Origin of the sequence: Aquimarina sp. BL5 (assembly GCF_003443675.1) — a bacterium.
Lineage (GTDB): Bacteria > Bacteroidota > Bacteroidia > Flavobacteriales > Flavobacteriaceae > Aquimarina.
The window spans coordinates 1,884,900-2,000,242 of record NZ_CP031963.1 but is presented as its reverse complement, the minus strand read 5'-3'; the positions used below and the strand labels follow the sequence as shown (position 1 = coordinate 2,000,242).

The following is a 115,343-nucleotide window of genomic DNA, read 5'->3' as shown; positions in this document are numbered from 1 at the left end:
TCGAACTTTCTTCAAGACGATTGTATATGACAATTTGTTTGTCAAGAAAACCTAACTTTTCACAAATCAGGAGTGATTCCTGATATGCTTTTTTCGCTTTTTCATGCATCCCTTTGTCCTGATAAACTAAACCAATATTATTCATAGCATCTAACATTGGTCTATAATATTTCTTGTCTTTTCCTAAAACAAGCGCTTCATTATAATAAGATAATGCTTCTTCATGATTTTTCATCAGATGATACTGAGCCCCGATATTTTGTAATATTATAATCTTATTTCTTGAACCTTTGTCGTCCTTAAAATATTCAAGAGTTTTTTTTAAATAAGAAAGAGCTAACTCAAAATCATTTTTATAAGAATAGGCAGTTGCCAAACTAATGTAGACCGTAAATGTAAATCTAGTATTTTCTGTATATTCAAGACAAGATTCTAGAAGTTTGATGGCATAATCATAATTCTCTAACCTTATATATGTTGAAGCTAAATTGTGTACTTTTTTAAAGTATCTTTCTCCAGTTTGATACTTTTGGGCAATTTCGATACCCTTCAGATGCCATTTTTTGCTCTCTTCTAATAAGCTTTTGTCTCCATACGCATTGGCAATAATATTATACGCGGATGATAACCTGAGCATTGATAATGAGTCCTTTTGCTTTCCGACTAGTTTTATGACTTCATTTCCATAAAATAATGCCGAATCAGCTAAGTTTCTGTCATTGTTATAAATACCTATGATGATATTAGCATAAATTTTATTTTTTTTATGTTTAGTTTTTTTTAATAAACGCAGACTATTACTATAAGCGTCTAGTTCTCTTTCTGTTCCTAGAAGATTGTATGCTTCATCTAACTGTTTTTGTTCTTCAGAATAGAGATTCAATTTTTTAGAAGATAGAGATAGATTATTACCATCGATCTGACTGTAAACATTACAAGAAATGAGCATAGAATAAATAATCACTATTCGTTTTGAAAAATCGAATAATTTTGAATTAATCAGCGCGATATGATTTGATGGTTTTTTCAGAATTTTAGTATACTTTTAATAAATAGCCATATGATAGAATAGGAATAATGTTATTATCTATTTTAGCAATAAAACTAGTTATTAATTTCAAAACCTATATAAAATCCCTGAACATAATCCTTTATACATGGTCAAAGGTATTAATTTTGAAAGGTCTAAATATCCCTGAAAACAGGGTTCTTACCGCTCCCTTTTTGTGTTAATTATAGAGAAGGTATTGTGCTCTTATTTTTTTAAAATTTTCAAGATCTTTTATCCAAGTCTTTTTGATTTCTCTAGCAGTATACCCTTGCTCAATTTGTTGTTGTAATTTTTGTGTTCCTGCATGTATTGTAAACGACTTGGTATTAAAAAAACCTTCTTTGTTTTTAGAATTACGATAAGCGTCAAGCATCCATTGCAGGTTTATACCGTGAAGTCGTTCAGTTTTTCTTAGATCTTTTCCATAACAAACTTCTCCTTTATGTTTTGGATATTTCGATCCAAAATTGGGTTGTGGTGTATAAGCAAAATCATATTGATCAATTGGGAAATCCGGAGAACCAAAAATCTGAAATTGCATTTCCGTGCCACGACCAGCATTAATAGTTGTTCCTTCAAAAAAACCAAGACTTGGATAAAGATTTATCGATGTGTCATTTGGTAAGTTAGGAGAAGGTCTAATAGATAAGCTATAATGCGTTTGGTGCGTATAATTTTGGATAGGTATAATTTTGACTTCACATTTCAGACCATCTCCTAACCAGCCCTCACCATTTACCATTTTCGCATATTCACCTATAGTCATGCCGTGAACTAGAGGAATGGGGTGCATTCCCAGAAAGCTAGCATGTTCTGGTTCTAAAGTAGGCCCGTCGATATAGTGCCCATTTGGGTTAGGGCGATCTAAGATTAGTAAAGGTATATTATTTTCTGCACAGGCTTGCATTACATAATGTAGTGTAGAAATATAGGTATAAAATCTTGCTCCAACATCTTGGATGTCAAAGACTACGATTTCTATATCCGAAAGAGCTTCAGTAGAAGGTTTTTTGTTTTTACCATGTAAAGAAATAATAGGTAATCCTGTTTTAATATCTTTTTCATCTGCTACCAATTCTCCAGCATCTGCTTTACCTCTAAAACCGTGTTCCGGAGCAAAAACCTTTTGGATGTTGACATTTCTAGACAAAAGAGAATCTACTAGATGTGTATATTGCTCTAAGGCAGTTGGAGTAACACCTTCTGTTTGTAAAAGAGGTCCTAGATTTGGAAATTTGAAAATGACAGAAGTCTGATTACCAACAATGGCTACTTTTTTATCTTTTAGTAATGGTAAATAGAGCTCAGTCTGATTAGCTCCTACAACAATTGGTTCCAAAATGTCCAGAGAATCTTGTTTTTGACTTTCTGAAATGATATTTTTTTGGTTGATAATGGGCATTTTGCCTTCAGGATTTGTCTGAGAAGAGGTTTTTGTTCCGCTTCCACAAGAAATAAGGAGTGTGAAAAAGAATAAAAACGTATTTTTGAATGCATTTCTGATAAAAACCATAAATAACTTTGAATTTCGAATATTTTATTGCCAAACGCCTTATCAAAGGTAAGGAACATAAAAGTAGCATATCATCTGCAATCATAAAAATAGCCATTTTTGCTATAGCCATCGGTATGGTTATGATGTTAATAACGGTTGCTACTGGTATAGGTTTACAACGTAAAATCAGAGAAAAAGTTGCAGCGTTTAATGGACATGTTATCATTACTAGTTATGATAACAATAATAGTATAGAATCTTTGATTCCTATTAAAAAAGACCAACATTTTTATCCAAACTTTGTTGATGTAGATGGTATTAAACACGTCCAGAGATTTGCTACAAAAGGAGGTCTTATTAGGACTGAAAATGATTTTGAAGGAGTTGTAGTTAAAGGCATTGGAGAAGATTATGATTGGTCATATTTTAAAGAGTATTTAATAGAAGGTGTCTTACCAGATTTTACAGATCCCAGAAATAATCAGATATTAATATCAGCTTATACATCATCACGATTAGGTTTGGGAGTAGGAGATAAAGCGAATACGGTTTTTTTAAAGAAAAACTCCAGCTCTAAAATTCCGGCCAATATTCGTGCTTTCGAAATTGTGGGAATATACGATTCCGGTTTTCTGGAGTTTGATGAGAAATTTATTTTTGCAGATATAAGGCATATCCAAAAAATGAATAAATGGAAAGATGGCGAGGTAGGAGGTTTTGAGGTATTTATAGATAATTTTGATGAAATAGATAAGAAAGGTAAAGAAATCTATGAGAGTATTCCGTCTGATTTAGAAGCGCAAACGATTGCTTTAAAGTATGGTAGTATTTTTGAGTGGCTTAAACTTTTTGATCTAAATATCATTGGGATTATTGGAATTATCATATTAGTTGCAGGAATCAATATGATTACGGCATTACTTGTTTTGATATTAGAAAGAACGCAAATGATAGGGATCCTAAAATCATTAGGAACTAATGATTGGAGTATTCGAAAAGTATTTTTATATAATGCAGGATACTTAATTCTTCTTGGTTTATTTTGGGGTAACCTTATTGGCATAAGTTTGTTGTTTATCCAGAAACATTATGGAATTATAGGTCTTAATCCAGCTACTTATTATGTGAGTACTGCTCCGGTGTATATAAGCATAGGATATATTATTTTACTTAATGTTGGAACCACAATATTATGTTTAGCAATGCTTCTTATACCATCTTATGTGATTGCTAAAATATCACCTTCTAAAGCAATAAGATTTCAGTAGCGGTAAATAAGGCATCTTCCTCTTACTTAATGACTTTGTATTTGTATCTTTGCACCGCATAAAAAACAATTGTAAGAGACTGTAATAAATTAGTAAGCTTGTGAAGTACGCAAATAATATATTAGAAACCATTGGTAATACACCTATGGTAAAAATGAATCCTTTAGTTAAAGATGTAGATGCGCTGGTATTGGCAAAATACGAGACATTTAATCCCGGAAATTCGGTTAAAGATCGAATGGCTTTAAAAATGATTGAAGATGCCGAGGCTGATGGAAGATTAAAGCCTGGAGGAACTATTATCGAAGGTACTTCTGGTAATACTGGAATGGGATTAGCTCTTGTGGCTATTGTAAAAGGGTATAAGTTGATCTGTGTAATGGCAGATAAACAATCCAAAGAAAAAATGGATATTCTACGAGCAGTTGGTGCCAAAGTAATGGTGTGTCCAACAAATGTAGAGCCTGATGATCCAAGGTCATACTATTCTGTTTCTAAAAGATTAGCAGAAGAAACTCCTAATTCTTGGTATGTAAACCAGTATGATAATCCTTCTAATGCAAAAGCGCATTACGAGAGTACTGGACCAGAGATATGGGAACAAACGGATGGGAAGATTACTCATTTTATTGTAGGAGTAGGCACTGGAGGAACAATTTCTGGAGTTGGAAAGTATTTGAAAGAAAAAAATCCTAATATCAAGATTTGGGGAATAGATACTTATGGTTCCGTTTTTAAAAAATATCATGAAACTGGTGTGTTTGATGAAAATGAAGTGTATTCTTATATAACAGAAGGTATCGGAGAAGATATCTTACCTGAAAATGTAGATTTTTCGATTATTGATGGATTTACGAAAGTAACGGATAAAGATGCAGCAGTATATACTCAGAGACTTGCTAAAGAAGAAGGAATGTTTCTTGGAAATAGTGCTGGAGCGGCAATTAAGGGATTATTACAATTAAAAGATCATTTTACAAAAGATGATGTAGTAGTTGTGTTATTTCATGATCACGGAAGTCGTTACGTGGGTAAGATGTTTAATGATGATTGGATGAGAGAACGTGGTTTTCTGGAAGAAGAAGTGTCTACTGCAGTCGATTTAGTTAAAAATCACATAGAAAAACCTTTGATAACGGTGAAAACGGAAGAGTTAGTTTCTCATGCAATAGAGCGCATGCGTAAATTTCAAATATCTCAAATACCAGTTTTAGATAGTGAAGGTTTTGTTGGTTCTGTAGATGAAAGTGCTTTGTTTACTGCATTTCTTGAAGATAAAAATACTGGAGATACTCCAATTAGGGAGATTATGAATGACCCTTTTCCAATAGTTAAAGCAAACACATCACTCGATGAAATATCAGGATTAATAAAAAATGGTAATCCAGCAGTTCTTGTAGCTCTTGATAATGGTAAACATCATATCATTACAAAATATGATGTTATCAGTCATATAAAATAAATTATTATATTTATAACAGGTAAGGAACCCCCTTTATTAGTTTAACAAGCTAATATAGGGGTTGTTTTTATACATCAATCTTAATTTAGATGCTGTTTTACGCAACTTTATAGTCAAATATCAATCTATATAGAAAGGTTCGTATAAAATCTTAGGGCTATGCAAAAATATTCATTTGACTTTTCTGATATAGATCAAATAAGGAACTATTTTAGATCTCAATTAGATCCGAAAGGAACCAGTGATAGAATCTATTTTCCTCCTGAGATTGGAGAAGGATATCTAAGTTATTATAAAATATCTCCAGAAGTCTTTCTATTTATTAATAATTATAGAGCACATGTTGATATAGAGTATACAAGGGAACCTATTGCTGAAAAAGATATCATTTTACATTTTAGAAAGTATTCATTAGATCATCAAATAAAGAAGAATGAAATCATAAGCTCATATTCTGATGGCTATACTCCAGGAAATATGAGATGCATGGATGCGCAACAGGGTGAAAGAGTTTATATTACTAAAGGTGCTGAGGTGAAATCTATTATGATTGTACTGAAAAGTGAGTACATAAAACCCTACTTTCTCAAAAATAGTGATATGGCAGAAAGAGTAGATAGTTACATTCGATACTCGCATCAGCATATTAATAAGTTTTATCTTTCATATAAACAGTCTGTCCTGTTTGATCAAATAGTTTCTCCGGATCTTAATAAGGTAGAGAATTATTTATTTTTCATTGCAAGAGGAATTCGTTTGCTAGAAACGTTCTGGAAAGACGTTTTAATGTGGGAAACAGAAAGTAATCCATTTAATATAAATAGTTCACAAGTAGGTAAGATTTATAAGGTTAGTAATTATTTAGAGCATAATTTACACGAACCTTTTATAGGTGTTGATCAATTGGCGTCTATGGCACATATGAGTCGTACCAACTTCTTCAATATGTTTAAGGAGATTCATGATCAAACGCCTTTAGAGTTTTTTAATAATAAAAAATTAGAAAGCTCCTATAATATGATATTTGCAGAAGGGTTGTCGATTAAAGAGGTAATGGATAATCTAAATTATTCCAATTCTTCAAAATTTAAAAAAGCCTTTTTTAATAAATTTGACATCTATCCGGATATCCAAATTTGATTATCTCCAAGATTGATATAAAATAAAGATGGTCATCAAAAAATGACAACCATCTATAACCTAACACAAACTCAACTAAGCTTAGGATTTTGTAATCTTTATATTTTCTTGAAATTATCTTCCCTATTTCTGATAGCAAATTAAAGAAATCAAATAGTTGTAGCAATTTCCATTAATACATAAAATCTTACCAATAGTACATTTTTGATAGATTTAAGTCTTTTTTAAGAACTATAGAGAGAAAATAGTACTATTTGATTCAATATAGTATGGTTTTAAGGGAGAATATCTCTCTCTAATAGGTTCAAAAGAATTTTTTACTATTTAATTAAATCAAAAAGGGTAACATTTTAATCATTAATTACACATGATTATAGAAATCAAGAGGTTTTCTTTAAAATAATAATTAATGATTGTATGAAGGAAGAGTTTTTACACTACCTATGGAAATATAAAAAGTTTAATTTTTCAAATCTAAAAACTACAAACCGTCTGCCAATTGTACTTCAACGAGTTGGTGAACATAATCAGATGAATTCTGGTCCGGATTTTTTTAATGCTCAATTGGTGATCGATAATCAGAAATGGGCTGGTAATGTCGAGATCCATATTAAGTCAAGTGATTGGTATGTTCATCATCATGAGAGTGATCCTGCTTATGATAATGTTATATTACACGTGGTATGGGAAAATGATATTGAAGTTTTTAGAAAGAATAATTCGAGAATCCCTGCCTTACAGCTTAAAGATTATATTGATGAAAATATAGTATCTCAATATCAAAAACTCTTTCAAAGTAAAGATGTTAATTGGATTCAATGCGAAAAGGAACTTTGTGATGTTTCCGATTTCATAATTTTCAATTGGCAGGAAAGACTCTATTTAGAAAGGTTAGAACAAAAATCTGAATTGATAAAAGAATTACTAAATAAGTCTTCAAATGATTGGGAAACAGTACTCTTTAAATTATTGTCAAAGAATTTTGGGCTGAAAGTTAACAGTGATCCCTTTTTAAGCTTAGCTAATTCTTTTGATTTTTCAATTCTTAGAAAGTGTAGTAATAATCTAAAGCAGTTAGAGGCTTTGTTGTATGGTCAGGCCGGTTTTCTGAATCCGGATTCAGATGTTTCATATGTTAAGGAGTTGTTGAAGCATTATCAATTTTTAAAAAATAAGTTCACTTTAAAAAATCACGGTGTATTGCCTTTTCAGTTTTTTAGACTACGCCCTTCTAATTTTCCAACAATTCGGGTATCTCAGTTAGCAAACCTTTATTTTAAAAATAAGCAGCTATTTAGTAAGGTCATTATGGCTAACGATCTAGAAAAATTTTACGAACTATTTGATACAAGTGCGAGTGGTTTCTGGAAAACTCATTATACTTTTGATAAAGAATCTGCTGCCAGAAAGAAAAGAGTAACAAAGTCATTTATTCATTTGATCTTAATAAACACAGTCATTCCTCTAAAGTTTTTATATGCCAAAAGCCAAGGAAAAGATGCTTCAGAAGAAATCTTAGGCTTGATATCTCAGTTGCCTGTAGAAAAGAATACGATATCAGATAAGTTTATTAGTTTAGGAGTGAATATGGAGGATGCTTTACATTCTCAATCTATGATTCAGCTTAAGAATAACTACTGTGATCAAAAAGCTTGTTTAAAGTGTTCGATTGGTAATTATTTATTGAATAGAGAGGGTAGTTTGGGATAATATAATTATTTTGCATTATGCTTTATAATCTAAGACATTTTTTAGAACGGAACGGATTTTACGTTTCTAGCAGGCTAGCAGATAGATTAGGAATGCGCGCTAAAAATGTACGTTTGTTTTTTATTTATTTGACTTTTGCTACGGCGGGATTAGGATTTGTTGTTTACCTTAATATGGCGTTCTGGTTGAAATTAAAGGATCTTGTATATACAAAACGAACTTCAGTTTTTGATTTATGATAAAGCTTTATAGTTGGGGAAGACCAAGAATATATATAGCATTGATCTTGCTGATTGTTGTTATAACTACAGGAGTATTGGGATTTCATTATATCTCTGATTATACCTGGGTAGATGCCCTATATATGACGGTAATTACAATGACTACCGTGGGTTTTGGAGAGGTTCAACCACTGGATGACAATGGCAAGTTATTTACTATATTTTTGATATCTACTAGTGTAGCTATTTTTGCTTACTCGGTTTCGGTAATAACAGAATACATAGTAAGTAAAAATGATCCAAAGAGAATGCAAAACCGTAAAATACAAAAAATGATACATCAACTAGAAAATCATATCATTATTGTGGGATATGGTCGTAATGGTAAACAAGCCGCAGCAAAATTAACGGCCTATAATAAAAAGTTCATTATCGTCGAAAAAGATGAAGAAATTATTCAACGATACCAAAGTGAATCTTTGTTATTTCTTAAAGGAAATGCTACGGAAGATGATGTACTAATCGAAGCGGGACTTAAGAAGGCGATTACATTGATCTGTACATTACCAGAGGATGCAGACAACCTCTTTATAGTATTGTCAGCTAGACAAATTAATAAGGATTTAAAAATAATTAGCAGAGCATCACAGGATGCATCTTATAAGAAAATTAGATTGGCGGGAGCAGATAATGTAATTATGCCGGATCGAATAGGAGGTGATCATATGGCTTCTTTAGTTGTGGTTCCTGATTTGATCGAGTTTTTAGATAATCTTTCTATTGTTGGGAAAAAATCTATAAACATTGAAGAAGTTTCTTTTGAAGATATGTTTGATGATGAAAAAGAAAGAACCATTCGAACGATCGATATGCGATCAAAAACAGGTTGTTCTATTATTGGATATAAATCACCTGAAGGAGATTATGTGGTGAACCCAGGGGCAGATACAATTTTAAAACCAGGTTCTAAGATAGTAATAATAGGTCGTCCAGAACAGGTGAATCAACTGAATAAGGAATTTAATATTTAGACTATTACAAAAGATTTAACCGTTAAATTATTGTAAACAATGGTTTTTTTTAGCATCTTGCTCACTTCTAAAAAACTAAATTCAATTAACTCACACATTATGAAGAGAATTCTTCTTTCAATTTTAGCTCTTACCATTCCATTTATAACATTTGCGCAGGAGACCACAGAAAAAGGTCTGGATCAAAAAATAGATGAAGCTTTTCAACCGGTTTCCGATTTTTTCTCTAATGTTATCTTTTTTGAGGTTTTTAATGGGGCACCATTTGTAATTATTTTATTGGTGTTAAGTGCACTATTCTTTACCATATATTTTGGTTTCCCTAATATTCGGTATTTTGCGAAAGCTATTAATGTGGTGCGAGGTAAGTATGATGATGTAGAAGGGCATAGTTTAGGAGATCCAGCTGCAGCGGTAGATGGAGACATACCTGATACAATCAGAGATGAAAGTAAAGATGGAGAGGTTTCTCACTTTCAGGCATTGGCAACAGCAGTTTCTGGAACTGTAGGTAATGGTAATATTGCAGGTGTTGCTTTAGCAATAGCACTAGGTGGACCAGGAGCAACCTTCTGGATGATTATCTGTGGATTGTTAGGAATGTCTACGAAATTTGTAGAATGTACCTTAGGTGTACAATATAGAGATGTAGGAGAAGATGGAACTGTATATGGAGGTCCTATGTATTATCTAAGTAAAGGACTTAAAGAAAGAGGATTTGCGGTAGTAGGTAAAATTGCTGCAGTTATATTTGCTATATTCTGTATTGGTGGATCTTTTGGTGGTGGTAATGCAGCACAGTCTAATCAAGCAACCATTGTATTAAAGGAAATGTTTGGTTTGGAAAGTGCAGGCGCTGGAACAATCATAGGTGTTATATTGGCCATTCTTGTTGGAATTATAATTATTGGAGGGATTAAGAGAATCGCTTCTGTGACAGAAAAAGTAGTTCCTTTAATGGCTGTAATGTATATTATTGCTTGTTTGTATATTATTTTTAGTAATTTTTCATTTATTGATGATGCTATTGGTATGATTGTTACGGAAGCTTTTAATCCTAAAGCGATAGGTGTTGGAGGTCTTATAGGAGTGCTTCTAGTTGGTTTTAAAAGAGCAGCTTTTTCTAATGAAGCGGGAGCGGGATCTGCATCCATTGCACATTCTGCTGTAAAAACTAAATATTCAGCTTCTGAAGGTTTGGTAGCATTGTTAGAGCCGTTCATTGATACAGTGGTAATTTGTACAATGACAGCTTTGGTAATTATTATATTTAATTCTGGTGGTGCTTTTCAATATGGGGGAGATGGTAGTGGTGCTGTTTTAATAGACGGAGTGTCATATGAAGGAGCAGGAATCACTGCACAAGCTTTTGGTAAGTTTATTCCTTATTCTGATATTTTCTTGACAATCGCAGTAGTATTGTTTGCGGTATCAACTATGATATCTTGGTCTTATTATGGGTTGCAATCATGGAAGTTCTTATTTGGTAGAGGTAAAGCAGCCGATTTAACATATAAATTTTTATTTTTAACCTTTGTTGTTATTGGAGCAGCGGCAAGTATGAACTCTATTTGGGCATTCTCCGATGCAATGATATTTGCAATGGTTTTTCCTAATATGGTTGGACTGTTTTTCTTGTTCCCTGTGGTTAAGAAACAACTTGAAAGATATTTTGAAGCAATAAAAGCATCTAAAAATTAAGATTATTTATCGTCTTATATGAAATCTATAAAATCCCATTTCGAGATACACAGTCGTTTCCGAAATGGGATTCTTCTTTTAGTTGTATTGATTTTTCTTTTCCTTTTAGCTTTGTATTACTATCCCGGTTCTGTAAATAGTTCTAATGATTTTAAGGAATTAGGAAGATTTCAAACTCAGATTGATTCTCTTAAAAAGGAAGCAATCAAGAAGAAAGAATCATATAGATTAAGACCTTTTAATCCTAATTTTATAAGTGATTATAAAGGATATACTTTAGGGATGTCTACAGAAGAGTTGGATAGACTTTATGCATATAGGAAAGATAATAAATGGATAAATTCTGTTTCACAGTTTAAGATTATTACTAAAGTTTCTGATTCCTTATTGGCGGTGATTTCACCGTTATTTAAATTTCCTGATTGGGTCAAAAACTCCAAAAATTCTAAATCTTACCAAAAGAGTAAGTATCCAGTAAAATCTTTTACTCAGAAAGAAGACCTTAATAAAGTAACATCGGCTGAGCTTCAAGAAAAAATAGGAGTTCCTAATTTTATTGCGGAAAGAATTATAAAACATAGAAACAAGTTGAGTGGATTCATAAGTGACCTCCAGCTGAAGGATGTAATAGGGCTTTATGAGAATCAACGAGATAAGATTCTGGCACTATACACTGTTAAGACAAAGAAGGACATAGAGAGGATTAATATAAATGAGGCTTCGGTGAAAGAACTGATGGAAGTTCCTTATTTTGATTTTGAAACTGCTTTGGATATAAAGGATTTTATAGAAGAGAATAACGGTATATCAAGTTTTGAAGAATTAGGAAAAATTGAAGGTTTTTCTTTAGAAAAAATAGATAGAATAGCGTTATATTTGATATTAAATTAAAAATCGGAAAAAATTACTGTAAATATTGATAATACTTAAATTTGATTTCAAGATTTAAGATGTTTATTTCTTTACAGTGATATGTTGCTATATATAAATTAAAGTTATCATCTAAACAACATGTATTTTACAGAAGAGCACGAATTATTTAGAGAAAGTCTTAAGGATTTTTTACAAAAAGAGGTAGTTCCACATATTGAGAAGTGGGAGAAAACTGGAGATATAGATCGTTTCATTTGGGAGAAATTCGGTGAGATGGGATATTTCGGAATTTCTTATCCCGAAGAATATGGAGGATTAGATTTGGATCTTTTTTACACCGTAATATTTTTAGAAGAGCTACAGAAAATTAATTCTGGTGGTTTTGCTGCAGCAATGTGGGCACATGTATATTTAGCAATGACACATGTCAATAAAGAAGGTGATGATAGAATCAAGGAAAAATACTTAAGAAGTAGTATCACCGGTGAAAAGATAGGATGTTTATGTATTTCCGAACCGTTTGGAGGTTCTGATGTTGCTGGTATGAGAACTACGGCAGTAAAAGAAGGAGATTCTTATGTTATTAATGGGTCTAAAACATTTATAACTAATGGAGTATATAGTGACTATTTGGTAGTGGCAGCTAAAACTACTCCAGAACTTGGTAATAAGGGGATCAGTATCTTTATTATGGATCGAGATACGCCAGGGATTTCTGCTACGAAGTTAGATAAATTAGGTTGGAAAGCTTCTGATACAGGAGAAATAGCTTTTGATAATGTAAAAATACCTTGGGAAAATTTAATGGGTGAAGAGAACAAAGGATTCTCTTATATCATGCAACATTTCGCCTTAGAAAGGTTGATAATGGGTATTAATGCACACGCGAGAACAGAATTTGCTTTAGAGTATGTTATTAAATATATGGGTGAGCGCGAGGCTTTTGGAAGAACTATAGATAAGTTTCAGGCGCTCAGACACACGGTAGCAGATATGGCGAGTGAATTAGAAATGTGTAAAGAATTTAATTATTCTGTAGCTAAAAGATTGAATGAAGGGCAATATGTAGTAAAAGAGGCTAGTATGTCTAAATTACTTTCTACAAAAATAGCCGATGAGGTAATTTACAAATGTCTTCAATTGTTAGGTGGTTATGGTTATATGGAAGAGTACCCACTTGCTAGATTATTTAGAGATAGTAGATTAGGTCCAATAGGAGGAGGAACTTCTGAAATCTTAAGAGAGATTATCGCCAAAATGGTTATTGATAAGAAGGAATATAAGCCAGCTGTTAAGGAATAATCAAAAATAGCTTTTTGGTGAAAATTGTTTTTTCAATTCGCCAAAATGGTTATTGATAAGAAGGAATATAAGCCAGCTGTTAAGGAATAATCAATAAGATACCTTACTGACTTGTGAATTTTTAAAAGGTTTTTTGTTTGTCTATAGTTTTAAGACAAACAAAAAACCTTTTTTTCTTCATATTATTTTGTGTCTATATGAAGTTGTGGAGCTTTTTTGATCAAAAAAGAGGATTGATAATCACTTTTTATTTCGAAATGTAAATCAAATCAGGTAAACACGTTATGTATTGTATACCTGATATATATGTGCTATAAACCCAAAATCTAAAGGAATAATAAGCATTCCTTTTAACCGCTTTTTTTCCTTCTAAACGCTTTTTTTTCGCCCTCATCTTATTTCTTTTTTTCAACATTCACTGCATTTGTAGTATTGCACCATAAATCATTTATCTAAAACTCATTAATGTATTATGAAAAAGCTATCAAGACCTTTTATCAATTTCAGTGTATTAATTTTATTATGTCTCGCTTTGGGGTGTAGTAATGATGATTCAGTTAATCCCGAAGACCCAAATGTTGGAGGAGAACCCTTAACATATGATGATGTGTTTTCTATCGGAAATGAGATTCCTTCTTTTAATGAAGAAAGAATAGAAAACATTGTATCTGTAGAAGAAGCACCTTTAGATGCGGATAATGCAGATGGAACTACTTCTAGATTTATTTGTGTTACCGAAACTGTTAATTTAAGAGATGGTACAGGAAAGTTTAATTTATTCGATACGAATGCTGAAGTCATATTTCCTGGAAATTTGTTACAAGGAAGTACATTGTCAGAACCTACACCTTCTCCGATTGTGGTTGAACGTGCAGGAGGAACTATTTCTATAAATATTAATAACGGAAATTTGCAATCCTCTGCAGAGGTAGATGAAGTAAAACGTAGTACGATACAAGATGCGATCAATCAAATTATCAGTACTTCTGGCGAAGAAGCACCTGCAAATTTTACAGTAGACATCGAACAGGTAGAGTCTGAAGAACAACTGGCTGTTGAGTTAGGTATTAACGTACGTGCCTTTAGAGTAAATGTTTCTAGTAATTTTAGTTTTAGTACAGAAAAAGAATTTAATCGTACACTAGTTAAATTAGACCAAAGTATGTATACGATGAGTTTTGATTTGCCTACAGATATCGGACAAATTTTTGACGAAAGTGTTACTCCTGAAGATTTAGCACCATTTGTACAGCCCGATAATCCGGCAACATTTATTTCTTCTGTAACTTTTGGACGTGTTTTTTACATGTTGATAGAATCGACTTCTACGCGTCAGGAAATGGATGCAAGTATCAATGCAAGTTTTTCAGGCCTGGCCGTTAATGCTTCAGCAAGCTTAGATGTTTCCTCTGTTGAAAGCTTAAGCGACTTAAAAATAAAAGTTATTGCATATGGAGGCCCTTCTAGTGGTGCTTTTGAATTGATTGGTGAAACGAATATTCGAGATATTGCTTCAGCATTAGGTCAAACTTCTGACTTACGTTTTGCATTGCCTATTTCTTATGTGGTAAGAAGTGTAGAACGTCCTGATCAAATCGTGGGTGTAAACCTAGCAACAGAATTTGGCAGAACTACTTGCGAGTTAAAAGGACAATTACCGCTAAGAGCTTATCGAAATCTAGTGGATATTTTCGGTGCTGATGACCGTATAGGAGCTGCTTTTAATATAGATGGCGCAGTAATAGGTGTCTATAATGATGTAGGTGATAGATATGCTATTTATAATGCAGGACTAGGAGAAGTATTAGGGATATTTGATCATAATGATCCCGACGGACCTCTAGGAGTTAGTAATTTGGATAATGTTGGAGCTGGTTTCAAGCATACTGAAACTGATAAAGGATTTCCTGAAAATACGGTGGTGCTTACAGATAAAGGAGGGGTTAGATCACATAGGTTTTTTGTGAATGATAATTTTGATATAAATAATGCAAATCCGATTGGAGTTTATGCTTCCAATACTGAAAGTATCGAAACTATTTTGAGTACTAATAGTTCTCCGTTTCCCTTTTCGGCAGAGGGTATTTCTGCAGCCGCAGGATTACCTTCCAATTTAGCTGATGGTAATAGAATGACTTCTATTGTTTTTTCCGGTGGGTCACCTGAGTTTATGCAAAACCTTTTTTCCAGTAGTACAGCTATGAGTAATGTAGCAACACAAAATTTATCAGTATTACTAAAAGAGGAAGGTAACGATAGTTTTAATAAAATAAGGGCTGCGGCTGTGATACGTTTTTTAGGAGGTGAAGAAGAACTCCTACTCATTAACGAAGAAGGCGATTTAATGATGTATTTGAGTGACTTGAATGCCAGAAGAAGAGACGTGTATAGAAGAATTAGAGAAGTTGATAATTTTGAAGCTATTTATTCCGGAATTAGAGTGCTGAAATAATAGTTTTTCGAGTATAATGACCCTGTCAATTGAACTTATTTACAATAAGTAGCTATAGTAATTGCCCTGAAATCCCTTCCCCAAGTTTACTATTTATGATTCCCCGATGGCTCTGCCTCGGGGTTTCTGATTTACTTTCTTTGGGAAGTTGGAATTACCTTTTTACAATTATGAATAGTGTAAAATAAAGAATTTAAGTTTTAGACCCTAAAAGAAAAATGAACTCACAGGAGGTGGAGCGTCTGAAGTTTTGAGGGAGATTATCAATAAAGTAATTATTGATCAGAAGGAATATAAACGAGCTACTAAAGATTCCTTGTTGTTATAATGTTTTTTTTTGAGAGTTTTATAAAATCTATACCGTATAGTTGAGTAAATAATAATACTTGCGGATTTTCTTCATTCATTCACAAAAAAATGATGAATTAGTAGATTTTTATATTCATTCTTGCGCAGATGCTAAAATTTTATCAACACGAAAACGTTTGAGTTTCGATTCAAACGTTTTCGTTGTAAGTAAAAATATTACATTGTAAGAAATTTAACACACAAACACTTATTTTTATGAAAACTTTTAAGTTTATCTATTTTTTATTGGCGGTGTCTTTTTTACTGATATCGTGCGGTAAGGATGAGGTTTTTGATTCCGTAGAATCGGAGTCTGTAAAGCCTGAAGAATTAATTTCTACTAGAGCAGGTCTTAAATCTATAGGATCTGGAGTAATGATGCAAGCCTTTTATTGGGATGTTCCAGCTGGTGGTACTTGGTGGAATGTTGTAAAAGGAAAGGTCAATTCCTGGAGTAATGCAGGTGTTGATGCAATTTGGTTACCACCGGTAAGTAAAGCTCAGAATGGGCCATTTTCTATGGGATACGATCCTTTTGATTATTACGATTTCGGTCAATATAATCAAATGGGAAGTACCGAAACCAGATTTGGATCTAAATCAGAACTAGAATCTTTAATATCTAGTGCTCATAATAAAGGATTAAATGTGATCGCCGATATTGTGATTAATCATAACAGTGGGGGAGATTTAGAGCCAAATGAATTTGCAGGTAAAGATACGTACACAAAGTTTAATCCCTTATCTAATAAATTCGATAGAACAAAATATGATTTTCATCCAAACGAAGCCTATAATTCTGATAGTGGGTTCTTTGGAGGATTTCCTGATTTAAGTCATAACAAAGCATATGTTCAGGATTGGTTATGGAAAAGAAGTAACTCTGTTGCTAAGTACTATAAGAATACTATGGGATTTGATGGATATAGATTTGATTATGTAAAAGGTTTTGCTCCTTGGGTTGCAAAAGAATTTCGTCAATCTACTGGTGCATTTGGTGTTGGAGAATATTGGGATGGAAATGTAAATACATTGGATTGGTGGACAAGCGAAGCACAGATGTCAGCATTTGATTTTGCATGTTATTATAAAATGAGGGATGCATTTGTAGGGAACAATCTTAATGCACTTAGTGGAGATATGTTATGGAAAAGAAATGCATCTAGAGCTGTTACCTTTGTGGCGAATCATGATACTGATGAGATTTATACAAATAAACTTTTGGCGTATGCGTATATTCTAACTCATGAAGGATATCCAGCTCTTTTTTATAGAGATTATGAAGACTGGTTAGATAAAAATAAATTGAATAACTTAATTTGGATTCATAACAACCTTGCTGGTGGTAATACTTCTAATCTTTGGACAGATAATGACGAGTATATAGCTAGAAGAAATGGTGGTGGAGGAAAAAATGGTTTGATTGTGTATATCAATAATTCTAACTCTTGGAAAGAAAGATGGATTCAGACAAACTGGTCTAATAGAGCAATAAAAGATTATACAGGTAATTCTGGTTGGGAGCCTACTACACAAGGAGGGAAGTGGGTTAAGATCCAAGCACCGCCAAAAGGGTATACTGTATGGTCTCTAAAATAATGAAAGGATTGTTACTAGTTTAGAAAAGTAATATCCAAATGAAAAGATGGTTTTTAATCTGTTAAAACATTTTCGACAGATTAAAAACCAACTTTTTTTTATTTGATTATAAGAGGTTTAAGATAAATAAGTAAATAATAACTAAGTTATTTGAAAAAAGCTTTGTAGATAATACTTTTGTGTTATCTTTGCACCCTAATTTTTAAAGAAAGGAGGTAACACTATGTTAATTATACCAGTTAAAGACGGAGAAAATATAGATAGAGCATTAAAACGTTTTAAGCGTAAATTCGATAGAACAGGAACTATGCGTCAGCTGCGTAAGCGTCAGGCGTTCACAAAGCCTTCTGTTGAGCGCAGAGCTCAGGTTCAAAAAGCGCAATACATTCAGCACTTAAGAGACCAAGAGGAAATTTAAAACAACATGTTGAGACGTTGTATGCTTTAATTCTTTTAAGAATTAAACTTCGTTTTTCAGTATATATAATTTTAAACCATTAGATGTCAAAAGTTTTATACTTTTGTGTTCTAATGGTTTTTTTGTGTTTATTAAAGAATTTATAGATTATTTACTTTTAGAAAGAAAGTATTCAGTTCATACGGTTACTGCGTATAAAACAGATTTGATGTCTTATGTTGTGTTTTATGAAAAAGAATACGATCAAAAAGATATTTCAAAATCAAATTATGCTCAAATACGTTCCTGGATTGTGAGTTTGGTTGATGGAGGGGTTTCGAATAGGTCGATTAACAGGAAAGTATCTTCACTTAAAGCGTATTATAAGTTTTTATTAAAAACAGGGCAAATAGACAAGACTCCTTTAGCTAAGCATCAAGCATTAAAAGTTTCAAAAAAACTGCAAATTCCATTCTCGAATATTGAGGTTGACAAAGTTTTGAATGGATTGGTAGATGGAGAAGATTTTAAAAGTGTTAGGGATAGGTTAATTGTTGAGCTTTTTTATGCTACCGGAATGCGTAGGATTGAATTGGTTAATCTGAAGATAAATAATATTGATCTCTTAGGTAAGCAGGTGAAGGTTTTAGGAAAGCGCAATAAAGAAAGGTATATACCTTTACTGTTATCTACTGTCGTTACTATCAAAAGATATTTAGAGTTAAGGACGGAAGTTGTAGTGGAGTCTAAAAATCCTTTTTTATTGTTAACAGAAAAAGGAGTTAAAATCTATGAAACACTTGTGTATCGTATCATAAATCGTTATTTTAGTGAGGCATCTTCCAAAGTAAAAAAGAGCCCGCATATATTGAGACATTCATTTGCGACGCATCTACTTAATGAAGGAGCAAACCTAAACGCTGTAAAAGAATTACTTGGTCATTCCAGTTTAGCTTCTACCGAGGTGTATACACATCAAAGTGTTGCGCAATTAGCAAAAGTGCATAAGCAATCTCACCCAAGGAATAAAAAGTAAATTGTTTATTGTGGCACTTATGTCTTTTGGACTTTAAATATTTGTTTAACCAATTAAAATAACACCTATGAAAGTGAACTTGCAATCCGTAAATTTTAATGTAGATCAGAAATTGGTAGATTTTACACAGACGAAATTGGATAAGTTAGAAAATCATTTTAGTCGTATTATTCATGCCGATGTTTTTTTGAAAGTTATGAATACAAGTGGTAAAGAAAATAAAATTACTGAAATTTTATTGAGTGTTCCTGGAGATGAGTTTATAATTAAAAAAATAAACAAAAGCTTTGAAGAGGGTGTGGATGAGTGTGTTAGTTCGTTAGAAAGACAATTGCGAAAACGGAAGGAAAAATTAAATGCACATGTTTGATGATTTTTTTTTAAAAATTGTTTTGTGTAAGAAATAAATTCTATACATTTGCAGTCCGTTAGAAATAGCGGACTTTTTTATGCTTAAAAAAGTAACCAAAAAGCCGATGTAGCTCAGCTGGCTAGAGCAGCTGATTTGTAATCAGCAGGTCGTGGGTTCGAGTCCCTCCATCGGCTCTTAAAAAGGTAAGATTTTGAAAAAAAATAGAACCTTTTTTTATAAAATTTTGAATTGTAAAATATTTGATTACTTTTGCGCTTTCAAAATTTAGAAGTTCATTCTAAAATAGTGATTTCAATTGGGGAGATACTCAAGCGGCCAACGAGGGCAGACTGTAAATCTGCTGACTACGTCTTCGCAGGTTCGAATCCTGCTCTCCCCACAACCTTCAATTTTGATTTCAAAATTGTAAATGCGGGAGTAGCTCAGTTGGTAGAGCGTCAGCCTTCCAAGCTGAATGTCGCCGGTTCGAACCCGGTCTCCCGCTCTTAAAAAATACAGAGCTAATCTTGATGCATTATTAGCATTGGATTTTTAAAATAAAAATAATGATGAATCGGTTTTCTTTCGATGTGTAATGAAGGACTCTGGTTTATCATTGTGTACTTTAAAAAGCCGGTGTAGCTCAGGGGTAGAGCGTTTCCTTGGTAAGGAAGAGGTCACGAGTTCAAATCTCGTCATTGGCTCTTGGTTCAGAAGCATTAATTGAACACTAATATATAACTAAGATTAAATAAATTCATTATGGCAAAGGAAACTTTTGATCGTTCCAAACCGCACTTAAATATTGGTACTATTGGACACGTTGATCACGGTAAAACAACTTTAACGGCTGCGATTACTAAGGTATTGGCAGATGCAGGTCTTTCTGAGGCTAGAGATTTCGATACTATCGATAACGCTCCAGAAGAAAAAGAAAGAGGTATTACTATTAATACTTCTCACGTAGAATATCAAACTGCAAACCGTCACTATGCACACGTTGACTGTCCAGGTCACGCCGATTATGTAAAGAACATGGTAACTGGTGCGGCTCAGATGGATGGAGCGATTTTAGTGGTTGCTGCAACAGATGGACCTATGCCACAAACGCGTGAGCACATCTTATTAGGACGTCAGGTTGGTATTCCAAGAATCGTTGTATTCCTTAATAAAGTGGATATGGTTGACGATGAAGAGCTATTAGAATTAGTAGAGATGGAAGTTAGAGATCTTCTTTCTTTCTATGAGTATGATGGTGATAATGGACCTGTAATTTCTGGTTCTGCACTTGGTGCTTTAAATGGAGAGCAAAAATGGGTTGATACCGTTTTAGAATTAATGAAAGAAGTAGATGCTTGGATCGAAGAGCCATTACGTGAAATCGACAAGGATTTCTTAATGCCTATCGAAGATGTATTCTCTATTACTGGTCGTGGTACTGTTGCAACTGGACGTATCGAAACTGGTATCGCTAACACTGGAGATCCTGTAGAGATCATCGGTATGGGAGCTGAGAAATTAACTTCTACTATTACTGGTATTGAGATGTTCCGTCAAATATTAGACAGAGGAGAAGCTGGAGATAACGCTGGTATCTTATTAAGAGGTATAGAGAAAACTCAGATTTCTCGTGGTATGGTAATTACTAAGCCAGGATCTGTAACTCCACACTCTAAATTCAAAGCTGAGGTTTATATCCTTAAGAAAGAAGAAGGTGGACGTCATACTCCATTCCATAATAACTACCGTCCTCAGTTCTACGTTCGTACAACTGACGTAACAGGAAACATTGCGCTTCCTGATGGAGTTGAAATGGTAATGCCTGGAGATAACTTAACAATTACTGTTGAGCTTATTCAGCCAATTGCAATGAATGTAGGTCTTCGTTTTGCGATCCGTGAAGGTGGTAGAACAGTAGGTGCTGGACAGGTTACTGAAATTTTAGACTAATACAATATATTAATATATGAGGTAAGGTATTCGTTACGGCGAATACCTTGACTTATGTATACGGGTTTAGCTCAGTTGGTAGAGCACTGGTCTCCAAAACCAGGTGTCGGGAGTTCGAGTCTCTCAACCCGTGCTGATAAATATGTAAAGTGTCTTCATTTAAATAGAATGAAGTTGATATAATGAATTTATAGTGGTAAGAGATTTTTTCTTGTCATTAAAAAGAATAATAAGATGGCTGGATTAATAAATTACATTACGGAATCATATAGCGAGTTAAAGAACCATGTAACTTGGACTCCTTGGGCGGAGGCACAAAGACTTACTCTAGTTACCATTGTTTTTTCGGTTATTTTTTCATTAGCTATCTGGGGAGTTGATACTGTGTTCAGTAATGTGATAGAGTATTATTTCACTTTAGTTAAATCATAATTATAATGGCTGAGGTTGGTAATACAAAAAAATGGTACGTTGTACGTGCTGTAAGTGGTCAGGAAAATAAGATAAAGGACTATATCGAGCGAGAAATTGCTCATATGGGAATGGAGGACTATGTTTCTCAAATCTTGGTACCTACTGAAAAGGTTATTCAGATCCGAAATGGAAAAAAGATTCATAAAGAAAGAGTGTATTTTCCAGGATATGTGATGATAGAAGCAAATCTTTCTGGAGAAATTCCTCACATCATAAAATCTATTAATGGAGTAATTGGTTTTCTTGGAGAGGTTAAAGGAGGAGATCCTGTGCCTTTAAGAAAAGCTGAGATTAATAGAATGCTAGGTAAAGTGGATGAACTTGCAGTGAAAACTGATAATGTTGCTATCCCTTACACCGTTGGAGAAACGGTTAAAGTAATTGATGGTCCTTTTAACGGTTTTAATGGTACTGTTGAGAAAGTTAATGAAGAAAAGCGTAAGCTAGAAGTAATGGTTAAGATTTTCGGTAGAAAAACACCATTAGAGTTAAGCTATATGCAAGTAGAAAAAGTATAATAATTGTTACATTATATATCCTGAATTGTTCTTATTGCTTCCACTTTATAGAACAATTCTAATTTAAAATTAGAAAAATGGCTAAAGAGATAAGTAAGGTTGTAAAACTTCAAGTACGTGGAGGAGCGGCGAACCCATCCCCACCAGTTGGACCTGCTTTAGGTGCTGCCGGAGTTAATATCATGGAATTCTGTAAGCAATTCAATGGTAGAACGCAAGATAAGGCTGGTAAAGTATTGCCAGTTGTTATTAATGTTTACAAAGACAAATCTTTTGACTTTGTAATCAAGACTCCACCTGCGGCGGTTCAAATACTGGAAGCAGCAAAAACAAAAAAAGGTTCTGGAGAGCCAAATCGTAAAAAAGTGGCTAGTGTTACTTGGGATCAAGTTCGTACGATTGCGGAAGATAAAATGCAGGATTTAAATGCATTTACTGTAGAATCTGCTATGAAAATGATTGCCGGTACCGCTCGTTCAATGGGTGTAACTGTAAAAGGACAAGCTCCTTTTTAATCCAAAAACGTGTAGAAAATGGCAAAAGTAACTAAAAAGCAAAAAGAAGTTAGAGCTAAAGTTGAAAAGAATAGATCATATTCAGTAGACGAAGCTTCTGCTTTAGTAAAAGAAATAACAAACGTGAATTTTGATGCCTCAGTAGATCTTGCAGTTCGCTTGAACGTAGATCCTCGTAAAGCAAATCAAATGGTACGTGGTGTGGTAACATTACCTCACGGAACAGGAAAGGATGTTAAAGTTCTTGCATTGGTAACACCGGATAAAGAAGCTGAAGCAAAAGAGGCTGGAGCTGATTTTGTAGGGTTAGATGAATATCTAGATAAGATTAAAGGTGGATGGACAGATGTAGATGTGATCATTACAATGCCTAGCGTTATGGGTAAATTGGGTCCGTTAGGTCGAGTATTAGGACCACGTGGTTTAATGCCTAACCCTAAAACTGGTACAGTGACAATGGATATAGCAAAAGCTGTTTCTGATGTTAAAGCTGGTAAGATTGACTTCAAAGTTGATAAAACTGGTATTGTTCACGCTGCAATTGGAAAGTCCTCTTTCTCTGCTGATAAAATCGCAGGAAATGCAAAAGAATTATTAACAACGTTAGTAAAGTTAAAGCCTGTGGCTGCTAAAGGTGTGTATATTAAATCAATATATATGTCTTCTACAATGAGCCCTGGTGTGGAGATTGATTCTAAGAACTACGCTGGTAATTAAGATAAACGATTATGACAAGAGAAGAAAAATCACAAGTAATTGAAGACTTAACTGCTCAGTTAGCTGAAAACACTAATATCTATTTAGCAGATATTTCAGGTTTAGATGCAGGAACAACTTCAAATTTACGTAGAGCTTGTTTTAAAGCTAACGTATCATTAAAAGTAATTAAGAATACGCTTCTTGCGAAAGCAATGGAGAAATCTGATAAAGATTTTGGAGAATTACCAGAGGTATTAAAAGGAAATACTTCTATAATGTTTTCTGAAACCGGTAATGCACCAGCAAAGGTGATCAAAGAGTTTCGTAAGAAATCCGAGAAGCCTTTATTAAAAGGAGCTTTTGTAGAGGAAGCAATTTTTGTTGGAGATGAAACTCTGGATGCACTTGTAGATATCAAGTCTAAAGAAGAAGTTATTGGAGAAATTATTGGCTTACTACAGTCACCGGCTAAGAATGTTATTTCAGCATTAAAGTCTAGTGGAGGTACTATAGCGGGTATTCTTAAAACATTATCCGAGAAAGAAGGGTAATCTAAACGTGTACGCACTTTTTAACAAATATATTTCAATTAAAAAAAATTATTAAAAACGATAGAAAATGGCAGATTTAAAAGAATTCGCAGAACAATTAGTTAACTTGACAGTAAAAGAAGTTAATGAGTTAGCTGATATATTAAAAGAAGAGTATGGTATCGAGCCTGCTGCTGCTGCAGTAGCTGTTGCTGCTGGTGGTGGAGCTGCTGGTGGAGATGCTGCTGAAGAGAAAACTGAATTTGATGTAATACTTAAAGCAGCTGGTGGTGCTAAATTAGCAGTTGTAAAACTTGTTAAGGAATTAACTGGTCTTGGTCTTAAAGAGGCTAAAGGATTAGTTGATGATGCTCCAAGTGCAATTAAAGAAGGTATTGCTAAAGATGAAGCAGAAGCTCTTAAAGCTCAATTAGAAGAGGCTGGAGCAGAGGTTGAGCTTAAGTAAGCTTACCATATATTGACATAGAGGTTTAGACCTGGAGAATTCTCTCTAAGGTCTAAACCATTTTGCGTATATAAATATGATGTATTAAAATACGCTGTTTTTTAAATTTTAATTTAATTCCGTCCATTGATGTTAGCAACGCAAACTGAAAGATTGAATTTTTCTTCTGTAAAGAATAGACCTGATTATCCGGATTTTTTGGATATCCAGATCAAATCATTTCAGGACTTCTTTCAATTAGAAACAAAGTCTGAAGAAAGAGGAAACGAGGGTCTTTATAATACCTTCATGGAAAATTTCCCGATTACGGATACACGTAATCAATTTGTACTAGAATTTTTAGACTACTTCGTAGATCCACCAAGATATGATTTACAAGAGTGTATAGAAAGAGGTCTTACGTATAGTGTGCCTCTAAAAGCACGTTTAAAACTTTTCTGTACAGACCCTGAGCACGAAGATTTTGAGACGATTGTTCAGGACGTATATTTAGGAACGATTCCTTACATGACTCCAAGTGGTACATTCTGTATCAATGGAGCAGAACGTGTTGTTGTATCCCAACTACACCGTTCACCTGGTGTGTTCTTTGGACAATCATTCCATGCAAATGGAACTAAGCTATATTCTGCAAGAGTTATTCCTTTTAAAGGATCTTGGATAGAATTTGCAACTGATATCAATAGCGTTATGTACGCATATATTGATAGAAAGAAAAAGTTACCAGTAACCACACTTTTCCGTGCTATTGGTTTTGAAAGAGATAAAGATATTTTAGAGATTTTTGACCTTGCAGAAGAGGTTAAAGTTTCTAAGTCTGGATTAAAAAAAGTATTAGGTCGTAAACTTGCGGCTCGTGTTTTAAATACGTGGCATGAAGATTTCGTTGATGAAGATACAGGAGAAGTTGTTTCTATCGAACGTAACGAGATTGTATTAGATCGTGATACTGTCCTAGATAAAGATCACTTAGATGAGATCGTGGATTCTGGAGCTAAAACTATTCTACTTCATAAAGAAGATAACCAGAAAGGTGATTATGCCATTATCCATAATACATTGCAAAAAGATCCTACGAATTCTGAAAAAGAAGCCGTAGAACATATATACCGTCAATTACGTAATGCAGAACCGCCTGATGAGGAAACTGCGAGAGGTATTATTGACAAGCTATTCTTCTCTGATCAACGTTACAATTTAGGTGAAGTAGGTCGTTATAGAATGAATAAAAAGTTAGGTCTTAATATCGAAATGGATAAGCAAGTACTTACCAAAGAGGATATTATAACTATCATAAAATACTTAATAGAGTTAATTAATTCTAAAGCGGAGATTGATGATATTGATCACCTTTCTAACCGTCGTGTAAGAACTGTTGGAGAACAATTATCTCAGCAGTTTGGGGTTGGTTTAGCACGTATGGCTCGTACTATTCGAGAGCGTATGAATGTTAGGGATAACGAAGTATTTACTCCTATAGATTTAATTAATGCAAAGACCTTATCTTCTGTAATTAATTCATTCTTTGGAACCAACCAGTTATCTCAGTTTATGGATCAGACGAATCCGTTGGCAGAGATTACGCATAAGCGTAGACTTTCTGCTCTTGGACCAGGTGGTTTATCTAGAGAAAGAGCAGGTTTTGAGGTTCGAGATGTACACTATACGCATTATGGACGTTTATGTCCTATCGAAACACCTGAAGGGCCAAATATTGGGCTAATTTCTTCACTTGCAGTATTTGCTAAAGTGAATTCAATGGGATTTCTTGAAACTCCTTATCGTAAAGTTGAGGAAGGTAAAGTAGATTTAAGCGAGTTTAGATACCTAAGTGCCGAAGAAGAGGAAGAAAAATTAATAATGCAAGCCAATCTTCCACTAAAAGAAGATGGTACAATTGAGAGTGATAAGGTGATTGCACGTATGGAAGGTGATTTCCCTGTGATCGAGCCATCATCTGTAAATTATGCGGATGTTGCGCCTAACCAAATTGCTTCGATTTCTGCATCTTTGATTCCTTTCTTGGAACATGATGATGCGAACCGTGCATTGATGGGATCGAATATGATGCGTCAGGCAGTTCCTTTATTAAGAGTAGATGCTCCGATTGTAGGTACAGGACTTGAACGTCAGGTAGCTTCTGATTCTAGGGTGTTAATAAACGCTGAAGGAGCTGGAGTTGTTGAGTATGTGGATGCTCAAAAGATAACCATCAAGTACGATAGAACGGAAGAAGAGAGAATGGTAAGTTTTGAAAGTGATTCCAAAACATATAACCTGATCAAATTCCGTAAAACCAATCAAGGTACTTCTATAAATCTTAAACCAATTGTAAGAGTTGGCGATAGAGTAAATAAAGGACAAGTTTTATGTCAAGGTTATGCAACTGAGAACGGAGAACTTGCTTTAGGTAGAAATATGAAGGTTGCCTTCATGCCTTGGAAAGGATATAACTTTGAGGATGCGATTGTAATTTCTGAGAAAGTAGTTAGAGATGATATCTTTACTTCTATTCATATTGATGAGTATTCATTAGAAGTTAGGGATACGAAATTAGGTAACGAAGAGCTAACTAATGATATTCCTAATGTTTCTGAAGAAGCTACAAAAGATCTAGATGAAAACGGAATGATCCGTGTTGGTGCTGAAATCAAACCAGGAGATATTCTTATCGGTAAAATTACACCAAAAGGGGAGAGTGATCCTACTCCAGAAGAGAAGCTATTAAGAGCTATCTTTGGAGATAAAGCAGGAGATGTTAAAGATGCATCTTTAAAAGCTTCACCTTCTTTACACGGTGTTGTTATAGATAAGAAGTTGTTTGCTCGTGCTATTAAAGATAAGCGAAAGCGTTCTCAAGATAAAGAAGATATCTCTATCTTAGAAAGATCCTATGATGCAAAATTTGCATTATTGAAAGCAGAATTGATAGATAAATTATTTATAATCGTTGGAGGTAAGACTTCTCAAGGTGTTATTAATGATTTAGGAGAAGAAGTACTTCCAAAAGGTAAAAAGTTTACTCAGAAAATGCTTAACAGTGTTGATGACTATGCTCACCTTACTAAAGGAACCTGGACTACTGATGATAATCTTAATAAAATGGTTGCGGATCTAATTCACAACTTTAAGATTAAAGAAAATGATTTACAAGGTAACTTACGTAGAGAGAAATTTACAATCTCTGTGGGTGATGAATTACCTTCTGGAATTATAAAACTTGCTAAAGTTTATATTGCTAAAAAACGTAAACTTAAAGTAGGTGATAAAATGGCAGGTCGTCACGGTAACAAAGGTATTGTTGCACGTATCGTAAGAGAAGAAGATATGCCATTCTTAGAAGACGGAACACCAGTAGATATTGTACTGAATCCATTAGGGGTACCATCTCGTATGAACATTGGTCAGATCTATGAAACCGTATTAGGTTGGGCAGGTCAAAAATTAGGTAGAAAATATGCTACTCCAATTTTTGATGGAGCTTCTTTAGATCAGATCAACGAATTTACAGATGAAGCAGGTATTCCTAGATTTGGGCATACGTATTTATATGATGGTGGTACTGGAGATCGTTTTGATCAGCCGGCAACTGTAGGTGTAATCTACATGCTTAAGTTAGGTCATATGGTAGATGATAAAATGCACGCACGTTCTATAGGTCCATATTCATTGATCACGCAGCAACCACTTGGTGGTAAAGCACAGTTTGGAGGTCAACGTTTTGGAGAGATGGAAGTATGGGCGCTTGAAGCTTACGGTGCTTCAGCTACCCTTCGTGAAATACTGACTGTGAAATCTGATGATGTTATTGGTAGAGCTAAGACGTACGAAAGTATCGTGAAAGGTGAACCTATGCCAGAACCGGGATTACCAGAATCATTCAATGTATTAATGCATGAATTGAAAGGTCTGGGTCTGGATATCAGATTAGAAGAATAATAAAAAAATATTCAAACTGTCATCCTGAGCTTGTCGAAGGAGACAGTTTGATACTTTACATTATTCAATTTTAAATTACAATAATTCTTAAGCAACCATATATTATGGCAAGAAATAATGATAAGAATACAGTAAAGAGATTTAATAAAATCTCTATAGGTTTAGCCTCTCCTGAGTCAATTTTAGCAGCGTCGCAGGGAGAAGTTTTAAAGCCTGAAACTATCAATTATCGTACTCACAAACCCGAGCGTGATGGTTTGTTCTGTGAGCGTATTTTTGGACCTGTTAAGGACTTTGAATGTGCTTGTGGTAAATATAAAAGAATTCGTTACAAAGGGATCGTTTGTGATCGATGTGGAGTAGAAGTAACAGAAAAGAAAGTTAGAAGAGATCGTGTAGGACACATTAATTTAGTGGTTCCTGTAGCGCATATATGGTATTTCCGTTCTTTGCCAAACAAAATAGGATATTTATTAGGGCTGCCATCTAAGAAATTAGATATGATCATCTACTATGAAAGATATGTAGTGATTCAACCAGGTATTGCTAAAAATGAAGAAGGAGAACCAGTTCAGAAAATGGATTTCCTTACAGAAGAAGAATACCTGAATATTTTAGATAGTCTTCCTCAAGAGAATTTATATTTGGATGATACAGATCCTAATAAATTCATCGCTAAGATGGGGGCAGAATGTCTTATCGAAATCTTAAAAAGAATCGATCTTGACGAGTTATCATATCAATTAAGACATAAAGCAAATAACGAAACATCTAAGCAACGTAAAACTGAAGCGTTAAAGCGTCTTCAAGTTGTAGAGTCGTTACGTGATGCTAATAAGAATAGAGAAAATCGTCCAGAGTGGATGATTCTTAAGGTAGTTCCGGTAATTCCGCCGGAGTTACGTCCATTAGTGCCACTTGATGGAGGTCGTTTTGCAACATCTGATTTAAATGACTTATACCGTCGTGTAATTATACGTAACAATCGTTTGAAGCGTTTGATGGAAATCAAAGCTCCAGAAGTAATTTTGCGTAATGAAAAGCGTATGTTACAAGAATCTGTGGATTCTTTGTTTGATAACACGCGTAAAGCTTCTGCAGTAAAAACAGATTCTAACAGACCATTAAAATCATTATCAGATTCATTAAAAGGTAAGCAAGGACGTTTCCGTCAAAACTTACTTGGTAAACGTGTGGATTATTCTGCTCGTTCTGTAATTGTTGTAGGACCAGAATTGAAATTATTCGAATGTGGTCTTCCTAAGAATATGGCAGCCGAGTTGTACAAGCCATTTGTAATCAGAAAATTGATTGAGCGTGGTATTGTAAAGACGGTAAAATCTGCAAAGAAAATTATAGATAGAAAAGAACCTGTAGTTTGGGATATCTTAGAGAATGTTCTAAAAGGACATCCGGTATTATTAAACCGTGCTCCTACGCTTCACCGTTTAGGTATACAGGCATTCCAGCCAAAACTTATTGAAGGTAAAGCAATACAGTTACACCCATTGGTATGTACGGCATTTAATGCCGATTTTGATGGAGATCAAATGGCAGTACATTTACCATTAGGACCAGAAGCTATATTAGAAGCACAATTATTAATGTTAGCTTCTCATAATATCTTAAATCCTGCCAATGGTTCACCAGTTACGGTACCTTCTCAGGATATGGTATTAGGACTGTATTATATGACTAAGTCTCGTAGATCTACACCTGAATTAGAAATTAAAGGTGAAGATTTAACGTTCTATTCTCCAGAAGAAGTGGTGATCGCTTATAATGAGAAAAGATTAGATATCAATGCTAACATTAAAGTTAGAACAAAAGATATCGAAGAAGGAGAGTTAGTAACTAAAATAATAGAAACTACTACTGGTAGAGTTTTATTTAATGAAAAGGTTCCAGAAAAAGCTGGTTACATAAATGAAGTGTTGACTAAAAAATCTCTTAGAGATATTATTGGTGATATTTTAAAGGTAACTAGTGTTCCTGAAACTGCGGCTTTCTTGGATGAAATCAAAACACTAGGGTATAACTTCGCATTTAGAGGTGGGTTGTCGTTTAGTTTAGGTGATATTATTATTCCTAAGGAAAAGCATACTATGATTGCTGATGCTAATAAGCAGGTAGATAATATTGTATCAAACTATAATATGGGTCTTATCACTAATAATGAGCGTTATAATCAGGTAATTGATATATGGACATCAACTAATGCTGAATTGACAGAATTGTCGATGAAGCGTATTAGAGAAGATCAGCAAGGGTTTAACTCGGTATATATGATGCTTGATTCTGGAGCAAGGGGATCTAAAGAACAGATTCGTCAGCTTACAGGAATGCGTGGATTGATGGCTAAACCGAAAAAATCAAATTCTGCTGGTGGAGAAATTATTGAGAATCCGATTCTTTCTAACTTTAAAGAAGGTCTTTCGATTCTAGAGTACTTTATCTCTACTCACGGTGCTCGTAAAGGTCTTGCGGATACAGCACTTAAAACAGCGGATGCTGGATACCTTACTCGTCGTTTAGTTGATGTTGCACAAGACGTAATTGTTAATATTGAAGATTGTGGAACATTAAGAGGAGTAGAAGTTAGTCCATTAAAGAAAAACGAAGAAATTATAGAAGGTCTAGCAGCTAGAATTGCGGGTAGAACTTCATTGATGGATGTTATTAATCCATTAACTCAAGAAGTACTTGTAGAAGCTGGTGTAGAGATTGATGATGTAACTGCTAAGAATATCGAAAACTCTCCTGTAGAGTCGGTAGAAGTTCGTTCTGCTCTTACCTGTGAAGCTAAGAAAGGTATATGTGTTAAATGTTATGGACGTAACCTAGCTACTGGTAAAACAGTTCAGAGAGGTGAAGCAGTGGGTGTTGTTGCAGCGCAGTCAATTGGAGAGCCAGGAACGCAGCTTACATTACGTACATTCCACGTTGGAGGTATTGCAAGTAACATTTCTGAAGAAAATCAGCTAAAATCTAAATTTGCTGGTAAAGCAGAAATAGAAGAATTGAAGACTGTAAAAGGTCAGGACTCTGAAGGAAAAGAAATAGATGTTGTGATTTCTCGTACTTCTGAAGTTAAGGTTATTGATCCTAAAACTAAGATCGTACTTAGTACAAATCTTATACCTTATGGTTCGCAGTTGTTTATCAAGAGTGGTGATACATTGAAAGCGGATCAGAGCATCTGTCAGTGGGATCCATATAATGGTGTGATTATTTCGGAATTTGCCGGAAAAGTAACCTATGAGAATGTAGAACAAGGTATAACATATCAGGTAGAAATTGATGAACAAACCGGATTCCAGGAAAAAGTAATCTCAGAATCACGTGATAAGAAAAAGATACCTACACTTCTGATTATGGGTAAAGGTGACGAAGTTCTTCGTTCATATAACCTTCCAGTTGGAGCTCACTTAATGGTGGATGATAATGAAAAGATTGAAGTAGGTAAGGTTTTAGTTAAGATTCCACGTAAATCGGCAAAAGCTGGTGATATTACAGGAGGTCTTCCACGTGTAACAGAATTATTTGAAGCACGTAATCCATCAAACCCTGCAGTTGTTAGTGAGATTGATGGTGTAGTATCATTTGGTAAAATCAAGCGTGGTAATCGTGAGATTATTGTAGAATCTAGAATTGGTGAAATCAAGAAGTATCTTGTTAAATTATCGAATCAGATTCTTGTTCAAGAGAATGATTTTGTACGTGCAGGTATGCCACTATCAGATGGTTCTGTAACTCCTGAAGATATTCTTAAAATAAAAGGACCTTCTGCAGTACAGCAATATTTAGTAAATGAGGTACAGGAAGTATATAGATTACAAGGAGTGAAGATTAACGATAAGCATTTTGAGGTGGTAGTACGTCAAATGATGCGTAAGGTAAGAATTCAGGATCCGGGTGATACTATTTTCTTAGAAAATCAATTAATCCATAAGGCTGATTTTATTGTTGAAAATGATTCTATGTACGGAATGAAGGTGATCGAAGATGCTGGTGATAGTGAAAACCTAAAAGCAGGTCAGATTATTTCACCTCGTGATTTAAGAGATGAAAACTCTCTTTTACGTAGAGAAGACAAGAATTTAGTAGAGGCACGAGATGTTACTCCGGCTACAGCGACTCCAATACTTCAGGGTATTACTAGAGCTTCGCTTCAGACTAAATCGTTTATCTCTGCGGCATCATTCCAGGAAACAACAAAAGTATTAAACGAAGCTGCTGTAAGTGGTAAGGTTGATGATCTGGAAGGATTGAAAGAGAATGTAATTGTTGGTCATAGAATTCCTGCAGGAACAGGTATGAGAGACTATGAGAGTATCATAGTTGGTTCTAAGGAAGAGTTCGAAGATCGAATGGAACAACGACAAGAAGTAAATTATAATTAATCAGTAAAGCCTGCCAATTGGCAGGCTTTCTGTTTCTAGAGCCAATGTGTTCAGGTAAAATATATAAAAAATGGCAGACGAAAAGAAACAAAAACAAAATCAGCTAAATATAGAGTTAGATGATGCGATAGCTGATGGAGTATATAGCAATTTGGCAATTATTAACCATTCAGTATCAGAATTTGTGGTTGATTTTGTAAATATTATGCCAGGACGACCTAAAAGTAAGGTGAAAAGCAGAATCATTTTAACTCCGCAGCATGCTAAAAGATTATTGAAGGCATTAGGAGATAATGTATCAAGATTTGAAGCCGCTCACGGAGAAATAAAAGATTATGAGCAACCACCGATTCCTTTAAATTTTGGGCCTACCGGACAAGCATAAGGGGTGTAAACTATTCTTAAGGATATAAAGATCCGCTTGATTGATAAAATCAAGCGGATCTTTTTTTGAAATATATGGAAACTTGATCAACACGTATATTTTTATTATATTAAACATTATTTAAATACGTGTACAAAATTATGTCTGATCGAATTAAAACTTATTCTGAGTTCTATAAGTTCTATCTAACGGAACACAGGAATAGAACCAGTAGAACGTTGCATTTTGTTGGTACTTTTTTAGTTTTTGTTATTATCGCAATTGCTATCTATTATAGTTGGAGTTGGAAATGGTTTTTGGTGCCTGTTGTTGGATATGGCTTTGCATGGGTAGGTCACGCTTTTTTTGAAAAAAATAAACCAGCAACTTTCAAATATCCCTTATGGAGTCTAATTTCAGATTTTAAGTTATTCTTTGAGATTCTTCTCGGAAAGCGATCCCTGGACAGCACAAAAGATTAGCATAGTGATATCTTATAGAAAATAGTTTGTTAATAGATTTTTATAATGCATTATATGAAAACAAGTTAAATAGAGGCTTTTTAATAAGTTTTTATTCTAAAACAATGTGATACTATATTATTTTTCAGAAACATCTTGAAACTAGCTCTAAATCCTGTTTAGAATTCCGAGGTAAAGTGAAAAATTATAGAAGGATATTTTTGTTGTGTCATTTGTAAACTAAAAGAAGAATCTGCTAAAAATACTAATTGACTTTGCTTATCCTTTGCTAAAAATTTACTTTTCACACGTTTGAAATCTTTAAATTCATCACTATCAGTGTCTTCTGTTTCTATCCAACAGGCTTTATGTACGTTAAGATTTTCATAGGTACATTTTGCCCCGTATTCGTGTTCTAATCTGTATTGTATTACTTCATACTGAAGCGCTCCAACTGTACCAATAACTTTTCTTCCATTCAATTCTAAGGTAAATAATTGTGCGACTCCTTCATCCATTAATTGATCAATCCCTTTTGCTAATTGCTTGGATTTCATAGGATCAGCATTGTTAATATACCTAAAATGCTCTGGTGAAAAACTAGGAACTCCTTTATAATTTAATTTCTCTCCGGTAGTTAGTGTATCTCCTATCTTAAAGTTACCAGTGTCATGTAAACCAACAATATCACCTGGATAAGAGATGTCTACAATTTCTTTTTTTTCTGCAAAAAAAGCATTTGGACTAGAGAATTTCAGTTTTTTGTTGTGCCTTGTATGTAAGTAAGGCACATTTCTTTCAAAAGTTCCTGAAACAATTTTGATAAAAGCTAACCGATCTCTATGTTTAGGATCCATATTGGCGTGAATCTTAAATACAAATCCCGTAAAATCTTTTTCATCAGGTTCTACAATCCTAATATCACTTTCTTTAGGTCTTGGTGTTGGAGCAATTGAAACAAAACAATCTAATAACTCACGGACACCAAAATTATTTAATGCAGAACCAAAAAAGACGGGTTGTAGGCTTCCGTTTTGATAGGATTCTTTGTTAAAAGATGGGTAAATTCCTTCTACTAACTCTATTTCTTCGCGTAAAGTTTCTGCAGCCGTATCACCAATTAAAGTGTTAAGTTCAGATGAAGATAAATCAGAAACTTCAATAGTCTCTTCTATATTCTTTCTACTATCTCCGCTAAACAGATTAATGTTTTTTTCCCAAATATTGTAGATTCCTTTAAAATCATATCCCATTCCGATAGGAAAACTTAGAGGGGTAACTTTCAGTCCAAGTTTCTGTTCTACTTCGTCTAGCAGTTCAAAAGCATCTTTCCCTTCACGGTCCAGTTTGTTAATAAAAACAATCATAGGAATGTTACGCATTCTACAAACGGATACTAATTTTTCAGTTTGTTCCTCTACACCTTTAGCAACATCAATTACTACGATTACACTATCCACAGCGGTCAAAGTTCTAAAGGTATCCTCTGCAAAATCCTTGTGTCCTGGTGTGTCTAAAATATTAATTTTGATGTTTTGGTATTCAAACGCTAAAACAGAGGTAGCAACAGAAATTCCTCTTTGGCGTTCAATCTCCATAAAATCACTAGTAGCCCCTTTCTTAATTTTATTAGATTTAACGGCCCCAGCTTCTTGTATTGCACCCCCAAATAATAGTAATTTTTCAGTTAATGTTGTTTTACCTGCATCGGGGTGCGAAATGATACCAAAAGTTCTTCGTCTCTTTATTTCCTCAGTGAATTTCATTGTAGTTCTATTGCTAAAGTTTGCAAATATACTACTTAAAAATACAAAGCCATTATAAGTAATAAAAACAAAGGTTTTTCGAAATATTACTTTTTTTATATGATTTATAGCGTAAAAAATGTGTATTTCATCGAAAAAGTGAAAAAAATATGGGGAAAAAGATGTTAGATATATAAATGTATTGCCATCTTTGTAATAAGTGAAAATTACGGTTTTTCCGTAGTTTTTTATAGTATTAAGTTTCAGTTATCTGGTTTAAAATATGAAAATCAATTAATTGTAATTTTTTTGATGTTTATGAAAACCGAACCCAATTGATTTTCGTATATACATTATAAATACCATCGTCATATGAAAAAAATTACCCAAATCTTGTTGGGTCAAAAAACTTTTATGTCTTTTTTGACCTTAGTTTTATTAGTTACCTACAATATTTCCGGTCAAGAAGGAAAGGATGGTGATCTTATAGTTTCCGCTGTAAATACGGTCCTTAATACCTATAGTCCAATAACTGCAGATATATCAGCAGGATCTAGTTCTATCGATGTGAACGATATTGCTTCTGATCTTGGAGGTATCTCTAGTGGAGATCTTATTTTGATTTACCAAGCACAAGGAGCTACCATTAATACAAGTAACACTGTCAATTATGGTGATATTACTAATTATGGAAGTGCGGGATTATACGAATTTGGGTATGTATTAAGTACTTCATCAAATACACTTACACTTACCTGTGGAGTTGCAAATAGTTATTTTGTAGCAGGTAAAGCGCAAGTAATTAAAGTTCCTCAATACGATACACTTACGATACAAGCGGGTGCTTCTGTAGTACCCCTATCTTGGGAAGATTTTGCGGGTAGCAGACGTGGAGGAGTTGTAGTAATTACTGCAAATACAATTGATGTAGAGGGAGATATAGATGCTTCTGGATTCGGATTTAGAGGTGGTGTAGTTGAGAATAGTACTTCTTTAACAGGTGCAAATTTAGAATCTGATTACGTAAGTATTAATGCCAGTGATTCAGCAGAAAAGGGCGAAAGTATTGTTGGATTTCAAACTGATTACGATGTTTTGGGTGGAAGATATGGTAGAGGAGCTCCTGCTAATGGAGGTGGTGGTGGAAACGGACATAACGCTGGTGGCGGTGGTGGATCTAATGGAAATAATAGTAATACTTGGTTTAATGGATCAGGTGTAATGTGTTCTGGATGTACTGGAGCTGCAGCGTGGACTTTGGATCCTGATTATATAGCTAATAGCAATGCTCTTACGAATTCTTCTGGTGGAGGAAGAGGAGGGTATTCCTATGGTAGTAGTAATCAGAATGCTTTAACTCTGGCTCCGGGTAGTACTGCTTGGGGGGGAGATCGTAGAGATCCAGTAGGAGGATTAGGTGGGAGACCACTTATAGCAAATGAACAAAATAGAATCTTTCTCGGAGGAGGAGGAGGAGCTGGAGATAGAAATAATAGTGCTAGTCAAGATGCTGCTGATGGAGGTGGTATTATATTGTTAGGTGCTAACTCCATAACTGGATCAGGTAGCATAACAGCTAACGGAGCAAATGCTTTGCCTACAGTTGGAGGTAATAATGATGCACCTGGTGGAGGTGGAGGTGGAGGAAGTATCGTATTAAGAGCTTCTTCAATAGATAATACATTGACACTTAGTGCTAATGGTGGAGATGGTGGAGATCAGTTAATTACTAATAATGAAAGCGAAGGTCCTGGAGGAGGAGGAGGAGCTGGTTTTGTGGCCGTTTCTGCAGGTTCGCCTACGGTTAATATAAATGGAGGTTCTAATGGTATTACTAATAGTGGTGCTGTAACAGAATTTCCTGCCAATGGAGCTACCAGTGGTGGCAGCGGTGAATCAGTAACGGGAATAAGCAATGGTGCGGTTACTTGTTCTAATCCAGGAACAATAAGTGGAATAGTATATAATGATGTAAATGGAAATGGAACACAAGATGGCGAATCAGGCATTGGTAGTGTGTCAATAACAATTACAGATATTAATGGTAATGTACAAACAATTACTACCAATCCTGATGGGACTTATACTGCCACATTACCGCCAGGTAATGCTACTGTTAATATATTGGATTCAGATCCTGGATTACCAATTAATGCAGTACAGACACAAGGTGATGATCCTACATCTATTACTGTAGTAGGGGGAATGAATGTAATGTCTACTGCAGATGGTTTCGTAATAGATACTGATGGAGACGGAACAGGAGATCCATCTGATAACTGTCCAGCGATTCCTAATGCGGGTCAGGCCGATCAAGATTCGGATAATGTTGGTAATTTCTGTGATGCTGATGATGATAATGATGGGATCTTGGATACAGATGAGGGATTGGATTGTGCGTCTGCACCAATAGAAGTTGGTACAGCTCCTACTGGTAATCAAAATGGTGTTGGATCTATAGTTGATATTTATGATTTTGATGGAGTGGATGTAGATGTTACAACTACTGTTAATGGAGGTATACTTTCACAGCTTTTAGTAGAGAACACAACTACCTTAAGGGTACAAGGACAACAAATTGATGATGGAGCTGGAGATTTTTTAACATATACATTTACATTTAGTGAACCAGTAACGGGAGTTAAATTTAGATGGTCTGGAATAGATGAGGGAGATAAAGTAACAGTGAATGTTTCTGGTCCAGGTTCACAAATTATTAATATAGGTTCTTTAATGGACCCAACGACATTTCCTTCTGGGAATTATACAATTACTTCGAATGGAAGTTCTCATATGATTACAGGAAATGATAGCGCTTCTCCGACTATTACTTCTTATACTAGCGGTTCAGGTAATACTGCTTTAAATTACTCTGATATTGTTATTGAAGGTTTAGTGTCTTCTTTTCAAGTTGTTACTGCTAAAGAGAGACAGGATGGTAATGTTGCTAACAATGGTAATGTTACGTTTTTGTTATCTGACTTTACCTATTGTACATATGAAGATACGGATGGAGATGATATTCCTAATCATTTAGATTTAGATTCCGATGATGATGGTTGTAGTGATGCTAATGAAGCCTATAATGATAGTAATGCTGATGGCGGAGATAGTGGACAGTTTGGGATGACGGATCCTGCAACTGTGGATCCAGCTACCGGTTTAGTAGATGCAGTAGAAGGTAATGTAGATTATACTTTAGGAAATAATCCAAGAGTTACAAATGGAGCTACTACTAATATATGTGATGCACCAGCTGTAACAACATTGCATCAGAATCCAGCTTGTAGCAATACAATTTATAATTTAGTTTGGGATGGTTTTGTGCCAAATGGAATAGATGAGTTTGATTGGACTCCAGATGGAGTCTTTACTAATACGTTTTCTGATGTAGATGGCTCAGGAATTAATATTACACATACTTTTTCTGGAGGGGAAGAAGGAACTTTAAGAAGTTGGCCTGTAACTACCTCTTCAGATACACCAAGTGTTGCTAGTAATGCTTCTGGGAATTTAGGAGATGAAGTTTTAGAATATTTTACAACTGGTTTTGCTACAGGAATAACTCAGACCATAACTTTTAGTACGGATATATACTCTGTTGGATTTGATTTGTACCATATCAATGTCAATGCAGGCGGAACTAATGGAGATAGATTTATAGTCACAGCGTTAGATGGTGCTGGGAATACGATATTTCCGACATTTACTAATTCAGCAACACCTTCATATGCTTCTGTTGAAAGTACAGGTGTTATTAACGCTGAAGATGAATCTATTCTAAATGATAATGATCAAATAGGAGTTAATTTTGAAGACTTAGATGGAATCGCAAGTATTACGATTGTTTGGCAAAACTGTGATAGTTGTAGTGCAAATGTGGTTCATGGTGCTGGAATTGGTGGATTTGATTTTTGTACTGAGATACCTGTAACAGGAGTTACAGGTACAGTTGATATTACAGATACGAGTGTTCCGGGAGACACTTTAGATATTACAGTTACGGATAATGATTTAAACACGGATTCTGGAGTTGCAGAGACAATTATTGTCGAGGTTGTTAATGATGTTACCGGAGAGAACGAGACAATTACCTTAACAGAGACAGGTCCTGACACAGGTATTTTCACAGGTACTGTTGCTACTACTTTTGGTACAGCGGCAGGTACAGATGATGATGGTACATTCAACACTCAGGCAGGTGATACAGTTACGGTTACTTATGATGATGTTTTAGATGCATCAGGTAATGATCCTGTTGCCGTTACAGATACAGATATAGTAGTTGGAGGAGTTACAGGTACAGTTGATATTACAGATACGAGTGTTCCGGGAGACACTTTAGATATTACAGTTACGGATAATGATTTAAACACGGATTCTGGAGTTGCAGAGACAATTATTGTCGAGGTTGTTAATGATGTTACCGGAGAGAACGAGACAATTACCTTAACAGAGACAGGTCCTGACACAGGTGTTTTCACAGGTACTGTTGCTACTACTTTTGGTACAGCAGCAGGTACAGATGATGATGGTACATTCAACACTCAGGCAGGTGATACAGTTACGGTTACTTATGATGATGTTTTAGATGCATCAGGTAATGATCCTGTTGCTGTTACAGATACAGATATAGTAGTTGGAGGAGTTACAGGTACAGTTGATATTACAGATACGAGTGTTCCAGGAGACACTTTAGATATTACAGTTACGGATAATGATTTAAACACGGATTCTGGAGTTGCAGAGACAATTATTGTCGAGGTTGTTAATGATGTTACCGGAGAGAACGAGACAATTACCTTAACAGAGACAGGTCCTGACACAGGTATTTTCACAGGTACTGTTGCTACTACTTTTGGTACAGCGGCAGGTACAGATGATGATGGTACATTCAACACTCAGGCAGGTGATACAGTTACGGTTACTTATGATGATGTTTTAGATGCATCAGGTAATGATCCTGTTGCCGTTACAGATACAGATATAGTAGTTGGAGGAGTTACAGGTACAGTTGATATTACAGATACGAGTGTTCCAGGAGACACTTTAGATATTACAGTTACGGATAATGATTTAAACACGGATTCTGGAGTTGCAGAGACAATTATTGTCGAGGTTGTTAATGATGTTACCGGAGAGAACGAGACAATTACCTTAACAGAGACAGGTCCTGACACAGGTATTTTCACAGGTACTGTTGCTACTACTTTTGGTACAGCAGCAGGTACAGATGATGATGGTACATTCAACACTCAGGCAGGTGATACAGTTACGGTTACTTATGATGATGTTTTAGATGCATCAGGTAATGATCCTGTTGCTGTTACAGATACAGATATAGTAGTTGGAGGAGTTACAGGTACAGTTGATATTACAGATACGAGTGTTCCAGGAGACACTTTAGATATTACAGTTACGGATAATGATTTAAACACGGATTCTGGAGTTGCAGAGACAATTATTGTCGAGGTTGTTAATGATGTTACCGGAGAGAACGAGACAATTACCTTAACAGAGACAGGTCCTGACACAGGTATTTTCACAGGTACTGTTGCTACTACTTTTGGTACAGCAGCAGGTACAGATGATGATGGTACATTCAACACTCAGGCAGGTGATACAGTTACGGTTACTTATGATGATGTTTTAGATGCATCAGGTAATGATCCTGTTGCTGTTACAGATACAGATATAGTAGTTGGAGGAGTTACAGGTACAGTTGATATTACAGATACGAGTGTTCCGGGAGACACTTTAGATATTACAGTTACGGATAATGATTTAAACACGGATTCTGGAGTTGCAGAGACAATTATTGTCGAGGTTGTTAATGATGTTACCGGAGAGAACGAGACAATTACCTTAACAGAGACAGGTCCTGACACAGGTATTTTCACAGGTACTGTTGCTACTACTTTTGGTACAGCAGCAGGTACAGATGATGATGGTACATTCAACACTCAGGCAGGTGATACAGTTACGGTTACTTATGATGATGTTTTAGATGCATCAGGTAATGATCCTGTTGCCGTTACAGATACAGATATAGTAGTTGGAGGAGTTACAGGTACAGTTGATATTACAGATACGAGTGTTCCAGGAGACACTTTAGATATTACAGTTACGGATAATGATTTAAACACGGATTCTGGAGTTGCAGAGACAATTATTGTCGAGGTTGTTAATGATGTTACCGGAGAGAACGAGACAATTACCTTAACAGAGACAGGTCCTGACACAGGTATTTTCACAGGTACTGTTGCTACTACTTTTGGTACAGCAGCAGGTACAGATGATGATGGTACATTCAACACTCAGGCAGGTGATACAGTTACGGTTACTTATGATGATGTTTTAGATGCATCAGGTAATGATCCTGTTGCTGTTACAGATACAGATATAGTAGTTGGAGGAGTTACAGGTACAGTTGATATTACAGATACGAGTGTTCCAGGAGACACTTTAGATATTACAGTTACGGATAATGATTTAAACACGGATTCTGGAGTTGCAGAGACAATTATTGTCGAGGTTGTTAATGATGTTACCGGAGAGAACGAGACAATTACCTTAACAGAGACAGGTCCTGACACAGGTATTTTCACAGGTACTGTTGCTACTACTTTTGGTACAGCAGCAGGTACAGATGATGATGGTACATTCAACACTCAGGCAGGTGATACAGTTACGGTTACTTATGATGATGTTTTAGATGCATCAGGTAATGATCCTGTTGCTGTTACAGATACAGATATAGTAGTTGGAGGAGTTACAGGTACAGTTGATATTACAGATACGAGTGTTCCGGGAGACACTTTAGATATTACAGTTACGGATAATGATTTAAACACGGATTCTGGAGTTGCAGAGACAATTATTGTCGAGGTTGTTAATGATGTTACCGGAGAGAACGAGACAATTACCTTAACAGAGACAGGTCCTGACACAGGTATTTTCACAGGTACTGTTGCTACTACTTTTGGTACAGCAGCAGGTACAGATGATGATGGTACATTCAACACTCAGGCAGGTGATACAGTTACGGTTACTTATGATGATGTTTTAGATGCATCAGGTAATGATCCTGTTGCCGTTACAGATACAGATATAGTAGTTGGAGGAGTTACAGGTACAGTTGATATTACAGATACGAGTGTTCCAGGAGACACTTTAGATATTACAGTTACGGATAATGATTTAAACACGGATTCTGGAGTTGCAGAGACAATTATTGTCGAGGTTGTTAATGATGTTACCGGAGAGAACGAGACAATTACCTTAACAGAGACAGGTCCTGACACAGGTATTTTCACAGGTACTGTTGCTACTACTTTTGGTACAGCAGCAGGTACAGATGATGATGGTACATTCAACACTCAGGCAGGTGATACAGTTACGGTTACTTATGATGATGTTTTAGATGCATCAGGTAATGATCCTGTTGCTGTTACAGATACAGATATAGTAGTTGGAGGAGTTACAGGTACAGTTGATATTACAGATACGAGTGTTCCAGGAGACACTTTAGATATTACAGTTACGGATAATGATTTAAACACGGATTCTGGAGTTGCAGAGACAATTATTGTCGAGGTTGTTAATGATGTTACCGGAGAGAACGAGACAATTACCTTAACAGAGACAGGTCCTGACACAGGTATTTTCACAGGTACTGTTGCTACTACTTTTGGTACAGCAGCAGGTACAGATGATGATGGTACATTCAACACTCAGGCAGGTGATACAGTTACGGTTACTTATGATGATGTTTTAGATGCATCAGGTAATGATCCTGTTGCTGTTACAGATACAGATATAGTAGTTGGAGGAGTTACAGGTACAGTTGATATTACAGATACGAGTGTTCCAGGAGACACTTTAGATATTACAGTTACGGATAATGATTTAAACACGGATTCTGGAGTTGCAGAGACAATTATTGTCGAGGTTGTTAATGATGTTACCGGAGAGAACGAGACAATTACCTTAACAGAGACAGGTCCTGACACAGGTATTTTTACAGGTACTGTTGCTACTACTTTTGGTACAGCGGCAGGTACAGATGATGATGGTACATTCAACACTCAGGCAGGTGATACAGTTACGGTTACTTATGATGATGTTTTAGATGCATCAGGTAATGATCCTGTTGCTGTTACAGATACAGATATAGTAGTTGGAGGAGTTACAGGTACAGTTGATATTACAGATACGAGTGTTCCGGGAGACACTTTAGATATTACAGTTACGGATAATGATTTAAACACGGATTCTGGAGTTGCAGAGACAATTATTGTCGAGGTTGTTAATGATGTTACCGGAGAGAACGAGACAATTACCTTAACAGAGACAGGTCCTGACACAGGTGTTTTCACAGGTACTGTTGCTACTACTTTTGGTACAGCGGCAGGTACAGATGATGATGGTACATTCAACACTCAGGCAGGTGATACAGTTACGGTTACTTATGATGATGTTTTAGATGCATCAGGTAATGATCCTGTTGCTGTTACAGATACAGATATAGTAGTTGGAGGAGTTACAGGTACAGTTGATATTACAGATACGAGTGTTCCAGGAGACACTTTAGATATTACAGTTACGGATAATGATTTAAACACGGATTCTGGAGTTGCAGAGACAATTATTGTCGAGGTTGTTAATGATGTTACCGGAGAGAACGAGACAATTACCTTAACAGAGACAGGTCCTGACACAGGTATTTTCACAGGTACTGTTGCTACTACTTTTGGTACAGCGGCAGGTACAGATGATGATGGTACATTCAACACTCAGGCAGGTGATACAGTTACGGTTACTTATGATGATGTTTTAGATGCATCAGGTAATGATCCTGTTGCCGTTACAGATACAGATATAGTAGTTGGAGGAGTTACAGGTACAGTTGATATTACAGATACGAGTGTTCCAGGAGACACTTTAGATATTACAGTTACGGATAATGATTTAAACACGGATTCTGGAGTTGCAGAGACAATTATTGTCGAGGTTGTTAATGATGTTACCGGAGAGAACGAGACAATTACCTTAACAGAGACAGGTCCTGACACAGGTATTTTCACAGGTACTGTTGCTACTACTTTTGGTACAGCAGCAGGTACAGATGATGATGGTACATTCAACACTCAGGCAGGTGATACAGTTACGGTTACTTATGATGATGTTTTAGATGCATCAGGTAATGATCCTGTTGCTGTTACAGATACAGATATAGTAGTTGGAGGAGTTACAGGTACAGTTGATATTACAGATACGAGTGTTCCAGGAGACACTTTAGATATTACAGTTACGGATAATGATTTAAACACGGATTCTGGAGTTGCAGAGACAATTATTGTCGAGGTTGTTAATGATGTTACCGGAGAGAACGAGACAATTACCTTAACAGAGACAGGTCCTGACACAGGTATTTTCACAGGTACTGTTGCTACTACTTTTGGTACAGCGGCAGGTACAGATGATGATGGTACATTCAACACTCAGGCAGGTGATACAGTTACGGTTACTTATGATGATGTTTTAGATGCATCAGGTAATGATCCTGTTGCCGTTACAGATACAGATATAGTAGTTGGAGGAGTTACAGGTACAGTTGATATTACAGATACGAGTGTTCCGGGAGACACTTTAGATATTACAGTTACGGATAATGATTTAAACACGGATTCTGGAGTTGCAGAGACAATTATTGTCGAGGTTGTTAATGATGTTACCGGAGAGAACGAGACAATTACCTTAACAGAGACAGGTCCTGACACAGGTGTTTTCACAGGTACTGTTGCTACTACTTTTGGTACAGCAGCAGGTACAGATGATGATGGTACATTCAACACTCAGGCAGGTGATACAGTTACGGTTACTTATGATGATGTTTTAGATGCATCAGGTAATGATCCTGTTGCTGTTACAGATACAGATATAGTAGTTGGAGGAGTTACAGGTACAGTTGATATTACAGATACGAGTGTTCCAGGAGACACTTTAGATATTACAGTTACGGATAATGATTTAAACACGGATTCTGGAGTTGCAGAGACAATTATTGTCGAGGTTGTTAATGATGTTACCGGAGAGAACGAGACAATTACCTTAACAGAGACAGGTCCTGACACAGGTATTTTCACAGGTACTGTTGCTACTACTTTTGGTACAGCGGCAGGTACAGATGATGATGGTACATTCAACACTCAGGCAGGTGATACAGTTACGGTTACTTATGATGATGTTTTAGATGCATCAGGTAATGATCCTGTTGCCGTTACAGATACAGATATAGTAGTTGGAGGAGTTACAGGTACAGTTGATATTACAGATACGAGTGTTCCAGGAGACACTTTAGATATTACAGTTACGGATAATGATTTAAACACGGATTCTGGAGTTGCAGAGACAATTATTGTCGAGGTTGTTAATGATGTTACCGGAGAGAACGAGACAATTACCTTAACAGAGACAGGTCCTGACACAGGTATTTTCACAGGTACTGTTGCTACTACTTTTGGTACAGCAGCAGGTACAGATGATGATGGTACATTCAACACTCAGGCAGGTGATACAGTTACGGTTACTTATGATGATGTTTTAGATGCATCAGGTAATGATCCTGTTGCCGTTACAGATACAGATATAGTAGTTGGAGGAGTTACAGGTACAGTTGATATTACAGATACGAGTGTTCCAGGAGACACTTTAGATATTACAGTTACGGATAATGATTTAAACACGGATTCTGGAGTTGCAGAGACAATTATTGTCGAGGTTGTTAATGATGTTACCGGAGAGAACGAGACAATTACCTTAACAGAGACAGGTCCTGACACAGGTATTTTCACAGGTACTGTTGCTACTACTTTTGGTACAGCAGCAGGTACAGATGATGATGGTACATTCAACACTCAGGCAGGTGATACAGTTACGGTTACTTATGATGATGTTTTAGATGCATCAGGTAATGATCCTGTTGCTGTTACAGATACAGATATAGTAGTTGGAGGAGTTACAGGTACAGTTGATATTACAGATACGAGTGTTCCGGGAGACACTTTAGATATTACAGTTACGGATAATGATTTAAACACGGATTCTGGAGTTGCAGAGACAATTATTGTCGAGGTTGTTAATGATGTTACCGGAGAGAACGAGACAATTACCTTAACAGAGACAGGTCCTGACACAGGTATTTTCACAGGTACTGTTGCTACTACTTTTGGTACAGCAGCAGGTACAGATGATGATGGTACATTCAACACTCAGGCAGGTGATACAGTTACGGTTACTTATGATGATGTTTTAGATGCATCAGGTAATGATCCTGTTGCCGTTACAGATACAGATATAGTAGTTGGAGGAGTTACAGGTACAGTTGATATTACAGATACGAGTGTTCCAGGAGACACTTTAGATATTACAGTTACGGATAATGATTTAAACACGGATTCTGGAGTTGCAGAGACAATTATTGTCGAGGTTGTTAATGATGTTACCGGAGAGAACGAGACAATTACCTTAACAGAGACAGGTCCTGACACAGGTATTTTCACAGGTACTGTTGCTACTACTTTTGGTACAGCAGCAGGTACAGATGATGATGGTACATTCAACACTCAGGCAGGTGATACAGTTACGGTTACTTATGATGATGTTTTAGATGCATCAGGTAATGATCCTGTTGCTGTTACAGATACAGATATAGTAGTTGGAGGAGTTACAGGTACAGTTGATATTACAGATACGAGTGTTCCAGGAGACACTTTAGATATTACAGTTACGGATAATGATTTAAACACGGATTCTGGAGTTGCAGAGACAATTATTGTCGAGGTTGTTAATGATGTTACCGGAGAGAACGAGACAATTACCTTAACAGAGACAGGTCCTGACACAGGTATTTTCACAGGTACTGTTGCTACTACTTTTGGTACAGCAGCAGGTACAGATGATGATGGTACATTCAACACTCAGGCAGGTGATACAGTTACGGTTACTTATGATGATGTTTTAGATGCATCAGGTAATGATCCTGTTGCTGTTACAGATACAGATATAGTAGTTGGAGGAGTTACAGGTACAGTTGATATTACAGATACGAGTGTTCCGGGAGACACTTTAGATATTACAGTTACGGATAATGATTTAAACACGGATTCTGGAGTTGCAGAGACAATTATTGTCGAGGTTGTTAATGATGTTACCGGAGAGAACGAGACAATTACCTTAACAGAGACAGGTCCTGACACAGGTATTTTCACAGGTACTGTTGCTACTACTTTTGGTACAGCAGCAGGTACAGATGATGATGGTACATTCAACACTCAGGCAGGTGATACAGTTACGGTTACTTATGATGATGTTTTAGATGCATCAGGTAATGATCCTGTTGCCGTTACAGATACAGATATAGTAGTTGGAGGAGTTACAGGTACAGTTGATATTACAGATACGAGTGTTCCAGGAGACACTTTAGATATTACAGTTACGGATAATGATTTAAACACGGATTCTGGAGTTGCAGAGACAATTATTGTCGAGGTTGTTAATGATGTTACCGGAGAGAACGAGACAATTACCTTAACAGAGACAGGTCCTGACACAGGTATTTTCACAGGTACTGTTGCTACTACTTTTGGTACAGCAGCAGGTACAGATGATGATGGTACATTCAACACTCAGGCAGGTGATACAGTTACGGTTACTTATGATGATGTTTTAGATGCATCAGGTAATGATCCTGTTGCTGTTACAGATACAGATATAGTAGTTGGAGGAGTTACAGGTACAGTTGATATTACAGATACGAGTGTTCCAGGAGACACTTTAGATATTACAGTTACGGATAATGATTTAAACACGGATTCTGGAGTTGCAGAGACAATTATTGTCGAGGTTGTTAATGATGTTACCGGAGAGAACGAGACAATTACCTTAACAGAGACAGGTCCTGACACAGGTATTTTCACAGGTACTGTTGCTACTACTTTTGGTACAGCAGCAGGTACAGATGATGATGGTACATTCAACACTCAGGCAGGTGATACAGTTACGGTTACTTATGATGATGTTTTAGATGCATCAGGTAATGATCCTGTTGCTGTTACAGATACAGATATAGTAGTTGGAGGAGTTACAGGTACAGTTGATATTACAGATACGAGTGTTCCAGGAGACACTTTAGATATTACAGTTACGGATAATGATTTAAACACGGATTCTGGAGTTGCAGAGACAATTATTGTCGAGGTTGTTAATGATGTTACCGGAGAGAACGAGACAATTACCTTAACAGAGACAGGTCCTGACACAGGTATTTTTACAGGTACTGTTGCTACTACTTTTGGTACAGCGGCAGGTACAGATGATGATGGTACATTCAACACTCAGGCAGGTGATACAGTTACGGTTACTTATGATGATGTTTTAGATGCATCAGGTAATGATCCTGTTGCCGTTACAGATACAGATATAGTATTATTGGCAGAATTAAGCGTTATTAAAACAGTAAGAGTTGCAGGAAGTGTATTGAATGATGTTATCGAGTACGATATTGTAGTTACTAACACAGGGAATGTTACTTTAACAGATATTGAAGTTACCGATGCCAATGCCGATGCAGGAAGTATAGTTGGTAGTCCAATTTTAACTTTAGCACCAGGAGTTAGTGTAACGGTTACAGCAAATCAAACGATTGAACAAACGGATATTGATGCTGGTTATATAGAGAATAGTGCTACAGCTACTGGAGATAGTCCAGGAAACACGGATGATGTAAGTGATGATTCTGATGCTGGAGATGAGACAGTAGAGACTCCAGATGGAGATGGTACTACGGATTCAGATCCTACAAACGATCCTACGGTTACTACCTTGACACCGGCTCCAAGTTTAAGTGTTATTAAAACAGTAAGAGTTGCAGGAAGTGTATTGAATGATGTTATCGAGTACGATATTGTAGTTACTAACACAGGGAATGTTACTTTAACAGATATTGAAGTTACCGATGCCAATGCCGATTCAGGAAGTATAGTTGGTAGTCCAATTTTAACTTTAGCACCAGGAGTTAGTGTAACGGTTACAGCAAATCAAACGATTGAACAAACGGATATTGATGCTGGTTATATAGAGAATAGTGCTACAGCTACTGGAGATAGTCCAGGAAACACGGATGATGTAAGTGATGATTCTGATGCAGGAGATGAGACAGTAGAGACTCCAAATGGAGATGGTACTACGGATTCAGATCCTACAAACGATCCTACGGTTACTACCTTGACACCGGCTCCAAGTTTAAGTGTTATTAAAACAGTAAGAGTTGCAGGAAGTGTATTGAATGATGTTATCGAGTACGATATTGTAGTTACTAACACAGGGAATGTTACTTTAACAGATATTGAAGTTACCGATGCCAATGCCGATGCAGGAAGTATAGTTGGTAGTCCAATTTTAACTTTAGCACCAGGAGTTAGTGTAACGGTTACTGCAAATCAAACGATTGAACAAACGGATATTGATGCTGGTTATATAGAGAATAGTGCTACAGCTACTGGAGATAGTCCAGGAAACACGGATGATGTAAGTGATGATTCTGATGCTGGAGATGAGACAGTAGAGACTCCAGATGGAGATGGTACTACGGATTCAGATCCTACAAACGATCCTACGGTTACTACCTTGACACCAGCACCAAGTTTAAGTGTTATTAAAACAGTAAGAGTTGCAGGAAGTGTATTGAATGATGTTATCGAGTACGATATTGTAGTTACTAACACAGGGAATGTTACTTTAACAGATATTGAAGTTACCGATGCCAATGCCGATGCAGGAAGTATAGTTGGTAGTCCAATTTTAACTTTAGCACCAGGAGTTAGTGTAACGGTTACAGCAAATCAAACGATTGAACAAACGGATATTGATGCTGGTTATATAGAGAATAGTGCTACAGCTACTGGAGATAGTCCAGGAAACACGGATGATGTAAGTGATGATTCTGATGCAGGAGATGAGACAGTAGAGACTCCAAATGGAGATGGTACTACGGATTCAGATCCTACAAACGATCCTACGGTTACTACCTTGACACCGGCTCCAAGTTTAAGTGTTATTAAAACAGTAAGAGTTGCAGGAAGTGTATTGAATGATGTTATCGAGTACGATATTGTAGTTACTAACACAGGGAATGTTACTTTAACAGATATTGAAGTTACCGATGCCAATGCCGATGCAGGAAGTATAGTTGGTAGTCCAATTTTAACTTTAGCACCAGGAGTTAGTGTAACGGTTACTGCAAATCAAACGATTGAACAAACGGATATTGATGCTGGTTATATAGAGAATAGTGCTACAGCTACTGGAGATAGTCCAGGAAACACGGATGATGTAAGTGATGATTCTGATGCTGGAGATGAGACAGTAGAGACTCCAGATGGAGATGGTACTACGGATTCAGATCCTACAAACGATCCTACGGTTACTACCTTGACACCAGCACCAAGTTTAAGTGTTATTAAAACAGTAAGAGTTGCAGGAAGTGTATTGAATGATGTTATCGAGTACGATATTGTAGTTACTAACACAGGTAATGTTACTTTAACAGATATTGAAGTTACCGATGCTAATGCCGATGCAGGAAGTATAGTTGGTAGTCCAATTTTAACTTTAGCACCAGGAGTTAGTGTAACGGTTACAGCAAACCAAACGATTGAACAAACGGATATTGATGCTGGTTATATAGAGAATAGTGCTACAGCTACTGGAGATAGTCCAGGAAACACGGATGATGTAAGTGATGATTCTGATGCAGGAGATGAGACAGTAGAGACTCCAAACGGAGATGGTACTACGGATTCAGATCCTACAAACGATCCTACGGTTACTACCTTGACACCAGCACCAAGTTTAAGTGTTATTAAAACAGTAAGAGTTGCAGGAAGTGTATTGAATGATGTTATCGAGTACGATATTGTAGTTACTAACACAGGGAATGTTACTTTAACAGATATTGAAGTTACCGATGCCAATGCCGATGCAGGAAGTATAGTTGGTAGTCCAATTTTAACTTTAGCACCGGGAGTTAGTGTAACGGTTACAGCAAATCAAACGATTGAACAAACGGATATTGATGCTGGTTATATAGAGAATAGTGCTACAGCTACTGGAGATAGTCCAGGAAACACGGATGATGTAAGTGATGATTCTGATGCTGGAGATGAGACAGTAGAGACTCCAGATGGAGATGGTACTACGGATTCAGATCCTACAAACGATCCTACGGTTACTACCTTGACACCAGCACCAAGTTTAAGTGTTATTAAAACAGTAAGAGTTGCAGGAAGTGTATTGAATGATGTTATCGAGTACGATATTGTAGTTACTAACACAGGGAATGTTACTTTAACAGATATTGAAGTTACCGATGCTAATGCGGATGCAGGAAGTATAGTTGGTAGTCCAATTTTAACTTTAGCACCAGGAGTTAGTGTAACGGTTACTGCAAATCAAACGATTGAACAAACGGATATTGATGCTGGTTATATAGAGAATAGTGCTACAGCTACTGGAGATAGTCCAGGAAACACGGATGATGTAAGTGATGATTCTGATGCAGGAGATGAGACAGTAGAGACTCCAAATGGAGATGGTACTACGGATTCAGATCCTACAAACGATCCTACGGTTACTACCTTGACACCGGCTCCAAGTTTAAGTGTTATTAAAACAGTAAGAGTTGCAGGAAGTGTATTGAATGATGTTATCGAGTACGATATTGTAGTTACTAACACAGGGAATGTTACTTTAACAGATATTGAAGTTACCGATGCTAATGCCGATTCAGGAAGTATAGTTGGTAGTCCAATTTTAACTTTAGCACCAGGAGTTAGTGTAACGGTTACAGCAAACCAAACGATTCAACAAACGGATATTGATGCTGGTTATATAGAGAATAGTGCTACAGCTACTGGAGATAGTCCAGGAAACACGGATGATGTAAGTGATGATTCTGATGCAGGAGATGAGACAGTAGAGACTCCAAACGGAGATGGTACTACGGATTCAGATCCTACAAACGATCCTACGGTTACTACCTTGACACCAGCACCAAGTTTAAGTGTTATTAAAACAGTAAGAGTTGCAGGAAGTGTATTGAATGATGTTATCGAGTACGATATTGTAGTTACTAACACAGGGAATGTTACTTTAACAGATATTGAAGTTACCGATGCCAATGCGGATGCAGGAAGTATAGTTGGTAGTCCAATTTTAACTTTAGCACCGGGAGTAAGTGTAACGGTTACAGCAAATCAAACGATTGAACAAACGGATATTGATGCTGGTTATATAGAGAATAGTGCTACAGCTACTGGAGATAGTCCAGGAAACATGGATGATGTAAGTGATGATTCTGATGCAGGAGATGAGACAGTAGAGACTCCGGATGGAGATGGTACTACGGATTCAGATCCCACAAATGATCCTACGGTTACTATTTTAGATATAAATACCGAATTAACATTAGTTAAAACGGGGATAACTAGCGGATCTAATGTCGGTGATATTATCACATATACGTTTACGGTAACAAATACAGGGGATGTTGTAGTAAGTAACATTGTGATAGATGATATGTTAACAGGTAGTGTTAATTTAGTTGTAACACCATCTACTCTGGCTCCGGGAGAGCAAGGTATAGCAACAGCAGAATATGCAATATCTCAGAATGATATTAATAATGGAGAGGTAATGAATAGCGCGACGGTAATGGGTGAAGATCCGAATGGAGATATTGTGATAGATGTATCTGATAATGGAGATGAAACTGTGGATGATAATGGAGATAATGATCCTACAAATGATGAGACAATTACAGATATAGAACAGTTACCTAATTTAGCTTTAACTAAGACAGGTATTTATGTAGATGCTAATGGAGACGACTTGCCTAATGTTGGTGACGAGATTCAGTACACATTTACAGTAACAAATACTGGTAATGTTGACATTGTTAATATTATTCTTACAGATCCATTAACAGATATTGTATTGACTGGTGGTCCAATTGATTTATTAGTTGGTGAAACAGATACTACTACATTTACGGCAACGTACGTTTTAACTGCCGAAGATGTTTTATTAGGAGAGGTATTAAATCAAGCTACAGTGACTGGTCAAGATCCAAATGGAGATGATGTTATTGATCTTTCTGATGATCCAATAAACACAACAGATGTAGATCTAGATAATGATGGTGATGCAGAAGATGAAACAGTAACTATTATAGAAGGAGTATTTACTGATGAAGATGATCCTATTATTGTATATACGGGAATTAGTCCTAACGGAGATGGAGTTAATGATGATTTTAGAATTGTAGGGTTGAATAATTTTCCTGATAATACATTAAGAATTTATAACAGATGGGGAGTCCAAGTATTCGAAGAAGAAGGATATGAGCAACCAGGTGTAGAATTATTTAAAGGAATTAGTAACGGAAGAGTTACCATTTCTCAGAAAAATGAATTGCCTGTAGGTACATATTACTACGTTTTAGAATATATAAATGCAAGAGGATTGAATACATATAAAGCAGGTTACTTATACATAAACAGATAAATTTATATTTGGAATAGTATATATTTGTTATTCCCTAAATCAAATAAAGATACTTATGAATAGACTATTAACAATATTTATGCTGACTATATTTGGCTTAATAGCAAACTATGGTATTGCACAACAAGATGCTCAGTATACTCAATATATGTATAATACAATTAGCGTAAATCCTGCATATGCAGGTAGTCGAGGAGTTATGAGTATAATGGGATTGCATCGTAGTCAATGGGTCGGATTAGATGGAGCCCCAAGAACCCAAACATTAACATTAAATACGCCAATAGGTGATAATAATAAAGTTGGGTTGGGACTATCAATAGTTAATGATGAAATAGGTCCAACTAATGAAACATATTTCGATATTGATTTTTCCTATACAATTCCCACTTCGGAACGAGGTAAACTGAGTCTTGGAGTAAAAGCTGGAGGGCATTTATTAAATGTTGATTTTGATAGACTATCACAGTTTGAAACAGGAGATCCTCTTTTTGGTAATGGAAATATTGATAATAAATTTAGTCCCAATGTAGGTGTTGGATTTTATTATCATACGGATAAATTTTATGTAGGGTTGAGTGCCCCAAATTTATTAGAAACAGACCATTTTGATGAAGGGGCAGAGATAGATGATAATGGTAATTCATCATTTATAGCAGAAGAACGGATTAATTATTACTTAATTGCAGGACATGTTTTTGATCTTAGTGATACTGTAAAGTTTAAACCAGCTGTACTAAGTAAATTAGTATTTGGAGCTCCATTGCAGGTAGATGTTTCTGCTAATTTCTTGTTGTATGATAAATTAACGTTGGGAGTTGGATATAGATGGAGCGCAGCATTTAGTGCTATGGCTGGATTTCAGGTGTCGGATTCTTTAATGATTGGTTTTGCTTATGACAAAGAGACTACAGAATTAGGAAGAACACAATTTAATGATGGTAGTTATGAAGTTATGTTACGTTTTGAACTATTTAGAAAGTATAATAGAATGCTAACACCTAGATTCTTCTAGTTGTAAAACATTACATAATTCAGATAAGTCAATTTTTAGATTACATAAAATATAGCCAAAAATAAAATGAAGGGATTATTACACAAATTATTATTTGTTATTGTTGGATTTTTCTTTGTGAACTGCATGTTTTCTCAAGAAAGAAAATTAAAAGCAGCACAGAATCAGTATGACAAATACGAATATATCAATGCACAAGAGACCTATCTTAAAGTTGTAAAAAAAGGATACAAGAGTGCGGATCTATATAAGAACCTTGGAAACAGTTATTATTTTAATAGTCAATTTGAGGAAGCTTCCAAATGGTATGAAGAACTAGTAAATTCTTACCCTACTGAAGTCGAGCCAGAATATTACTTCAGGTACGCACAGACATTGAAATCTGTAGGGCGATACGATGATGCAGATGTGTATATGAAAAAATTTGTAGAAGCTAGTTCAGATGATCAGCGTGCTCAATTATTTCAAGATGAACCAAATTACCTAAAGCGAATTGATTTTCAATCAGGAAGATTCGAGATAGAGAATTCTTCTATTAATTCTTCGTTTACTGATTTTGGTTCCGCTTTTTTTGGAAGATTTGTAGTTTTTAGTTCTTCTAGAGATACACTTCTATTCAAGAAAAGTGTGCATCAATGGAACGAAGAACCATTTTTGGACCTATTTAGAGCAGAATATAATCCTACTAATGGAGAGCTTTCTGAAATAGAAAAGTTTGATAGTAAAATAAATAGTAAGTTTCACGAATCCACACCTATTTTTGCAAAGGATGGCCAGACAGTATATTTTACAAGAAATAATTATGATGGTAGAAAGTACGGAAACGATAAAAAAGGAACAAATCGTTTAAAAATTTATCGTTCATACAAGAATACACAAGGAAGTTGGACAACACCACAAAATTTACCTTTTAATAGTGACCAGTATTCTACAGCTCATCCAGCGCTTAGCGTAGATGAGAAAACATTATATTTTTCATCAGACATGCCTGGAGGAGAAGGACAGTCAGATATTTATGAGGTTGCAATAAATTCTGATGGAAGCTTTGGAGAACCTAAAAACCTAGGAAATAGAATAAATACTGAAGGAAAGGAAACTTTTCCTTTCGTGAGTGCTAATAATGACCTTTATTTTGCTTCCGATGGTCATATAGGACTTGGAGGATTAGATATTTACGTAACTAGACTTAACCCACAGACAGACGAAGAAAAATTAGTAGTTAATATTGGTAAACCAGTAAACGGTCCTGATGATGACTTTGCTTTTATAGTTGATGATAACTCTAAAAGAGGTTATTTTTCTTCGAATCGAGATGGAGGTAGAGGTAAAGATGATATCTATAGCTTTCTTCAGTTAGAAGACCTTAAAAGCTTCTGTGAAATCACAATTGCTGGTGTCGTAAAAGATAAGGATACTGAAGAATTATTACCAGGAACAAAAGTTTCCATTTATGACAGTAGCAACAATCTTTTAGAGAGTTTTATTGTAGGAGATGATGCAGCATATAGCCATTTGGTAAAATGTAGTTCTAAATATTTCGTGCGTGCAGAAAAAGAAGAATATCTTACTCTAGAAAAATTGGTTAATACACCAGGAGAAACAGAGACAGTAGATGTGCCATTATTATTAGAGAAAAAAGTGAAATCTGCCGATGTAGGTGACGACCTTGCTAAAGTGCTATCTCTAAATCCTATTTACTTTGACTTTGATCAACATTATATACGTCCTGATGCAGCAGTAGAACTGGCTAAGGTGATAGAAGTAATGAATCAATATCCAGAAATGAAAATTGATGTAAGATCGCATACAGATAGTCATGGTGATGATGCTTACAATCTATGGTTATCGGAACAAAGAGCAAAATCTACCCTTGAGTATATGGTTGCTAAAGGAATTTCTGCTGACCGATTAACTAGCAAAGGATACGGAGAGACACAACCTGTTAATGATTGTGGAAATGATTCTAATTGTAGAAAATCAGAATATCAATTAAATAGACGAAGTGAATTTATCATTGTTAAGTAATATATAACAGTTCTATATAGAGCAGTTATAAATATTGACCTAAAAACACCTTACTCGTTAAGGTGTTTTTTATTAATAATGCCTGTTGTTGTTTGAAATATATTTCTTAGTACATCAAAATAGCTATTGATACAAGTAAACAATTCTTTATTTTATGCCAAAAATAGGATAGATTATGAATTGCTAATACGATTTCGTAGTTTTGAGCCAATACAAAACAATGGAAGAAGAAAAAGTCATTTTAGTCAATGAAAATGATGAGCAAATTGGGTTAATGCCTAAGCTTGAAGCACATGAAAAAGCACTATTACATAGGGCATTTTCTGTTTTTATTCTTAATGAGAAACAAGAATTAATGCTACAACAACGAGCTCAACATAAATATCATTCACCAGGGTTATGGACAAATACGTGCTGTAGCCATCAACGAGAAGGAGAAACCAATCTGGAAGCAGGAACTAGAAGATTGCAGGAAGAAATGGGATTTATTACTCCACTCAAAGAAACTATATCATTTATATACAAAGCGCCATTTGATAATGGTCTTACTGAACATGAGTTGGATCATGTAATGGTTGGACACTATGAAGATAACCCGGTAATCAATCCAGAAGAAGTTGCCGATTGGAAATGGATGGCGATTGAGGATATAAAAGAAGATATGGCTAAAAATCCTGACCTTTATACAGCTTGGTTTAAAATTATTTTTGATAAATTTTACTCACACATCACATTATGAAGATAAAAGCCTGTAGGAAAGCACATTTTAACGCAGCACATCGATTATATAGAAAAGATTGGAGTGATGAAAAAAACACTCAGGTTTTTGGGAAATGCAGTAATCCTCTATACCACGGTCATAATTATGAATTAGTTGTTGCCGTAATAGGTGATATTGATCCTGAAACGGGTTTTTTAATTGATTTAAAGATATTAAAAGACTATATCAAATCTGAAGTAGAGGATTATATGGATCATAAAAACCTTAATGAAGAAGTTGAAGAATTTAAAAATTTAAATCCAACAGCGGAAAATATAGCCGTTGTAATTTGGAATAGACTGCGTAAAAAGCTAGATTTAATGTATGATATCGAAGTTACATTATTCGAAACCCCTCGTAACTATGTGATATATAATGGTAAATAAAATTATTTATGGCTTTGAAACTAGGGAGCAAAATTCCCCAATTTACAGCAATTAAAGATGATGGCACTGATTTTCAAAGCAATGATTTTATCGGAAAAACCCCACTGGTAGTTTATTTTTATCCCAAAAATTTCACCCCAGGATGTATAAAAGAAGCTTGTGACTTTAGAGATAGTTACGAAGATTTCAAAAATATGGGAGTAGAAGTTATAGGAATAAGCTCTGATAGTATAAAATCTCACGAAAGATTTAAAAGCAAATACAGATTACCGTTTATTTTTTTATCGGATGAGAAAGGTGATCTAAGGAAGCTTTTTGGTGTAAAAGCAGGTCTGTTCGGAATGTTGCCAGGTAGAGAAACCTTTGTAATAGATAAAGAAGGTATAATTAGGCTAAAATTTAACAGTATCAATTCGTCACAGCATTTAAAACAAGCTATTAAAACAGTTAAAGAAATGATGAATGGATAAAGACTCACTATATATATTAAAATTCAAACCAATCCTAAAAGAAAAAATATGGGGAGGTTCTAAGTTGAATACCCTTCTTGGAAAAGAAGCAAAAGGTTCTTCTGTTGGTGAAAGCTGGGAAATAAGTGATGTAAAAGGAGAGCAATCTGTTGTAGTTAATGGAGCTTTTAAGGGGGAAACGTTAAAGAATCTTCTAACTTTTCATCGAGAAAAACTAGTAGGAGAAAAGAATTTTAAACGTTTCGGAACTAAGTTTCCTTTACTTATTAAATTTATTGATGCTAAGGAAGATCTTTCTGTACAATTGCATCCAGGTGATGAAATAGCGAAGCGAAAACATAATTCACTAGGTAAGACTGAAATGTGGTATGTTGCTCAAGCTGACGAAAATGCTAATATTATTATTGGTTTTAATCAGAAAGTAAGCCCAGAGTTATATCAAAAAAATGTCACCAATAAAACCATAAAGGACATTCTTCATTATGAACCCGTATCAGCTGGAGATACTTTTTTCGTATATTCTGGATTGATACATGCAATTGGAAAAGGAGTCTTGTTAGCAGAAATACAGCAAACATCAGACGTAACATATCGCGTTTACGACTGGGATCGTAAGGATACCAACGGAAACTATAGAGAGCTTCATCAGGAAGACGCCCTAGAAGCTATAGATTTTGATAACAATGCGGATTATAAGGTTAGTTATGACTCAAAAAAGAATGAAGTAACAGATTTAGTTAATTGCCCTCATTTTGTGACAAATCTTGTCGAAGTTGATACGGAAGTTTTATTATCACATAAAAAATTTAATTCTTTTGTGATATATGTCTGCGTAGAAGGTGGAGCGGAAATAATTAATGAAAAACAGAAAATAGATATCACCTTAGGGGAAACTATTTTGGTTCCCGCATCTATAAATGAAGTAAAAGTTGTCTCCAAAGGAGTAAAACTATTACAGACCTATATTTAAAACTATTACCATTTGATAAATGGTTTAAACCCTTATATTTTATTAATCTTTCAGGATGTAGTAGATTTTCTATTGCAGAAGCAGGGTTAAAAGACTAATTTTGCATAAAATATATTAGAAATGGCAAATAAAAGAAATCTAAAGAAGGATATTAACTACGTATTAGGAGATATTATTGAAGAAGTGTATATCTGGGAAGAAAATAATCCTGATAAGGATAAAAAAGCAGGAGAAGTTATTATTGATGAGGCGATCACATCTTTTGATGCATTTATGGCTAGAGTTAGCGATCGTAATGTAGAAAATGCTTCGAAACACTTTAAGTCTATCAAGGAAGATTTAGAAAAAACAGCTAAATCTTTAGCTGAAAAAGTAAATTCATTATAATTTTTTTAAAAAAGTATTTGCAAATATGATTACAGAAATTATATTTGCAACCGCTTTGCCGATGTAGCTCAGCTGGCTAGAGCAGCTGATTTGTAATCAGCAGGTCGTGGGTTCGAGTCCCTCCATCGGCTCTTTTAAGTGTAAACCTCAATTTCTGAAGGAATTGGGGTTTTTTTATGCAATATAATTATGATTGGGGCGAGAAGTTTACCCTGAGCTTGGTCTGCCGAGAAGGCAGGCTTTGTCGAAGGGAGTCCCTCCATCGGCTCTTTTAAGTGTAAACCTCAATTTCTGAAGGAATTGGGGTTTTTTTATGCAATATAATTATGATTGGGGCGAGAAGTTTACCCTGAGCTGGTCTGCTAAGAAGGCAGGCTTTGTCGAAGGGAGTCCCTCCATCGGCTCTATAAGTGTAAATACCAGTTTCTAAAGGAGTTGGGATTTTTTTTATACAATGTTTATAAGGAAACATTGTATATTATTCTTAAATAAAATTGAATATATCTTAGGACATCTATTCTATAGGAAGCATAGGAAAACATAAACATATCATACTCGTGATCAAAATTGAAGTTTGATGTTTTTGATTCAGTTGAATGACACAAAAGAATGGATACGATCTATTCTTTTAAAAAAATCATCTTTTTTTTATGATTTAATTTTCCTTATTTGCTTCAACTCTTTCAGCTTCTTTAGCTTTTCGTTCTGCTAAATATTCATTAAGCTGTTTTCCGTAGATTGATTTTTTTACTCTTGGAGATAATGATTTTGCTACAGTATCTAGATATTTGATGTTAGCATCAAAAACTTCGTTAAGCGTTATATACGGAGCTACTTCTAGTTTTCTATTGTTAATTGCAAAATTAATTGTGTATAAATATTTCTGTCTTAATAAATTTTTATAGGCCTTGTCATTCTCAGTTAATTTCTCTTCGTCATTTTGTTTTTTAGCCTCATAGTCTTCCTTTATGATTCTCAGATTTCTTTCATTAAATCTTTTATTCATTTTGTTAAATTCTACTAGCTTTGCCTGATTTTTTCCTCCTATAATAATAGCATCTCTATCAAAACCATTTAAAGAGGTATTGATAACAACTTCTCCCGCTTCTGCAAAAAATTCTATACGGTCATTAAATTGAGTGCCGTCGTGTTTGTCAAGATACAGATAATGTATCTCGGGCTCCAGAATATCAGTTTGAAATGCAAATTGTGGATCACCATCAATAATCAAAGAATCAAGATTTACTAAAATAGTATCTTGTATTTTTTGAAGATAAAGAGTTCCTTTTTTAAGCCCTTTTACAGTTCCACTTATAGAAACATTTCCTTTCTTCTTTGGCGTACTACAACCTAGTACAAGAATAGCTAAAAATAAGATGGCAGAAAATCGTTGCATTGATATTTTTTTGATTTAAAAAATTGGAGTACAAAGATGCTATAAATTAGATTGAAAAACTAACTTCCAGATGCAATTTGCATTAATATTGTACACAGAATTGCACCATATGTTCCCACTACATATCCGAAAACTGCTAATAGAACACCGACAGTAGCAAGAGACGGATGAAATGCGGCTGCGACTACTGGTGCAGAGGCTGCTCCACCTACATTTGCCTGGCTACCTACAGCAAGGAAAAAGTAAGGTGCTTTGATTAATTTGGCAACGCCAATTAAAAGAAATGCGTGAATAGTCATCCATACCAATCCAATAGCAATGAGCCCCGGATTTTCTAAAATCTGTCCTAGATCCATTTTCATTCCTATAGTAGCTACTAATACATAGATAAATATGCTTCCTATTTTACTAGCTCCTGCGCCTTCATACTTTTTAGCTTTGGTATAGGATAATAAGATTCCAATAAAAGTGGCGATGGTAATCATCCAGAAAAATTGTGAAGTAAATGATGATAAAGCAGAACTTTTGTCATTAAATATTTCAAAATTATTAGATAAAAAACCAGACATGCCGTTAGCTCCCCAATGTGCTAATCCCACAGTTGTAAAGGCAATAGATAGCATGATTATATAATCTGTTAGCGTAGGGTTTCTATTTACACTTTCTGCATAAGAGGAAACTTTTTCTTTAAGAGATTCAATAGCACTGCTATCTGCTTTGAGCCAACGATCAATTTTCGCACTTTTTCCGATACCAATAAGTAGAATAGCCATCCAAAGATTTGCTACTACAATATCAACTAATACCATACCTCCATATTTATCTGGATTGTACTCATAGATTTCTAGCATAGCAGCCTGATTAGCGCCTCCACCAATCCAGCTACCGGCTAGTGTAGATAAACCTCTCCAGACAGCATCAAATTCAGCTCCTCCAACAGTTTCCGGTGAAACCAAAGAAATTATCAAAATTGCTATTGGCCCACCGATAATAATACCAACAGTACCTGTTGCGAACATGATTAGGGCTTTTGGACCAAGATTGAATATTCCTTTTAAATCTATACTAAGTGTCATTAGGACCAAAGATGCAGGCAATAAATATCTACTTGCTATATAATATACATTCGACGATTTCTCTATAATTTCTCCACTATTATCTATTTCCTTCCATTCTGGTGAAATGATTCCTAAAGAATTAAATATAGCAGGAAGCAGGTAGCAAAGTAAAAGAGCAGGAACAAACTTATAAAACCCTTGCCAAAAACTTGTTTTGATAGAAGATGTATAAAAAACTAGTCCTATGCATAATAATAGTATTCCAAAAACAATAGTGTCATTGGTGAAAAAAGGAACATTTTCCATAGTGTGAGTTCATTTAGTATGAGATGGGATGCAAAATACGATTTTTGGATTAAAATTAAATGAGATGCTTAGTAAGCTAATCATTAATCCAACTCTTCAAGATTGTTATTTGTTTTTTAGTGGCATCTGGATTTTGTTTTAGAACAATCTTTTCTACAGTAGGCGCAATTACCTTAGAAGTAAGTTTTAATATATTCTGATCTCGTTCTATAATAAAAATAATATCATCGCCAATATTCCATTTGCTAGAGTCACTAAAAAGGTCATAGATGTTTTTAATAGTGTATTCTTTATTATTAATACCCAATAAAAAATCGCCACTTTTTATCCCTACGTTTTTCAAAAAGTTATTACGTTCTGCACCAACAGTAAAGACTACTTTTTTATTAGATTCAGAGCCTTTGATAAAAGGTTCTTGTTCATGGATAAAATAGGCAGATGGGATTTCTATTGTATTGTAAATCAATCCAGCTTTTTCCAAATAAAAACCATAATCAATAGGGGTGTTGTTTACTACGTGAGACTCTAAAAAATCCGCCACTTCTGGGTAAGAAACTTCTTTTATTATTTCAATTAACTCTGCATCCTTAAAAGGTTTTTCACTACCAAATCTAGCAGATAATCCTCTGATAAGGTCTACAATACCATAAGCGCCATTACTTTTTTCGCGCATAATGATATCAATACACATAGAAATCAGAGCTCCTTTTTCGTAGACATTTCGATAATTTTCTAGATATGGATCTTGTAAGATGTTTTTACTCATTTCGGTAAAAGACATAGTATCATCAAATACTTTGGAATTGTGTATTTTTTCCAGAATTCTTTCAAAAAAGTCTTCCTTGCTAATAAGTGCCTGATTTATTTGAAACAGTAGGGAGAAATATTCTGTTGTCCCTTCATAAAGCCATAAATGTTCAGACATTTTCGGGGTGTTGTAATCAAAATCATGAATTTCTTCTGAATGAATACTTAGCGGTGTGACAATATGAAAAAACTCGTGCGAAACAACATCTGTTAGTGATTCATTTAATTTTTCAAGCGGTATAGATTCAGGGAGAACAACTACTGTAGAGGTATTATGTTCTAATGCACCAAAACCTTTCGCATCATCATTTTTGGCAGAAGAAAGATATAATAGAACACTATATTTTTTTGTTGTATTTATAGGTCCTAAAAAATTCTTTTGTGCCCTAACCACTCGTTCCATTTGCGGCATCAATTGTGCGGCTCGATGCAATTTGTTAGGAGAATATACACTTAATAAAATTTCAATCTCATTAATATTAAAAGTTACTTTATCTGGAATTGAATACATTATAGGATGATCAGCTAAGTCAGCATATCTTTTAAATATAAAAAGATCAGTGTCATATTTGGCGCCTGCCTGAGGTTCTTTAGGTAAAAATTCGGATAAGGAAGTAGAAGCTTCCATATCCAAAGGATGTTTAATAAAAAGATTATATTTCTTTTCTTTCATTTTATCAAAATATCCGACGAAAGCATATAGATTTAAAACAAAATTTTTATTACTTAAGATGTTTGTTCCTGTTGGAGAAAATATTTGATGAGTACCTTCAGTATCAAAAGTATCATTCACTAAATACGTTATGGAATGTAATCGTTTTGAATTATTAATTGTCCAATGATTATCTCCAAGCTTTTGTGTCAACAACTCATTTCCTTGATTATCATATGCTTTAAAGTCTTCAATGTACTTTCCGTAATTATTATTTTGATATGTGCCAGGAACAATTTTTGGCAGATAATAGCTAACAGTGTCTTTAGTTAAATTAGTTACTTTTAGTTCTACTTTTACTTTATCATCAATAACATTTACTAAATCTAAAGAAGCTATGATAGGAGAATGATCTACAGTCATTGTAGATTCGGTAGTTTTACAACCTATCACAGAATTTAATAGCGCAATGTAAATGATCAGAATTCTAATCAGGTTAATTTTTCTTAGCACAAGTATTAGATATTGTTTTTAATATATGTAGCTACACCATCTTCTTTTCCAGATAGAGTAACTACATCAGCAATTTTTAAGGTTTCTGGCTTGGCATTGGCAACTGCAACTCCAGTGCCAACCGCTTTTATCATAGCAATATCGTTATAATTATCGCCAAAAGCTACTGCATCTGATAGAGAAAATTTATAATGTGTGTTAAGTAACAATTCGATTGCGGTTAATTTTGAAATACTTTTATGAGCAACCTCGATATATGTTGGTTTGGATCGATATAAATGTAATGTGTCACTAAAATTAGTTTCCAAAAATTTAAATGCCTGATTAATATACTTTTCATCACCCATACACATTATTTTATGAGCACCTTTATTTTCAGTTTTCCAGTCTTCAATTATCGCTTTAGTTGATTTTATAACAGGAGTCACTTTGGTGTTTTGAGCTTCTCGGTTAGCCCAAAAATCCATTTGAGGTACAAACCAATCATCATTGTGATATAAGCTTATATGGAATAAGTTATCCTTATTAAATGTGTGTAGCTCTTGTATAATGTTTGGAGCTATAAAGGTAGAATGAATTGGTTTTTTATCAACTAGAATTAATCCACCATTATAACAGATTAAGGGAAGATTGGTAATGTTTAGTTCTTCTTGTAAATGTGTCATAGCACTTGGCATACGAGAAGAAATCAATATAACGGGAATAGTATCTTTGATGCGTTTTATCTCGGAAATAGTGAAATCTGAAAGTTCTCTTTCCGCATTAAGAAGTGTTCCATCGATATCAGAAAATACAATGCGATGTGGATTCAATAATATAAGATTTGGGTTACTAAATTTTACAGATTGGTTATTTGTTCACGAAGTTAATAATACTACTGGTAACTTCGGGCATAATTTTTAACCAGTATTCATTATAGGATTTATGATTTTCCAATCTACTTCCTTTGATCTCTCTTAGAATGTGATTCATGTTTTCTATAATTACATATTCGGCATTAGGAACAGCCTCCTTTAATTTTTCTGCTTCAGAAACTTCTACCTGTAGATCCTTATCACCTTGTAATATAAGAATGGGAATGTCTAAGTTTTTTATTTCTTCTGATGGAGTATATCTTATCCAGGATTTCATAAAATGCTGTAACTTATAACTGAAAATAGATTCTAAGGCCGGGTCATAATTCATAGCTCTTCCTTTTTCTTTTAAGTCAGTAAATGCTACCGCAGCACTTTTGTCCAATCCGGGTGCTTGTTTTTCTAGTTGCTGAATCACGATTTGATCTACGGATTGGGCATTTCCGGCAATAGATATAAATCCATCTACATTATTTTTAGCAGCAATAACACCTATCAAAGAACCTTGCCCATGACCTGCTAAAATGATCTTGGTGTAATTTCCATTTTTCTTAAAATATTCTACAACTGATTGTGCATCTTGAATAAAGTGATCCAATGAGATTTCGTGTTCTCGAATACCTAGAGCATCAATTTTAAAAAGTCTTTTATCGTATCTATATGTAGCGACACCTTGTTTTGCTAGATCAATAGCTAATAACTTAAAAGCATCGTTCTTAGACATTCTGTCATTTCCTTCTCTGTTAATAGCTCCCGCATCCATAATAAAAATAACAAGGGGAACACTATCATCCGAGTATGGTGTAGCTAAGGTTCCTTCAATAAAACGATTTACTCTAACAATAGCAGAGTTATATTCTTTTTCTTGACCTTCTTCTTTTTCTTGTGCTAAACAAAATGTTGTAATGGCAATCAGTAAAATCGAAAACCGTATTTTCATAGCTATTGGGGTTTATAGGTGTATGTATGAAACGATAAATATGTAGCCATATTTCAGAGCTAAATTCTTTTTGATCAAAAAATATTATTAAAATAATTTTTAACGATTCACTAACATAGCCTTTTTTATCTTTGCTTCAAAATATAAAATTTATGAATACTCGTTACATTATACTTTTGTTACTTCTTACTAGTTCAATTAAGGGATTTTCAATAACTGAAGATTGGGGAAAAACAGGGCATAGAGTAACAGGAGAAATTGCGGATAGCTATCTTACAGAGAAAGCTAAGAGAAATATCGCAGAACTTCTGAAGGGACAAGGATTAGCTTTCGTTTCTATTTATGCGGATGAAATTAAAAGTGATGATAGGTATAGAGTATACAGCCCTTGGCATTATGTTAATTTTTCTTTTGATAAAAAGTATGGAGAAGATACACCTAGTGAACGTGGTGATTTAATTCAGGGAATACAAAAATGTATTGAGGTATTAAAAAGTGACACTGCTCCTGCAGAGGATAAAGAGTTTTATCTTAAGATGTTAGTGCATTTCGTAGGTGATTTGCATCAGCCATTACACGTTGGTAGAGGAGAAGATAAAGGGGGAAATGACATTCAGGTACGTTGGTTTAATGATGGCTCTAATTTGCATAGAGTTTGGGATACTGAGATGATAGATTATTATAAAATGAGCTATACAGAGTTGGCTAATAATGCAGATGAATTATCTTTGTCAGAAGTAGAAGCTATTGAAAAAGGAGATGTTTTGGATTGGGTTTATGAGTCGCAAAGTCTTGCAAAAAAAGTATATACTTCAGCTAATGTAGGAGAAAAGTTAGGGTATAAATATATGTATAATAATTTTCCAACTGTACGCTCTCAACTACAAAAAGGTGGAATACGATTGGCTAAAATATTAAATGAAATTTTTGGGTAATTTTTTCTATTCACTAATAGCAAGATCCTTCCGATATTGTTTTGGAGACATAGAGAAATACTTTTTAAAAGTTTTGGTAAGATGACTCTCATCGGTATATCCTAATTGATATGCAATTTCGGCAATAGTAAATTCGGTGTTTTGTAACCTGTATTCTACTAGTTTCATTTTATACTTAGTTACATATTGATGGATAGATTCTCCAGTAGCTTTCTTAAAATATGTGCTGATAGAACTCTGAGACATATTAAATTTATCCGCCATATAATTTATCTTGGTGAGATCATTATCATATACATTTTGCCTAATATGACCTAGTATTAGATCTATTCTGGAGTCGTTTACTGCTATGTTTTTCTTATTAGAACTGTATTTAGCCGAAATATTTCTAACAATAATACTTAGTATAGTACTGATCGCATTAGAAATGATCTCTTGGTAATATATTTTCTCATTTTTAAATTCTTCCATTACCACATTATGAATATCCCAGATAATTCTGCGGTCTTCTTCGTGGGAAATTACATCTCCCGGAATAATATTGGGATGATGAAGGAGTTGCTCAATTCTCTGGAGCCAATATTTCCTATCGGGTAAGTTGACTTTACTAGAAAATAAAAGTTCAGTGAACTTAAAATGTGTAAATACAGAGTGTTTTTCTATTTCAAAATGATGTGTGTCTTCAGGTGCTAAGAGAAATATATCATCTTTTTTATAACGAAACCTAATTCCATTAATAGTATGATAACCACTTCCATTTTCAACAAAAATAATCTCAAAATAATTATGATTATGAGGTTCCGCTTCCCATTTATCAAATGAATATTGATGTACAACAAAGGTCTCGTGTAAGGTATAACGATTCATAATCAATTTTTTCTTTTGTCTTAAAGTTACAAAAATAAAATCAAACAAAAATAACTGCTTTTTACTTGTAATTTCAAACTATAACGTTTGATGTTGTTGATAATTAGTTTGTTATGTTTTTATTGTACAAGTTGTTGCTAAAGTTTTACAAGTAAATAGGATAATGGAATTATATTTTTGTAAGGCGAATTTTTACACAAATCAACGATGAAATTTAAGATTTATTTATATGCGATTACAAGAATATTATTTGGACTAGCATTAACGTTAAATGGAGTTTATAACGTAATTATTTATCCTAAATTTTTAGCCTGTTTAGAAGATCATTTTGAAAGAGCTACCATACTTGATTTTGAGTTTATAGAATTTTTTCTAGTGTTAGTTCCCTTTACCGAATTTATTATTGGTTTGCTTCTAATGATTGGTTGTTATACTAGAAAAGTTTTAATGTCCTCGGTAATTTTGTTTTTATTTATAGTTATGTATTTGTTAGACGCAAATTCTGAAATTATGATATTTGTCTACATAATTTTTCTATTGATATCTGGAATTTTATTAAGAAAGGATAATTATAATTTAAAGTCGATGGATTATTTCAGAGACTCTTATCAAATGATATAAATAGTAATGCTTATTATATGGGATTCTAACGGTTACTTTGGTTAGAATGTAAACCTCTATAAGTTGTAATTAGGTTTTTTTAGTCAATAATTCTAAAAGTGAGGTTAATACGAGGTTTCATAATTTTTTTAGATTTAGGTATTTGATGTAACCAATTTTCCTGAGTTTTACCTTTCATTATCAGTAAACTACCATGTTGTAGTTGGATTTTTTGTTTTAAATCTTTTGTTTTATGTTTAAAATGAAACGATCTTTCTTCTCCTAAACTCACAGATGCTATTATTGGTTCTACACCAAGTTCTTTTTCATTATCGGCATGCCAGCCATTACTGTCCTGACCATCTCTGTAAAGATTAAGAAGACAGGTTGTAAATATCCCTGAACTTATTTTTTCTATTTTTTCTTTAATCATTAATAATTCATCAGTAAATTGATGAGGTTTCATAGTGATATTAGAATAGGTATAGGTGTTTTTATTGTTAGCATATAATGCTGTAAGTCTAGGTTGCTTATACACTTTGCCAAAAACCTTAATATCATCTTGCTGCCATTTGATAGATTCTTTTAAGACTTCAAACAAATGATCAGCTTTGCTTTTATCAAAAAAGGCAGGATAATAGGATACATCACCATCTGGGATTTCTAATGGTATTTTATCATATTGAGAAGTAAATAAGTCCAAATCAGCTATGTAGTTTAAAGATATAAATGAACCCAATATATGAAACCAAATTGAAGTAAAAGTCTAAAAATAAGAACCAACTTTGGTAACTTAAGGCTTGCTTTTTCATTAACTAGCATATGTATGTGCACAGGGATGAACAAAATAAGCATTACAATGATTGCCCAAATTGAAAAGAACCTAGTTTGTAAAAAAAGAACACCTACTCCCGTCAATATCTCAGCTATGCCACTTAAATATACTAATTGTTTGTGGTAAGGAATATATAGAGGCATAATTCTCATAAATGCCTTTGGTTTGATCAGGTGAAAAATACCAGCAATTATAAAAATAGCTGATAAAGTGTATAAGTGCCAACTCATTAAACTCCCGTAGTTTTTTCCTTACCAGCACTACTAAGTGCAAAATCTTTACTTCTTGTCATATTTTTTATAAAGCTTACTTTTCTAAAACGTAATGCAGTCCAATCCTCATCAATCGCTACTTGTCGAACAGGTTCTAAGTTATAATCTCCCAGAACCCCCCAACCGTGATCTCTCGTAATTTCAGTGGTATATTTTTTAGAACTTTTTTTAGGATAGGCAAACCAAAGAATACCATCTCCCACTAATTTTGGATATACAGTCTCAATGCGGTTTTCAATCTGTTTTTTTTCGGTAACAAAAACCAATGCAAAGTCAACTTCAGATACTTGTATTAAAGACTCTTTAACTATAACATCTTTTAGACAGTCTAGTTCTTTACAAAATCCTTCAGGTTCATTCAATATTAATATCTCATCCAGTGATGGAGGAAGTTGTAATTTTTTAAACAGCGCAGTCATGTGAGTGAATTTTAATTAGAACAACTTGTGTTTATTAAAGATACGAAAAAATAAAACTAAGCTGGTTTATTTTAACGTAATCCTTTATTGTAAAATCCATAGCATATGATAATCCAGAAAGTTTATTATCTACAATTTTACGGTCCTCTTTAAATATTTACCAGAAACGAATACTTTTTGATTTATAACGTTTGTTCAAAGTTTGAAAGCACTTAGTATTTTGTAGGTATTAGAAAGAAAAGTATTTACTAATATAGTAACAACTTTTAAAACTAATTTTAGCTTAATCATGAAAAAGTATTCTAGACTCTATATCCCATTATTATTAGGATTAATAATAAGTGTGTTATGTACATCTTGTGAATCACAAGAATTTGAATCTAACGACCAACAAAATCTAAATGAGGATTTTATTTTAGAGCAAGCATACCCTAATGAAACGGGTAAATTGCTAAACATAACATTAAATGGAGAAGATGTAGATGTAGAGAGCATCAATAAACATTATATATTAGAAGGAGATATAAAAGTAATGCCTTCTGATACTAATAAAGGAGTTGGTAGAACTGGAGGGAGATGGCCTAATAATACAGTGTATTACTCTATTGAAAGTGGAATGCCTAATCAAGCTCGTATAACAAATGCTATTGCTCATTGGGAATCTAGAACCGCGTTAAGATTTGTGAAACGTACGAATCAATTGAACTATGTCTACTTCAAGAATGGATCTGGATGTTCTTCTTATGTTGGACGTATAGGAGGACGACAAGATATTACCTTAGCGAATGGTTGTTCTACGGGTAATACTATTCATGAAATTGGTCATGCGATTGGATTATGGCACGAACAAAGCAGGAAAGATAGAGATCAGTATATAAAAGTATTGTTCGAAAATATACAAAACGGTAGAGAATTTAATTTTAGAACGTATATAGAACAAGGTCAGGATGGTAATGAATATACCTCTAATCTAGATCTAGGAAGTATCATGATGTATGGATCTTTTGCTTTTTCTAAAAATGGTCAACCTACAATTACACGCGCTGATGGAAATACCTACAATGCCCAACGCAATGGATTGTCCAATAGTGATATAACTGGAATTAATAAAATGTATCCACCAACAACCTCAGGAGGAACTATAGATATTAGAGGAAACAATAATAATTATGTAAGTAGCGAAAATGGAGCTAAACCTATGAATTGTAATAGAACCACTGCCCAGGGATGGGAAAAGTTTCAGGTAATTTCGCTTAGTGAAGGGAAAGTAGCATTAAAAGGAAATAACGGTAAATATGTGAGTAGCGAGAATGGTGCTGATCCAATAACTTGTAATAGATCTCAAATAGGTGATTGGGAGCAATTTACTTTAGTTAGTAGAGGAGGAGATAAATATGCATTAAAAGGAAATAATGGTAAATATATAAGTTCAGAAAATGGGTCTAAACCGATGACGTGTAATAGAACTTCAATAGGGAACTGGGAAGAATTCGTAATTTCGGGATTATAGTACTGTAGTACATTTTATCGAATTGTGACGTCCTGAATAATCGTTACAGGAATTAATAAATACAAGGTAGCAATTTTAATTTGCTACCTTTTGTTTTTTGTAGCTTTTTCTTTTTAATTTATTTTGTTGATGCATTTGATCAGGTGTTAACATTGAATTAGATAAATGAGGTCTTATTTGATTATAAATGCGGATTGCATTTTGAACCAGTTTGGTTTTGATTTGCATTGAAGTATCATACTTGTCAATAGCAAATTCTTGTTTAAGAATTCCATTAATTCTTTCTGCTATGGCATTTTCGTAAGGGTCATATTTTTCAGTCATACTAGGGCTAATATTATTGATGTTTAATGTTTTTTGATATTCATTGGAACAATACTGTAATCCTCTATCGGAATGATGAATTATAGGTTTTTCATTATAATCTCTATTAGAAATAGCCATATCTAAAGCTGTTAAAGATCCTTTTACACTTAGACTATTTGATACATTATATCCCATTATTTTTTTAGAATAAGCATCCGTGATTAAAGCCAAATAACATGGATTTTCCCTATTTCCTATATAAGTTATATCACTGACCCATACTTGTTCTGGTCTGATAAATTCAACATCTTTTATTCGATTTTTATGTTTTCTAAATCTATGATGAGAATCCGTAGTTACATGATAGTTCTTTTTAGGTAAAATCAACAAGTTATTAGCCTTTAGTATTTTAAATAGCTTATCGCGACCAACTCCGATTACTTTGAGTTGAGATTTTAAAAGATGAAATAATTTTCTTGTACCGATTCTAGGCATTGATATGCGAATGGTATTTACTAAATCAATTACCTTTTTACTTAGTTTTTGTTTGTCTTGATAAGACCGAATAGCTCTATAATACACCTGTCTATTCACCCCGAGTAAATCACAGGTAGCAGTTATGCTTTCTTGTTTTTCTTGGCTATATTTTTCGATAACTCGGGTACGTGCTTTTTTCTGATCGGAATATTAAATTCCTCTTCGGCGATATCAATCATCATATCAAATATAATTGCTTTCTTATCCGCACGCTCTGCTAAAAATTCAGCTCTTGCTTTTTGTTTCTCTAAAAGCTTGACTTGCTGTTCTAATTCTAAAATACGTTGTTCAGGTGTTTTGGACATGGATCTATTTACACTAAAATCATAATCAAATTTACCATATTTTTTTAACCAAGTGCGAATCGTAGATCTTGCTTGAATACCATACTTATCCAAAGCTTGAGTTCTTGTTAATAAGCCTTGTTCAATCTCTTGAACAACTTGTAGCTTAAAGGATAAACTGTAATCCTTCTGTGTACGCTTTACATAATTTGAATGTAATGACTCCATAAATAACATTTTAGTGTAACGATATTTCAGGACGAGACAAATTTGTGAATTAAAAACACCGCAATTAATGCGGTGTTTTTTTTGTTTTAGAATCTTTTACTACTAATTGATTATTTTAGAATTCTCCGGATCGTCAAATAGTTCACCTTCTTTCTCTAGAAAGGTAATATCAGTTATAGTAGCTTCTCCCAATTTATCAGTCATCCCCTTTTCTGAGGTCCAACCATAAAATTCCCATTTAGTAGCAAAAGGAATATCATCTACAGTAGTAAATTCCTTATAATGTATCGCATGTGGATCGGCTTCTGCTTTAGAAGTATCACCATCACTTCCAAAAGTGACAATATAAGCTGCAGCTTGTAGTGATTTCGCAACAGGATCCGCATAGATAATATACCAATCGTCTGGAGCATCACCGGTTCCAGCCTCGAAAGTTAGTTTTGCAGTACTATGTTTAGTGTTATTTAGCATTCTATCATCTTGCAACTCTAATTTAGCTCCAGGATCACTTAGTTTATAAGGTAATCCAAAGAAGTAAGTCCAAGTAAACATATCAAAACGAGCTCCTTTATCATTAGCATCAGCAGGGCACAGGTATACATTTTCTCCATCATAAATTAACTTGCTTTCGTCTTTTTTATCAATTCTAATCTTTGATGAATTGGTAAGCATCGTAACTTTTCCATCCAAATGCTCTTTTCCGTTAAATATGATATTCACATAGAAACTTACTGCTTTATGATTTAAAAATTTGTCTTTTTTATGAGCCTTCTCTATAGTTTTAGTGAAATGTTTAGATATGGACAAAGCTCCATCACCAATACCACCATCAGGCTCTACAGGAATTGGTTCTTTGTTTTCTGTTGCTTCAGGTTCCTTATTTTTTTCTTCTTTCTTTTGATTACAACTAAGTATAACAATAGAGAGTAATACTATAAAAATTCTTTTCATTGTGAGGTTATTTGTGTTATCAGCCTAAAGTACTAAAACCTTAAATAGTAGTATAATCTTTATGAAAATTGTAACAGATATGATCAGTTAGTTATGTCAATAGGGTTAGACATGATTATAATTTTAAATCCAAAAATCACACAGTTATGTTCTTTTGTCTTGTTAAAAATTAACAAATAATGTAACAAAAAGTTAATGTTGATTACTAACATCATATACATTCACTTTTTCATTATCAATTTTATAAACAGATATAATGAGCTGTTAAATAAAACTAATAAATTATTAGAGTAATAAATAGCAACTTTAATCTGAACTTAAAAATCAAAAAACAAACAGATGAAACAATTATTTAAAACAGTATGGGGGACATTTTTAGTAGTGTTATGCGTATCATTTACCCAAACGTACGGACAAGGAGTTATTGGAACTTGGAAAGGAAAACTATCGGTTCAAGGAACTGAAGTTCCATTACTATTTCATATCGAGGAAAAAGAAGGAGCTTTATCTTCTACAATGGATAGTCCATCTCAAGGTGCAACAGGAATTCCATTGGATTCTACAGTTTTTGAAAACAATCAATTAACTTTGACATTTAAACAAGGAGGGATCAAATATGTAGCATCTCTAGAAGATAGTAAACTTAAAGGAACTTTTTATCAAGGCGGAATGGAATTACCATTAGAAATGGAAAAATCAGAGAAAACAATACCAGGAAATCCAGCATTGGTTTCTTCTGATACAGAATTAGAAAAAATAGCAAGTTTGGATCAAGGGAATTACAAATATTCTGTCGAAGATTATTTTGCAAGACCAAAGGCAAGAAGTTTTCAGTTTTCTCCAAACGGAAAATATCTTTCATACAGAGAGAAAGATGAAAATAGTAAAAATCACGTATACGTAAAAGAAATAGCAACCGATAAGGTTACCCGTGTAATTGAAGAGAAAGAAGAACTAATCAGAGGGTATGGTTGGGCTAATAATGAACGATTGGTTTATGTAATGGATAAAGGTGGAAATGAAGATTATCATTTATTTGCAGCCAATATTGATGGGACAGATCAAAAAGAATTAACCCCTTATGACGGTGTACAGGTAAACATTTTAGAAGGATTAAAGGAAGATGAGGATCATATGATCATCTCGATGAATAAGAATAATAAACAGATATTCGAGCCATATAAAATTAATATACTTACAGGAGAAATTAAGCAATTATTTAAGAATGAAGATGCTGCGAATCCTATTTCAGGATATAATTTTGACAAAGATGGTAACCTTAGAGGCTATGGTAAGATAAGGGATGGAGTAAACATAGATTTTTATTATGCTAAGGAAGAAGGTAAATACGAAATCATAAAAAAAATGAACTGGAAGGATACCTTTTCAATTCTAAATTATGATTACTCCACAGAAAACCCACACGATGCCTATGTAGTTTCTAACTTAGATACAGATAAATCTCAGATATATTTATACGATTTAAAAGCTGATAAAGTAATCAAAAAATTATTCTCTAATGATAAGTATGATGTTTCTAACTTGTCCTTATCGAGAAAAAGAGGATACGAATTGGACTATTTCTCATATCAAGGAGAAAAGAGAGTGATGATTCCTGTAAGTGATTATTATAAAAAATTACATACAAGAATTACCAAAGAATTTCCTGACCACCAATATTCAATAGCGGGAAAAACAGATAAAGAAGATAAGTATTTGATCTTTTTTCAAAGTGATAAATTGTATGGGGTTTATTACTCTTATGATGTAAAAAAGGATGAATTTAAGCTGCTTTATAATTTAATGCCTCAGCTTAAAGAGAATGATATGGCAGAGATGCGTCCGATTACTTTTAAGAGTAGAGATGGATTGACAATACATGGATATATCACCTTGCCAAAAGAAGCGATACAAGGTAAAAAAGTACCTTTGGTAGTAAATCCGCATGGTGGACCGCAAGGTATAAGAGATTCTTGGGGATTTAATCCAGAATCTCAATTGTTTGCTAGTAGAGGATATGCGACCTTGCAAGTAAACTTTAGAATTTCTGGAGGATATGGTAGAGAATTCTTAGAAACGGGATTCAAACAAATCGGAAGAAAAGCAATGGATGATGTAGAAGATGGATTGCAATATGTAATTGATCAAGGTTGGATAGATAAGGATAGAGTAGCTATTTATGGCGGTAGTCACGGAGGATATGCTGTGTTACGCGGATTGACTAAAACACCAGATTTATATGCTTGTGGAGTCGATTATGTGGGAGTATCTAATCTATTTACTTTTATGAAAACGATTCCTCCATATTGGAAGCCTTATTTAAAAATCATAAAAGAGATTTGGTATGATGAAGACGTAGCAGAAGAAAAAGCTATCATGGAAGAAGTTTCTCCAGTATATCAAATAGATAAAATCAAAAAACCATTATTTGTAGTGCAAGGAGCAAATGATCCTCGTGTAAATATCGATGAATCTGATCAGATCGTAAAAGCACTGCGCGATAAAGGATTTGATGTGCCTTACATGGTTAGGTATGATGAAGGTCACGGTTTTGCAAAAGAAGAAAACTCAATTGCGATGTATAAAGCTATGATGGGATTCTATGCTAAGCATATCGGTAAAAAAGAAACCGCAAAACCTGTTAAAGGATAAAAAAGAGACACTTTCTCGTTAAGTGTGTAAACTAAAATATATAAGGTAAGGCTTTTTTTAAAGCCTTACCTTATTTTATATGTAATTAAGAACTGATTCAATATGATTCCTCAGTTTCTAATTCGCGCAGACCATTGTTTGGGAGCCTCTCTTTTTGCTAAATACACAGATTTCGTGACCACATGATCTATAAGAAATAACAATTTGTTTTCGGGGTACTTTCCTTTTTTCTATTAAGGATAATTAATAAGAATATAGCTCATACTGAAAATTTGTAAAAACAGTATTGTAGAGCTCTACAAAACTATTTTTCTGTCTAAAAAAAACTAAACTTGATCTGATCCATCCTAGCTCCAACAGAATTAGTGAGAAAAAATAAAAAGGTGTAAATGTTAAAATTAAACTAAAATCAAAGAAGAGGGTTCTAGTTTTTAACTTATAGTTGTTTAATGAATATAAAAATTGTTTAAACACTTGAATGTTCAATAACTAATTATAAACCTTTAATCAATTAATATCATGAAACCTAATTACATTTTTACCTTATTAATTGCAATATGTTTCTTCTCTTTCACATCTATTGCACAAACCGCAAGAGTTCAAGCGATTCATAACTCAGCTGATGCAGCCGCTGCTATAGTTGATGTGTATATTTTCACATCCGTCTCAGGGGATCAACTATTACTAGAAGATTTTGCATTTAGAACTGCTTCTCCATTCGTAGATGCTCCTGCTGGCATACCAATTACATTAAAAGTAACGGCTCCTGGAGGTTCTCCTAGTATGCCGGTATATGAAATTACAACAACGCTTTCTTCAGGTTCTACTTACATATTAGTAGCTGATGGTATCGTTAGTGCTTCTGGTTACATGCCAGCACAACCTTTCGGTATCCAGGTGTATGATATGGGAAGAGAGGCCGCTTCTACTTCTGGTAATACAGATGTATTAGTGCATCACGGAGCAACAGATGCACCTACTGTAGATGTAAATTTACAATCAGGAGGAGCTCCATTAGTTGATGATGTTTCATATACAGAATTTGCAGGTTATTTAGAACTTCCAACAGATGATTACGCTATTAATGTTTCTACTTCAGATGGTACCACTATTGTAAAAGCATATGATGCTCCTTTGGCTACTTTAGGTCTTACTGATTCTGCTGTTACCGTGGTAGCAAGTGGGTTTTTAGATCCTTCAATGAATAGTAATGGAGCTGCTTTTGGATTGTATGCAGCTACACCAGCTGGAGGTGATTTAGTAGCATTGCCAGAAAGTTCTGCTCGTGTTCAAGTAATTCATAATTCTGCTGATGCTGCTGCGGCCTCTGTAGATGTATATCTAAATGATGCTTTGTTGATAGATGGTTTTGCGTTCAGAACTGCTTCTCCTTTTATCGATGCTCCTGCTGGAGTTCCATTAAGTATCGAGGTAGCTCCGGGAACAAGTACTTCTTCTATGGATGCTATTTATGAATTACCAGCTACTTTGGTTTCTGGAGAAACGTATATTCTTGTAGCTGATGGTATCGTTAGTGCTTCTGGTTACATGCCAGCACAGCCTTTCGGTATCCAGGTGTATGCTATGGGAAGAGAAGCTGCTTCAGTTTCTGGGAATACAGATGTATTAGTGCATCATGGATCAACAGATGCACCTACTGTAGATGTAAATTTACAATCAGGAGCTCTATTAGTTGATGATGTTTCATATACAGAATTTGCAGGTTATTTAGAACTTCCAACAGATGATTACGCTATTAATGTTTCTACTTCAGATGGTACCACTATTGTAAAAGCATATGATGCTCCTTTGGCTACTTTAGGTCTCACTGATTCTGCTGTTACCGTGGTAGCAAGTGGATTTTTAGATCCTTCAATGAATAGTAATGGAGCTGCTTTTGGATTGTATGCAGCTACACCAGCTGGAGGTGATTTAGTAGCATTGCCAGAAAGTTCTGCTCGTGTTCAAGTAATTCATAATTCTGCTGATGCTGCTGCGGCCTCTGTAGATGTATATCTAAATGATGCTTTGTTGATAGATGGTTTTGCGTTCAGAACTGCTTCTCCTTTTATCGATGCTCCTGCTGGAGTTCCATTAAGTATCGAGGTAGCTCCGGGAACAAGTACTTCTTCTATGGATGCTATTTATGAATTACCCGCTACCTTAGTTTCTGGAGAAACGTATATTCTTGTAGCTGATGGTATAGTTAGTGCTTCTGGTTACATGCCAGCACAACCTTTCGGTATCCAGGTGTATGCTATGGGAAGAGAAGCTGCTTCTACTTCTGGCAATACAGATGTATTAGTGCATCACGGAGCTACTGATGCACCTACTGTAGATGTAAATTTACAATCAGGAGGAGCTCCATTAGTTGATGATGTTTCATATACAGAATTTGCAGGTTATTTAGAACTTCCAACAGACGATTATCAAATTAATATTTCTACTGCAGATGGAGCTACCATTGTACAAGGATATGATGCTCCTTTAGCAACTCTTAATTTAGACGACGCAGCAATTACAGTAGTAGCAAGTGGATTTTTAGATCCTTCAATGAATAGTAATGGAGCTGCTTTTGGATTATGGGTAGCTCTAGAAGCGGGAGGACCTTTGGTTGAGTTACCAACAAATACATTGAGTATCAGAGAATTTGCAAATGTTGATCAGTTAGCTGTATATCCAAATCCAAGTATAGATGGCGATTTATTTATTTCGTTACCACAATTAACCGAAGATATAGATGCGTTCGTATATGATATATCTGGTAGAGAAGTAATTAAAACAGTACTTTCTAATGAGCTTACGAAATTGGATGTACGTTCTTTAAATACCGGTTTTTATATTATGACATTAAGGAAAGGAAATGATTCTTTTTCAGTAAAAATAGCTGTTAATTAATTCAATTTCATTCCGAGTTAGTAGTTGAAAAACAAGATCTACTACCCTCTAGTGAATATAGTAAAAACCTCCTGAAAATTTAGTCAGGAGGTTTTTTTATACCTTTTCTTCAAATTCAGGGCAATCTAATCGAATATCTTTAGTATTTAACTTTGTTTTAATAAGATTACAGAAATCATTGTTTTCAGTTTTCTTTTCGTAGAATTTACAGGCATAACAGGTTCTCTGAACAGATAAAATTCCAGATCTATTCAGTTTATAGATTAAAGAACTAAGAGTTTTTAATAATGATTCTTGCTCTTCCTGATTAAAGCTGTCAATTTTTTTTCTGATAGGACTCGCAAAGTGCTCAGTTTTAGAAACACTCTTTTTGCCATCAGCAGTTAAACTGATATAGTAACTTCTACTATCAGTAGATGTTTTGTTTTTAGAAATCATTTTTTTTTGTTCTAAAACTTTAACAGCATCACTAATAGTAGGTTTAGTAAGATTAAATTCTTTCGCTAAATGGCTAACAGTACATAAGTCTTCCTTGTGATACGCTACGAAAATCATGATTTGTATCTGTATAGGACTTAGTTTGATCTCTTTTGCATATTCCCATAATAAAACACGGAAAACTTCAGAAATACGTTCTAAGCTAATAACTATTTTTGCATTGATGTCATCATGTTGAAACGGTATGTTAAAAGCACTCTTATCCATATAAAACTATTAAGAAAATTTAACTTTCTTAATCGCAAAGTTAGTAATCCTAATTAGTTATTACCGTTCTAATGACAATTTTCCATTTCAATAATGGCATACCCTTGAGTTTGTATTAGACGAATAAGTTCTGGAGAAGCCTTTTCAATATGACAAAATCTACATTCATCCGATGTTAGATTAGAAGTATCAAAAGATTTGGTATTCAAGTATTTTTTACCATATCCTAAAACTTGATTTTCATCCTTGATGTTATCCGGAACAAGGATATCAAAATGCATTAGAAACCCGTCCTTTCGGTTAACATAAGTATCCCAAACTGCTATTTTCATTTTTTCGATTATTTAAATTCAACATTATAAGGTAAAGATAGATCGGTACTTAGAATACTGTATACTTCATAAACACCAAGCATAGGAAGATCATTTTTGTCCGTATTTACTTGCATATAAGCAGATACAGCGTCAAACTTGAAATTAGTTTGATTACTTATTCTGTAATCCGGAATAACAACTTTAATAGAATTTTCTTTAGTAATTACTTGAAAACCTGGAGAATCCATGTACATCGGCATTCCAGGATTGGTAGGAGGGAGCTTCACCGAGGTGTCACCCTTTTTAAATTGTTTTACTGATAATCCTCCTTTTACTCTGTTATCTTGATGAAGAACTACCCAATGTGGGTGCCATATAATACCATCATTGTCATATGTGTTGTCATAATTTTCATCCCATAATGGAGTGTCGTCAAAATCTGGATGTGATGTTAATGCCAGAGCTACAATTCCTTCGGTGCTATTAAAACCAACATCGGTGGGTTTTAAAGTAGTTGGAAAAACATATCCCAAAATCGGAGCTCCATTAAGTTGTCCAGCTGGTTCAGGAGTGGTTTTTCCAGCTTTCCCCTTTACTTTAATTTCCCAAATAGTACTTGATATATCCTGCAGGTGTGTAATACTAACTGCGGTAATTTTTAGGTCATCATTATTGTATTTCTTACAGTCATCACAAGCAAATAATGTGTTGCTTAATAGTATGATTATTAAAAAAGATAAATGTTTCATAATTTCTATTGATTTTATAATAGTTAGGATCCTAATAATTAGGAATCCTAACTATTATGTTTAAATTTTTACTTTTTTACATCGGATAAGGATGCACCAAAGTTAATATGCAATACATTTCCATTGGGAGTTACTAACGCAGGAACAGATTGAACGCCAGCTTTCTCCGCATTGGTAATTATTGATTGCTCCTCTCCAAGATGGATGATATCTACGTTCGAAGCTCCAATTAGGTTTACGATGTCTTGTTCGGCAGTGACACAAACGGGACATCCTGCGTGATAAAAAATTGATTTACTCATTTTAATGATTTTTAAGGTTAAAAATATTCTGATACAAATATAGTAAGGAATCCTAACTAAAAAAATAATTTTATAGATTTTAACACGAATAGATTATTCGTGTACTTAAAAAAAAATCAATTTTTGCAGTATGAAAGCTAGACGCTCTAAGATTTTGATTTAGTCTTAAACTACTCAATTTCTTGCTCCGATCTCAATTCTTTCAATAAATTCTCTTTATCTTCTAATGTAGTATTTGGATTAGATTTTTCTTGTTTAGCAAAAAACCTTGGAAACAAGTTAATGTATCGGTTGAAAGTGTCTATTTCTTCATTTATAAGTTCTTTATCCTGATTTTCAACCAGAGTATCCACAAGATCTCGATAATATGTCACGTTATCCATAATGCTTTCAAAATATTCTTGCTGTCTTTCGTAAGATAGGTTTGAAAAATAACGTAGTTGTTCTTGATATTTTGTAGCTAATTGTTTCCATAAACTTCTTGCTTTTTCTTTTTTATCTATTTCATAATAGCTGCCTACAAAAGCATGTAATGGTGTATAATATTCATAAATATCCAACGGCATTTTTTCTATTCCCAAGTCCAGGATTTCTTCAGCTTTAAGAAGCTGATTTTCCTTAATTAACTGATTGGCTAATCTGCCAAGATTGGTTCTGTAGGATATTCCGTTTTTTCTAGTTTCTGTGTCATGATAGATTTCTGTACTATCTCCATTTCCCCAATCCCACTCCTTCACATTTTTATACATCACATTAGTGTCAACTCTTCCTAATTGATATGGATTGTTTGGATTCACTTTAGTTTTGATAGGAACAAGTTTATATGTCATTCCGTCTAATTGTAAATAGTCTTTCATCCAGATATAATCATCATCTCCAAAACTTCCACCAGTAAAATAAATAGGGCGTTCCCAATTGTTATTAGCAATGATATCTAACATGACCAATCTATGTTTTGGGATGTAATTACCTTTTAGTTGTATATCAATATATGGTACTATGTTATCCGCATCTTTTTCAGACACTATTCCGTTTTTTAAAACAGCTTCCTTATCAACAGGTATTCGAATATTCTTTGTCGGAAATGTAGAAACAACTTTTCCATTGATAAGTTCCCCTTTGGTCCTATCATCATCTGATGTGATCCATCGCATCCAATTTTTGATCAGCATAGTGTCCTTTGTTACCTTTTTGTAGAAAACTGCATCATTATTTCCATATGTATAAAATGTGTGCTCTAATTGAGAAGGAACGGGCTTACCTTCATACGCTGCTTTTTTCATCTGATCGATGTACCAATCTGTAGCCAATAAATTGGTGATGAGAATACGTATATCTGTTCGAAATCCTTCTATCTCTTGTACATACCACAAAGGGAAACTATCATTATCGCCAATAGAAAATAGAATCGCATCTTTCTGACAAGAGGATAAGTATGTTTTTGCGGATGATTGAGCAGTATATCGATTGGATCGATCATGATCGTCCCAGTTTTGTGCAATCAATAGGGAAGGAACTCCAAGTAAAGAAATGAGAATTATTATGTACGCAGCTTTCTTAGCGTTCATTTGATCCTTTAATATGTCGAAAAGTGCATATACTCCAAAGGCAATCCAAATGGCAAATACATAGAAAGAGCCAACCAGAGCATAATCTCTTTCTCTAGGTTCAAAAGGCCTTTCATTAAGGTATATTTTTAATGATAATCCTGTAAACAAAAAGAACATAAATAATATCCAGAAATTTTTTTTATCATGCTTCAATTGAAAAACTAATCCAATCAAACCGAAAATAAGAGGAATGAAGTAATACGTATTTCTAGCTTTGTTCTTCGTTACATCTAATGGTAAATTATCTTGAGATCCAAGTCGATATTCATCAATAAAAGTAATTCCACTAAGCCAATTACCATGTAAAGAAGATAACTTTCCTTGGACATCATCTTGTCTTCCAACAAAGTTCCACATAAAATACCGCCAATACATATAATTAATTTGGTACTGAAAGAGATAGGATACATTATCCCAAAATGAAGGCGGTCGGACATCCAGAAATTGACCAAATGATTCTAAGAATTTGTGATAATCACTATAATCTAATTGGTCTGCTGCATATTGTTTTCTAAAATCAATAACAGTATCTATAAGTTCCTTTTCATCCTGATATTCAGCTTTTATAGAAAATTTCAATGGTCCACTAAATAGCATATAATTACTGATATGTTCGGAACTCCACATTCTTGGCAATAAAGTTTTATGAGTATTGTCTAAATTCTGTTTAGCATTTTTCCAATCGTTAACGATCACATATTTTCCCGTATTTAGATCTTTTTCGTATTTCGGTTTGTCATCTAAATAGGGTTCATTTTCATCTAAATTGCCATAGATTTCTGTGAATTGGGGGCCATAGAATAGATGCGTTTTAGGGTATTGTTCTAGATTGTAGTATGCTAATAATTCTCTGGCATTATTCGGGTTGTTTTCATTAATTACCGTGCCAGCAGTTGCTCTAATCGGAATCATTAACCAGCTAGAAAAACCAATTAGAATAAAAAGAATACAAAGTAAGGAAGTATGAATTAATGGATAAGATTTTTTTCTTGCGTATTTTAATCCCAAGTAAAAACAAATTATCAAACTTATACCGGCAATAATGGTCCCTGAATGAAAAGGTAATCCGATTGAATTTACAAAGAAGATTTCTAAACTACCAAAATACGCAAGTGTATAGGGTAAAAGCATCTTAAAAATAAATAGTAACACTGCAATCACAATAAGATTTGCGATTATAAAATTTTTGAGTGTAATGATTTTATAATTTTTAAAATAGTAGAGCAACCCTATTGCTGGAATGGAGAGTAACCCCATAAAATGAACACCAAAGGATAATCCTATGATAAAAGAAATTAGAATAATCCATTTATTTCCTTGTGTTTGATTCATATCTCGTTGCCATAAAAGCCCTAAATAAAACATAACAGAGAGGATAAGAGTCGCCATTGCATAAACTTCGGCCTCTACAGCATTAAACCAAAAACTATCTGTAAAAGCAAAAGCCAGGGAACCTGTGACTCCGCCTCCTAGTATGGCAATACAAGTACTTTTTGTAAGATTTGATTTAGCCTTTGCCAAATTAGTCAGTAAAATGGTAATTGACCAAAACATAAAAAGTATAGTAAATGAACTTGCAATTCCTGATGTGATGTTTAATGTATATGCAATTTGTTCTGGGTTCATAGCGAAATTAGAAGCAAAAGCTCCTATCATTTGAAACAATGGGGCGCCAGGAGGATGTCCGATTTGTAACTTTGAAGATGCTGAAATATATTCACCTACATCCCAAAAACTATTTGTAGGTTCTACTGTATTAATATAGACTAGTAAAGAAATAAGAAATACGGTCCAACCCAGTATACGATTCCACTTTTTAAAAAGAGATATATTCATTTGTATTGATTGCCTTTTTTAGGTAATCAAATGACGAGTAAAAATTTAAAAAAGTGAGGCGTTAGAAGATGTAATAAAGTACTAGTACTAGTATGATTTTATTTTTTTAACAATAATTCTTTTCGGCTAGTAATGTGTAATTTACTGTAAATGTTGGAGATATGTGTTTTTACAGTGTTGATGCTAATAAACAGTTCATTGGCAATTTCCTTATTGCTTTTTCCGGAAATGATTAACTCCTTTATAGTATTTTCTTGTTTACTTAAAGGCACTAAATCATTATTATTACGATTTCGTCGTCTTCTGAAAATTAAAAGAACAAGAAATGTAATAACCAATCCAGCTATACCATTTAGTACTACACTAATGGAATATTTTTCATCAGTATTTTCTAAATAAACTAAAGAAAGTTTATTCTCTAGATACAAGAATAGCGCAGGATCGATTTCACTTGATTTTAATTCTTTTAATAAGCTGGTATAATAAGCAGTATTTTCTTTAATATCTTTTTCTAGTAATTTCTTATCATCAAGTTTTTTAATACTTATTAATTTTACCAGAAGAATTTGCAAGGAGTCTTTTACATATCCTTTGGTTCTAAGTAAGTACTTTTCCGTATCAAAATCGTCGTGTAGACTTTCAAATTTAGATTCGAATTTTTTTAGTTGTTCCCATTCCTTGTGAGCCTTATTATTGGTAGTATAGGAATCAAATGGTGATGTTCCTTTTTTAAAATAAATGGAGTCATTTTTTGATAAAATAAATAACTTAGAATTTTTAGCAAGACCTGTGCGTCTTGATATTGATTTAATTGGATTTACATGAATTCTATATATGTGATCTTTGTTATCAAACCATTTTTGATCAAAAGAGAAGTATCCTTCTTTAGAAAGAACGGAAGAAGCAATAGGTATATAGGTATGTCCATTAGCCTTACCGTTTAATTGTACTTTGCTTAAATTTACTTTTTGCTCCCAATTCTCAGAGTTTTCCAAGTGTAAATAACCCGAAACGATTTCTTGTCCATTTGTTTTAAAACAAACTGATAGTATAAGTACGAAAAGATAAATTGTATTCCTCATTTGTATTATTATCCATACGGAAAGTGATATTGTAAAAATAATAAAATATGTTATAAAAAGGTAGAAATAAAAAACCGCTCTACTGTTTAATAGCAAAGCGGTCTAATATCTAATAGCGTTAGCGATCTAATATCTAATTTCTTTATTTAATCATCTCAAAACTACGTTTTACAAATTCAGTCAATTCTTCACCTTTAAGTAAATTCTGTGATAATCTTGCTAAATCCAGTGATTGCTTTATCAAGCGCTCCTTCTTTTTATCGGTTTTAGTGTCTTTAATTTGTCCAATCAACTCATGATTTGTATTCACAATTAGATTGTACATCTCTGGCATATTACCAAACATATTCATTCCACCGCCGCCAGTTTGCTGCATCTCTTTCATACGACGCATAAACTCTGGTTGTGTAATTATAAACGGAGAAGCATTACTATCCATAGCTTCTAACTGAACCGTATATTTATCAGCAGGAATCACTTTTTCTAGATCAACTTTTAACGCATCTTTTTCTTCATCTGATAGTTTAGAAATAGTTTCCTCGTCTTTTTTAATCAGGTTATCGATATGATCACCATCTACACGAACAAAAGAAATATTTTCTTTACTAGTTTCTAGTTTCTGGATCAGATGCGAAACAATCGGTGAATCTAGCAATAATACTTCGTATCCTTTATCTTTTGCCGAAGCGATATATGCATGTTGCTCATCTTTATCAGAAGCATATAAGACAACTAGTTTATTATCTTTATCTGTTTGATTTTCTTTTATTTTTTCCTGTAATTCTTCAAAAGTGAAATAGGTGCCATCAACAGTAGGGTATAATGCAAATTTATCAGCTTTTTCGAAGAACTTATCTTCAGAAAGCATTCCATATTCGATCACTACTTTAATATCATTCCATTTCTTTTCAAAATCTTCTCTATCATTTTTGAATAAAGAATTCAGTTTATCCGCCACTTTACGTGTGATATAACTAGAGATTTTCTTTACAGCACCATCTGCTTGTAAATAAGATCTAGAAACATTTAACGGAATGTCAGGAGAATCAATAACACCACGAAGCATTGTTAAAAATTCAGGAACAATACCTTCTACATTATCCGTTACGAAAACTTGATTTTGATATAATTGAATTTTATCCTTTTGCATATTCATATCCTGTCCAAGCTTAGGGAAATATAAAATCCCTGTAAGGTTAAATGGATAATCTACGTTAAGGTGGATATTAAATAAAGGCTCTTCGAACTGCATTGGATACAACTCTCTATAAAAACCTTTATAATCTTCATCTTTTAGATCAGCAGGTTGTTTAGTCCAAGCCGGATTAGGATTGTTTATGATGTTATCTACTTCCTGAGTAGGTGCTGGATCTTCTTCTTTAGCTCCTTCTGGTTTTGGTAATGTTTCTGTTTTAGTTCCGAATTTAATCGAAACGGGCATAAACTTATTATATTTTACCAATAATTCACTGATTCTACTTTCTTCAAGGAATTCTGTATCATCTTCTCCAATATGTAGGATGATTTCTGTTCCTCTTTCAGTTTTATCGTGGGCTTCTATTGTATAAGTAGGAGAGCCATCACAAGTCCAGTGTGCTGCTGGTGCGTCTGTATATGATTTTGTAATAATTTCTACTTTATTAGCCACCATAAATGCCGAGTAGAACCCTAAACCAAAATGTCCAATAATTCCAGAATCTTTCGCGCTGTCTTTATATTTCTCTAAGAATTCTTCAGCACCAGAAAAAGCTACCTGATTGATATATTTTTCAACCTCTTCCGCTGTCATACCAATCCCTTGATCAATGATATGCAGGAGTTTATTTTCTTTGTCAATTTTAACTTCAATCCTAGGATCGCCATATTCTACCTTAGCTTCACCAATATTCGTTAAATGTTTTAGTTTTAGAGTCGCATCTGTTGCGTTAGATATTAACTCTCGTAAAAAGATCTCATGATCAGAATACAAGAATTTTTTAATCAAAGGAAAAATGTTTTCTACTGATACATTAATACTTCCTGTTGCCATTTTATTTATGTTTTAATTTTAATTATCACTACTGGACTCTTTATAGTCAAAAAAAATACCAATTCTACATTGCTGACAAACTGACACAGAAATAAGAGAGGGATTGATAAAACGTAAGGATAGTAACATTGTTTCGTCTATGGTAAAACGTTTAAATTAAGTTTCATTTTTTCTGAAACAACTTTAACAAATTTTTTGTTTAGGTTTTTTACAAAAAAGTTAAACAATCATTATCTTTACACTGTAAATTAGTAATTATGGCCTCTCCAAAAAAGAAACAGACAATTGATAGTCATTATATCATTACGAATTATATGAATTACGCTTTAGAGCACGATTCTTATCCTAAATCGGTATTTAAGTTCTGCAAAGAATCTAAAATAAAAGAAGAAGAATTTTATAGTTTCTTCGGTAGTTTAGATAGTGTGAATAAAAGAATTTGGAATACTTTTTTTAGTACTACTATAGATGCAATGAATAGTAACGAAGAGTACGATAAATTATCTAGTAAAGATAAAATGCTCACTTTCTTTTACACATTTTTTGAGTTATTAACGCTAAATCGTAGTTATGTGTTATTTGCTTTAAAGTATCACGAAATGCCTCTAAAGAATATGGGTCAGTTAAAAGGACTTCGAAAACATATTAAAGATTTCGCCAAAGAACTTATTGAGGTAGATAATGACGATAAAATGTTTCGAATTGCGAAAAATCCTGTTGCGGTATATTCAGAAGGTGCTTGGTTACAGTTTTTATTTCTTTTAAAATTTTGGATGGACGATGAATCTGCTGGATTCGAAAAAACTGACATTGCAATAGAGAAATCTGTTAATACAATATTTGATTTATTTGATAATACGCCACTGAGTAGTGTTTTGGATTTTGGAAAATTTCTTTGGAAAGAAAAGACAATGTGGAATTAATTACAGAGGATAATCAAATCATAAAGAGACTAAAAATATACAATGAAGACTATAGATAAAATACCAACTACAAAAATAGGAAGGACAACAGAGCTGGTTAAGACGGGTGTTAAGGTAGGTGGAAATTATCTTAAATACTATAGTAAAAAAGCTATTAATCCTAATACTACTAGAGATCAGCTTAATGAGAATAATGCTGCTGATATCTATGATGGATTAAAAAACCTAAAAGGTAGCGCGCTAAAAGTAGCGCAAATGCTTTCGATGGAGAAAAATATATTACCTAATGCGTATGTAGAGAAATTTTCTTTAGCGCAATTTAGTGTTCCTCCATTGTCTGCACCATTAGTTAGAAGAACATTCAAAAAATATCACGGAAAGTATCCGGAAGATTTATATGATACGTTTGCAACTCAATCTGTTAACGCCGCTAGTATCGGACAGGTACATAAGGCATCTAAAGACGGGAAAAAACTTGCTGTGAAAATTCAATATCCTGGAGTTGCAGACAGTATAAGTTCTGATTTGGCGATGGTAAAACCCATCGCCATCAGAATGTTTAATTTAAAAGGTAAAGATTCTGATAAATATTTTCAGGAATTGGAAGGAAAGCTTTTAGAAGAGACAGATTATGTTTTAGAAGTACAACAAAGTAAAGAAATAACTGGAGCTTGTTCCAGAATCCCTAATCTTACTTTTCCTAAGTATTATGAAGAATTATCCAGCAAACGTATTATTACGATGGATTGGATGGATGGTGTTCACCTTAGTGAATTCGCTAAGCAAAATACAGATCAGGAAAAAGCCAATAAAATAGGACAGGCGCTTTGGGATTTTTATATGTATCAAATGCATATCCTCAAAGCAGTTCATGCAGATCCACATCCTGGTAACTTCTTAGTCGATAAGGATGATAATTTAATAGCAATAGATTTTGGCTGTGTAAAGAAAGTTCCGTTAGAGTTTTATACTCCTTATTTTGAATTGGCTGAAAAAGAAAACATAGAGGACCCCGATTTTTTTGCCCTGAAAATGTTTGAGTTGGAAATACTTCGAGAAGATGATTCTCCAGAAGAAAGAGCTTTCTTCTCGGAGTTATTCCACGAGATGTTAAGTCTTTTTACTACTCCTTTTCAGATGGAAATATTTGATTTTGCAGATGAAAAGTTCTGGGGAGCAATAACAGAATTGAGTGAAAAATATTCTAAAGACACAGAGCTGAGAAAAATGAATGGTAATAGAGGCAGTAAACACTTCTTGTATATCAACAGAACATTTTTTGGTTTGTATAACTTATTACACGATCTAGGAGCAACAATTCGTGTTAAAAATTTCGAAAAGTACCTTTAGTCAGTCTTCAGACTGGCTTTGGTTTGTTTATTTATTGGTTAGGTTGTTAGAAAGGCATGCTGTGGTTGGCGTGCCTTTCGCATTTTAAAAAATCTGTAGTTGATCTGTTAAATAGAGAAAACACTTTATATAGATTTTATTGGTCATTAATCGAAAAAAAGGAATTTTCTAAAAAGTTCTTGCTCTTATGAAACATCTAGATTACTTAGTTTTAACAAGAAAGAACCTCATAACTTGCTTTGATTTAGGAATATGCATTCTAAATTTCAGATGAGAAATGAAAAATAATTTAGATATGAATACACAATCAATACTTCAGAATAATTTAGAAAAAGCTTTAGATTCTACATTTTCTATATATTTAAACCAATTGTTAAATACGATTTATATCGATCTGGATAAGGAAGATGCTAACGTATCTTATTCGATATATGATAAGAAAGGAAAAATGATTAAAACCAAATGTAACTTATCCAGAAGGAATACTTTGTCCTTAACCTCTTTCCCTTCTGGAGTGTATACAGTTGAGGTTTCAGATAATATACATAAAATTACCAAGCAGATATTAAAGTTTTAACGAAGGTTCTTATTACAAGATAGTTTGTTTTATAGGATGTATTATTTTTAGTACATATATTATTACTTTATACTTCTTTTCTAATTTAATAGAATATGTGTAATGCGATGATTTGTTATGCGTGCATATAATAAGATTGCGGTTTCTTTTATCAAAAAGAGAAGAATACATATCTTGCTCTTCTGTATTTTTAGCATTACAAGTAATATGCTATAATTACAGACAATACACACTCAATATTATAATATATGTATACTTCAAAAGTAACAGGATTAGGTAGCTATGTTCCTGAAAACGTTGTAACTAATGATGATCTTTCTAAAGTAATGGATACCAATGATGCCTGGATCCAAGAACGTACCGGTATAAAAGAAAGACGCCATATTAAAAAAGGAGATGGAAATAGTACTTCTGTTATGGGGGTAAAAGCGGCAAAAATAGCTATAGAAAGAGCAAAGTTAACAAAAGATGATATAGATCTTATCATTTTTGCAACATTGAGTCCGGATATGTATTTCCCAGGAGGAGGAGTTAGAGTTCAGGATATGATGGATATGAGTACCATACCAGCACTTGATGTCCGTAACCAATGTAGCGGATTCGTATATGCATTATCTGTAGGAGATCAGTTTATTAAAACGGGGATGTATAAGAACGTTTTGATTATAGGTAGTGAAAATCATAGTGGAGGACTTGATATGACTACAAGGGGTAGAGGAGTTTCTGTGATATTCGGTGATGGAGCAGGAGCAATGGTGTTATCGAGAAATGAAAAAGAAGATGGAAGTGGTGTATTATCTACACATTTACATAGTGAAGGAGCGCATGCTAAGGAATTATCATTAGAAGGACCAAGCACAGAGCATTGGGTTCCTGAGATTATAGAAGAAAACAACCAGGAAAATATACCTTATTACCCATACATGAATGGTCAATTTGTATTTAAGAATGCAGTAGTGCGCTTTTCTGAAGTTATCAATGAAGGATTACAGAAAAACAATCTTACTGCTACGGATATTAATATGTTAATACCGCATCAGGCTAATCTTAGAATTTCTCAATTTGTGCAAAAGCAATTTAGACTTTCGGATGATCATGTATACAATAATATTCAACGATATGGTAATACTACCGCGGCTTCAATTCCAATTGCTTTAACAGAGGCTTGGGAAGAAGGAAAAATTAAAGAAGGTGATGTAGTCGTATTGGCAGCTTTTGGAAGTGGTTTTACTTGGGGGAGTGCAATTATTAAGTGGTAGTAAAAGATATTAAAATTTCAATAAAATAAAAATCGCGAAACTAACTTAGTTTCGCGATTTTTTTGTTACCGGGTTATTTTTTTTCTTTAAAGGCTAATTCAAATAAATTATAACCATAATGGTACTATAATAGACGTAACAATTTGGATAGTGTTACAAAAACGATGTTTTTTTTACATTTATTTAACTTATGGGGTTTTTCTTTAATTAATATTTAAATTTAACAAATAATATGCGAATAATTTATCAAATTAACATATTATTTAATTTTTCTAAAGTATCCCTCCACCGGATTTTTCATTTTTATCTCTTCTTTTTCTGGAAACTTTTCTGTTCTTTCCACTACCAAAGCGATATGATAATCCAAGAAAAATTGTTCGTGTTTCTCCCTGAAATTCTCCATTTTGTTCGAACGGAAAATCTCCAGAAAACCTAAAGCGCATTGTATTAAAAATATCGTTAAAATTAATACTTGCAGTTGCTTTCCCTTGTAAGAAATTATAACGCGCTCCAGTATTCACGAAATAGAATGGCTTTGTTTTAAATTGAATTCCTTCTTGCTCACCTCTGTAAAACCCGAATAATTGAAATGTTAAGTTTTTGGTAGCTTTAAAATTATTATTCATTCTAAAATTATAAACAACAGCATCCACTTCACTAGATACTTGAATGATTTCATTCATTCCATTAACTTCTACTACGTCTTCTACAATACCTTTTTGCGTTTGTGCATAGAGATCAAAACTTGCATTAAAATTCCACCATTTTGTTGGACGATAATTACTGGAAACCTCAATTCCATAAGCAGAATTATTATCAAAATTTTCAAAAGTAAGTATCTGACCTTCCTCTACAGTTGGATCAGCTAATAAAGTCTGATTAATTTCGTCATTTATCAAACGATAAAAGGTTCCGGCCGTGATAGAGCCTCCTTTTAGTTTACGAGTATAATTTAACTCAATTGAGTTTGTGAATTGGGGATCTAATTCAGGATTTCCTCTAGAAGTAATTCTTGGGGTACTCCATTCTCTAATTGGATTAACCTGATTTAATCCTGGTCTATCTACTCTTCGACTATAACTTAATTGATAGCTATTCTTTTCACCTGGAGTATAGCTTAGGTATGCAGATGGATAAATTGTGAAAATATCATCTTCAAATACTTTTTCATCATTAAAAATTGCTTCTACTTGATAGCTTTCCAGTCTTGCTCCAACTTGATAAGACCACTTCTCATAGTTCTTTCCATAAGTAGCGTATAGTGCATGAATATCTCTGTCGTATTGATACTTAGAATCGTCAAACAAGGTAGATTGATATTCGTTATCAGTTCGTCTTAATCGACCTTCATACCCTAGTTCTAGTTTTGCCTTTTCTGATAAAGGATTTATATAATCTAAGTTGATTGTTGTGTTTGTCCTTTCATTATTTAATATATCATTATAATCTAATGTAGATCCTCCAATAAAGTTAAAATCATCGTCGCTATCTCCATCGAACACATTGTAATCAACTTCTAGTTCTATGTTATGACCTTCTTTTTTAAAATCATGCTTATAATCAAAGTTATACGTAGACCCAAGATTATTATTGTTATTTATAAGATCTTGAAAAATGTTTCCTTCTGGTGTGTCAAAAAACAGGATATCTGTTGTTCCAGCAGTGGCACCATCAAATAAATTTTGATTGGTGTAAAAGGATATTGTATTCTGATCGTTGATATAATAATCGAATCCGACCTTAAACAAATGGGATTTGTTATTATCCCGAAAACGAAAATCAGTTCTATAATTTTGATCTCCTCTAAAAACAAAACCTTGATTTAAGTTTTTTGTAATATTTGCACCATAATTTCCATACACATTGATCTTGCCACTTCTGTAATTTAGATCAATAGAACTATTAAATCGAGCATTTTTATCCCAATTTACGCCTAGATTTATGTTTCCATTAAATCCGATATTGGCATTTTTTCGTAATACAATATTAATAATACCGCTCATTCCTTCTGGATTGTATTTAGCAGATGGATTGGTAATTAACTCTACAGATTTAATAGAAGTAGAAGGAATTTGTTTCAATAATTGTGTTGGGGAAATATTGGTTGGTTTACCATCTATTAATATTTGTACATTGGGATTGCCACGCAATGCAATATTACCATCTTGATCTACATTTACTGATGGAATATTTTGCATAATTTCAGCGGCAGTACCTCCTGTAGTTGTTAGGTCTTTTCCGATATTAATAACCTTTCTGTCGATTTTTTGCTCGATTGTCGTTCGTTCTGCAATAATAGTGACATCGTCTAATGCTTGGGCTTCTTCTTCTAAAGAAATGACACCTACATCTATATCCTTACTTTTTCTAGAAATTTCAATAGGTTGTGTATAACTAGTATATCCGATGAACTGTATTTTTAAAGTATAATTTCCTTTTGGAACATCTGTAATTAAAAAAGTTCCATCATCTTTTGTAATACCACCACTGATTAATTTTTCAGCCCCATCATTAATAATAATAGTGGCGTAAGGTATAGGTTGGTTAAGCCCTTTATCGATTACTTTTCCTGTTACTGTACCTACAATTGCATCGTTATTGGGTTGTGCTGTTGCTATCGTGCAACATAATGATAGGAATAAGAGAATTAGTTTTGGACCAGTATACTGGCCAAGTAGATTGATTGTTTTCATCTGAACGTTTATTTGATTGATTTTTATGTTAAACACTGTACTTTGTATAGCATAATACATCAGTGCTTGTTTTTCATTATTATTCACGTTGATTAGGCGTGTTTCGTATATGACGACTTAGAGTAAAAACTGTTACACCTTAGGTCTTTTTTTAACAATAAATTATAAAATCAAAAACCGCCCCTGAATAAGGGGCGGTTCTCTATAATAATCAAATAGTAACACTAACCATCAACTATGAATAAAATTTGATTATTAAGTAACTAACTAACTAAATCTATGAAAATAATATTTCTTTCTTATAAGACGCGAGAGATAAGGCTTATGTTACAGGTCGTTTTTGTTTTTAACATTTTTAGGTTTATTTTTAACGTTTACAGCGTGAAACACTAAGGTATTAACTTTATTTTGCGGTTAAATTATTAAGTGATATGTTTAAAAAGACCTTGGTGTTAGGAGCTTCCTTAAAATCTAATCGATATTCTAATCTAGCTATTCATAGACTGGTAAATCATAAACAAAGTGTCGTTGCGATTGGTCTTCGAGAAGGAGAAGTTTCTGGGATTAAAATAGAGACTGATTTAATTGATTTTGATGATATTGATACTATTACGTTATATCTTAATCCTGCACGTCAGCAGCAGTATTATGAATATATAGTAAGTCTTCAACCGAAAAGAGTCATTTTTAATCCGGGAACTGAAAATCCTGAATTTTATAGTATCCTGAAGCAAGCTAATATTGAAGCTGAGGTAGCTTGTACTTTAGTATTACTTTCTACGAATCAATATTAATCCCAAAAATGTAAGTAATCCATTGAGAGGGAGTAATTCATAACCAATTTTATACCCACCAATTAACTCAGAAGGTATTTTCCATACACCAACAATAACCAGAACAGAGATCAAGGCTACGATCCAAGTATATTGATCTTTTATTTTATAATTGGTAAAAATTCCGAAAGCAAATAATCCTAGTAATGGACCGTACGTAAAAGTAGCCACAGTTAGTAAATTACTGATTACATTTTCAGTTAATACATGTTTGAAAATTATAATCACAATGATCAATAAGATGCTCATCGCAATATGGGTCTTCTTTCGGATAGCTACTTGATCTTTTTGATCTCTTTTCTCAATTCCCAAAAAATCAATACAAAAAGAGGTTGTTAGAGACGTCAGTGCGCTATCAGCACTACTATATGCCGCAGCAACTAGTCCAAGAATAAAAGCCACAGCTAATACGATACCTAATCCACCATTAATGGCTATTTCTGGGAACAGCAAATCTGTTTTTACATTTCCATCTACAATAGGAGTGGCTATATTAAATTGATCTGCATATATAAATAGTAACGCACCTAATAGAAGAAAAATAAAGTTTACCAATATCAACACAAAACTAAAAGAAACCATGTTTTTCTGTGCTTCTTTTAAATTACGACAGGTCAGATTTTTTTGCATCATATCTTGATCCAGTCCAGTCATGCAGATGGCAATAAACATACCTCCGATAAATGATTTGAAGAAATGATTTTTTTCTAAAAAGCTATCAAAGAAAAATACTTTATCATAGTTTTTTAATTCTTCGGAAGAGAGAAATTCTGAAAAAGACCATCCTATTTGATCGTTAATATAATAGATTGCCGTTCCTAAGGCGATTAACATAAATAATGTCTGTAACGTATCGGTCCAAACTATTGTTTTTATACCTCCTCTAAAGGTATATATCCAGATTAACAGTATAGAAAGTATAACGGTAATTTCGAATGGTACATTCCATTCATCAAAAATATACTGTTGTAATACAATTGCCACAAGATAAAGCCTGAAAGAGGCACCTAAAACTCTGGATATGAAGAAAAAGAATGCTCCTGTTTTATAACTAACTATCCCAAATCTTTCTTCCAGATATTGATAAATAGAGGTGACGTTTAATCCATAATAAATAGGCATTAAGACATACGCAATGACAAAATTACCCGCCAGATATCCGAAGACGATCTGCATATAACTAAACTGTGCTCCCTCAACCCATCCAGGAACAGAAATAAATGTAACTCCACTTAAAGAGGCACCAATCATTCCAAAAGCAACTATATACCAGGGAGATTGCTTATTAGCTTTAAAAAAAGCTTCATTTCCTGAACTTTTTCCTGTGAAATATGAAATTAAAAGCAATACGCCAAAGTAAGCGGCAATTAAAAGCAGAATATGTATGGGTTGCATATAGAAATCCGAATTAGTAAAACACCAAAATACGAATTAATATTTTCAAACAATGAACTATAAACTATCGATTTCTCTGATCACTCTCAACTATACCATCTCGTAATCTAATTACTCGATGTGCGTGGGCAGCTACTTCTTCTTCATGTGTTACTAAGATCACAGTATTACCAGCAGCATGAATGTCATCAAACAATTGCATAATTTCTAAAGAAGTTTTAGAATCCAGATTCCCTGTAGGTTCATCTGCTAATATGATAGAAGGTTTATTGACCAACGCACGACCTACGGCAACTCGTTGTCGCTGGCCACCAGAAAGCTGATTGGGTTTGTGATCCATACGGTCCGCTAGTCCCACATCTGCCAATACCTCTTCAGCTCTTGCATTTCTATCTTTTTTAGAAACTCCGGCATAGACCATAGGTAAGGCAACATTATCTAGTGCAGTAGTTCTGGGCAGCAGGTTAAAGGTCTGAAAAACAAAACCAATTTCTTTATTTCTAATATCCGCCAATTCATCATCGGTCATTTTGCTTACATCATTCCCATTAAGATTGTATGTGCCATCTGTTGGTGTGTCTAGACAACCTAAAAGATTCATTAGAGTTGATTTTCCAGACCCAGAAGGCCCCATAATAGCAATGTAATCTCCTCTCTTTATTTCTAGATCAATACCCTTAAGTACATAAACGGTTTCCTGACCTAATTGAAAATTTCTAATGATACCTTTGATATCGATAACGTTTTCCATGCGATGAAATTAATTCTAGCCGTAAGATACGATTTTAGCTTATATGACGCATCAAACAAGAAGTTGTTACACTCTAATAACAAAATGTTCTTTTTCCTGTTCTTTTCTAAAAAATATGAACCCAAAATCATAGGTATCTATGCTTACTTTAGCTTTAGGATGGTTATGTAATTGTTGCCAAATTGTTTGATTCTCTTCGGATGTATGTATCGAATTTAGAAGAAGAAGAGAATCATTATGTGCTTTCGAAAACAATATATCTAAAAGTTTAGAATGTTTTTTAAATTGATTAATATCTAAGTAAATAAAGTCAAATTGATCTAGATCTTCTGCCGAATAATAAATTGTAGTAGAATTATCAATAGATAAAATCTGTTCTATAAAACTAGATGAATTTTCGGCAATTAATACCTTCTCGTAATTAAGATATCCTATTAATCTGTTTAGAAGTTTTGTGTTCTTTAAACTAATCTCTACAGGATTGTTTTTATAGATAGATGTAATCGATGCATCTGATGCTCTTTTCTTCCTATCATAAAAACATTTTGTAACTAGGTTAAATACAAAAGGAGAATGCACACCGTGCTGATTGGTGGATTTCCATAAAAAATATAGATATGATTTAATTCTAAATAGCATCAATACAAGAAATAGATTTGATTACTCCATTTTCTCAGAAAGCTCTAACCAACGCATTTCTTTTTCTTCGATATCATCTATGATCTTTTTTAGTTTTGCAGATTCCTCATTTATTTTATCTCCTTCTAATGTGCCATTGGCAAAAAGAGCTTCGATATCTTTCTTCTGAATTTCTAACTTTTTTAGATCTCGTTCTATACGGTTATATTCTTTTTGCTCGTTATAAGATAAGGCAGTTTTGTTTTCCTTTTTCCAGGAAGCTTTTGTTTTAGGTTCAGCGTCCGGAGTTTTAATTTTCTCTGGTGTACGACTATTTTCGTAGGCTCGATAATCCGAATAATTACCTGGGAAATCTTCAATGACTGCATTTCCTCTAAATACAAACAAGTGATCCACTATTTTATCCATAAAATAACGATCGTGAGATACCACAATTAGACAGCCTGGAAAATCAAGTAAGAAATTTTCTAAAACATTTAAGGTAACAATATCTAGATCATTTGTAGGTTCATCAAGTATTAGAAAATTAGGGTTTTGTATCAGAACAGTACATAAATACAATCGCTTTCTTTCACCACCACTTAATTTTTCTACAAAATCATATTGCTTTTTACGATCGAATAAAAAGCGTTCTAATAATTGCTGCGCAGAAATCTGTCTTCCTTTTTTCAAAGGAATGTAGTCGCCAAATTCTCTGATTACTTCAATTACTTTTTGTCCTTCTTTAATGGTAATTCCTCGCTGCGTGTAATACCCGAATTTTACGGTATCACCAACTACTATTTTCCCTTGATCGGGTTGAATAGCTCCGGTGAGCATATTCAAAAATGTGGATTTTCCGGTTCCATTCTTACCAATGATACCAACTCGTTCTCCCTTTCTGAATACATACTCATACTTGTCTAATAAAGTTAGATTTTCGAAGCTTTTGGAAACTTTATGGATTTCCAGAATTTTACTTCCTAGACGTTCCATATTGATTTCTAACTGTACTTCATGATCATTTCTTCTTTGGTGAGCGCGCTCTTTGATTTCATAGAAATCATCAATTCTGGATTTGGATTTTGTTGTGCGGGCTTTGGGCTGTCTTCGCATCCAGTCCAATTCTTTTTTGTAAAGTTGTTTTGCCTTACCAGTTTCTATTTCTTCATTAGCTATTCTAGCTTCTTTATTTTGTAGGTAATAAGCATAATTACCTTTGTAACTATACAATTTGCCATTTTCTAATTCTACGATCTCATTACATACATTTTCCAGAAAATAACGATCGTGAGTTACCATAAAGAGTGTGAAATTTTCTTTGGCAAAATACTCTTCTAACCATTCGATCATTTCTAGATCCAAGTGATTGGTAGGTTCATCTAGATATAATAGTTCCGGTTTACTTAATAATATATTTGCTAGTGCAAGTCTCTTTTTCTGTCCTCCAGAAAGTTGACTTACTTTTTTATCTAAATTTTCGAGCTTTAACTTAAAAAGAATTTGTTTGTATTGCGTCTCAAAATCCCAGGCGTTAAGAGCATCCATTTGCTCAAATGCTTTTTGGTATGCTTCTGCATCATCTGGATTTTCTAAAGCTTTTTCGTAGGTGTTGATCACCCGTAAGGTCTCATTGTCCGCCGCAAAAATAGTTTGTTCTATTGTTAGACTAGGATCCAGGTTTGGTTCTTGCGGTAAAAAAGCTACTTTTAGATTCTTTCTATACACCACTTGTCCTTCATCAGGCTCTTCATCACCAGCAATAATATTAAGTAAGGATGTTTTTCCTGTTCCGTTTTTTGCAACAAAACCTACTTTCTGGCCTTCATTAATTCCAAAAGAAATATTTTTAAACAGGATCCGCTCCCCAAAAGATTTGGCTATATTTTCGACTGATACGTAATTCACTTGGTAATTGGTGGTTTATGATTTGAAATTTTGCAAATTAAGTACAAATATTGGATTCGGCTTTATGGTATTGATATTTTCTTTCTTCGTCTAGTCACAGAAAACAGAAAAATAAAAATCATCAGAAAAATAGCAACTCTTGCTAAATAATCCCCAGCTTTTACGTAAAAGGTTATTTTATCATTAGTTTTTAAGGTTCCTTTTAGTGCTCCTTGTTCATTATATCCAAGAGATGAAACAATAGTTCCGGTTTGATCTATAATCGCAGAGATTCCGGTATTGGCACTTCTTGCAATACTTCTTCGTGTTTCTATAGCTCTGAATTTTGCGTAAGCCAAATGTTGTTTGTGTCCTTGTGTGACTCCCCACCATGCATCATTGGTAATGATAGCAAGAAAATCGGCATTATTCCTTACATAACCTGATACGAATTCACCATACACACTTTCGTAACATATAATTGGCCCTGCGCCAATTCCTTCTTTTGTAAAGAATACTTCACGATCAGATTGAGTTGTTTTTTTTGCGACTGTACCACCCAAATCAATCATAGCATCTCCAACAATTGGTTTGAAAATACTTTGATAAGGAAAATTCTCTACACCGACTACCAATTTGCTTTTGTGATATAACTCATCGGTTCCATCTGGTCTTACAAAGAATGCAGAATTATAATCATCATAAAATACACCACTTTTATGTTCATTAGTCTGCGAATGAACTTTTGATGGATCCCGGAACACATCAATTAAAGAAATACCTGATAAGAAATTCGACTTTGGATATTTACTAATGATACTTAAAGCTGTTTTTTTGGCAATAGAACTCTGAAAGTTTTTTAATCTGTTATTATCGGCAAAAACAGTCTCTGGTGCTATAATGAAATCTGTTTTATTACTAATCTTTGAAGCTGTAAGTGAATTTAATAATGTTCCTACACGATCATCCGTGGTGTTATACTTTTCTGTATAGGGATTTATATTAGGTTGCAAAATTATAACTTCCACATCTTGTCCATCCTCTTCGTAGGTTTTCAGAATAATAAAAGAAATTAAAATCGGAATGAGTATAACAAGCCCGTTTCTTATTGCTGATCGATATAAGATAGATTTATCTTTGTGTTCTATAAAAAGCAGCACACTTTTATAGATTCCGATATTTACAATCCAGATCCATAAGCTTCCTCCAAAAGTTCCTGTATATTCATACCACTGAATCCAAGAAGTGAAATTAGCAAATCCATTACCTAAATTAAGCCAAGGCCATGAAAACTGCCATTGTAGATGTAAGTATTCGAAACTCATCCATATACATATCAGAAAAATAGATCCAATAGTAAATGATGCTCTTCGTGCAATTATATGATAGATAAGAAATACCAATGCCATTAGTAAGCTATTCACTATCTCGGCAAACCACATGCCAAAAGGGGTGGAGTTATAAATCCACCAAGTAGTGATCATATTCCAAATAAAGAGTGCAAGAAATGCTAATCCAAATACCTGACTTTTATGAAATTTGTTATTACGTATTTTGTATTCAGTAATTAGTAGTGGAACAAAACCAAAAAAAAGAAATAGCGGAAAACCATAAGTTGGCCAGCCAATCGCAAGTAACAAGCCGGATGAAATAGCAAGTAAGATATTCTTCATATAAGAGTGTTCTGTCTTAATAACGAAAATAAACTTATTTCGTTACAATACTTAAAACCTAAACTAAAAAAAATGTAATGATTGCAGAATACTTATCTAAAGACACTCCAGTCTACTTTAATGGAAAACACATTAGAATAAATTGCGGCACTTTGATCTCCAATATCGGTTAATGCGTAATCTACTTGTATACCTTTGTATTGAAAACCGATACCAAAATTGGGTTGGAAACCAACATTGTCTGATCCATCAAACTGTTCTATGTTCTGAAAGTTACCAACACCACCACGTAAGTAAACAATTTTGGCGTAATCCAATTCAAAACCAAAAGCAGGCGTGATGCTGATAGCTGAAGAGGAAATAATATCATTTGTCTCTGCAAAACGGACAATCATATCCAATTCTGTATTTAACCCTATTTTTTTACCTAAGTCAAAATTTCTAGCTGCACCAAATTGAAGTTTAGGTATTGTTATCTCAGTAGTTTCTGGTAATTCTTGATCTCTAATTTGTGGTATTTGATCTTCATCCGGAATGCCATCACCGTTAAGATCACCAATAGCAAAATCCTCTACACTCCAGGCATTAAAAGTAGTAGTGATATCTCTTACCATAATTCCGAATTGCCAATTGTTTTTCTGGTATTGCAATGCTGCATCAAGACCAAATCCCCAGGAAGAAGCAAAATCACCAATGACTCTTCGGATTACTTTTGCATTCGCTCCATAACTTAATCCCTCAATAGGTAATTTTCTGGAGTACGAAAATGTAAAAGCGTAATCTGCAGCAGAGAATAAATTGATCCTTGTATAATCAATGTTTCCATCAGCATCTACCAAACTTGTAGTGTCTAAGATATCATCCACTCCAAATCTAATTAAAGACAGTGCAATAGCACTTTTCTCATCTAGTGGCATAGCAAAAGCTAAATAATCGTAATTAGCAATATTAGCAAAATAAGCTGCGTGCATAAAAGATACTTGATTATCTTCCAGATGAATTAATCCAGCAGGGTTCCAATATCCAGAATTTACATCTCCAGAAGATGCAACCACAGCATTGGCCATACCTAAAGCACCAGCATCTACACCAATGTTTAGAAATTCATTAGAATATTTTCTAGTCTGTGCCGAAGAAATGGACACGGTTAGAACAAGTAAAACAATTATAATTCTTTTCAATCCAAGCAATTTTTCACAAATATCTCACTATTTTTCAACATGATAAACTTTATTTGCGATTTCATATTGTGCAGTCTATGTTAATAGACGAAAATAGTTTGTTATTTTTACACAAAAACCAAACCATATGCAGCTTAAAAAGCAAATTCCTAATATAATTACGCTACTTAATCTTTTTTGTGGATGTATAGCTACAATTTTTGCAGTTCAGGGTGCTTTAGAATTGGCGGCGCTTTTTGTAGTACTTGGTATTGGTTTCGATTTTTTTGATGGTTTTGCAGCTAGAATTCTTAATGTTCAAAGTGAATTAGGATTACAATTAGATTCTTTAGCAGATATGGTAACCAGCGGATTAGTACCGGGAATAGTGATGTTCCAGATGCTCGCAAAAACTTCTGGAACCTCGGTTAATACTGTATTTAATTCTTGGGATTTTAATCAAAACTCAACCCAGGTATTTATACCTTACCTCTCTCTAATAGGTTTACTTGTAACACTAGCCTCTGCATATCGATTGGCTAAATTTAATATCGATACTAGACAAACGACATCTTTTATTGGACTACCGACTCCAGCGAATGCTTTGTTAATTTTGAGTTTACCATTAATTTTACAATTTCAGACAGAAGCTTGGATCTCAGATATTATATTAAATCAATGGTTTTTAATTGGGTTAACGCTAGTAAGTTGTTATTTATTAAATGCCGAAATTCCGTTGTTTGCACTTAAGTTTAAAACATGGGGACTTGCAGAAAATAAGATGAGGTATATTTTCTTATTGCTTACAATTCTATTATTAATTATATTTAAGTTTTTAGCGATACCGTGTGTGATACTATTATATGTAATAATGTCCATGGTTTTTAAGGAAAAGACAGTTGGTGAATAAAGTTTCGTCAATACTTGATAAATATGTTTTCCATGCATTTGGCGCTTTGGTTGTATTGTTTTTAATCCTTAGTTGTTCCAAAGGAAAGAGAACTGAAAACCTAGAAGCTGGTGTAGAAGTTTCGCTAATAAAAGAGCATGATTCTCTCTACCATATACGTATTACATCAGACGATTTAATAGATTCTTTGGAATTACCATATCCTGTGTATCAATTTAAAATAGGAGATGTGGATGCTAATGGAAAAGACGATATATTAGTAGGAGTTATTAAAACTACACGTTTCGATAGTGTAATGGGTAGACGTCTTTTTATTTTTAAAAACTATAAAGGATATGTGCGTCCACTATGGTTAGGTTCCAGGTTGGGTAAACCTTTGGTAGATTTTAATTTTATAAAAAATGAAGACGGAAGTTTTATTAGAAGTATTGAAAAAGAGAAAAGTGGTAAAGTATTAATCGCGGAATATAAATGGCGTAGATTCGGATTAGAATTTAAAAGATATATCCATCGAGAAATAGATAGTGTAAGGGCAATACGGATACTTAAAAACGAAAACATATAAATTAAAAGAATTATGAAAAGACAAATACTGTTTACTAGTTTCTTTTTGTTTCTAATAGCTTGTAGTGGTAATAAAAAGACTGAAGAAAAAAACCAACCTGTTTCTTCTCCGGATGATGTAGAAACTACTCAGAAAGATGAAAGAGTAATTGAGGAAATAGAAAATCCTATTTTGATCAATGGTTCCTTGGATGCAGAGCAGTTAGGAGAAGATATTAATTTAGAAATGGATATTTCTTCACTAAGCCTTTACGAAGTTCGAATTTTACGTAATAGTTTTGCTGCGAAGCAAGGATATTGCTTTATGAAAGGAGATCTTAGATATACTTTTGCTGCAACCAGTTGGTATAACGAAAGAATGGAAGATCGGTATTGGGCAGAAGAAGGAGGAAAAGATATAGCACCTATTTCGTATTCTGACCAAGAAACAATTTTTATTGAGAAATTAAAGAAGAGAGAAGATGAGTTAAAAACACAAAATTTACTACAAAGAGGAGGCAGGCAATTGGCGAATGTAGATAATGTCGTAAACCTCTTTCAATTGAATGAACCCGCCCCTGAATTAATGAGTATGTTGGGTAAGAATGGATTTGCAATTGTTCCTAATAATAACATTCAGTTATTTCATCTCTATGAACAAAATGATTATGCCGAGTTTCCGAATTTTGTAACAACTGATATGTATATGCAATTGTTTCATATGTATTTTGGCTATATTCTTAAGCAGATAGAAGAAGAACAATTTATTCCTATACTTTCTCAGATCTGCGAATCAATGATGAAGGATATGCAAGAGCTTGTAAACTCTATGCCTAATGAATCCATAAAAGAAATTGCAAAATTTAATCATACCTATTATGCTATAGCCTATACGGTTTTAACTAACAAAAAAATAGAAGTGCCTTTGGGGTATGAACAGCATTATGAAACTGAATTGACTTCAATTAAGAATGCAGAGGATAGTACTTCCAAGTTTTTAGAATTTGAAGAAGTTAAATTTCCTTATAGTTTATTTAAACCCAGAGGACATTACACTCGTACAGAAACCTTAAAACGATATTTTAGCGCAATGATGTGGTTGCAATCTGCTCCGTTTTGTCTTAATAATGATTTACAATTTAAAAGAGCTTTGGTCAATGCATCTGTTTTAGGAGATAGCCCTAATTTTCAGAAAGAAACATTACAGAAATATAAAGCAATAATGGAGCCTATCAATTTTATAATAGGTCAGCCTGATAATGTTTCCTTTCTAGATTTGGTAGATTTGATTAGTAAAGAAGAACTTCCAATAGAAGAGATTTTACAGAATCCAGCTGTTATAGAAAGTATGAAGGAGGAAGTCAGGAAGATTGCGGATGTTAAAGATAAAATAAGATCAGGAGGAGGCAGTTGTAAAATTAAAATTAACTTTATTCCACAACGATATTTGTCAGACAATGATGTTCTCCAGAATTTAGTAGATCTAAAAAGTAAAGTGTCTAAACGTGCTTACCCACAAGGCTTAGATGTAATGGCTGCTTTTGGGAGTGCATCAGCAGAAAATTTATTGTTAAATGAACTGAAAGAAGGAGAAAAATGGGATGAATATCCTAAGTTACTTTCTGATATGCAACAAGAAATGAATGGTCTAGACTGGGATGCAACTTTATATACCAAATGGATACAAAGTTTATTAGAATTACAAAAACCCAATGATAGTTATCCGTATTTTATGCAGACTAATGAATGGGATAAGAAAAACCTAAATGCATCATTAGCCTCTTGGGCAGAACTTAAACATGATTCTATTCTTTATGCAGAACAACCAATGGCAGCCGAGTGCGGATCTGGAGAAGAAGTGCCAAGCCCTTATACTGTTGGTTACGTAGAACCTAATATTGGTTATTGGAATACGGTTATTGAATTAATAGATCTTACAAAATCTGTTTTGGAAAGAAATAAACTATTAAATACTAATATTTCTAGAATCACAACCGGTTTAAGAGAGAATGCAGAGTTTTTATTATCTGCTAGTAAAAAAGAACTTGCTGGTAAGAATTTATCTGTGCAAGAATATGGTCAGATAGAAATAATCGGTAGTACATTCGAATGGTTAACATTGGATTTAGTGAAACAAAAAGATCAGTATCTAGATGGTTGGCACAATGTAAAAGGCGCCGATAAATCAGTCGCAGTTGTGGCGGATATCTACACAGCTAATAGTCCCAATAATCCTGATATGGGTATTTTACACGTAGCAACAGGTAATGTAAACGATATATATGCGGTAGTAGAAATTGAAGGATATTTATATATAACCAAAGGTGCAGTATTTGGATATCACGAATTTCATATTCCGTTAGGAAATCGTTTAACGGATGAAGAATGGCAGGAAATGTTGGAAAAGAATGAGGCAACAGGAATACCAACTTGGATGCAGGAAATCATTGTACCAATAGCCGTTCCTGAAACCAATGAAAAAATATTTTATAGCTCAGGATGTTAATAGGAACTAAATGTTGTTTTTTATTTAGATCTAAATTAGTTGTATTGGTTTTTGCATTGATGATAGGTTTAATAACTTTTTCTTCTTGCAATACTTTTGGTGGGCGAACTAATGAAACTAGTGTCGTTTTCGTTGGTGATTTATTATTAGACAGAGGTGTAAGGACTCGTGTTGAGCATTTGGGTATGAATAGTTTATTTCATCCATCTATAGATTCCATATTTTCTGAAAGTGATATTGTTATTGCAAACTTAGAATGTCCAGCTACTACTATAAAAGAACCTATTAATAAAAAATTTATTTTTAGAGCAGAGCCTTCTTGGTTAAAGTCATTAAAGGAGCACGGAATAACCCACCTTAATATGGCTAATAATCATGCTATGGATCAAGGGCGAAACGGGCTCGTAGATACAAATAAGAATATTAGAAATAATGGATTGATTGCTTTGGGATATGGTGAGAATACAGAAAAAGCTTGTCAACCACAATTGATCGCTACTATTCCTCGAAATGTCTATGTGTTATCTTCTCTTCAGGTTCCGTCAGAAAATTGGACTTTTTTAGAAAATAAACCTTGTGTTTGTGAAGATTCTTTTGATGTTATTTCCAGTAGAATTAGGAAATTAAAGAACCAAGAACCCAATTCTGTGGTGATAGTCCAGCTACATTGGGGAGCAGAACATACGCGTATTCCTTTAACATATCAAAAACAGCAAGCGTATCAATTGATTGATTCTGGTGCCGACGGTATTATTGGCCATCATCCTCATACAATTCAAACAATAGAGAAATATAAACAGAAATCAATTTATTACAGTATAGGTAATTTTATATTTGATCAGAATAAACCGATAAACTCTAAAGGGTTATTAGTGCAGTTAAATGTTAGTAAAAATGATGTTACTTTTAACCATTCAGAATTTACGATAGAAAAATGTACACCAAAAGTTTTGTATGATTAAAACAAGGATCGATCTAAAAATCCAGTTTCTTCTTTCTAAGTTCAAAATTTTGTCCCAGATAAACCTTACGTACCATTTCATCTTCAGCCAATTCTTCAGGTTTTCCAGCTTTTAGAATACTTCCTTCGAACATTAAATAGGTTCTATCTGTAATAGCTAGTGTCTCCTGTACATTATGATCAGTAATCAAAATACCAATATTTTTATTTTTAAGTTGCGCTACGATACGTTGAATATCTTCTACTGCTACAGGATCTACTCCTGCAAAAGGTTCATCCAAAAGAATAAAATTAGGATCGGTCGCTAATGCTCTGGCAATTTCTGTTCTACGTCGTTCTCCACCACTTAATAAATCACCACGATTTTTTCTAATATGTCCTAAACCAAACTCTTCTATTAGAGACTCCATTTTATGTAGTTGCTCTTTTTTGGATAACTTTGTTAATTGTAAAACACTTAATATATTATCTTCGATGCTTAATTTTCTAAAAACAGAAGCTTCTTGCGCTAAATATCCAATTCCGTTTTGAGCACGTTTGTACATAGGGAATTTGGTAATTTCGGTATTATCCAAAGTGATTTTTCCACCGTTTGGTTTTACTAAACCAACGATCATATAAAAAGAAGTGGTTTTACCAGCACCATTGGGTCCTAACAAACCTACAATTTCTCCTTGATTCACTTCTAGAGAAATTCCTTTTACCACTTTTCGGCCTTTGTATGACTTTATTAGATTTTCTGCTTTTAACTTCATAATCAGAATGACTTCTTTAGATTTTAAGTGTTGCTAAAATGAGCTGGTAAATTTACACTATTCTTTTAAATCTGGAATTTAAGATTCTTTTGCTTCTAATGCATCCCAATACTCGTAAGCCCTTCGTAGATGTGGAATTACAATAGTACCACCAACTAAAGTTGCGATACTTAATGATTCCACCACTTCTTCTTTAGTTAATCCTTCTTTATGACATGTTTCTAAATGATATCGAACACAATCATCACATCTTAGAACTGCCGAAGCGACAAGACCTAATAATTCTTTGGTTTTTACATCCAAAGCTCCTTTCATAAAGGCATTGGTATCTAAATTGAAAATGCGCTTGATAATTTTATTATTATCTTCAAGAATACGAGAATTCATTTTTTCTCTATATTCATTAAACTCTTCTACTACGTTACTCATTAGGTTTGTGGTGTTAACTTTTTATTTTTTTTATTTTCTCTTTTGACAACCATTTTGGAAATGAAAATACTTATTTCATATAATATAAGAATTGGTATTGCAACAATTATCTGAGTAGAGATATCTGGAGGAGTAATTACTGCTGCCAGGATAAGAACAATAACCAAAGCATATTTTCGATTACGTCTCATAAATTCTGGGGTAACTAGTCCTACTTTGCTTAAAAAATATATGATTATGGGTAGCTCAAAAATAAATCCAGAAGCAATTACAGAAGCTCGTACTAATGATATGTAAGACCCTATTTTAATTTGATTCTCTACAACTTCGGCTACAGAGAAAGTAGCTAAGAAATTTACAGAAAGTGGAGCAATAATGTAATATCCAAAAAGGACACCAATAAAAAATAAAATTGAGGATACGATAATAAATCCTCTGGAATGTTTGCGTTCCTTTTCATAAAGTGCAGGTGAAATGAATTTCCAAAATTCATGTAATATATAAGGAAAAGCTATTACAAATCCGGTTGTAATAGATGTCCATATGGCAGCACTGAATTGTCCAGCCATTTCGGTGCTAATAAAATTAAAAGGCATTTCTTCAAGACAACCTTTTTCCATACCAAAGGTTTCTGAAATAGCACATAAAACTCTATAAGAAATAAAATTAGGATCCCTTAGAGCAAAAATAATATTAGTAAAAATACTTTTTATAAAAACAAAGGCAAAAATAGCTATTAAAACTATTGCTAAGGTAGAGCGTATAAGATGCCATCGTAACTCTTCTAGATGATCCAGAAATGACATGGATTGTGGATCTTTTGTTTTGTTGTTTGCCATTATAAAATACCTTCTCTCATTAGATCATGAATATGCAAAAGGCCTGCATACTTTCCTTTTTCTTCTGCTAACAACTGCGAGATGCCATATTCCTCAAGTCTATCCAGCGCATCAACAGCCATAGCATTTACATCTATACGTTTTGGATTGGGAGACATAATATCTTCTGCGGTCAATCCTTCAAAAGTAGTATTAGTAGTTAACATTCTACGCAAATCTCCATCCGTAATGATACCGATAATTTTGCTATCTCTAGTTACTGCTGTAGCACCTAATCTTTTTTCAGTCATTTCTACAATAACAGCATTTATATTAGAATCTGCGTTTACTTCCGGTTTCTCATTTTTTGAAGTAATATCGTTTACACGAAGATATAGTTTTTTGCCTAGGGCTCCACCAGGATGATACTTGGCAAAATCATTACTAGAAAAACCTTTTAAATTCAATAAGCATACAGCGAGCGCATCGCCTATCACTAATTGTGCAGTTGTGCTAGTTGTGGGAGCTAAATTATTAGGGCAAGCCTCTTTTTCTACAAAAGCATGTAATACAAAATCTGCTTCTTTTCCTAGAAAAGACTCCTTATTCGAAGTGATCCCGATTAAAGTATTGTTAAAGTTTTTAATTAGGGGAACAAGTACTTTGATTTCTGGCGTATTTCCACTTTTAGAAATGCAAATTACTACATCATCCTTAAGGATATTACCTAAATCTCCATGAATGGCATCAGCAGCATGCATAAATACAGCTGGTGTACCGGTAGAATTCATAGTAGCTACTATTTTTGAAGCTATAATGGCACTCTTACCGATCCCAGTAATAATAACTCGACCATTAGAATTATGTATGGTATTTACGGCTTCAGCAAATTCCTGGTCGATAAGTTGTTCCAGATGTGCAATAGCTTTAGCTTCTTCGTTTATGGTTTTTTGGGCAAAAGAAATAATAGTATCGAGGGTATTCAAAATTTATGAAATTTGCGTGTTATAATTAAAGATTTTATTATCTTTAATTATGCAAAGGTATGTAATACCTTATGAATTTTAAATAGTGCTGAAAAAAAGCTTACTATTTTTTTGTTTGCTTATCTTTGGTAACTTTTTGAAAAAAGAACAATCCACTAGATCTTTATTGGGGAAAAAGGTTTAAGTGATAGCGATTTTAATTTAATTGGTATATAAAAGTTAAACGATTTAATGAGTTTGAACAAAACCGACTTACAAGGAGCTTTAAAAAAGTACTTTGGTTTTAGTCAATTTAGAGGATTGCAGGAAAAGGTAATAGAAAGTATTTTAAGCAACCAAAATACTTTTGTTATTATGCCAACAGGTGGTGGAAAATCCCTTTGCTACCAGCTACCTGCCTTAATGTGTGAAGGAACAGCTATTGTAGTTTCTCCGTTAATTGCACTAATGAAAAATCAAGTAGATGCTATTCGAAGTATTTCTTCAGAAGAAGGAATAGCCCATGTATTGAATTCTTCACTTAATAAATCCGAGGTTAAGAGAGTAAAAGAAGATATCGTTAATGGTGTGACTAAACTACTTTATGTAGCGCCAGAGTCTTTAACTAAGGAGGAATATGTAGATTTCTTAAAAGAACAAAAGATTTCTTTTTTGGCAGTTGATGAAGCCCATTGTATCAGTGAATGGGGTCACGATTTTAGGCCAGAATATCGAAATCTAAAGAATATTATAAAGAGAATAGGAGAGAATATCCCAATCATTGGACTTACGGCGACAGCTACTCCGAAAGTGCAAGAAGATATTCTTAAGAATTTAGCGATGAGCAATGCTAAAACATTCAAAGCATCGTTTAATCGTCCTAATTTATACTACGAAATTCGTCCTAAAACAAAAAATGTGGATGCGGATATTATCCGTTTTGTAAAACAAAATAGCGGAAAAAGTGGTATCGTATATTGTTTAAGTAGAAAAAGAGTAGAGGAACTTGCTCAGACGTTAGAAGTAAATGGTGTAAAAGCAGTTCCCTATCATGCAGGACTAGATGCAAAAACGAGAGCAAAACATCAGGATATGTTCCTTATGGAAGACGCGGATGTGGTTGTTGCTACTATAGCTTTTGGTATGGGGATCGATAAACCAGATGTACGTTTTGTAATTCATCATGATATACCCAAAAGTATAGAGAGTTACTATCAGGAAACGGGACGTGCTGGTAGAGATGGAGGAGAAGGACATTGTTTAGCATATTATGCATATAAGGATATCGAAAAGCTGGAAAAGTTTATGAGCGGTAAACCTGTTGCAGAACAGGAAATAGGCCATGCGCTTTTGCAAGAAGTAGTAGCTTTTGCAGAAACATCAATCTCCAGACGTAAATTTATATTACATTATTTTGGGGAAGAGTTTGACGATGTTACCGGAGATGGCGCGGATATGGACGATAACGTTCGTAATCCAAAGAAAAAACACGAAGCAAAAGATGAGGTACAACTGCTACTAAAGGTGGTGAGTAAAACTGGAGAAATTTATAAGTCCAAAGATTTAGTAAGTACGCTAATCGGTAAGAGTAATGCATTGATTATTTCTCATAAGACCCACGAACAACCATTTTTTGGGACTGGTAAATCCAGAGAAGATAAATATTGGATGGCACTAATACGACAAGTACTAGTGGCTGGATACTTAAAAAAAGATATAGAAACATACGGTGTCATTAGAATAACTCCTAAAGGAAGAGAGTTTATCGAATCACCAGTTAGTTTTATGATGACAGAAGATCATGTATATAATGAAGCTAAAGATGATTCTATTATTACCGCCGCTAAATCCGGGGGTAAAGCAGGAGGAACAGATGATCGATTGGTAGGAATGCTAAAAGATTTAAGAAAAAGTGTAGCAAAAAAATTAGGTGTTCCGCCTTTTGTTGTATTCCAAGATCCTTCTTTAGAGGATATGGCATTAAAATATCCAGTAAACATAGAAGAACTTGCTAATGTACACGGAGTAGGTGAAGGTAAGGCTAAGAAATACGGAAAGGAATTCATGGCACTTATTTCTAAGTATGTAGATGAAAATGATATCATGCGTCCGGATGATTTTGTTGTAAAAAGCACCGGGGCTAATAGCGGTCTTAAATTATATATCATTCAGAACGTAGATAGAAAACTACCATTAGATGATATCGCTGCAGCTAAAGGTATGGATATGACAGAGTTTATTAAAGAGATGGAAGCTATCGTGTATAGTGGAACTAAGCTTAATATTACGTACTGGATTGATGAAGTACTAGATGAAGATCAGCAAGAAGAAATTCATGAATATTTTATAGAAGCCGAAAACGATAAAATAGATACTGCTATTGAAGAGTTTGATGGTGACTATGATGATGAAGAACTAAGACTATACCGAATCAAGTTTATTAGTGATGTAGCTAACTAGTGATATATAAAAATATAAAAATATTAAAAGGTGTAGAAGCTAGCTTCTACACCTTTTTTTGGAATTTCACTTATTGCTAATTAAGCCCAAATTTCAATACCATCGTCATCTCCATTACATTGTGGTGCATTATGAATAATTGCAGGGCAGTTTAGATAATTTCCATTACTTAATCTCGCGGTTGTGCCGCTGCAATAATAGTTACAACTTGGTGCTTCTATTAGGATAGGATTTCCTCCTTGAACTGATTTTTGTTCTTCTTTTTTTAATTTTTGTACTCCATTTAAATTTAAAATGTTTTTTAACATAATAATAAGTTTTAAAGTGATTTGTATTTCCTTAAACATTTAAAGACACTTAAGGCATATGTCTCTTATACGAGTTAATATCTCATAGAGATGAATAGTTACTTAAATCTATGTTAAAAAGAAGAAGTTCACTTGTTGAAGCTTTGATTGCTTGGATTGAATTCGTTACTGAGGTCGTTTATTATAAATTTACTACCTGGTTAGAACGAACAAAAAGTCTTCGAAACATTTCAAAGACTTTCATTATGGATAAAAACTAGAAAACTATTTTTAGATTAAAAAATATTTACGGAAAGATATACACTAGAAGTTGTTAATTCAGAATCTGGTAGTTGTGTACTTTTGGATATGTTTTTACTAGTATATTGTCTGAAACCAACTTTAAAACGTCCTGATCCTATACCTCCGCCATAAAAATAGTCTGTTGTGGTATTTTCTATTTCATTTTCAGCAAAAACATTAGATTCGGTGCCAATATTAAAATCTACAGTCAATCCACCTTCTAGAAATAATTCGAATTTAGAACTTAAGTATATATGGAATCTTGGACCTACAGCCACATTGATACTTTTATAATCTAGTTCGAATTCACTATTGGCGATCGCAAGATCACGACCATCCATTGTAAAAGCTTTGTAAGTAGATTCTAAAAAGAAACTTAAATCTACTTTAGAAAACGGTATAAACGTTTCTACAAATATTCCATATCTAGGAACAAAAATATCTTCATAACTCACATTTCCAGCACTTCCCGCTATTGAGTTATGAGTAAAACTACTTAAATCAACAGCCGCTACAATACCAATTCTGGTTTGATTGATTTTTTTGCGAATGATATATTCGATCTTATTTCCTTTACACTCATTATACTTTTTAAAATATCTTTTTAGATCACGCTGGGTGTAGGTTAGTTTAGATACATCCTGGTTTTCGCAATTTACCTTTTCTTGTAACTGTTGCTGATAGGTATTGTTTTCTTGTGG

At 34.0% G+C, this 115,343-nt stretch carries 83 protein-coding genes and 6 tRNA genes (2 of these 89 cut by a window edge); 54 read left to right on the top strand and 35 right to left on the bottom strand.

All coding sequences use genetic code 11. The features are described 5' to 3' along the window. Positions 1-964, bottom strand: the 5' end (the start) of a protein-coding gene (locus D1818_RS08560) for a tetratricopeptide repeat-containing sensor histidine kinase (protein ID WP_147406174.1). Its footprint begins 1,214 nt before the window's first position; 964 of the gene's 2,178 nt are visible here — the first part of the coding sequence; its start codon is at positions 962-964; the stop codon falls past the left edge of the window. Positions 965-1,229: 265 nt separating this feature from the next. Then, positions 1,230-2,564 carry an exo-beta-N-acetylmuramidase NamZ domain-containing protein gene (locus tag D1818_RS08555; protein WP_118457970.1) on the bottom strand — a complete coding sequence of 445 codons (1,335 nt, stop codon included), beginning with the start codon at positions 2,562-2,564 and terminating at the stop codon, positions 1,230-1,232. Between the two features lie 8 nt (positions 2,565-2,572). On the opposite strand from D1818_RS08555, the gene D1818_RS08550 reads away from it, so the two are divergent. From D1818_RS08550 to D1818_RS08405, 30 genes are all read left to right on the top strand, one after another. Beyond that, a complete protein-coding gene (locus tag D1818_RS08550; RefSeq protein WP_118457968.1) occupies positions 2,573-3,814 on the top strand; it encodes an ABC transporter permease in 1,242 nt (413 codons plus the stop codon). Positions 3,815-3,914: 100 nt separating this feature from the next. Then, the gene (locus D1818_RS08545) at positions 3,915-5,276 is read left to right on the top strand and encodes a pyridoxal-phosphate dependent enzyme (RefSeq protein ID WP_118457965.1); all 1,362 of its coding nucleotides are present in this window, start codon (positions 3,915-3,917) and stop codon (positions 5,274-5,276) included. 159 nt (positions 5,277-5,435) lie between these two features. Beyond that, positions 5,436-6,416 (top strand): AraC family transcriptional regulator, encoded by a 981-nt coding sequence (locus D1818_RS08540; RefSeq protein WP_118457963.1) that lies wholly within the window; start codon positions 5,436-5,438, stop codon positions 6,414-6,416. A gap of 417 nt (positions 6,417-6,833) precedes the next feature. Next, the gene (locus tag D1818_RS08535; RefSeq protein WP_118457961.1) at positions 6,834-8,126 is read left to right on the top strand and encodes a DUF2851 family protein; all 1,293 of its coding nucleotides are present in this window, start codon (positions 6,834-6,836) and stop codon (positions 8,124-8,126) included. 17 nt (positions 8,127-8,143) lie between these two features. Next, the gene (locus tag D1818_RS25715) at positions 8,144-8,365 is read left to right on the top strand and encodes a PspC domain-containing protein (protein WP_118457959.1); all 222 of its coding nucleotides are present in this window, start codon (positions 8,144-8,146) and stop codon (positions 8,363-8,365) included. Then, positions 8,362-9,378: a TrkA family potassium uptake protein gene (locus D1818_RS08525; RefSeq protein ID WP_118457956.1), complete on the top strand. Its 1,017-nt coding sequence runs from the start codon at positions 8,362-8,364 to the stop codon at positions 9,376-9,378. Before D1818_RS25715 ends, D1818_RS08525 begins: the two co-directional genes overlap by 4 nt. A gap of 99 nt (positions 9,379-9,477) precedes the next feature. Continuing rightward, positions 9,478-11,079, top strand: a complete 1,602-nt coding sequence (locus tag D1818_RS08520) for a sodium:alanine symporter family protein (RefSeq protein ID WP_118457954.1) — start codon at positions 9,478-9,480, stop codon at positions 11,077-11,079. Positions 11,080-11,097: 18 nt separating this feature from the next. After that, the gene (locus tag D1818_RS08515; protein WP_118457952.1) at positions 11,098-11,970 is read left to right on the top strand and encodes a helix-hairpin-helix domain-containing protein; all 873 of its coding nucleotides are present in this window, start codon (positions 11,098-11,100) and stop codon (positions 11,968-11,970) included. Positions 11,971-12,090: 120 nt separating this feature from the next. Next, positions 12,091-13,254 carry an acyl-CoA dehydrogenase family protein gene (locus D1818_RS08510; protein ID WP_118457950.1) on the top strand — a complete coding sequence of 388 codons (1,164 nt, stop codon included), beginning with the start codon at positions 12,091-12,093 and terminating at the stop codon, positions 13,252-13,254. A 472-nt stretch (positions 13,255-13,726) separates the two neighbouring features. Then, on the top strand, positions 13,727-15,706 hold the full coding sequence (locus D1818_RS08505; RefSeq protein ID WP_118457948.1) for a thiol-activated cytolysin family protein: 1,980 nt from the start codon (positions 13,727-13,729) through the stop codon (positions 15,704-15,706). Positions 15,707-16,270: 564 nt separating this feature from the next. Further along, a complete protein-coding gene (locus tag D1818_RS08500) occupies positions 16,271-17,653 on the top strand; it encodes an alpha-amylase (protein ID WP_118457946.1) in 1,383 nt (460 codons plus the stop codon). 223 nt (positions 17,654-17,876) lie between these two features. Continuing rightward, positions 17,877-18,071: a 30S ribosomal protein S21 gene (gene rpsU / locus D1818_RS08495; protein ID WP_025743950.1), complete on the top strand. Its 195-nt coding sequence runs from the start codon at positions 17,877-17,879 to the stop codon at positions 18,069-18,071. Between the two features lie 124 nt (positions 18,072-18,195). Continuing rightward, the gene (locus D1818_RS08490) at positions 18,196-19,086 is read left to right on the top strand and encodes a tyrosine-type recombinase/integrase (protein WP_118463615.1); all 891 of its coding nucleotides are present in this window, start codon (positions 18,196-18,198) and stop codon (positions 19,084-19,086) included. Positions 19,087-19,153: 67 nt separating this feature from the next. Then, a complete protein-coding gene (gene hpf / locus D1818_RS08485; protein WP_118457944.1) occupies positions 19,154-19,456 on the top strand; it encodes a ribosome hibernation-promoting factor, HPF/YfiA family in 303 nt (100 codons plus the stop codon). A 102-nt stretch (positions 19,457-19,558) separates the two neighbouring features. Then, positions 19,559-19,632: transfer RNA gene (locus D1818_RS08480), tRNA-Thr, on the top strand. Between the two features lie 124 nt (positions 19,633-19,756). Then, positions 19,757-19,838, top strand: a tRNA-Tyr gene (locus D1818_RS08475). Positions 19,839-19,870: 32 nt separating this feature from the next. Further along, positions 19,871-19,943: transfer RNA gene (locus D1818_RS08470), tRNA-Gly, on the top strand. 127 nt (positions 19,944-20,070) lie between these two features. Further along, positions 20,071-20,142 (top strand) — tRNA-Thr (locus tag D1818_RS08465). A gap of 58 nt (positions 20,143-20,200) precedes the next feature. Then, positions 20,201-21,388 (top strand): elongation factor Tu, encoded by a 1,188-nt coding sequence (tuf, locus tag D1818_RS08460; protein ID WP_118457942.1) that lies wholly within the window; start codon positions 20,201-20,203, stop codon positions 21,386-21,388. Between the two features lie 60 nt (positions 21,389-21,448). Further along, positions 21,449-21,521 (top strand) — tRNA-Trp (locus D1818_RS08455). A gap of 101 nt (positions 21,522-21,622) precedes the next feature. Continuing rightward, on the top strand, positions 21,623-21,820 hold the full coding sequence (gene secE, locus D1818_RS08450) for a preprotein translocase subunit SecE (protein ID WP_118457940.1): 198 nt from the start codon (positions 21,623-21,625) through the stop codon (positions 21,818-21,820). A 5-nt stretch (positions 21,821-21,825) separates the two neighbouring features. Further along, entirely contained in the window at positions 21,826-22,380 is a 555-nt protein-coding gene (gene nusG / locus D1818_RS08445; RefSeq protein ID WP_118457938.1) for a transcription termination/antitermination protein NusG, read from the top strand. Positions 22,381-22,457: 77 nt separating this feature from the next. Continuing rightward, positions 22,458-22,895: a 50S ribosomal protein L11 gene (gene rplK, locus D1818_RS08440; RefSeq protein ID WP_091412200.1), complete on the top strand. Its 438-nt coding sequence runs from the start codon at positions 22,458-22,460 to the stop codon at positions 22,893-22,895. A gap of 18 nt (positions 22,896-22,913) precedes the next feature. Beyond that, a complete protein-coding gene (gene rplA / locus D1818_RS08435; RefSeq protein ID WP_118457936.1) occupies positions 22,914-23,612 on the top strand; it encodes a 50S ribosomal protein L1 in 699 nt (232 codons plus the stop codon). 11 nt (positions 23,613-23,623) lie between these two features. Then, positions 23,624-24,145 carry a 50S ribosomal protein L10 gene (gene rplJ / locus D1818_RS08430; RefSeq protein WP_118457934.1) on the top strand — a complete coding sequence of 174 codons (522 nt, stop codon included), beginning with the start codon at positions 23,624-23,626 and terminating at the stop codon, positions 24,143-24,145. 67 nt (positions 24,146-24,212) lie between these two features. Next, positions 24,213-24,590 (top strand): 50S ribosomal protein L7/L12, encoded by a 378-nt coding sequence (gene rplL, locus D1818_RS08425; RefSeq protein ID WP_118457932.1) that lies wholly within the window; start codon positions 24,213-24,215, stop codon positions 24,588-24,590. A gap of 129 nt (positions 24,591-24,719) precedes the next feature. Continuing rightward, the gene (gene rpoB / locus D1818_RS08420; RefSeq protein WP_118457930.1) at positions 24,720-28,529 is read left to right on the top strand and encodes a DNA-directed RNA polymerase subunit beta; all 3,810 of its coding nucleotides are present in this window, start codon (positions 24,720-24,722) and stop codon (positions 28,527-28,529) included. Positions 28,530-28,633: 104 nt separating this feature from the next. After that, positions 28,634-32,932, top strand: coding sequence for a DNA-directed RNA polymerase subunit beta' (rpoC, locus tag D1818_RS08415; RefSeq protein WP_118457928.1), 4,299 nt, complete (start codon positions 28,634-28,636; stop codon positions 32,930-32,932). A 70-nt stretch (positions 32,933-33,002) separates the two neighbouring features. Next, positions 33,003-33,317, top strand: a complete 315-nt coding sequence (locus tag D1818_RS08410; RefSeq protein WP_118457926.1) for a DUF3467 domain-containing protein — start codon at positions 33,003-33,005, stop codon at positions 33,315-33,317. A 140-nt stretch (positions 33,318-33,457) separates the two neighbouring features. Then, on the top strand, positions 33,458-33,778 hold the full coding sequence (locus D1818_RS08405) for a DUF962 domain-containing protein (RefSeq protein ID WP_118457924.1): 321 nt from the start codon (positions 33,458-33,460) through the stop codon (positions 33,776-33,778). Between the two features lie 158 nt (positions 33,779-33,936). Here the strand turns inward: D1818_RS08405 and D1818_RS08400 are convergent, their stop codons facing one another. Further along, positions 33,937-35,523, bottom strand: a complete 1,587-nt coding sequence (locus D1818_RS08400; RefSeq protein WP_118457922.1) for a peptide chain release factor 3 — start codon at positions 35,521-35,523, stop codon at positions 33,937-33,939. Positions 35,524-35,874: 351 nt separating this feature from the next. Between D1818_RS08400 and D1818_RS08395 the strand changes: the two genes are divergently transcribed. The 9 genes from D1818_RS08395 to D1818_RS08355 all read left to right on the top strand — a co-directional run bounded on the left by D1818_RS08395 (position 35,875) and on the right by D1818_RS08355 (position 60,270). Continuing rightward, positions 35,875-54,126, top strand: coding sequence for a gliding motility-associated C-terminal domain-containing protein (locus tag D1818_RS08395; protein WP_118457919.1), 18,252 nt, complete (start codon positions 35,875-35,877; stop codon positions 54,124-54,126). Positions 54,127-54,181: 55 nt separating this feature from the next. Continuing rightward, positions 54,182-55,141 carry a type IX secretion system membrane protein PorP/SprF gene (locus D1818_RS08390; RefSeq protein ID WP_118457917.1) on the top strand — a complete coding sequence of 320 codons (960 nt, stop codon included), beginning with the start codon at positions 54,182-54,184 and terminating at the stop codon, positions 55,139-55,141. Positions 55,142-55,207: 66 nt separating this feature from the next. Further along, entirely contained in the window at positions 55,208-57,166 is a 1,959-nt protein-coding gene (locus tag D1818_RS08385; RefSeq protein ID WP_118457915.1) for an OmpA family protein, read from the top strand. A 220-nt stretch (positions 57,167-57,386) separates the two neighbouring features. Next, the gene (idi, locus tag D1818_RS08380) at positions 57,387-57,905 is read left to right on the top strand and encodes an isopentenyl-diphosphate Delta-isomerase (RefSeq protein ID WP_118457913.1); all 519 of its coding nucleotides are present in this window, start codon (positions 57,387-57,389) and stop codon (positions 57,903-57,905) included. Then, a complete protein-coding gene (locus D1818_RS08375) occupies positions 57,902-58,312 on the top strand; it encodes a 6-carboxytetrahydropterin synthase (RefSeq protein WP_118457911.1) in 411 nt (136 codons plus the stop codon). Before idi ends, D1818_RS08375 begins: the two co-directional genes overlap by 4 nt. A gap of 8 nt (positions 58,313-58,320) precedes the next feature. Continuing rightward, positions 58,321-58,782, top strand: coding sequence for a peroxiredoxin (locus D1818_RS08370; protein ID WP_118457900.1), 462 nt, complete (start codon positions 58,321-58,323; stop codon positions 58,780-58,782). Next, positions 58,775-59,752 (top strand): type I phosphomannose isomerase catalytic subunit, encoded by a 978-nt coding sequence (locus D1818_RS08365; protein ID WP_118457897.1) that lies wholly within the window; start codon positions 58,775-58,777, stop codon positions 59,750-59,752. The genes D1818_RS08370 and D1818_RS08365 overlap by 8 nt, the downstream gene beginning before the upstream one ends. A 120-nt stretch (positions 59,753-59,872) precedes the next feature. After that, on the top strand, positions 59,873-60,139 hold the full coding sequence (locus D1818_RS08360) for a hypothetical protein (RefSeq protein ID WP_118457895.1): 267 nt from the start codon (positions 59,873-59,875) through the stop codon (positions 60,137-60,139). Positions 60,140-60,196: 57 nt separating this feature from the next. Further along, positions 60,197-60,270: transfer RNA gene (locus tag D1818_RS08355), tRNA-Thr, on the top strand. Positions 60,271-60,794: 524 nt separating this feature from the next. Here the strand turns inward: D1818_RS08355 and D1818_RS08345 are convergent. The 5 genes from D1818_RS08345 to D1818_RS08325 all read right to left on the bottom strand — a co-directional run bounded on the left by D1818_RS08345 (position 60,795) and on the right by D1818_RS08325 (position 66,665). Next, a complete protein-coding gene (locus tag D1818_RS08345) occupies positions 60,795-61,535 on the bottom strand; it encodes a DUF4369 domain-containing protein (RefSeq protein WP_118457891.1) in 741 nt (246 codons plus the stop codon). Positions 61,536-61,594: 59 nt separating this feature from the next. After that, positions 61,595-62,899, bottom strand: a complete 1,305-nt coding sequence (locus D1818_RS08340) for a DUF819 domain-containing protein (RefSeq protein ID WP_118457889.1) — start codon at positions 62,897-62,899, stop codon at positions 61,595-61,597. Positions 62,900-62,975: 76 nt separating this feature from the next. Continuing rightward, positions 62,976-64,871 carry a peptidase M61 gene (locus tag D1818_RS08335; RefSeq protein ID WP_147406197.1) on the bottom strand — a complete coding sequence of 632 codons (1,896 nt, stop codon included), beginning with the start codon at positions 64,869-64,871 and terminating at the stop codon, positions 62,976-62,978. A gap of 5 nt (positions 64,872-64,876) precedes the next feature. Further along, complete coding sequence (locus D1818_RS08330; protein ID WP_118457885.1) at positions 64,877-65,683, bottom strand: Cof-type HAD-IIB family hydrolase; 807 nt, start codon at positions 65,681-65,683, stop codon at positions 64,877-64,879. Positions 65,684-65,720: 37 nt separating this feature from the next. Further along, the gene (locus tag D1818_RS08325; protein ID WP_118457882.1) at positions 65,721-66,665 is read right to left on the bottom strand and encodes an alpha/beta hydrolase; all 945 of its coding nucleotides are present in this window, start codon (positions 66,663-66,665) and stop codon (positions 65,721-65,723) included. A 152-nt stretch (positions 66,666-66,817) separates the two neighbouring features. Here D1818_RS08325 and D1818_RS08320 point away from each other — a divergent pair, with 152 nt between their 5' ends. Next, positions 66,818-67,600, top strand: coding sequence for a S1/P1 nuclease (locus D1818_RS08320; protein ID WP_118457880.1), 783 nt, complete (start codon positions 66,818-66,820; stop codon positions 67,598-67,600). A gap of 6 nt (positions 67,601-67,606) precedes the next feature. Here the strand turns inward: D1818_RS08320 and D1818_RS08315 are convergent, their stop codons facing one another. After that, positions 67,607-68,467 carry an AraC family transcriptional regulator gene (locus tag D1818_RS08315; protein WP_120752553.1) on the bottom strand — a complete coding sequence of 287 codons (861 nt, stop codon included), beginning with the start codon at positions 68,465-68,467 and terminating at the stop codon, positions 67,607-67,609. Between the two features lie 207 nt (positions 68,468-68,674). Here D1818_RS08315 and D1818_RS08310 point away from each other — a divergent pair, with 207 nt between their 5' ends. Beyond that, positions 68,675-69,088 carry a hypothetical protein gene (locus D1818_RS08310; RefSeq protein ID WP_118457876.1) on the top strand — a complete coding sequence of 138 codons (414 nt, stop codon included), beginning with the start codon at positions 68,675-68,677 and terminating at the stop codon, positions 69,086-69,088. 79 nt (positions 69,089-69,167) lie between these two features. On the opposite strand, the gene D1818_RS08305 is transcribed toward D1818_RS08310, so the two are convergent. The 3 genes from D1818_RS08305 to D1818_RS08295 are packed head-to-tail and all read right to left on the bottom strand — an operon-like array spanning position 69,168 to position 70,593. Continuing rightward, on the bottom strand, positions 69,168-69,770 hold the full coding sequence (locus D1818_RS08305; RefSeq protein ID WP_118463612.1) for an alpha-ketoglutarate-dependent dioxygenase AlkB: 603 nt from the start codon (positions 69,768-69,770) through the stop codon (positions 69,168-69,170). 14 nt (positions 69,771-69,784) lie between these two features. Further along, positions 69,785-70,132, bottom strand: a complete 348-nt coding sequence (locus D1818_RS08300) for a MauE/DoxX family redox-associated membrane protein (RefSeq protein WP_118457874.1) — start codon at positions 70,130-70,132, stop codon at positions 69,785-69,787. Next, entirely contained in the window at positions 70,132-70,593 is a 462-nt protein-coding gene (locus tag D1818_RS08295) for a hypothetical protein (protein WP_118457871.1), read from the bottom strand. Before D1818_RS08295 ends, D1818_RS08300 begins: the two co-directional genes overlap by 1 nt. A 289-nt stretch (positions 70,594-70,882) precedes the next feature. On the opposite strand from D1818_RS08295, the gene D1818_RS08290 reads away from it, so the two are divergent. Beyond that, positions 70,883-72,103 carry a M12 family metallopeptidase gene (locus D1818_RS08290; RefSeq protein WP_118457869.1) on the top strand — a complete coding sequence of 407 codons (1,221 nt, stop codon included), beginning with the start codon at positions 70,883-70,885 and terminating at the stop codon, positions 72,101-72,103. Between the two features lie 75 nt (positions 72,104-72,178). Here the strand turns inward: D1818_RS08290 and D1818_RS08285 are convergent, their stop codons facing one another. From D1818_RS08285 to D1818_RS08280, 3 genes are all read right to left on the bottom strand, one after another. Then, the gene (locus D1818_RS08285) at positions 72,179-73,030 is read right to left on the bottom strand and encodes an IS3 family transposase (RefSeq protein WP_233558671.1); all 852 of its coding nucleotides are present in this window, start codon (positions 73,028-73,030) and stop codon (positions 72,179-72,181) included. Then, positions 73,027-73,458, bottom strand: a complete 432-nt coding sequence (locus D1818_RS25585; RefSeq protein ID WP_205487253.1) for a helix-turn-helix domain-containing protein — start codon at positions 73,456-73,458, stop codon at positions 73,027-73,029. Before D1818_RS25585 ends, D1818_RS08285 begins: the two co-directional genes overlap by 4 nt. A gap of 102 nt (positions 73,459-73,560) precedes the next feature. Further along, positions 73,561-74,409 (bottom strand): DUF6503 family protein, encoded by an 849-nt coding sequence (locus D1818_RS08280; protein WP_118457867.1) that lies wholly within the window; start codon positions 74,407-74,409, stop codon positions 73,561-73,563. A 339-nt stretch (positions 74,410-74,748) separates the two neighbouring features. On the opposite strand from D1818_RS08280, the gene D1818_RS08275 reads away from it, so the two are divergent. Together D1818_RS08275 and D1818_RS08270 are read left to right on the top strand one after the other, a co-directional pair. After that, complete coding sequence (locus tag D1818_RS08275; protein WP_118457865.1) at positions 74,749-77,061, top strand: S9 family peptidase; 2,313 nt, start codon at positions 74,749-74,751, stop codon at positions 77,059-77,061. Positions 77,062-77,580: 519 nt separating this feature from the next. Further along, positions 77,581-79,959, top strand: a complete 2,379-nt coding sequence (locus tag D1818_RS08270) for a DUF4397 domain-containing protein (protein ID WP_118457862.1) — start codon at positions 77,581-77,583, stop codon at positions 79,957-79,959. Between the two features lie 96 nt (positions 79,960-80,055). On the opposite strand, the gene D1818_RS08265 is transcribed toward D1818_RS08270, so the two are convergent. From D1818_RS08265 to htpG, 7 genes are all read right to left on the bottom strand, one after another. Continuing rightward, on the bottom strand, positions 80,056-80,664 hold the full coding sequence (locus D1818_RS08265) for a MarR family winged helix-turn-helix transcriptional regulator (RefSeq protein WP_118457860.1): 609 nt from the start codon (positions 80,662-80,664) through the stop codon (positions 80,056-80,058). A gap of 68 nt (positions 80,665-80,732) precedes the next feature. After that, positions 80,733-80,996: a DUF2024 family protein gene (locus D1818_RS08260; protein WP_118457858.1), complete on the bottom strand. Its 264-nt coding sequence runs from the start codon at positions 80,994-80,996 to the stop codon at positions 80,733-80,735. Positions 80,997-81,004: 8 nt separating this feature from the next. Beyond that, complete coding sequence (locus D1818_RS08255; RefSeq protein ID WP_118457856.1) at positions 81,005-81,727, bottom strand: hypothetical protein; 723 nt, start codon at positions 81,725-81,727, stop codon at positions 81,005-81,007. A gap of 68 nt (positions 81,728-81,795) precedes the next feature. Then, a complete protein-coding gene (locus tag D1818_RS08250) occupies positions 81,796-82,029 on the bottom strand; it encodes a thioredoxin family protein (RefSeq protein WP_118457854.1) in 234 nt (77 codons plus the stop codon). Positions 82,030-82,199: 170 nt separating this feature from the next. Next, entirely contained in the window at positions 82,200-85,475 is a 3,276-nt protein-coding gene (locus tag D1818_RS08245) for a DUF2723 domain-containing protein (protein ID WP_118457852.1), read from the bottom strand. Between the two features lie 98 nt (positions 85,476-85,573). After that, the gene (locus D1818_RS08240) at positions 85,574-86,557 is read right to left on the bottom strand and encodes a response regulator transcription factor (protein WP_118457850.1); all 984 of its coding nucleotides are present in this window, start codon (positions 86,555-86,557) and stop codon (positions 85,574-85,576) included. 142 nt (positions 86,558-86,699) lie between these two features. After that, on the bottom strand, positions 86,700-88,586 hold the full coding sequence (gene htpG, locus D1818_RS08235) for a molecular chaperone HtpG (RefSeq protein WP_118457848.1): 1,887 nt from the start codon (positions 88,584-88,586) through the stop codon (positions 86,700-86,702). A gap of 257 nt (positions 88,587-88,843) precedes the next feature. Between htpG and D1818_RS08230 the strand changes: the two genes are divergently transcribed. The 4 genes from D1818_RS08230 to D1818_RS08215 all read left to right on the top strand — a co-directional run bounded on the left by D1818_RS08230 (position 88,844) and on the right by D1818_RS08215 (position 92,695). After that, the gene (locus tag D1818_RS08230; protein WP_118457846.1) at positions 88,844-89,509 is read left to right on the top strand and encodes a TetR family transcriptional regulator C-terminal domain-containing protein; all 666 of its coding nucleotides are present in this window, start codon (positions 88,844-88,846) and stop codon (positions 89,507-89,509) included. Between the two features lie 42 nt (positions 89,510-89,551). Continuing rightward, the gene (locus D1818_RS08225; protein WP_118457844.1) at positions 89,552-90,859 is read left to right on the top strand and encodes an AarF/ABC1/UbiB kinase family protein; all 1,308 of its coding nucleotides are present in this window, start codon (positions 89,552-89,554) and stop codon (positions 90,857-90,859) included. A 277-nt stretch (positions 90,860-91,136) separates the two neighbouring features. Next, positions 91,137-91,436, top strand: coding sequence for a T9SS type A sorting domain-containing protein (locus D1818_RS08220; protein WP_118457842.1), 300 nt, complete (start codon positions 91,137-91,139; stop codon positions 91,434-91,436). 248 nt (positions 91,437-91,684) lie between these two features. Then, positions 91,685-92,695, top strand: coding sequence for a 3-oxoacyl-ACP synthase III family protein (locus D1818_RS08215; RefSeq protein ID WP_118457840.1), 1,011 nt, complete (start codon positions 91,685-91,687; stop codon positions 92,693-92,695). Between the two features lie 272 nt (positions 92,696-92,967). Here the strand turns inward: D1818_RS08215 and D1818_RS08210 are convergent, their stop codons facing one another. Further along, a complete protein-coding gene (locus D1818_RS08210) occupies positions 92,968-95,388 on the bottom strand; it encodes a TonB-dependent receptor domain-containing protein (protein ID WP_118463609.1) in 2,421 nt (806 codons plus the stop codon). Between the two features lie 431 nt (positions 95,389-95,819). Here D1818_RS08210 and D1818_RS08205 point away from each other — a divergent pair, with 431 nt between their 5' ends. Continuing rightward, positions 95,820-96,182, top strand: a complete 363-nt coding sequence (locus tag D1818_RS08205) for a CoA-binding protein (RefSeq protein ID WP_118457838.1) — start codon at positions 95,820-95,822, stop codon at positions 96,180-96,182. Here D1818_RS08205 and D1818_RS08200 read toward each other — a convergent pair. The 6 genes from D1818_RS08200 to D1818_RS08175 all read right to left on the bottom strand — a co-directional run bounded on the left by D1818_RS08200 (position 96,159) and on the right by D1818_RS08175 (position 103,726). After that, positions 96,159-97,616, bottom strand: coding sequence for a sodium:solute symporter (locus D1818_RS08200; RefSeq protein WP_118457836.1), 1,458 nt, complete (start codon positions 97,614-97,616; stop codon positions 96,159-96,161). The genes D1818_RS08205 and D1818_RS08200 overlap by 24 nt on opposite strands. A gap of 64 nt (positions 97,617-97,680) precedes the next feature. Further along, the gene (locus D1818_RS08195; RefSeq protein ID WP_118457834.1) at positions 97,681-98,367 is read right to left on the bottom strand and encodes an ABC transporter ATP-binding protein; all 687 of its coding nucleotides are present in this window, start codon (positions 98,365-98,367) and stop codon (positions 97,681-97,683) included. 66 nt (positions 98,368-98,433) lie between these two features. After that, positions 98,434-99,006, bottom strand: a complete 573-nt coding sequence (locus D1818_RS25710; RefSeq protein WP_233558547.1) for a hypothetical protein — start codon at positions 99,004-99,006, stop codon at positions 98,434-98,436. Positions 99,007-99,027: 21 nt separating this feature from the next. Continuing rightward, a complete protein-coding gene (locus D1818_RS08185; RefSeq protein WP_118457832.1) occupies positions 99,028-100,893 on the bottom strand; it encodes an ABC-F family ATP-binding cassette domain-containing protein in 1,866 nt (621 codons plus the stop codon). Positions 100,894-100,955: 62 nt separating this feature from the next. Further along, entirely contained in the window at positions 100,956-102,545 is a 1,590-nt protein-coding gene (lnt, locus tag D1818_RS08180; protein WP_118457830.1) for an apolipoprotein N-acyltransferase, read from the bottom strand. 92 nt (positions 102,546-102,637) lie between these two features. Next, a complete protein-coding gene (locus D1818_RS08175; protein ID WP_118463606.1) occupies positions 102,638-103,726 on the bottom strand; it encodes a PorV/PorQ family protein in 1,089 nt (362 codons plus the stop codon). 127 nt (positions 103,727-103,853) lie between these two features. Here D1818_RS08175 and D1818_RS08170 point away from each other — a divergent pair, with 127 nt between their 5' ends. The 4 genes from D1818_RS08170 to D1818_RS08155 are packed head-to-tail and all read left to right on the top strand — an operon-like array spanning position 103,854 to position 108,626. Continuing rightward, a complete protein-coding gene (locus D1818_RS08170) occupies positions 103,854-104,615 on the top strand; it encodes a phosphatidylcholine/phosphatidylserine synthase (RefSeq protein ID WP_118457828.1) in 762 nt (253 codons plus the stop codon). Then, positions 104,608-105,180: a hypothetical protein gene (locus tag D1818_RS08165; protein ID WP_199726277.1), complete on the top strand. Its 573-nt coding sequence runs from the start codon at positions 104,608-104,610 to the stop codon at positions 105,178-105,180. The genes D1818_RS08170 and D1818_RS08165 overlap by 8 nt, the downstream gene beginning before the upstream one ends. A gap of 12 nt (positions 105,181-105,192) precedes the next feature. Next, the gene (locus tag D1818_RS08160; protein WP_118457826.1) at positions 105,193-107,664 is read left to right on the top strand and encodes a DUF3160 domain-containing protein; all 2,472 of its coding nucleotides are present in this window, start codon (positions 105,193-105,195) and stop codon (positions 107,662-107,664) included. Beyond that, complete coding sequence (locus D1818_RS08155) at positions 107,658-108,626, top strand: CapA family protein (RefSeq protein ID WP_118457824.1); 969 nt, start codon at positions 107,658-107,660, stop codon at positions 108,624-108,626. The genes D1818_RS08160 and D1818_RS08155 overlap by 7 nt, the downstream gene beginning before the upstream one ends. A 13-nt stretch (positions 108,627-108,639) precedes the next feature. Here the strand turns inward: D1818_RS08155 and lptB are convergent, their stop codons facing one another. The 4 genes from lptB to D1818_RS08135 form a co-directional block, all read right to left on the bottom strand. Further along, the gene (gene lptB / locus D1818_RS08150) at positions 108,640-109,380 is read right to left on the bottom strand and encodes an LPS export ABC transporter ATP-binding protein (RefSeq protein WP_118457822.1); all 741 of its coding nucleotides are present in this window, start codon (positions 109,378-109,380) and stop codon (positions 108,640-108,642) included. 78 nt (positions 109,381-109,458) lie between these two features. Next, complete coding sequence (locus D1818_RS08145) at positions 109,459-109,809, bottom strand: carboxymuconolactone decarboxylase family protein (protein WP_118457820.1); 351 nt, start codon at positions 109,807-109,809, stop codon at positions 109,459-109,461. Next, positions 109,809-110,648 (bottom strand): twin-arginine translocase subunit TatC, encoded by an 840-nt coding sequence (gene tatC / locus D1818_RS08140; protein WP_118457818.1) that lies wholly within the window; start codon positions 110,646-110,648, stop codon positions 109,809-109,811. The genes D1818_RS08145 and tatC overlap by 1 nt, the downstream gene beginning before the upstream one ends. After that, entirely contained in the window at positions 110,648-111,613 is a 966-nt protein-coding gene (locus D1818_RS08135; protein ID WP_118457816.1) for an SIS domain-containing protein, read from the bottom strand. The genes tatC and D1818_RS08135 overlap by 1 nt, the downstream gene beginning before the upstream one ends. 231 nt (positions 111,614-111,844) lie before the next feature. Between D1818_RS08135 and D1818_RS08130 the strand changes: the two genes are divergently transcribed. Continuing rightward, positions 111,845-114,052: an ATP-dependent DNA helicase RecQ gene (locus D1818_RS08130; RefSeq protein WP_118457813.1), complete on the top strand. Its 2,208-nt coding sequence runs from the start codon at positions 111,845-111,847 to the stop codon at positions 114,050-114,052. 80 nt (positions 114,053-114,132) lie between these two features. On the opposite strand, the gene D1818_RS08125 is transcribed toward D1818_RS08130, so the two are convergent. Next, the gene (locus D1818_RS08125) at positions 114,133-114,360 is read right to left on the bottom strand and encodes a hypothetical protein (RefSeq protein WP_118457811.1); all 228 of its coding nucleotides are present in this window, start codon (positions 114,358-114,360) and stop codon (positions 114,133-114,135) included. A gap of 275 nt (positions 114,361-114,635) precedes the next feature. Next, positions 114,636-115,343, bottom strand: the 3' portion of a protein-coding gene (locus D1818_RS08120; protein ID WP_118457809.1) for a hypothetical protein. 498 nt of this gene lie beyond the right edge of the window; the window shows 708 of its 1,206 coding nt (coding positions 499-1,206); its start codon lies off the right edge, out of view — the gene reads right to left on this strand; its stop codon occupies positions 114,636-114,638.

Coding starts and splice junctions, on each gene's coding strand:
- D1818_RS08555 (WP_118457970.1), bottom strand. CDS start 2,564: ATGGTTTTTATCAGAAATGCATTCAAAAATACGTTTTTATTCTTTTTC.
- D1818_RS08540 (WP_118457963.1), top strand. CDS start 5,436: ATGCAAAAATATTCATTTGACTTTTCTGATATAGATCAAATAAGGAAC.
- D1818_RS08535 (WP_118457961.1), top strand. CDS start 6,834: ATGAAGGAAGAGTTTTTACACTACCTATGGAAATATAAAAAGTTTAAT.
- D1818_RS25715 (WP_118457959.1), top strand. CDS start 8,144: ATGCTTTATAATCTAAGACATTTTTTAGAACGGAACGGATTTTACGTT.
- D1818_RS08525 (WP_118457956.1), top strand. CDS start 8,362: ATGATAAAGCTTTATAGTTGGGGAAGACCAAGAATATATATAGCATTG.
- D1818_RS08520 (WP_118457954.1), top strand. CDS start 9,478: ATGAAGAGAATTCTTCTTTCAATTTTAGCTCTTACCATTCCATTTATA.
- D1818_RS08515 (WP_118457952.1), top strand. CDS start 11,098: ATGAAATCTATAAAATCCCATTTCGAGATACACAGTCGTTTCCGAAAT.
- D1818_RS08510 (WP_118457950.1), top strand. CDS start 12,091: ATGTATTTTACAGAAGAGCACGAATTATTTAGAGAAAGTCTTAAGGAT.
- D1818_RS08505 (WP_118457948.1), top strand. CDS start 13,727: ATGAAAAAGCTATCAAGACCTTTTATCAATTTCAGTGTATTAATTTTA.
- D1818_RS08500 (WP_118457946.1), top strand. CDS start 16,271: ATGAAAACTTTTAAGTTTATCTATTTTTTATTGGCGGTGTCTTTTTTA.
- rpsU (WP_025743950.1), top strand. CDS start 17,877: ATGTTAATTATACCAGTTAAAGACGGAGAAAATATAGATAGAGCATTA.
- hpf (WP_118457944.1), top strand. CDS start 19,154: ATGAAAGTGAACTTGCAATCCGTAAATTTTAATGTAGATCAGAAATTG.
- tuf (WP_118457942.1), top strand. CDS start 20,201: ATGGCAAAGGAAACTTTTGATCGTTCCAAACCGCACTTAAATATTGGT.
- secE (WP_118457940.1), top strand. CDS start 21,623: ATGGCTGGATTAATAAATTACATTACGGAATCATATAGCGAGTTAAAG.
- nusG (WP_118457938.1), top strand. CDS start 21,826: ATGGCTGAGGTTGGTAATACAAAAAAATGGTACGTTGTACGTGCTGTA.
- rplK (WP_091412200.1), top strand. CDS start 22,458: ATGGCTAAAGAGATAAGTAAGGTTGTAAAACTTCAAGTACGTGGAGGA.
- rplA (WP_118457936.1), top strand. CDS start 22,914: ATGGCAAAAGTAACTAAAAAGCAAAAAGAAGTTAGAGCTAAAGTTGAA.
- rplJ (WP_118457934.1), top strand. CDS start 23,624: ATGACAAGAGAAGAAAAATCACAAGTAATTGAAGACTTAACTGCTCAG.
- rplL (WP_118457932.1), top strand. CDS start 24,213: ATGGCAGATTTAAAAGAATTCGCAGAACAATTAGTTAACTTGACAGTA.
- rpoB (WP_118457930.1), top strand. CDS start 24,720: ATGTTAGCAACGCAAACTGAAAGATTGAATTTTTCTTCTGTAAAGAAT.
- rpoC (WP_118457928.1), top strand. CDS start 28,634: ATGGCAAGAAATAATGATAAGAATACAGTAAAGAGATTTAATAAAATC.
- D1818_RS08410 (WP_118457926.1), top strand. CDS start 33,003: ATGGCAGACGAAAAGAAACAAAAACAAAATCAGCTAAATATAGAGTTA.
- D1818_RS08405 (WP_118457924.1), top strand. CDS start 33,458: ATGTCTGATCGAATTAAAACTTATTCTGAGTTCTATAAGTTCTATCTA.
- D1818_RS08400 (WP_118457922.1), bottom strand. CDS start 35,523: ATGAAATTCACTGAGGAAATAAAGAGACGAAGAACTTTTGGTATCATT.
- D1818_RS08395 (WP_118457919.1), top strand. CDS start 35,875: ATGAAAAAAATTACCCAAATCTTGTTGGGTCAAAAAACTTTTATGTCT.
- D1818_RS08390 (WP_118457917.1), top strand. CDS start 54,182: ATGAATAGACTATTAACAATATTTATGCTGACTATATTTGGCTTAATA.
- D1818_RS08385 (WP_118457915.1), top strand. CDS start 55,208: ATGAAGGGATTATTACACAAATTATTATTTGTTATTGTTGGATTTTTC.
- idi (WP_118457913.1), top strand. CDS start 57,387: ATGGAAGAAGAAAAAGTCATTTTAGTCAATGAAAATGATGAGCAAATT.
- D1818_RS08375 (WP_118457911.1), top strand. CDS start 57,902: ATGAAGATAAAAGCCTGTAGGAAAGCACATTTTAACGCAGCACATCGA.
- D1818_RS08370 (WP_118457900.1), top strand. CDS start 58,321: ATGGCTTTGAAACTAGGGAGCAAAATTCCCCAATTTACAGCAATTAAA.
- D1818_RS08365 (WP_118457897.1), top strand. CDS start 58,775: ATGGATAAAGACTCACTATATATATTAAAATTCAAACCAATCCTAAAA.
- D1818_RS08360 (WP_118457895.1), top strand. CDS start 59,873: ATGGCAAATAAAAGAAATCTAAAGAAGGATATTAACTACGTATTAGGA.
- D1818_RS08345 (WP_118457891.1), bottom strand. CDS start 61,535: ATGCAACGATTTTCTGCCATCTTATTTTTAGCTATTCTTGTACTAGGT.
- D1818_RS08340 (WP_118457889.1), bottom strand. CDS start 62,899: ATGGAAAATGTTCCTTTTTTCACCAATGACACTATTGTTTTTGGAATA.
- D1818_RS08325 (WP_118457882.1), bottom strand. CDS start 66,665: ATGAAAATACGGTTTTCGATTTTACTGATTGCCATTACAACATTTTGT.
- D1818_RS08320 (WP_118457880.1), top strand. CDS start 66,818: ATGAATACTCGTTACATTATACTTTTGTTACTTCTTACTAGTTCAATT.
- D1818_RS08315 (WP_120752553.1), bottom strand. CDS start 68,467: ATGAATCGTTATACCTTACACGAGACCTTTGTTGTACATCAATATTCA.
- D1818_RS08310 (WP_118457876.1), top strand. CDS start 68,675: ATGAAATTTAAGATTTATTTATATGCGATTACAAGAATATTATTTGGA.
- D1818_RS08300 (WP_118457874.1), bottom strand. CDS start 70,132: ATGAGTTGGCACTTATACACTTTATCAGCTATTTTTATAATTGCTGGT.
- D1818_RS08295 (WP_118457871.1), bottom strand. CDS start 70,593: ATGACTGCGCTGTTTAAAAAATTACAACTTCCTCCATCACTGGATGAG.
- D1818_RS08290 (WP_118457869.1), top strand. CDS start 70,883: ATGAAAAAGTATTCTAGACTCTATATCCCATTATTATTAGGATTAATA.
- D1818_RS25585 (WP_205487253.1), bottom strand. CDS start 73,458: ATGGAGTCATTACATTCAAATTATGTAAAGCGTACACAGAAGGATTAC.
- D1818_RS08280 (WP_118457867.1), bottom strand. CDS start 74,409: ATGAAAAGAATTTTTATAGTATTACTCTCTATTGTTATACTTAGTTGT.
- D1818_RS08275 (WP_118457865.1), top strand. CDS start 74,749: ATGAAACAATTATTTAAAACAGTATGGGGGACATTTTTAGTAGTGTTA.
- D1818_RS08270 (WP_118457862.1), top strand. CDS start 77,581: ATGAAACCTAATTACATTTTTACCTTATTAATTGCAATATGTTTCTTC.
- D1818_RS08265 (WP_118457860.1), bottom strand. CDS start 80,664: ATGGATAAGAGTGCTTTTAACATACCGTTTCAACATGATGACATCAAT.
- D1818_RS08260 (WP_118457858.1), bottom strand. CDS start 80,996: ATGAAAATAGCAGTTTGGGATACTTATGTTAACCGAAAGGACGGGTTT.
- D1818_RS08255 (WP_118457856.1), bottom strand. CDS start 81,727: ATGAAACATTTATCTTTTTTAATAATCATACTATTAAGCAACACATTA.
- D1818_RS08250 (WP_118457854.1), bottom strand. CDS start 82,029: ATGAGTAAATCAATTTTTTATCACGCAGGATGTCCCGTTTGTGTCACT.
- D1818_RS08245 (WP_118457852.1), bottom strand. CDS start 85,475: ATGAATATATCTCTTTTTAAAAAGTGGAATCGTATACTGGGTTGGACC.
- D1818_RS08240 (WP_118457850.1), bottom strand. CDS start 86,557: ATGAGGAATACAATTTATCTTTTCGTACTTATACTATCAGTTTGTTTT.
- htpG (WP_118457848.1), bottom strand. CDS start 88,586: ATGGCAACAGGAAGTATTAATGTATCAGTAGAAAACATTTTTCCTTTG.
- D1818_RS08230 (WP_118457846.1), top strand. CDS start 88,844: ATGGCCTCTCCAAAAAAGAAACAGACAATTGATAGTCATTATATCATT.
- D1818_RS08225 (WP_118457844.1), top strand. CDS start 89,552: ATGAAGACTATAGATAAAATACCAACTACAAAAATAGGAAGGACAACA.
- D1818_RS08220 (WP_118457842.1), top strand. CDS start 91,137: ATGAAAAATAATTTAGATATGAATACACAATCAATACTTCAGAATAAT.
- D1818_RS08215 (WP_118457840.1), top strand. CDS start 91,685: ATGTATACTTCAAAAGTAACAGGATTAGGTAGCTATGTTCCTGAAAAC.
- D1818_RS08210 (WP_118463609.1), bottom strand. CDS start 95,388: ATGAAAACAATCAATCTACTTGGCCAGTATACTGGTCCAAAACTAATT.
- D1818_RS08205 (WP_118457838.1), top strand. CDS start 95,820: ATGTTTAAAAAGACCTTGGTGTTAGGAGCTTCCTTAAAATCTAATCGA.
- D1818_RS08200 (WP_118457836.1), bottom strand. CDS start 97,616: ATGCAACCCATACATATTCTGCTTTTAATTGCCGCTTACTTTGGCGTA.
- D1818_RS08195 (WP_118457834.1), bottom strand. CDS start 98,367: ATGGAAAACGTTATCGATATCAAAGGTATCATTAGAAATTTTCAATTA.
- D1818_RS25710 (WP_233558547.1), bottom strand. CDS start 99,006: ATGCTATTTAGAATTAAATCATATCTATATTTTTTATGGAAATCCACC.
- lnt (WP_118457830.1), bottom strand. CDS start 102,545: ATGAAGAATATCTTACTTGCTATTTCATCCGGCTTGTTACTTGCGATT.
- D1818_RS08170 (WP_118457828.1), top strand. CDS start 103,854: ATGCAGCTTAAAAAGCAAATTCCTAATATAATTACGCTACTTAATCTT.
- D1818_RS08160 (WP_118457826.1), top strand. CDS start 105,193: ATGAAAAGACAAATACTGTTTACTAGTTTCTTTTTGTTTCTAATAGCT.
- D1818_RS08155 (WP_118457824.1), top strand. CDS start 107,658: ATGTTAATAGGAACTAAATGTTGTTTTTTATTTAGATCTAAATTAGTT.
- lptB (WP_118457822.1), bottom strand. CDS start 109,380: ATGAAGTTAAAAGCAGAAAATCTAATAAAGTCATACAAAGGCCGAAAA.
- D1818_RS08145 (WP_118457820.1), bottom strand. CDS start 109,809: ATGAGTAACGTAGTAGAAGAGTTTAATGAATATAGAGAAAAAATGAAT.
- tatC (WP_118457818.1), bottom strand. CDS start 110,648: ATGGCAAACAACAAAACAAAAGATCCACAATCCATGTCATTTCTGGAT.
- D1818_RS08130 (WP_118457813.1), top strand. CDS start 111,845: ATGAGTTTGAACAAAACCGACTTACAAGGAGCTTTAAAAAAGTACTTT.
- D1818_RS08125 (WP_118457811.1), bottom strand. CDS start 114,360: ATGTTAAAAAACATTTTAAATTTAAATGGAGTACAAAAATTAAAAAAA.